We start from the raw sequence: 114362 nt of genomic DNA, 5'->3' as shown, positions 1-114362 counted from the left end.
GGCCGTATCCAGAAATAATAGTCTATCCTGACATCCATGGTGCGTCGTGAAGGCGCAGCCGCAGGTCCGCCTGGGAGTCCCAACGAAGAGGGCGTGCCATGCTGCACCGTTCCAGCGCCTTGGTGATGCTTGAGCGGGAGGTTAGGGCGAGGGCATGGTCCGGACCACCGGACCCAACCACCCCGTCTGGCCAGGACCGGACGAGAAAGTCCGACGACTCCAGAGGAAGCTCTACGTCGCAGCCAAGCAGCAGAAGGTGCGCCGCTTCCACGCGCTGTTGGACCGAATCCACCGGAGTGACGTCCTGTGGGAAGCGTGGAAGCGGGTGCAACGCAACAAGGGCGCTACAGGTGACACCCCAGTGCCGCACGTGGGGTTGTCCGCCTGCAACCGGGTCTGCGCTCCTCATCCGGAAGATTCACAGCCTCTGCGCCATCCTCGCCTCGGCAGTGCGGGATGAGGCACCGCGCCTCGTCCCGGCGGGTCCCGTGGCGGAGCAGCCGCTCCGCCACGGCTTCCCTTCCGTCGTACTACGGCGCGTACGAGCCGGCCGGCACCACGCACAGGTTCAGGGTGGCGGAGCCCTGCCCGCCGTGGCCGTCCCTGGCCGTCATGGTGACGCTGCAGTTGTTGCAGGCACCGGCGGGCAGCGCGGACGGAGTGAAGCGCGAGCCCTGGGAGTTGGGCGTGGAGAAGGTGCCCGCGCAGGTCGCGGTCCACTGGTACGTCACCGGCTCGAAGTCCACGTCCACGACGTTGGCGGTCAGCGTGGTGTCCTGCCCGAGCCGCACGCGGCCCTCGGTCGCCGTCACCGCGCCCACGAGCGGCGGGGTGTTGAAGCTCACCTGGATGGTGGCGCTGCCCCCCACGGGCGTCGCGGCCACGACCTCCACGCTCACCCGGGCGGTGCTGACGCCACCGCGCACGTCGCGGACGGTCAGCGTGAGGGTGACGGTCTGCGCCGTGGACGGCGCCGTCCAGACGGTGTTGGCGGTGTTCGCGCTGCTCAGCGAGCCCGCGCTGGCCGTCCAGGCGTAGGACAGCGTGTCGTTTACCGCGGGGTCATGCGCCGTGGCGCTCAGCGTGAGCTGCCCGCCCGCCTCCACCGTGGTGGACGACACCGTCACCGAGTCGATGATGGGCACGTCGTTGGGCGGCGTCACAGGGACGCTCAGGTCCTGCAGCGTGACGGCCACCAGCGCCGTCTCACCCGAGACGATGGTGACGTCGGTCGCCTGGCCCTCGAAGATGCGCCCACCCTGGGAGCTGAAGCCGGTGGCGAGGAAGCTCCGGCCGGTGCCCGCGGGAATGCCGCTGAGGGTGCCGCCCCAGGTCCCGTTCGTCTTCACCAGGTCCTGGCTGAAGCTGGCGAAGTCCGGGCCGGACACGGTGACCTGGATGCGGGTGACGGCGCTGCCGTTGGCCGCGAACTCCTGAGTAGCGACGACGAACTGCACCGAGCCCGTGGACGACTCCGGGCTGCAGCCGGCGACGAGCGCGAGCATGAGGGCGACGATGGGAAGACGCTTGAGTCCGAGCATGGATGTTCCCCCTCTCACCTCCGGGCGTGGATTCGCCCGCCGAGATGCGAGGGTTTCACGTTGCCACAACACCCGGAGCCCCCGCAGCCCCCGGCAGGATGGTAACTCCTGTAACCCCGGTACCCCTGGGTGGGTGGTAACCCGTGTGACCAGCTGGTCTCTCGAGTTACCACCCTCCGGACGCGTGGAGGCCCGGCGCGAAGGCCCGCGCCCCTCTGCCGCACCGTTCCTCACGTGCCGCGAGAGGGCTGGCATGTCCCCTGCTCAGGGAAAACCCGAAACGCCAGGGACACCCTCAATGCCCACGAGCAGGGGAACCCCCTCACCCTGGCGTCTGCCTCTGCCCTGGGCTGATTCCTCCAAACCATGACCCGAAAGTTCGATTGGCTCTCCTCCGTGACGGCGATGTTCGCCGGCTTGGCCGCCGTGGCTGGCATTCCGACGTCCGCCGAGGCCGCGCAGGACGTGTCGCCGGAAATCGTCTCCGCGATGCGGCGTGACCTGGGCCTCACCGAGGAGCAGGTTCACCGCCGGCTCGCCTTCGAGGCGAAAGCGCCCCAGCTGGAGCAGAGCCTGCGCCAGCAGCTCGGCGCGAAGTTCGGCGGCGCGTGGCTCGACGCGGAAGGGGGCCAGCTCATCGTCGGTGTCACCGACGAGGCCAGCGCGGCGAAGGCGCGCCTCGCGGGGGCGCGGCCCCAGCGCGTGGCCCGCAGCCAGGCTCAGCTGGAGCGCGTGAAGGCGGAGCTGGACGGCAACGTGAAGGAGCTCTCGCCCGCCATCCACTCCTGGTACGTCGACCTGCCCACCAACACCGTCGTCGTCTATGCGGACGCGTCCAGCGGGACGAAGCTCCGCGCGGACGCCTTCATCGCCGCGAGCAGCGGGGCGAAGGACGGCTCCATCCGCGTCCTCCCCTCCACGCAGGCGCCGCACGTCGTCTATGACGTGCGCGGCGGTGACCCGTACTACTTCAGCAATGCCCGCTGTTCGATTGGCTTCGCGGTGAATGGCGGCTTCGTCACCGCGGGACACTGTGGCGGCGCGGGCACGCCCACCACCGGCTACAACGGCGTGGCGCTGGGCACCATCCAGGCGTCCACCTTCCCGGGCAACGACTTCGGCTGGGTGGCGACCAACGGCTCGTGGACGCCGCAGCCGTGGGTCTACAACTACAACGGCGGCAACGTGACGGTGGCGGGCTCGAACGAGGCCCCGCTGGGCGCCTCCATCTGCCGCTCCGGCTACACCACCGGCTGGCGGTGCGGCACGCTCGACGCGAAGAACGTGACGGTCAACTACTCCAACGGCCCCGTCTACGGCCTGAGCCGCAGCAACGCCTGCGCGGACGGCGGTGACTCCGGTGGCTCGTTCATCTCCGGCAACCAGGCGCAGGGCGTGACGTCCGGCGTGGCGGGCACGTGCGCCAACGGCAACCCTCCCCAGACGTTCTTCCAGCCCATCAACCCCATCCTCAACACCTACCGCCTCACGCTCCGCACGACGGGCGGCGGCAGCAGCGGGGCGTCGTTCGTCTCGCGCTTCAATGGCAAGTGCATCGACGTGCCCAACTCCAACTTCTCCGACGGCGTGCCACTCCAGATGTGGGACTGCAACAACACCAGCGCGCAGAAGTGGACCTTCGTCAACGGCACGCTCCAGGCCGGCGGCAAGTGCATGGACGTGGCCTGGGCTTCGACGGCCAGCGGCACGGCCATCCAGCTCGCCAACTGCAATGGCAACGCGGCCCAGCAGTTCGTGCTGAGCGGCGCGGGCGACCTCGTCAGCGTGCTCGCCAACAAGTGCGTGGACATCAAGGACTGGAACTCGGCCAGCGGCGCCCGGCTCATCATCTGGGATTGCACTGGCGGCGCGAACCAGAAGTGGGACTACCGCTGAGCGTCGCGGCGGAGTGAAGACGTCGCGGGCCGGGGGAGGCGCTGCCTTCTTCCCCGGCCCGTGCTTCAGAACACGCTGCGCACGAGGCCGCCGTCGATGCGGAGGGCGGCCCCGTTGATGGCGGAGGCGAGCGGGCTGCTCACGTAGGTGACGAAGTCCGCCACCTCCTTCGGGTCGATGAGGCGCTCGATGAGCGAGGTGGGTCGGTTCTCCCGCATGAAGCGCTTCTCCGCCTCGGCGAGCGGCAGGCCCGGGAAGATGTCCTGGACGAGCTTCGCGACGCCTTCGGTCCGCGTCGAGCCCGGCATGATGGTGTTGACCGTGACGGCCGTGCCCTTGGTCAGCTCCGCGAGGCTGCGCGACAGGGAGAGCTGCATCGTCTTCGTCGCGCTGTAGTGGGCCATCTCCGGTGAGGGGCTGATGGCCGCCTCGCTGGCGATGAACAGCACGCGCCCACTCTTCTTCGCCAGCATCCCCTTGAGGTAATGGCGGGCGAGCCGCACCCCGCTCAGGATGTTGACCTCGAACAGGCGCTGCCAGGCCTCGTCCGTCTCGTCGAAGAAGGCCACCGCTTCGTAGATGCCGAGGTTGTTGATGAGGATGTCCACCGCGGGGAACTGGCGGAGCGTCTCCGCGGTGCCCTCGGCGGTGCCGTTGTCGGCCGCCAGCTTCTCCAGCTTTGCCCCCGGCACGCGGGCGCGGATGTCGGCGATGGCGCCCGCCACGCTGGCCAGGGTACGGCCGTTGATGATGACCGTGGCGCCCTCACGGGCGAGGGCAGTGGCGATTTCCCGACCGATGCCGCCGGTGGAGGCGGTGACGAGGGCCAGCTTGTTGTCGAGTTGGAGGTTCATGTCCCCATAGGTGTCGCGGACGGGGCCGTCCTGCAACCCTCTCTGGGGCACAGCACCTGTGACGTCGATTCAAAACCGACGCGAAGCGGGCGCTCGGGGGTTGCGCCTGTTTCGTGTAACGCGCCCGCTACCCACGGGCCGGCTTCCGGCGGGCTCCAGGCTTCCCTGAGGGAGCCGGGGCCTCCACCGGCGGCGGGGAGGCCGAGTCCTGCGCGGAGTAGCTACGGGCCTCGTCGAGCAGCCACTCGCGGAACGCGGAGAGCCCCGCGTGGTCGTCCGAGCGCTGCGGATATACGAGGTAGTGCGCGCGGTCTGTCTTCAGGCACTCGGTGAAGAGCGGCACGAGCATCCCCGCCTTCACCAGCGGGCGGGTCAGCGTCAGCCGGCCCAGGGCGATGCCGAGCCCCTCCACCGCGGCGCGGTTCAGCGTCTCCGTGTCGTCGAAGTTGGCGACGAAGCGGCGGGGTGGGGTGCCGCCGAAGCGCTCGAACCACGGGCTCCAGGTGGCGGCGGAGCCCAGCAGCGGAAAGCGCTCCAGGGTCCGCAGGGTGGGGCGCCCCAGCCGCTCGATGAGGGCCGGGCTCGCCGACGGGGTGACCCAGTCGTCGAACAGGTGGACGGTGCGCAGTGCCGGCCAGGGCCCACGGCCGAAGCGCAGTCCGGCATCGATGTCCGTCTCCTTCTCGAAGTCCACCACCTCCACGCTCGACTGCAGGTTGATTTCGAGCCGCGGGTGGAGGGCGACGAAGCGCGGCAGGCGCGGCACCAGCCAGCTCGTCGCCAGCGAGGGCAGCAGCGTGAGCGTCAGCACGTCATCGCGACGGGCGCTGTAGGGGCGCATGGCGTGTTCGATTGCATCGAGGTGCTCGGCGACGCGCTCGAACAGTCGACGGCCGTCGGCGGTCAGCTCGACGCCGCGCGCGTTGCGCACGAAGAGGCGCTGGTCCAGCTGCTCCTCCAGGCCGCGAATCTGGTGGCTCAGCGCGCTGACGGTGAGGTGCAGCGACTTCGCCGCGCGCGACAGGTTGCCGTGGCGGGCGGCGCTCACGAAGCCCTGCAGGGCGTACAAGGACGGGCGGGGCATCGAGGTCAGAGCCTTGAGGAAGGTTCAACACAGGGTTGCAAAATCATCGCTTTTTCCCTGAGGAGCATGTCCCTACCTTGAGGACAGTTCAACGAAGCGCCTGGGGAGACGGCACATGAGCATCTACAAGGGGCTGTTGATGTTGGAGGGTTACCTGACCACTGTCGAGCGCGACAACGACGAGCCGAGGGGCCGTGGCGCCGGGGCGCCGGAGCCCCGCCCGACGGATGGCAGGCGAGCGGCCGCACCGCGCTCCGTGCCGGAATCGGCGCCGGTCAGCGCGGAAACGGGCTGCCTGGCCGGAGGTTGCTGCTGAAGGACTGCTTCACCGCGGCGGCGTCAGGAGGCGGCCGGTGCCTCCCCGAGCTGCCGCAGCCGTTGCAGGTCCCGCCCCGGGGGCGCGCCGAAGAGGCGGCGGTACTCGCGGCCGAACTGTGAGGGGCTCTCGTAGCCCACGCGGAAGCCCGCCGTCGCCACGTCGACGTCCTCGCTGAGCAGGAGCCGGCGGGCCTCCTGGAGCCTCAGTTGCTTCTGGTACTGCAGCGGGCTCATGGCCGTGACGGCCTTGAAGTGGTGGTGCAGGGCGGACGTGCTCATGTGGACCTCGCGCGCGACGTCGTCGATGCGCAGGGGCTCCGCGAAGTGGGCCTTGAGCCAGCCGATGGCCCGGGCGATGCGCTGCGACTGGCTGTTGGCCGTGGCAATCTGCTTCAGCCGCCAGCCGTGCTCGCTCGTGAGCAGGCGGTAGACAATCTCGCGCGTGGCCAGCGGGGCCAGCGCGGGGATGTCCTCGCGCGTATCCAGCAGGCGCACCAGGCGGAGCACCGCGTCCAATAACGACGGGGAGGTCTCCCCGATGAACAGGCCCCGGGAGGAGCTCCGCCGGGGCTCCTCGGGGCGCTTCGCGTGCAGCATCAGGTCGGCGATTTCGCCGGGGTCCAGGTCCAGGCGGAAGCAGAGGTAGGGCTCGCGGGGCGTGGCCTGCGTCACCTGTCCGGAGACGGGCAGGTCCACGGACACCACGAGGTGCTGCGGCGCCGCGTATGGGTAGAGCTCATCGCCCAGAATCACCTGCTTGCCACCCTGGGCGACGACGCACAGCGCGGGCTGGTGAAGCGCGATGAGGGGCTCACCTGGACGCGAGGCGCGGATGAGCACCACGCGTGGGATGTCCGTCGCATGGATGCCGTCGTGCGGGCTGTGCCGCTCCAACACCGAGACCAGCTCGGCCAGCGGCTCGTTGGCTCCTGCCGGAGGCTTTGCCCGCACGCTCGTTCCCATGGAGTATCAGACTACTCATTCCCAGGGGGCGGGGCCCGGGTTCCGGGGCTCCTTGGAGGAATAGGCCAGAGCCCGCCAGGAATGGTCTACCGGCCGAGGCCCTCCCGTCTCTACATCTGGCTCCATCACGGGGCACTCGCGCCCCGGAGCACTCACGACGGGAGCACGTATGTCTGGCATCGAAGGAAAGGTCATTGCCATCACCGGGGCGAGCAGTGGAATCGGAGAGGCGGCGGCTCGCCTGCTGGCCCGGCGCGGAGCGCACGTGGTGCTGGGCGCCCGGCGCACGGACCGGCTGGAGGCGCTCACGCGGGCCATCACCGCGGAAGGGGGCTCGGCCCGCTACCGGAAGCTCGACGTGACGCGCCTGGAGGACATGGAGGCGTTCATCACCTCCGCGCGCACGGAGCTCGGCCGCGTGGACGTCATCCTCAACAACGCTGGGGTCATGCCGCTGTCGAAGCTGGAGGCGCTCAAGGTCGACGAGTGGAACCGGATGATTGATGTGAACATCCGGGGCGTCCTGCACGGCATCGCGGCGGGCCTGCCGGTGATGAAGCAGCAGGGGCGCGGGCAGTTCATCAACGTGTCGTCCATTGGCGGCCATGCGGTGTCGCCCACGGCGGCCGTGTACTGCGCGACCAAGTTCGCCGTCATGGCCATCTCCGAGGGGCTTCGCCAGGAAGTGGGAGGCGACATCCGGGTGACGGTGATTTCGCCCGGCGTCACCGAGTCGGAGCTCGCCGAGAGCATCACCGACCCGCTGGCGCAGCAGGGGATGAAGGAGTTCCGGCGGATTGCGATTTCCGCCGACGCCATCGCCCGGGCCATCGCGTTCGCCGTGGAGCAGCCCGACGACGTCGACGTCAGCGAAATCATCGTCCGGCCGACGGCCAGCCCCTACTGAGCGGAGACCGGCGGCGGAGGCCTCAGAAGCTTCCGCCCACCGCGAGCATCGCCCCGCCGCGGGCCGGCACCACGGACACGCGTGGCAGGCGCCGCAGGTCCGAATCCTGGCTCCACTGCCGCACGAGGTGCTCGGTGGCGCTCTCCGTGTACCAGGCGCGCAACAGGTACGCCGTGCCGCCCACGGCCGACAGCAGCGCCGCTGTCTCCCCGTTCACCACTTCCTGCCGGTCGCCTCCCAGCACGCGCTGCCGCTCGGCGAGGACCAGCGACACCGCGGCCGACCCCAGGTAGACCCAGCCGAGCGTCTCCAGCTGGCGCCGGACCCTCCGCTCCTGGGCGAGGAAGCGGTTGAGGCGGTAGTCCACGCGCGCGATGGTCCTGCCCGGGTCCGACGCCGGGTCTGCCTCGGACGCGTTGAACTCCGAGAGGAGGACCTTGGGGTCCTCCTTCCGGAGCTGTTGGATGAAGTCCGTTCCATTGAAGAACAGGCTCAGGCTCAGGGTGCCGAGCCCCTGGATGCGTGAGGCGCGGTCCCCATTCACGAGCAGGACCGTGCTGGCGCCCACCGAGGAGACCAGGGTCGCTCCGAAGAGGATGGTCTGCGTGCGGCGCTGGTCGCTCTCGACCGCGCTGAACGTCTCCACCAGCTGCCGCATGCGCTCGCGGTCCGCCAGCGAGATGCCGTATACGGGCGGGTGCTCCGAGCGCCGGGTCTGCTCGAACGCGGCCAGCGCCCGGGGGCCGAAGGGCGTCGCGAAGAGCTGTCGGAGCTGGTCCTGCACGCCGCGCGCGGCCGGAGGCAAGGGCGCCGGGGTGGTGAAGCCCGCCAGCTCCACCGAGGTGTCGGGCGCGATGTCTCCCAGGGTCCAGGCGCGCGCGGCGTCGGGTGCGTCCAGGCGCTCCACCTCCATGCCTCGCGCCACCCCGGAGGGCAGCCGCAGCGCCAGCGGGACACCGGCTTCCTTGTTCAAGTCCGCCCAGCGCAGGCCCTGGGCATCGCGCAGCGTGAGGCGCACCGCGGGCGGAGCGTCCACCTTCAGCGTCACCGCCGAGCGCACCGCCCGCAGGTCCACCAGCGTGGCCTGGGCGCTGCGTCCCGGGCCGAGCGCGAACAGGCGCGGCCGGAACAGCGGGTTGGGAATCTCCTGGGCGGCGATGCTCGCGAAGGCCTCCAGCTCCGCGTAGGTGACGCGCCCGTCCGCGTCCGCGTCCGCGGCGCCCATCAGCCCCGCGCGCACCACGTGGCTGAAGACGCCGGACTGCAGCTCGGACCACTCGTACACCTCGGCCTCGGCGCTGGTGGACAGCAGCACGCCCACCGCGGGCAGCCGCTCCGCCAGGTGCTGCGTCATGTCCGACGGCGTGGCGTAGCGCCGCCCACCCGCCTTGCGCGGGCTCACCACGAAGAAGGAGTTGCAGCTGTCCAGGAGGACGTGCGCGCGCGTCGCGTCCACCTGACGCAGCAGCGCCTGCAGGTCTTCCGAGTCGAAGGGCCGGTCGCCCAGCTCCAGGAAGCCGCGCCCCTTGTCCACGTCGCCGTGGCCGGCGAAGACGAAGTAGAAGTCCACCTCGCGCCCGGCGCGCTTCGTTTCGGCGATGCGCGCGGCCAGCGTCCGGGTCGCCTCCGTCACGTTCGCGAAGGTGGGCGCGCGCGCCACCGGCACGAGCGACGGGAAGAGCCGGCGGGTGTCCGAGTCCAGCTCGGTGAGCAGCACCGTGCCCCCGGGCTCCGCCAGCATGGAGAAGACCTCGTGGTACTTCGCCCCGTCGTCGTCCGCGTACTGCAGCGTCGCCCGGCCGGGCGCGTAGCTGTGGTTGTTGGACACCACCAGCGCGAACACCGCCGGCGGGGAGGACGGGGCCTCCTCCGCGGCGGTGGTGGACAGCGTGAGCGCGACGAGGAGCGGCAGCAGGGACGTCAAGGCGTTGCCCCCGGCCCCGCCAGGACGACGGACACCGACTCCACCGCGGCCTCCGGCCACCGCTGCCGCAGCGCCTCGGGCGTGCGTCCCTCCGGTGCGAGCGACTCGATGTCCTTCACGCCCAGCGGCGCGCGGGTGACGACGGACACGAGCCGCAGCGGTCCGGGTGCCGGCCCCTCCAGCACCACCACCTCGTCCAGCGCCCGCGCCTCCGCCGACGCCGCCAGCCGCACCGACGGCTCGTTCGCGTCCTCGCGCAGGTGGGCCGGGTAGAGCCAGTGCACCTCGCCACGCGCGTCCTGGGCGAAGGCCAGCAGGTACACCGGCTCTCGCGCATCCAGGTTGCGGTAGCGCACTCCGAAGCCCGACTCCGCCGGCACCACCGCCCCGGGGGCCAGGGGCGCGCTGCCCGTGCCCGGCGTGTGGAAGGTGATGCCCACGCTCCGGGCCAGCGAGGCCGCCACCGGTCCACCGCGCGAGGTCCACGTCCCCTCGCCGGGCGGCTGGACGGGCGTGGGCCGCAGGACGAGCACCGCGAGCCCCGCGGCGAGCGCAGCGGCCGCTGCCCCTCCCGCCCAGGGCTGACGCCAGCGGGAGCGCGCCCGCCGCTCGGCGGGGCCCTCACGCACCCGGCGCATCACCCGCGCCACCGCCTCCTCCGTGGGCGCGGCCGGCTCCAGCGGCGCGGAGATTCTCGCGACGAGCGCCTCCACGTCTCGCAGCTCGGCCTGGCAGCGCGCGCAGCCCTGGACATGGGCACGCAGTGACTCCGCCTGTTCCTCGGGGAGCTGCCGGTCGACGAGCTGCGACCAGACCGATGGCTCGGGGCATGCCGACGTCACGGACGACCTCCAGACACCCTACCGCGGAGCTTCTTCAAGCCATGGAACACGCGCGAGCGCACGGTGGCCTCGTTGCGCCCGACGATGCGGGAAATCTCCGCGTAGTCGAGCTCCTGGTCGAACCGCAGCAGCAGCACCTCGCGGAACTTCTCCGGCAGCTCCAGCATCGCCTCGCGCACGCGCCGCTGCTGCTCGCGCTCCAGCAACCGGTCCACCACGTCCGGAGCCGACGATGAGGACACCGCCTCCAGCCGGGCCTCGGGCGCCTCCGTCAGCCAGCGCTCCCTCCGGCCCGAGTCCCGCGCGCGGTTGCGGCACAGGTTCCGGGCCAGGGTGAACATGAAGACGACGAAGGGCGCGCGGGGCTGGTAGTCGTGGCGCGCCTCCCACACCCGCACCAGCGTCTCCTGCGCCAGCTCGTCGCCCTCGGCGGCGCTGCCCACGGACTTGCCGCAGTAGCGCGCCAGCCGAGGGTGGTGCCGGCGCACGAGCTGCTCGAAGGCCTCCTCCGAGCCCGCGGCGGACAGGAGCATCAGCTCCTCGTCCGTGCGCGACTCGAGCCGTCGCCGGGTGTCCCCGGGGAAGGGGACGACCTTGTGGGAGTCACGGGGAGAATCCGTCATGGCGAGGCCCGCGCAGACTACTGGAACCTCCTAGAGAACGGAAAAGCCGCCGGAGAGGCCCAGCACCACGCCGCCGGGCCGGGAGAAGCGCAGCACCTGCTTCTCGGTGTCGGTCAGCTCGCGCAGGCCTCGGGTCTGGTAGCTCGCGGGGTCCAGGCGGAAGGCCCAGCCCGCCTCGAACGCCAGCCACCCGCGATTGCCCATGTCCATGCGGTAGCCCAGCGAGGCGTTGGCGGTGGTGGCGGCCGAGCGGGTGACGCGCACGCCCGCGTCGTCCTCCTCGTCGAACCAGCTCTTGTGCCCCAGGTTGTGCGCGAGCGCGCCCTGCAGGAAGAAGGAGCGCGAGACACCGAGCGGGTACACGCGCGAGTGCGCGGTGAAGCGAAAGCCCCACAGCCCCCTGCCCGCGCCGGCGCCCAGGGAGAGGAAGTCCACCAGCCGCAGGTCCGCCGCCAGTCCGAAGCCGGTGAAGTAGCCCAGTCCCCCGGCGTTGTTGAAGCCAACGCTGCCGCCCACATCGAGCCGGTGTCCATGCGACGGCGTATCGAGCACGGAGCCGGGGCCTCCGGACGGCACGTGCTCCCCGGCATGGGCGAGCGTGGACAGGGTGAGCGAGGCGAGCAGCAGGGCAGCCGCGGCGTGGACGGTCTTCATGGGGGCTCCGGGGGCCCGCGGCGACGGGCCCGTGTGTCGTGAATGCCCGGAGAACCCCCAGCGCCAATGCGCGTTTAAAAAATCTTTCGCGGCGTTGACGGCTCGCGGCGAACCCCTGTCTTATCCCGCCCTGTTTCATTCCGGACAGTGGCTGAGGGGGGCTGGAAATGTTCGCGCGCAGGTGGAGACACGAGGTTTTCGAGGGGCCCGTCCGCCTGTCAGGGCGTTCGATGCAGGTCCTCTCGTTTCTGCTCACGGGGGCCATGGTCTGCCTGTCGCTCAGGCCCATGGCGGCGGCGGCCCAGACGCGCGCACTGCCCATGCCGGTCAGCCGCCCGGCGCCGCCGCGGCCCCTGCACAGCGAGGAGAAGCTGGCGCTGACGTTGGCGGCGCTCGAAGGCACCCTGGCCGGCAAGGGGAAGTCCGCGACGCAGGGGGCGGAACTGGCGGTGCTGCGCGACAGGCTGGGCGCGTTGGACAGGGAGGCGACGGCCGACTTCGCGCGCGTGGAGCGGAACGTGCGAGCGCTGGGGCTGGGGCCGGAGTTCCTGAAGCGTCACCAGAGCGCCGTGAATGAATACCGCGCTCGCATGACGGACCTCCAGGCGCGGCTCGACGTCGTGGGGAGCGCCGGGGACGCGGCGAAGCGCGGGCTCGCGAACGAGGAGGCCCGGAAGCTGCTCGCGAAGACGCGGGAGCGGCCGGCGAGCATTCCCCTGGACCCGAGCCGGCTGCCATTCCGGGCCACCGACAGCCGCACGCGTGAGCCGCTGTCCTCCGCGAAGGACCTGCAGGCCCGCCTGTTCCCGAAGACGAAGTCCTCGGCGGACGCGGCCATGCGCTCCCCGGGCGAGGCCAGCGCCCTGGCGCCGCCCACGCCCGGAGACCTGGCGGCGACGGAGGACGTGCAGCTCACGCAGCCCATCCGGGACCTGGCGGACTCGCTGGGCCACCACCCGGTCCGCATCTACAACTGGGTGCGCAACAACATCCGCTTCCTGCCGACGCATGGCTCGGTGCAGGGCTCCGCGATGACGCTGGCGTCGCGGCAGGGCAACGCCTTCGACACGGCGAGCCTGCTCATCGCGCTGCTGCGGGCCTCCGACATCCCCGCGCGCTACGTGTACGGCACCGTGCGGGTGCCGGCGGCGCAGGCGGCGAACTGGGTGGGCGGCGTGTCCTCTCCGGAGGCCGCGCAGCACCTGATGGGCCAGGGCGGCATCCCCAACGCCGCCATCATCCAGGGCAACCGCATCACCCACCTCCAGGTGGAGCACGTCTGGGTGGAGGCGTACGTGGACTTCGAGCCCTCGCGCGGCGCCATCCACGAGCAGGGCGACACCTGGGTGCCGCTGGATGCGTCGTTCAAGCAGCACGTGGTCACCGCGCCCATGGACCTGGCCCGCGAGGTGTCCATCGACTACGGCCGGCTCACGCGGGGCATGGCGGAGGCCGCCCAGACGTCACCCCAGGGCGGCGTCACGGGCCTGTACCCCGGCTACGTCCGCAAGACGCTGGAGGACGCCCTGGCGGAGACGCAGGACAAGCTGGGGGACCGGATGGAGCAGCTCACCCCGGAGGACGTGCTCGGCTCCGTGAAGGTGGTGGCGGACGACTCGACGCTCCTGGCCGGCAGCCTGCCGTACCGGCTCGTCGCGAGGGGCGCCTCGCCGAGCGCGCTGCCGCCGAGCCTGCGCCACTCCGTCAGCCTCACGCTCTACGCGTCGCAGCTCGACCGTGCGTATGACTCGCCGGAGCTGACCTGGTCCATCAGCCTGCCGGAGCTGAACAGCCGGCGGCTGGGCGTCCACTACCGGCCCGCCACGCCCGGCGACGCCCAGCTCATCCAGAGCTACGTCAACCAGGGCGCGTCGTCCCTGCCCGTGTACCTCATCCGCGTCGTCCCCGAGGTGCAGGTGGACGGGGTGGTGGTGGCGCAGGGCAGCCCGGTGATGATGGGACAGCAGCAGGTGTGGGAGCTGTCGCTCCAGGAGCCGGGCCGCGCGTCGCCTCCTGACGCCTATGAAGTCGTCACGGGAAGCGAGCTGGTGTTCGGCATCAACGGCAACGGCATCACCCGGAAGGTGCTCGAGGACCGCTTCGCGTCCATGCCGTCCGACTCGGTGGCGGAGAACCTGCACGAGGCGGCCCTCACGTTCTGGTACCAGCACGACCTGTTCGACGGAATCGCCGCGGCGACGCACCGGGTGCATGCGCAGCGCCTGCCGTCGGCCGGCCTGTTCACCACGCCGATGGAGGTCCGGTACTGGTTCGGGCTGCCGCGCAGCGGCACCTTCGCGTCGTACGTCATGGACGTGCAGCGCGTCACCGTCGGCGTCACCGCGGACTCCGCGAAGCAGCAGGTCGACTTCATGTCGCAGGCGGGGCTCCAGGGCTCGTACCTGGAGGGCGCCGTGTTCGAGCAGCTCTTCCGCCGGTTCCAGGGCACGGGCCAGTCGACGGCGCAGGTGCTGGTGGACGCCGCGGCGGACGACATCCCCATCTACCGCATCGACTCCAGCAACGTGGACACCGTCCTGCCGCTGTTGAGTGTCTCCGACGACGTCCGCCAGGACATCGTCAACGGCGTCGCCGCGGGCAAGCGTGTCACGATTCCCCAGCGAGACCCGCGCGGCGTCACCGGCTACATCGTCCAGGACCCCCAGACGGGTGCCGCCGCCTACCTCATCGAGGGTGGGCTCAACGGCGGCAAGCAGAGCAACTGCCAGGAGGAGCCGCAGCCGGTGCGGGTGCCGAGCTGGCTGGTGGACCTGTTCCTGGCACTGCTGCTCATCGCCGTCATGGCGGCCCTCATCTACATCGCCGTCCAGTCGGGAGGGACGCTCGCGCCGCAGGCGGCCTCCGTCTTCCTGGCCGTCGCGGGAGGCTCGCTGCTCTTCTCCGGCAACGCCTACGCGGCGACGCGCAACCCGTGCTGCACCGTCAAGCCGGTGCCCCACCTGGGTGGAGACCCGGTGCACGACCGGTGCGCGGACCTCATCGGTCCCAATGACCATCCCAAAATGGACGCCCATGTGGACGGGCGCAACTTCGACGCGGTGACGGACAACTCGGTGCTGTGGGAGGTCAAGACGTACAACCTCGCCAACTGCACCTCGAGCTTCTGCCAGTCGGTGCTCCTGCCCCGCTGGGTCGCTGAGACGAATGCCCAGCTCCAGGCGGACCTGCAATTGGCCCACCGCTGCGGCTACATGCTGGCCTTCGGCGCGGGCGACCCCATCTTCGCGGCGATGATCAGCCCCACCGCCTATGACGTGATGTCGGTGCAGCCCGGCATCTGCCTGCAGCCGTGACAGGTGACGACACCCATGCGCCTCAGTCCCGTGAAGCTGGACTTCATCGTGCCGCCGCTGACCCCGGAGGATGGACGCATGTCCGGGGTGCTGCGCGCGCTGGAGGACTTCTTCCCGGGCGCGGACCTGAGCTGGCGCGTCGAGCAGACGGAAGAAGGCGGGCCGGCGTCCTCGCGGCCCGCGCATGACGAGAGCCGGTACCGGCAGGTGCGACTCACCGACCGGGACGCCTGGGTGGCGGACTGCCTCCGGAGCGGGACGTTGCTCCAGGTCTTCAGCGCGCCGGGGCAGTACCCCGTCAATGTCTCCACGAGTCCCGGGCTGACCGCGAGGACTCGCGACGGCGTGGAGCAGGCGACGGTGACGGTGTGGCTCTCCCGGGACGAGGTGCTCACCGACGGGCGCGTGGAGCAGCTCGTGGCGCGGTGTGGAGACACGCTGCGCGCCTGGCACCTGGCCTTCACGCCGCTGGCGGCCATGAGCACGCTGCTGCCGGTGTTGTTCTCGGCGAACGTGCGCGTGCCCGCCTCCATGGACCCGAGGGCGCGGCTCCCGGCCCTGAAGGCGCTGCCCCGGCTGGGCAACCGCACCGAGCTGCTCCCGGGCCCGGAGACTCCGTTGCAGCTCGGGTGGCTGAACTACTGGTCCCCGGAGACGGCGCGGCGGCTCGGCTTTCCCGACGCGTCCCGGGACGGCGAGTGGCTGGCGCGGAGCACCCGCACGGACTCCGGCGCGTGGGTGGTGAAGCTCACCGACACGCCGCTGGAGGTGGAGCGGCCCGAGCACGTGGAGGCGCTGGTGCGGGCCTATGAGCGCTTCGACCAGGTGGGCGCGCGCGGCTGACGCTCACGGAGCCGTGCAGCACCGGAGCGAGTCCTGCTCCGTCCGCGCGCGGTGACGGGCTACCCGGAGGACTCGCGCCCGTCCGGTGACTCCCCGGTGACCGCCACGTGAAGCCGCTGGCGCACCTGGTTGTAGAGCGCCAGGCGACGTGTTCCGGGCGGCACGGCCCGTTCCTTCGCGGCTCGCAGCGCCGTGAAGATTCGCCAGGACACGTGGGCCTCCATCCGCGCCAGGGCGGACCGGACCTGCTCCAGCTCCGCGCCCTGCTGCTCGAGGCGCGCCCGCGCCTGGTCCAGCAAGGTGGCCTGCTGTTCGATACGTGCCTGGGCCTGCGCCAGCTCGCCGCGAAGGCGCACGGTGTTGGCGGTCTCCGCTTCCAGGGCGGAGCTCAGGCTGGCGTTGCGTTGCTCCACGCCGGTGATGTGGGCCTGACGCGCCTGGGCGAGCTCCTGCGCCGCCGCGGCCCGTTGCTCCACGACGGTGATGTGGGCCTGGCGGGCCTGGGCGAGCTCCTGTGCCTCCGCGGTCAGCTTCTCCAGATGGGCCACGTGCGCGGGATGGCGCGGGTCCACCGCGTCCGCGTACGCCCGTCCGGTGCGGCCGTAGGCGGCCCGGGTGGTGTCCCCCAGGGACGTCCCACTGGCCCGGGCCTGCTCGTACAGCGCGACCAGCTCCCGGGCGCGCCCGCTCAGTCGGTGTTCGCGCCACAGGCGGTCCGCGACGGCCGCGACGTCCAGGCGCTCCGCCTCCTCGAAGAGCAGGTGGCCCAGCTCCTCGCGTGAGGGACGCGCGCGCGTGTGGCGGCCGGAGAAGTTGACGCGGGCCTGGGCGTCGAAGTGCTCGACGGACAGCAGGCCGTCGCAGCCGTGGACGTCGTAGAGGACGCACGGAATCTGGAGGGCCGCCGCGAGCAGCGGCGTGCGCCCGATGCTCACCACCCGGTCGAAGTCCCGCAGCAGCTCCGGCGTTATCTCCGTGGAGTGGTGGGGCAGGCCCAGGTGCGTCCACGAGACGCCCGGGCGCGCCAGGCACAACGCCTCCAGGTCTTCCTTCAGTCGCGGGTCCAGGTGGTTGGTCACCACCGCGATGCGCCGCGCCGGGGGCGCCCGGGCGGGGGCGGGTTTCTCCAGGCCGGTGTCATCGAACCAGTTGCGGCACAGCGAGATGGGCACCGCCGCGCCAAAGGGCGTGGGCGCCAGGGCGTCGCGCACCTCCTCGGAGACGGCAAGCGCGTGGGCCACGCCCGCCCAGACGATGGGTGCCCCTTCCAGGGCGGGCAGCACGCCCAGCGAGGAGAACACCACGGGGGCTCGCAGTCGGAGCGCGCCCAGGAAGTAGAGGCAGGGCGCGTGGTGGACATGGAGCACCTCCGGGTCGAAGGCCTCGATGGCTGCTTCGTCCGCCACGGAGAACACGGAGATGTTCCGCCGCCGGAACTCCTCGGAGATGGCTCCGGGTCGGAAGGTGAAGAGGGCCACCTGATGGCCGGCCCGGCTCAGTGCGGTCGCCAGTTCCAGGCAGTACAGCTCGGAGCCTGCACGCTGATCGAGATGATGGTTCGCGAGGAGGATACGCATGGGGGGAGGACCCCCATGGTAGGCCGGCCCGGCGTCGCCTGTGACCTCGTTGTAAGAGAATGTAAAAAATTCGTCGCGTGGAAGCCGGGGGGCAGGCGAGTCGATGCCCGGCATTCCGAGCCGAACGCCATCCGTTCCGTGGGGGCGCGGCGTCCACGATGCCGGTCGCCCAGGGAACCCGGGATGTTGGGTACAGGGCTTGGCGGTGGACGGAAGGGGATGCGTCCTGATGGGAGGCGCCTGCGTCCTCGGCGCGGGTGACTAGCTTTCTCCCGGAGAGGTGGACGTGACGAAGCAGGTGAAGCCGCGAAGCAGCCGTGCGAGCGGGAAGCGCTCCGACACCGCGCTGTTGATCATCGACGTCATCAACGACCTGGACTTTCCCGGTGGCGAGAAGGTCCTGCCCTGGGCGCTGAAGATGGTGGACCGGCTGGGGCCCTTCGCCGCGCGGATGCGCAAGGCGGGCGTGCCGGTCATCTACGTCAACGACAACTTCGGCTACTGGCGCAGCAACTTCAGCGACATCTACAAGCACTGCACGCATCCGGGCGTGCGGGGGCGTGAGGTCGCGCGCGCCCTCAAGCCCGGACGGGACGACTACTTCATCCTCAAGCCCAAGCACTCGGCGTTCTTCGCCACGTCGCTGGTGCCGCTGCTGGAGTACCTGGGCACGAAGAAGCTCATCCTCGCGGGCATGGCCACCAACCTCTGCATCTTCTTCAGCGCCCACGACGCGCACATGCACGAGTACAAGCTCACCGTGCTGAGCGACTGCTGCGCCGCCGAGAGCGACGAGGACCACGACCTCGCGCTGTCACAGCTCCAGCGCTTCCTGCGCGTGCGGGTCTGCCGGAGCGACGAGCTGAAGCTGACAGCGAAGCGGCGGCGCACGCCGGTGAAGCGCCCGCCGCCCGCGAAGTGATGCTGGCGGACACGTTCGACCGCGAGGATGTCGTCCGCATCGATACGTCCGAGGAGGTGTCCCGCTTCCATCCACTCGTGCCGCGTCGGGACGCCTGAAGCCCATCCACGAAGCCCGGGCGGCATGAGTCTCCTCGGGGCGTTTCCTCCCCGTCTATTCGCGAGCGGGCAGCCCCTCGTCCAGGAACGACTTCAGCTCCGGGAGCACGCGCTCGGGGTGCTCCTGGTGGGGACTGTGCCCCGCGTCCACGCGCAGCAGCCGCGCCTTCGGAAACCGCCGCGCCGCCTCCTCCGCGAGCGACGGGGGCAGCACATCCTCCTTCTCACCCCACACGAGCAGCACCGGCGCCTTCACCTCGCCCAGCCGCTCGCGCCTGTGGAACACCGGCCCCGTCACCGGCACCAGCGTGTTGAACGCCCGCGCCCCCGCGTCCCGACCTTCCGGCACCGACACCAGCTCGTAGTCCAGCGCCCCCAGTCGCTCGCCCAGCGGCGTGGGAGGCGGCGGCATCATCCGGGACCACGCCCAGGGCCCCAGCGAGCGCGCCAGCCGCTCCGGCCCGGCCCGGAAGAACAGGCGCGCCTTGCGCAGCATCTCCGGCCCCAGCCCCATCGCATCCACCAGCGCCAGCCGCTCCACCGGCACCCGGCCGCGCAGCGCCAGCTCCACCCCCACCAGCCCGCCCAGCGAGTGGCCCACCACCGCCACCGGCCCTGTCCCCAACTGGAGCAACAGCTCCTCCACCGGCTCCGTGAAGAAGCGCACCCCGTCCTCCGCCGACTCCAGCGCCCCCTCCGTCGCCGAGGACATCCCAAAACCGGGCAGGTCCACCGCCAGTACCCGGTGCCCCCGGGCCAGCGCTGTCAGGTAGACGAACCAGGTGGACGCGGCCCCGCCGCGCCCGTGCAGCAGCACCACCGTGGGGCCCTGGCCCCCCTCCAGCACCCGGAGGGCCCCGCCCCCTGGCAGCCAGCGCACCGTCGCCGTCACCGCCGGAGCCAGCTGCCCCAGCAGCCCCGCCTCCACCGCCCCCACCGCCGGAGCCTTCGCCGGTGTCTTCATGACGGGCCCCCAGGACACGCGGGGCGGACCGGCTTCCACCGGGAGTGGAACGTCCGGAGGTGGGACGGGGCAGGGTGGGACATGGGAAAGGGCGCTCCAGCGGGGGCGGTCGGACGCGCAACTTACTGGAATGCCCGGTCTTCTGCGGTGTTGAGCCCGATACCCTGTAACCCCTAGGCTGCCCGCCGCCAGTCCGACACGAGGCGACATTGAACACCGACATCCGCGCGCTCACCGAGCGCGTGCAGCAGGAAAGCAGCTTCGTCGAGATCCTCAACCAGGAGACCGGCAAGGTCATCGTCGGCCAGCGCTACATGCTGGAGCGCATCCTCATCGGTCTGCTCTGCAACGGGCACGTGCTGCTCGAGGGCGTCCCCGGCCTCGCCAAGACGCTCACCGTGCGCACCGTGGCGGACGCGCTCAGCGCCACCTTCATGCGCATCCAGTTCACCCCGGACCTGCTGCCCGCGGACGTGGTGGGCACGATGATCTACAACCAGCAGGCCGCGAACTTCACCGTCCGCAAGGGCCCCATCTTCGCGAACATCGTCCTCGCGGACGAAATCAACCGCGCCCCCGCCAAGGTCCAGTCCGCCCTCCTGGAGGCCATGGCCGAGCGCCAGGTCACCATCGGCGACCAGTCCTTCGGCCTGCCCTCGCCGTTCCTCGTGCTGGCCACCCAGAACCCCATCGAGCAGGAAGGCACCTACCCGCTGCCCGAGGCGCAGGTGGACCGCTTCATGCTCAAGGTGAAGGTGGGCTACCCCACGCGCGACGAGGAGAAGGTCATCATGGACCGGATGTCCGGCGGCACCTCGCCCCGGGCGCAGAAGGTCATCGGCCTGGAGCACCTGGTCCGCGCCCGCGAGCTCGTCCACCACATCTACATGGACGAGAAGGTGAAGGAGTACATCCTCAACGTGGTGTTCGCCACGCGCGAGCCCAACAAGTACGGCCTCAAGGACCTGGCGGACTACATCCAGTTCGGCGCCTCGCCGCGCGCCACCATCTCCCTCGCGCAGGCCGCGCGCGCCCACGCCTTCCTTCGTCACCGCGGCTTCGTCACCCCCGAGGACGTGAAGGCCATCGCCTTCGACGTGCTCCGCCACCGCATCGCCATGACGTACGAGGCGGAGGCCGAGGAGCTCACCGCGGAGAAGATCATCCAGCGCGTGTTCGACCGCGTCGAAGTCCCCTGACGCCCCCCTCCCGAGCCGCCAGGCGCCCCCGTGCTTCCCAAGGACCTCATCCGCCGCATCCGCAAGCTGGAGATACGCACCCGCAAGGTGGTCTCCGACATGCTCGCGGGGCAGTACCACTCGGTCTTCAAGGGCCGCGGCATGGCCTTCTCCGAGGTGCGCCAGTACCAGCCCGGTGACGAAATCCGCATCATCGACTGGAACGTCACCGCGCGCATGAACGAGGCCTACGTCAAGGTCTTCACCGAGGAGCGCGAGCTGACGGTGATGCTCCTGGTGGACGTGTCCGCGTCCAAGGAGTTCGGTTCGAAGGAGCGCACCAAGGCGGAGATTGCCGCCGAGGTCGCCGCGCAGATTGCCTTCAGCGCCATTGCCAACAACGACCGGGTGGGGCTCATCCTCTTCTCGGACCGGGTGGAGAAGGTGGTGCCGCCGCGCAAGGGCCGCACGCACGTGCTGCGGCTGGTGAGCGACATCCTGACCTTCAAGCCGCAGGGGAAGGGGACGGACCTGGCCGCGGGGCTCTCGTACCTGAGGCAGGTGGCGAAGCGGAAGGCCGTCACGTTCCTCATCTCCGACTTCCAGGCGCGCGACTACGAGAAGCCGCTGCGGCTGGTGGGGCGCAAGCACGACCTGGTGCCGGTGGTGGTGGAGGACCCGCTGGAGGAGGCCTTCCCCCGGCTGGGGCTGGTGGACATGGAGGACCCGGAGACGGGCGAGCGCTTCGTGGTGGACACCAGCGACCCGCGCGTGCGTGGCCGCTTCGCCCGCGCCATGCAGACCGTGCGCGACGAGCGCCGCAAGCTGTTCAAGAAGCTGGAGCTGGACCACGTGGAGCTGCGGGCCGGCGATGACCACGGCAAGGCGCTCGCGCAGTTCTTCCGCGCGCGGGCCCGGAGGATGGCGGCGTGACGCGGCTCCTTCCCGTGCTGGCCCTGTTGCTGGTGGGCGCGCTCCCGTCCAGCGTGACGGCCGCGCAGACGCCTCCCGGCGCCCCCGCGGACGAGACGGTGCAGCCGCAGAACGTCTCCGCGCGCGTGGAGCCGAGGCAGGTGCGCATCGGCGACCCCTTCGTCTACGAGGTGGTCATCACCCACCCGAAGGAGCACCGCTACGAGCTGGTGATGCCCAAGGAGCTGGGCGACTTCGAGGTGCTGGACCAGACGCGCCAGCGCAAGGACGGGCCGGACTCGGCGACCACGACGTTCGGCGTGCGCATGTCCGCCTTCGCGCTGGGCACGGTGCCGGTGCCGGCGCTCGGCTTCGACGTGGCCACTCCGGACGGCCCGAAGAAGTTCTCCCTGCCGGGCCGCGAGGTGGAGGTGGTGTCCACGCTGCCGCCGGACGCGGACCAGCAGGGCGTCCACTTCTTCGACCTCCAGCCGCCGCAGGAGGTGCCCATCCGCTCGTGGAGGCTAGTGGTGGCGGTGCTGGGCCTCCTGGCCGCGGGCCTCGTGGCGTGGGCGCTGTGGCGCTGGTGGAAGAACCGGCCGAAGCACGAGGAGGTGGTGCCGCTGCTGCCCCTGGACGTGCGCACGCGCAAGGCGCTGGACGCGCTCAAGGCGGAGGATCTGCCCGCGCGCGGCCATGCGAAGGACTTCTACTTCCGGCTCTCCGAAATCGTCCGCGGCTATCTCGGTGAGCGCTACGGCTTCGAGGCGCTGGAGTGCACCAGCTCGGAGCTGATGGCCTCGCTGCGCCGCCTTCCCACCCCCGGGCTCCCCGAGGACGCGCTGATGCGCTTCGTGTCCGAGTCGGACATGGTGAAGTACGCGCGCGCGGAGTCCTCGCCCGAGTCCTGCCGCGACGCGCTCGCCTTCGGCTACGCGCTCATCGACAAGACGTACGTTCCGCCCCCGCCCCAGGCTCCCGCCAATGCCGCCGCTCCCCACGTTCAATAACCCCGAGGCGCTCTGGGGGCTGCTGCTCGTGCCGCTGCTGCTGGTGCAGGCGTGGCGGGAGCGGCGCGCCCGCGCCACGCTGCGCTTCTCCGCCGCGCACGTCTTCGCTCGCGGCGGCAAGGGGCTGCGCACGTACCTCCTGCCCCTGCTCCCGCTGCTGCGCGCGGTGGCGGTGACCGCCGCCATCCTCGCCATCGCCCGCCCCCAGGCGCGCGACTCGCGCGTGCGCGACTTGTCGGTGGAGGGCATCGACATCGTGGTGGCGTTGGACCTGTCCACCTCCATGGAGGCCGGAGACTTCCGGCCCCAGAACCGCCTGCACGTGGCGAAGGAGGTGCTCAGCGAGTTCATCGCCAACCGCGTGAATGACCGCATCGGCCTGGTGGTGTTCGCGGGCGCGGCCTACACGCAGGCGCCGCTGACGCTGGACTACGGCGTGCTGAAGGAGGTCATCAAGCAGCTGCGCACGCGCGTGCTGGAGGACGGCACGGCCATTGGTGATGCGCTGGCCACGTCGCTCAACCGCCTGCGCGACTCGGAGGCGAAGAGCCGCGTGGTGGTGCTGATTACCGACGGTGACAACAACGCCGGGAAGATTTCGCCCATGGACTCGGCCAACATGGCCCACTCGCTCAACGTACCCATCTACACCATCCTGGTGGGCAAGGGCGGCAAGGTGCCCTTTCCGCAGGGCACGGACCTGTTCGGCAACACCGTGTGGCGCGAGACGGAGATTCCCATCAACCCGGAGCTGATGCAGGACATCGCGGACCGCACCGGCGGCGAGTACTACCGCGCCACGGACCCGGAGGGCCTGCGCGCGGGCCTGCAGAAGGTGCTCGACTCACTGGAGCGCTCGAAGCTGATGGAGGGCGGCGTCAGCGCCACCTACCGCGAGGAGTTCCACCCGTTCCTGCTGGCCGCCTTCGGCCTCGCCGCGCTGGAGCTGCTCCTGCGCGCCACCTTCCTGAGGGTCTTCCCGTGACGCCCGTGGACCCCTGGCGCTTCACCCTGCTCGGCTACCAGGTGGGGCTCGCCCAGCCCTTCTACCTGCTGCTGGTGGGGTTGGGCGTGCTGCTGGGGCTGCTCGCGCTGGTGAGCGCGCTGCGCCGCACCTCCCGCGTGCGCGCGCTGCTCAACGAGCGCCACGCCGAGCGCTTCACCCCTGGCGTGTCGGTGTGGCGGCCGGCGGTGCAGGGCGGCATGTACGGGCTGGGGCTGGCGCTCTTCGGCTTCGCGCTCGCGCAGCCGCAGTGTGGCACCAAGAGCGAGCTGACGAAGCGCCGCGGCATCGACGTGGTGGTGGCGCTGGACGCGTCCAAGTCCATGCTCGCGCGCGACGTGCAGCCCAGCCGCCTGGAGCGCGCGAAGCTGGAGCTGACGACGCTGCTGGATGAGTTGAAGGGTGACCGCGTGGGCCTGGTGGTGTTCGCGGGCGACGCGTTCATCCAGTCGCCGCTGACGTCGGACTACTCTGCGGTGAAGCTGTTCCTGCGCGCGGTGGACCCGGAGGTGATGCCCCAGGGCGGCACCAACGTGGGCGCGGCGCTGAAGCTGGCGAAGCAGGTGCTGGACAACGCGGACCGCGGCTCGAAGGAGCGCGTGGTGGTGCTGCTGTCGGACGGCGAGGACCTCTTCGGCGAGGTGGCCGAGGCCACCGAGGCGCTGAAGGAGGCGAACGTCCCGGTGCTGGCGGTGGGCGTGGGCTCCGAGTCCGGCGAGCCCATCCCCGTCTACGACAGGCGGGGCGAGTTCGTGGACTACAAGAAGGACGCGGCCGGCGAGACGGTGATTACGCGGCTGGACCGCGCGGGCCTGACGACCATCGCCGAGGGCTCCGGCGGAGCGTTCTTCTACCAGCCGCGCGGCGTGGCCATGGCGCAGGTGGTGGAGCGCATCGACCAGCTGCAGAAGAGCGAGCTGGAGAGCCGGGTGACGGTCCGCTACGACGAGCGCTTCCAGTCCTTCGCCATTCCGGGGCTGGCGCTGCTCGCGCTGGGCATGTTGCTGCTGCCGTCCTCGCGCCGGAGGTCCTCGCCGTGAGCGCGCACCTGGAGTCTCCGAGCCGAGCGAGCCGCGCCGCGCGCCTGCTGACCTGGACGCTGGTGGTGGCGCTCGCGCTGCCGACGTCCGCGGGAGCGGCGGGGCCGCTGCAGAAGGACCACCCGCTGGTGGAGCAGGGCCGCGAGGCGTACGCCGCGGGCCGCTACGAGGACGCGCTGGCGGCCTTCGAGGCGGCGAAGAAGGAAGTGCCCAATGACCCGGCGGTGGACTTCAACCGTGCGGACGCGCTCGCGAAGCTGGGGCGCATCCCCGAGGCGCAGGAGGCCTTCCGCGGGGTGACGGAGTCCAACCGTCCCGACCTGCGGCAGAAGGCCTGGTACAACCTGGGCAACCTGCACGCCACCACGGGCGACAAGCGGGAGGCGCTGAAGTCCTACCGGCGCGCGCTGACGTTGGATCCACAGGACGTGCAGGCCCGGCACAACTACGAAGTCGTGCTGCGCGACGTGCCGCCGCAGCAGCAGAAGAGCCAACCCGACGGCGGCGCGGATGGCGGCTCTGACGGAGGCAGTGACGGCGGGCGCCCGGATGCGGGCGCGGATGGCGGCACGCGCGGCGATGGCGGCACGCCCCAGGACGGGGGCATGGATGGTGGCGCGGACGGCGGCGCGGATGGCGGTGCCGACGGCGGCGCGGATGGGGGCCAGGGCGACGGCGGCAGTGACGGCGGCGCGGATGGTGGCGCGGACGGCGGCCAGCAGGGCCCGCAGCAGAAGGGCGACGGCGGGGCCGACGGCGGCGCGGATGGTGGCCAGGAGGACGGTGAGGGTGAATCCCAGGACGGTGGCTCTGACGGCGGCAGCGCGGGAGAAGAGGACTCCGAGGAGGCCCGCGATGGCGGGGCGAGCCCGACGGACGTCGACCGGCAGGAAGCGGAGCGCCTGCTGGATGCGATGAAGCAGAACGAGAAGAATCTCCAGCTCTGGCGTTTCCAGCAGAAGAAGAAGCAGAGGAAGCCCAATGAGAAGGACTGGTAGCGCCCGAGGGGCCCTGCTGGCCGTGCTCGCCCTGCTGGCCACCGCGCCGGCCTGGGCGAACGACGACCTGGATTTCTACCAGACGGTGGACCGCGAGGAGGTGGGCAGCCAGGACACCTTCCGCCTCACGGTGGTGGTGGTGGATGCGCCGCCCAACGCGCAGGTGCAATTGCCCGAGTCGGAGGACTTCGAGGTCCTCTCCAGCTCGCGCAGCAGCCAGCGCTCCATCTCCCTGTCTGGCGGCGGCCCGGCCGTCATCCAGGACATCACCCGCTATGTGCTGGTGATGCGGGCCAATCGCGCCGGGCGGCTGACGATTCCGCCCTCGCAGATATCGGTGCGCGGGAAGACGTACCGCACGCGGCCGGTGGAGATGTCGGTGAGGACGGGCCGGCTGGGCTCCGCGCCCCCGGGCGGCTCCGGTAGCGCGTTGCCGGACCCGTTCGCCAGCGCGCCGTCGCAGCCGCGGCCGGACCCGTTCGGCGAGGAGCTGGATGCGGACGAGCCCACGATTCCTCGCGGGGACTCGGACCTGTTCCTGCGCGCGAGCCTGGACCGGGACGAGGTGTACGTCGGCGAGCAGGTGACGCTGTCGCTCTTCATCTACTCGCGGGTGGACCTGTCCAGCGTGGACTCCGTCACCATGCCCAAGCTGGAGGGCTTCTGGACGGAGGAGGTGGAGAGCCCCACGCAGCTGTCCGGCGAGCAGAAGATTGTCGACGGCATTCCCTACCGCGCCTACCTCTTGCGCCGCCGCGCGCTCTTCCCGGTGAAGCCCGGCACGCTGTCCATCACCGCCGCGGAGGCGGACATCACCACCGGCTTCCTCTTCGCCGGCCACCGCGTGCACCGCGTGTCCAACGCGCTGAAGGTGAAGGTGCGGCCGCTGCCGCCGGGCGCGCCCCCGGGCATGGCCAACGCGCAGGTGGGCAGCTGGCGGCTGTCCATGGACGTGTCGCAGACGCGCGTGGAGCTGGGCCAGCCCGTCACGGTGAAGGTCATCCTGGAGGGTGTGGGCAACGTGAAGAACGTCACCCCGCCGAAGCTCACCGGCCCCGCCGCGCTCAAAATCTATGACCCCACCACGACGGACAAGGTGGCGCCCCAGCGCAACCGCGTGCAGGGCCGCCGCGTGGTGGAGTACCTGGTGATGCCGCAGCGCACGGGCACCTTCACGCTGCCCGCGCTGGAGTTCCCCTACTTCGACCCGCGCGCGCAGTCCTACGAGGTGGCCCGCACGGACGCGGTGACGATTACGGTGGAGGCGGGCGCGGGCGGTGTGTCGGCGCTGCCCTCTTCGCCGTCGAACGTGGCGGACGCGGCCAACGAGCAGAAGAACGTGCTGACGGCGGGCGGGCTGCGGCCGGTGCGCTACCAGGCGAAGTTCGTGGCCCCGTCCGAGCCCCCGTGGAAGCGCGGCTTCTTCGTGCCGGCGGTGCTGGCGCCGCTGGGGCTCTTGCTGGGCGTGGCGCTCATCGGCGGGGTGCGCGGCCGGCTGGCCACCCGCACGGAGGCGGACCGCGGCCGGCAGCAGGCGAAGGCCGCGCGCAAGCGACTGGCGGAGGCGGAGAAGCTCCAGGCCGGCGCCAACGTGGGCGCCTTCTATGCGGAGGTGGAGAAGGCGCTGCACGGCTTCCTGGAGGCGCGGCTGGGCGTGCCGGTGGGCGGGCTCACCCGCGAGGTGCTCACCGAGCGGCTGGCGGCGGCGGGCGCGGACGTGGAGCGGCGCTCGCGGGTGCTCTTCGTGCTGGAGGCGTGTGACCTCGGCCGTTACGGCGGCGGGGGCAACCCGGCGGAGCGGCAGAAGGTGATGGATGCCGCGATGGCGGCCATGGAGGGCTGGGCGTGAGCGGCTACTACACGCCGGAAGAGGCGCAGGACGTCTTCCTGAAGGCCAACGAGGCGTACGCGCGCGAGGACTACGCGGCGGCGCAGCAGGGCTACGAGAAGCTCCTGTCCCACGGCCACGGCGGACCGGACGTGCTCTACAACCTGGGCACCTCGCACCTGGCGCGGGGAGACCTGGGCCGGGCGGTGCTGGCGCTGGAGCAGGCGAAGAAGGAGGGCGGCCGCGCGCCGGACCTGGAGGCCAACCTGTCCGTGGCCCGCGCGCGTCAGGTGGACAAGGTGGTGGGCGCCACGGCGGAGGAGGAGTTCCTTCCGCGGGTGACGGCGGCCACCGACGGCACGGTGGTGGCGTGGACCTTCCTGGGCACCTGGGTGGCCGCCTTCGCCCTGGTGCTGCTGTGGCGAGCGCTGCGCCCGGGCCGGCGCACGGCGGTGGGCATCATGGCCGCGCTGCTCTTCACGGTGGCGGTGCCCTCCGGCGTGCTGCTGGCCGCGCATGCCTGGGTGGACGAGACGGTCCACGAGGCCGTCGTCCTGGCCCCCACGCTGGTGGCGCGCGAGCTGCCCCAGGCCGGCGCCCGCTCCATCTTCGAGGTCCACGCCGGCCTCAAGGTGCGGCTGCTGGAGGAGACGGGCCGCTTCGTCCGCATCCGCCTCCCCAATGGCCTGGAGGGCTGGGCCGAGCGCGAAGGTGTGTCGGAAATCTGAAGTCTGGGCGGAAGCCCGCCGTCGGGCTTGGGCGGGACGTGGAAGGGTGCGCTGTCCCGCAGCTAGACTCGGAGGGAGGGAAGGCGACTTCTTCCTGGAGGTCGTGGCTCCGTGTTCGAGGTCGAGGCGCGCGTCGGCAAGAATCGGCTGGTGGTGCGTATCTGGGGAGCCGTCGAGGACGCGGAGGCTCGCCAGATTGGCGACGCCGCGGTGGCCGCCATCGAGCGGCTGCGCCCGGGGCTCGACATGGTGTCGGACCTCAGCGGCCTGATGTCGGTGCCCCCGGAGGGACTGAATCAGCTGCGGCGCATCGTCGAGGCGGCGCGGGCGCGGAATTTCCGCCGGTCGGTGCGGGTGGTGGGGCGCTCGGCGGCCGCCGCCCTCCAGTTCGAGCGCATCAGCCGCGCCATCGGCCACGAGGCGCACCTGGCCTTCTCGCTGGAGGAGGCCGAGCGGCTGCTGGACGGCGGCTGGTCCGCCTGAAGCCGCTTCAGCTCCGCCGGCCGGTGAGGCGCGCGAAGAGGCCGCGTCTGGGCTCCCGGCGCTCGCTCGCGGCGGCCGCCGCGAGGCCCGTCACCTTGAGCAGGTTCTGCTGGAAGACGGCATTGCCCGGCTCCAGCTCCACGGCGCGCTCCAGCAGGGCCGCGGCGCTCGCGTAGTCCTTGCGCTGGTGGACCAGGATGAGGGCCAGCTTGCTGTAGAGCGGCGCGGCCTCGGGCACGCGGTCGATGGCGCGCGTGAGCACCTCGATGGCGCGCTCCACCTCTCCCTCGCGCTCCAGCCGCACCGCGCGCTGGAGGAAGTCCTCCGCCGTGGCCGGCTCGTTGCCCCGGGGGCGCGGCCGGGGCGGGGGCACGGTGGCGCGCGGTGGCGGAGGCGCCGCGGCGAGGGGCGGCGGGGGATGCGTGAGGGCGGGTTGGGATGGCGGGCGCGACAGGTCCGGTATCACCGCCCGGGTGGGGAGAGGGCGGGGGGCGGGCTCCTCGTCCCCGAGCGCCATGGGCTCCGGCACCAGGAAGTCGTTGCCATCCAGCACCGGCAGCTCCTCCGCGGGCGTGTGCAGGCCGGGGGCGCCAGGCTCCCGGTGCAGCTCCACCACGCCGCGCTCCAGCAGGGCCTTGAGGACGACCTTCACCTCGATTTCGGGCAGCTTCGCCGCGCGCGCCAGGGCGGGCACCGGCTGGACGCCGTCGATGAAGGACGCGATGTGCGCCTCGAACGGGTGGAGCGGCTGCAGGGCGATGTCCAGCCCGCCGCGCAGGTGCGGCACCGTGTGCGCGTCCATGGGCACGGTGAAGCGCGCCGTGGCGAGGTCGTGCGGCGTGGGCCGCTGGGGCGGCGGCAGCGGCACCTCCAGCGTCCGGGTGCGCTGGGGCGGCGACAGCAGCGCCCGGACGATGGTGGGCTCGTGGGTGACGTACTCGCCGCTGGCCTGCTCCGCGTCCAGCAGCAGCCCGCAGTGCGTGCACTGGAAGTCGGCCTCGCCCACCGCGCCCTGGCACTCCGGACATTCGAGCTTTGCAGCCATTTCCGGCCCATCATAACGCCGGGGGCCAGGGAGCGCCGTGGCGCCCGGGCATCGAATGCTGGCTTCACCCACCTGTCAGTCCGGCTAATCAGCAGGCGGGCGAGAGCCGGGTGGGGTGGGGACGTGGGAAGTGAGGCAACCGCTCGGGGGCGGGCTTACGTAAGGGCGATGCGGGGTGCACCCGACAATCGGCGTCACCTCCCTGTTGCGAGGGGGGCTCGTGGGACTATACCGCGCGCCGCAGGTGGCACCGGCATCGGGGGTTGATGCACGGGCCCGCGAGCTGTCCCGCAGTGGTCTCGAGTCGCGTGCGGAGAACCATGGCTGGCAATTCCCAGGCACCCTTCCACATCCTGCTCGTCGAGGATGAACCGGTCATCCGGGAGCTGGTGCGCTCGATGTTGAGCGATGGCACCGTGGACGTGGTGTGTGCGGCCAACGGGCTGGAGGGGCTGAAGCTCGCGCGCAGCCAGACGTTCCACCTCATCCTCATGGACGTGGTGCTGCCGCAGCTCGACGGCATCTCCGTGTGCCGCATCCTCAAGAGCGACCCGGTGACGGCCGAGGTCCCGCTCTACATGCTCACCGCGAAGGCGAAGAAGTCCGACATGGAGAGCGCCACCGCGGCCGGAGCGGACGGCTACATCCACAAGCCCTTCCGCGGCGCGGAGCTGATGGCGCTGGTGGAGCGGCTGCGCGCGGGCCAGGTGAAGTCCGAGCCCGCCTGAGCCGCTCGCGGGCTTCAGGGCAGGCGCGGGTGGAGGAAGCGCGCCAGGGCGAGGAAGTCGTCCCAGTCCAGCTCGCCGAACTCCAGCGCCACGCCATCCACCTCGCGGCGGCGGATGGTGCAGGTGGTGACGATTTCGCGGTCCCCCGGCAGGGGCACGGCGATGGTGAGCTGTTGAAGGGTATCCGCCGCGTGGGCCTGGAGGAACAGGCCGGCCATGGACACGTCGCGCGCCTGCACCGTCACCGTCCGACCCGACAGGTGCACCTTCACGGTGAGCTGCGCCTCGACGCGCGGATGGAAGCGTTCGACCGCCTTGGGATTGCCAGTGGGAGTCATCACCGGTGCAGCTCCTCTTCGTGCGACAGGGTGCGACAACTCTGAGGCACGGGGCCGGAGAGGCAAGTTTCCATCCGCCCCGTCCGTCCCGCTGGACGGACCCTGCTCCCGCTCCGCGGAGGGCCCAGGCCCGCGGCCCCCGGGCCATGTGCTCGGGATTGCTGGGATTGTGTCCTGGCATGCCGGCTGAAGAAGGCCTCCCGCAACCCGCCGCAGGAGGCTGCCCTTGGACAACGACAATCGGATTCCCTCGCTGACCATCACCCCCACCGTTCCGAGGCAGACGCCGAAGAACGAGTTCGGGACGGTGCTGGCGCGCGCGGCGCAGGAGGTGGTGCGCTCGGGCGCCGGGCTCGTGGGGGGGATGATTCCGGCGGGCCCCATCGTCAGCGCGGCCGTCTCCAGCACCCGGGCGGTGGTGTCGACGGTGGCCTCCACGGGGGGCTCCAGCACCACGGTGCCCGTGGCGTCGGGCTCCGGGGGCGCGGCAGGCGCAGGCGCGGCGACGGGCAACGGGGACGCGTGGGACTTGCTGGAGGCGCAGCGGGCGCTCAGCGCGGACGGCCAGAAGTTCAACATGGCCTACCTGTCGCTCCAGAACGAGATGCAGAAGGAGAGCCGCGAGCACAACGCCATCTCCAACATCATGAAGGTCCGCCACGACTCCGCGAAGGCGGCCATCAACAACATCCGCTGAGGAGTCGGGCGAGCCATGGCCATGGACAAGTTGGGCCCGGTGGGCGGAGCGGGCGTGTCGCCCGCAGTGGAGCCCGCGCGGGAGCGGTTCGGCAAGGTGCTGGAAGAGGTGAGGGGGCCCGCTCGGGGCGCCGGGTTGCCGGTGGCCACGGAAGGGCCGCCCCGTAGCGCGCCGGCGGAAGCTCCGCGAGGTCCCGGCAGGACGGAGGCGGTAGGCCGGGCCTCGCCTGGCTGCGCGGAGGCAAAGCCGGGCACGTCCCGGGTGGACTCGGTGCAGGCGGCGCGCGAGCAGCAGGCGGCGCAGGTGCTGGACAGGGTGGGGCAGGCGCAGAAGCGGCTGGACCACATCCTCGAGCTCGCGGAGTCCGGCCGCACCTTCAGCGCCGCGGAGTTGCTCGCGCTGCAGGCCCACGTCTACCGGGCGAGCCAGGAGCTCGACCTCGCCGGCAAGGTCGTCGAGAAGGCGACCGGCGGCGTCAAGCAGGTCCTGCAAACGCAGGTTTGAGGAGCCCCATCATGCGATTCCCTCCCCGACGCCGTCTCATCTTCCTCCTGCTCCTGGGCCTCACCGCGTGCCGGGAGCGCATCCAGCACGGCCTGGATGAGCGGCAGGCCAACGAGCTGCAGGCGGTGCTCATCGAGCGCGGGCTCGACGCGCGCAAGGTGCCGGAGGCGGGCAAGAAGCCCTCCTGGTCCATCGAAGTCACCGACGAGCACTCCTCGGATGCGGTGCGAATCCTCGCGGAGCTGGGGCTCCCGAGGCCCGCGGAGGAGGTGGGGTGTGACGTCTTCGGAGGGGGCGGGCTGGTGCGCACGCCGGTGGAGGAGGGGGTCTGCCGGGTGCGTGTCCTGGAGCGGGGGCTGGAGAAGACGCTGCAGACGGTGGAGGGCGTGCTGCTGGCGCGCGTCCACCTGGTGGTGCCCGCGCCGCCGAGGCCCGGTCAGGCCACCGCGCCCTCGAAGGCGTCGGCCATGCTGCGTGTGGCTCCGGGAAACGCCGCGCGGGTGCGGCAGTCCTCGGAAACGTTGAGGTCCCTCATCGCGGGAGGTGTGGAGGGGCTGTCGCCGGACGCGGTGTCGCTGCTGGTGGACGAGGTCTCCACGCGGGTGGAAGTCCCGGCGGGCGGGGGCGTGTCGCTCCTGACGAGGCTCCGCGCGCTGCTCGCGGTGCTCGGCGTGGTGGTGACGGGGCTGGCGGTGGCGCTGGTGCTGGTGACGCTGCGGATGCGCCACTACCGGGACCGGCCTTCGGCGTCCGCGCCACCGGCGCCCGCGCGGCCGGTGCTGACACCGGGAGCGGCGCGCAAGGTGGCGTGAGAGGCCAGGGGAGGACGTCACCATGGAAGCGACACGTGTGGGCCGGACGGCCCGGCCGGACAAGAGGGGGACGCCGCCGGTGCGGACGCCCGCCAGCGAAGCGCCGCCGCCCCGGTCCGGGCCGCTTCCTTCGCTGGCCCTTCCGCTGGAGCGCTACGCGCTCGTGGCCTGGGTGCTCGGGCGCGAGCGGGCGGCGGAGCTGCTGAGCGGGCTGGGCGTGCGCGAGGCGGAGCGCGCGAAGGAGCACCTGCTGCGCATCGCGGGGCTGTCGTCGGCGCAGCGGCAGGCGAAGGTCGCGGTGGAGTTCGGGGAGCGGGCTGACGCCGCCGCGAGGCTGAAGGCGCTGATGGAAGAGGCGCCGGAGCCGTTGCGGCGGGAAATCTTCCGCCGCCTCCCGCCCTACCACCGGACCCTGTTCTCCGGGCGTCAGGTGGAGCCCGGGGAACAGGCGCCGCCCGCCCTGGGCGCCCTGGCCGAGCGGCTCATCCGCGAGGCCACGCGCTGAGTCTTTCCGCGGAGCCGTCCCGGCCCGCGTACCCGGCATCCCGCATCCGGATGTCACGCCTCTTCAACCCCATGACTTCACGGGCGCGGCACCTGGCGGGTGCCGTGCACGGGTGGGGTGTGTCCCAACACCGCCAGGGAGCTTTCGATGAGCACCGATGTCGAGCAGTCCGCCACCCGGAAGGTCCGCCCGCTGCGCGGGTTGGGCTCGCGCCGATTGACCCGCGCGCACGTCGCGCTCTCGGAGCGGCCCCGCGTCGCCGAGCTGGGGCGGGAAGCGCTGGGAGTGGTGGCGGGCGTGTTGTCCCGGGAGCTGGAGTGTCCGGTGACGGCGGAGGCGCGACTCCTGGAGGCCGCCATCTCTCCGGCGACGGGGCTGGCGCAGCCGGCGGTGTTCGCGCTGCTGGAGCTGTCGGCGGTGGGCGGGACGGGCGTGCTGGAGCTGGAGCCGGCGCTCGCCTTCGCCGCGCTGGAGCGCATCGCCGGCGCGGGGCAGCGGCCGGGCATGGTGACGGAGCTGGCGCGGCTGGAGGAAGCGACGCTGGCCTACCTGCTGCTGCTGGCGCTCTCCGCGGTGCGCTCCCAGGGCGTGCTGAACCCGAAGCTGGGGCCGCGACTGTCGGGCGTGACGATGCGCCGGGCGGACGTGGTGGCGCGGCTGGATGGGCGGCAGTCGCTGGTGGCCATCGAGTTGTCGCTGACGGTGGGGACGGTGAGCGCGGGGGCACGCCTGCTGCTGCCGGCCCCGGTGCTCCAGACGGTGTTCCAGGAGCTGCCCGTGGAGCGCGGGCCGGGCATTGCGCCGGAGGTGCTCGCGGCGGCGCTGGAGGCGCGGTGCCTCATGGGCCAGACGCCGCTGCCAGCCCTGGCGCTGGAGTCGCTCGCGGTGGGGGACGTCGTCCTCTTCGAGGGGGTGCGCCGCGAGGGTGGGTGCCTCCTGGGGCAGGGGCGGCTCGTCACCCGAGGCTTCGCGCTGGTGGGGAACTTCCTCGCCGAGGGCTTTTCGCTGACGCACGCGCACGGAAGCGCGCATTCCCAGGAGTCGGACATGGTGGACCTGAAGGAGCTTCGCGAGGGCATGCCCCCGCTGCCGGTGGATGTGGAAATCGAGCTGACGCGGGTGATGGTGCCGCTGTCGGAGCTGGCGGTGCTGAAGCCGGGCGCGCTGTTGCCGCTGCACATCAACGCCAACGAGCCGGTGCTGCTGCGCGTGGGCGACCGCGCGGTGGCTCGTGCCGAGCTCGTGGAAATCGAGGGCGAGGTCGGTGCCCGCGTCCTGGCGCTGCTGCCATGAGGCCGCCGATGAAGAGCCTCCTCTCATCCCTGTCTCCCCGTGCGCGCCTGCTGGCGGCGGGGGCCCTCGTGCTCGGGCTGACGGCGCTCGGGCCGCTGGGGGGGCTGTCCATGACCTCCGCCGCGCGAGGGCTGTTGGGCGCGCTGGCACTGGGCGGTCTGGGCTGGTGGTTGCGTCGGCGAGGGGCCTCGGGGCAGGAGGTGCCCCAGGTGGCGCGGCTGCACGTCGTCTCGAGAGCGGGGCTCTCCCCGCGCTGTGGGCTGGCGCTGGTGGAGGTGGACGGCCGCGGCTTCCTGGTGGCCTTCGGGGACTCGTTCGCGGAGATACGCGAGACGCAGGAGCAGGAGGACGTGTTCGCGCAGGCGTTGGCGCAGGCCCGCCGGCCGATGCCGAAGCGCCGCGTGCCGGGGCGGGGCAAGGGGGTGGGGCGATGAAGCGCGTGCTCATGGGCGCGGGACTGCTGGCACCGGCCCTGGCCTCCGCGGCGGAGACCTCACTCTCCCGGCTGTCCTACGCGGGCAGCCCGCTGTCGATGATGGGGATGCTCGCGCTGATGTCGCTGCTGCCGTTCGCGGTGCTGATGCTGACGAGCTTCTCGAAAATCGCGGTGGTGCTGTCGCTGGCGCGCTCGGCGATGGGGACGCAGCAGGCACCGCCGACGCTGGTGCTGACGGGACTGGCGGCGGTGCTCACGGGACACATCATGGCGCCGGTCATGGAGCGCATGTACGACGCGGGGCAGGTGGCGTACGCGGAGGTGGAGGGGGGCTCGGGTGCGCAGATTCTGTCGGCCGCGTCGCGGGTCGCGGAGCCGCTGCGCTCGTTCCTGGTGAAGCACGGCAGCCCGGAGGAGCGGGCGCGCTTCGTGGACCTGGCGCGCGAGCTCCGCCCTCCGGAGGAGGCGGACGCGGTGCACGAGACGGACCTCTTCGTGGTGATTCCCGCCTTCGTCATCACCGAGCTGAAGGAGGCCTTCCAGATTGGCTTCCTCGTCTTCCTCCCATTCCTGGTGCTGGACATGGTCATCGCCAACGTGCTGCTCGCGCTGGGGATGCAGACGTTGTCACCGAGCCAGGTGAGCCTGCCCTTCAAAATCCTCCTCTTCGTCGCCGTGGATGGCTGGGCACTGCTCGCGCGGGGCCTCATCCTCGGCTACCGGTGACGACATGACCCCGGACGTCCTGCTCACCCTGGGGCATGAGGCCCTGCTGTTGATGGTGCTCGCCTCGCTTCCACCCATTGGCGCGAGCCTGCTGGTGGGCTTCCTGTCGAGCCTCTTCCAGGCCACCACGCAGCTCCAGGAGAGCACGCTCGCGGTGGTGCCCAAGCTGTGCGCCGCGGTCCTCGCGCTCGTGCTCGCCGGGCCGTGGATTGCCGGGCAGCTCACGCGCTTCACGCACCAGCTCCTCCTGCTCATCGCCGAGGTGGCGGCATGAACCTGGAGCCGCTGCGTCTCTGGCTCGAAGCGCTTCGGCCGGACATCGTCGTGGTGGCGCTGTGCGCCGCGCGACTGGTGCCCATCGCCTTCCTGTGTCCGCTGCTGGGAGGGCAGGCCACGCCCACGACGGTGCGGCTGGCGCTGGTGCTCGCGCTGTCGCTCTTCCTTCGCCTCGAGGCCGGCGTGGAGCTGGTGACGCCGGTGGAGTCTTCGCTGGAGCTGGCGGCGCTGGTGGTGCGGGAGCTGGGCTATGGGATGTCGGTGGGGCTCGTGGCGGCGCTGCCCTTCGACGCGGCGCGGATGGGCGGCCGCTTCATCGACCTGTTCCGGGGGACGTCGGCGGAGGCCAGCCTGCCCGCCGCGGGCAGTCGCGAGTCGGCGACGGGGGACGGGCTCTACCACCTGCTGGTGGCGCTCGTGGTGTCGGGGAGCCTGTTTTGGCGAGTCCTCTCCGGGCTGCTGCGCGGCTTCGGAGTGGTACGGCTGGGAGTCTTCGTTCCGACGGAAGCGGCCACGATGCACGTCGTCGTGCTGGCCGGAGGCGCCCTGGCCACGGGCCTGGCGGTGGGGGCTCCGGTGGCGGCGGCGATGCTGGCGGTGGACTGCTTCCTGGGAATGGCCTCGCGAGCCGCGCCCCAGATGAACCTGCAGGAAGTGGGAGCGCCGCTGCGGATTCTCGGGGGCGGCGCGCTGCTGTGGCTGGGGGTCGGCGTGCTGTGCGAGCGACTGCTGGCGGGCGTGCTCTCCGCGGAAGGTGTGCTGGCGACGCTGGGCGAGGTGGCGCGATGAGCGGCGAGAAGACGGAGCAGCCCACCGCGAAGCGCCTCCGGGAGGCGCGGCGCAAGGGACAGATTCCGCGCAGCCGGCTGCTGACGTCCAGCGCGGTGACGCTGGGAGGGCTGCTCGGCTTCACGGCTTGCGCGCCCGAGGGCTTCCTCCGACTCCAGGACTGGACCACGAGGCTGTTCCTCGAGCAGCGCGACCTGGGAGCGTGGTGGGAGGGATTGTGGATTACCGCGAGGCTCTGCGGGCCGGCGCTGGGGGGCGCCCTCGCGGCGTCACTGGGCGTGTCCGTCGCCACGGTGGGCTTCGAGCTGGAGCTGGGCCACGCGGCGCCGAAGCTGGAGCGCATCAGTCCCGCGGCGGGCTTGAAGCGGCTGTTCAGCATGCAGCCGCTGGTGGAGGTGGCGAAGGCGCTGGTGGTGGTGGCGCTGGTGGCGGTGCTCGTCTGGAGCGAGGTGGAGGAGGTCGGCCCGGACGCGCTGCGCGCCGCCTGGCTGGGCGGCGCGCAGGGGCTGACGCTGCTGGTGGAGCGCCTGGGCGGGCTCGCCATCCGGCTCGCCTGGGTGGTGCTGGTGCTGGGCGTGGGGGACTACGTCCTCGCGCGTCGGCGCCACCTGAAGGACCTGATGATGAGCCGCGAGGAGGTGAAGCGCGAGCACAAGGAGAGCGAGGGCGACCCGCGTCAGAAGGGACAGCGGCGCTCCCTGCAGCGGCAGCTCGCGCAGGGCGGACCGGCACGTGGAGTGCAGAAGGCCACCGCCGTGGTCATCAACCCCACGCACCTCGCGGTGGCCCTCCGCTACGACGCCCGGGAATGTGAGGCGCCGTACCTCGTGGCCAAGGCCCGCGAGGAAGACGCCCTTGCCCTTCGGGAGGAGGCGCGGCGGCTCGGGATTCCGGTGGTCCGGGACATCCCGCTGGCGCGCAGCCTCATCCACTACGACCTCGGGGAGTCCATCCCCGAGGAACTGTACCAGGCGGCCGCGGTCGTCCTGCGCACGGCGATGGAGGCACGAAGCGTGGACGACCCTCCACGGAGACAGACACCATGAACCCGCTCTCGAAAATCCTGTTGAAGGCCCGGAAGTCCTCGGACGTGGTGCTCGCGGTGGCGATGGCCGCCGTGCTGGGTGCCCTCATCATTCCCCTGCCGGCCTGGCTGCTGGACGCAGGGCTCGCGGTGAACCTGGCGGCGGCGGTGGCCTTGCTGGTGGCGTCGCTCCGGGCAAAGGACGCGCTGAAGGTGACGGCGTTCCCCACGCTGCTGCTGTTCACCACGCTGTTCCGGCTGGCGCTCAATGTGTCGTCCACGCGGCTGGCGCTCGCGGAGGGGCACGCGGGCGAGGTCATCCAGGCGTTCGGCGAGTTCGTGGTGCGCGGGGACTACGTGGTCGGTGCCGTGGTGTTCGCCATCCTCACGCTGGTGCAGCTGCTGGTGGTGGCCAAGGGGGCCGAGCGCGTCGCGGAGGTGTCCGCGCGGTTCACCCTGGATGCGATGCCGGGCAAGCAGATGTCCATCGACGCGGACCTGCGCGCGGGGGCCATCGACCAGGCGCAGGCCCGGCGGCGGCGGCGCGACCTGGAGCGCGAGTCGCAGATGTTCGGCGCCATGGATGGCGCGATGAAGTTCGTGAAGGGGGACGTGGTCGCCGGTCTCGTCATCGTCGCGGTGAACCTGCTGGGCGGTACCGTCATCGGCGTGCTCCAGGGCGGCATGTCCCTGTCGGAGGCCGCGTCGACCTTCGCGCTCATCGCGATTGGAGATGGACTGGTGTCGCAGGTCCCCTCGCTCTGCATCGCGGTGGCGGCGGGCCTCGTCGTCACGCGGGTGGCCTCGGAGAAGGAGGACGACTCGCTCGGCCTGGAGATTGGCTCGCAGTTCTTCGGAGAGGCCCGGACGCTCTGGGTGGTGGCGGGCCTCTGTGGTGCGCTGGCCCTCATGCCGGGCATGCCGCACCTGACGTTCCTCCTCCTGGCCGCGGGGCTGGGCGGGCTCGGCCATGCGCTGAATCAACGGGAGCCCGGGGGGCCCGGGGAGAAGGAGGGCGCCAGCCCTGACGCGGCCGCTGCTGGCCCCGCCGCGGGCGCACCGCCGGAGAGCGCCTCGGTGCCCGTGGGTGTCTCTCCGCTCACCCTGGACCTGGCGCCGGACCTGACGGTGCTGGCGGAAGAGGAAGGCGGTGCCTTCGTCCACAAGACGCTGAACGCGGTGCGGGATGAGCTGTTCTTCGAGCTGGGGGTGCGCATCCCCGGAATCCGCGTGCGGACGCAGGCCGCGTACCTGTCGCCCGGGGAGTACCGCATCCAGGTGGACGAAGTCCCCTCGGGCGGAGGGCAGGTCGTCCCGGGGGCGCTCTACGCGCTGGCGCCTCCGGAGGAGCTGGCCTTCCTCCAGGTGAAGGCCGAGCCCGCGGTGGAGCCCGGCACCGGCAGGGCCATCAGCCGAATCACGGAGACGGGACGGGCCCTGCTGGAGGCGGCGCAGGTCCCCGTGCGGAGCCCGGGGGAGCTGCTGGCGGACCACCTGAGGAGCGTGCTGCGGGCCCGCGCCGCGGACCTGCTGGGACTCCAGGACGTCCAGGGACTGCTGGAGGGGCTGGAAGCCCAGTCACCCGTCCTGGTGAAGGAGGCCCTGCAGAAGGTGCCGCTGCCGTTGCTCACGGACGTGCTGCGCAAGCTCCTCCAGGAGGGCGTCAGCATCCGGGATTTGCGCGCCATCCTGGAGGCGCTCGTCTCGCCCACCACCGAGGGGGACGCGGTGGCGCTCGCCGAGCGCTGCCGCCAGGCGCTGCGCCGCTACCTCAGCCACAAGTTCGCTCCCACGGGGCCGCTGTACGCCTACCTCGTGGACCCGGAGGTGGAGGAGGTGCTGCGGGCTACGGGGCCTCGGGGGCCCGCGCTCGACCCGGAGCGGGTGGCGGAAATCCTGGAGGGCGTGCGGCAGGTGGCGACGGGCGGCCGGGCGGTGTTGCTCACCGCGCCGGACGTGCGCCGGCCGCTGCGCAGGCTCTGCGAGGGCGCCTTCCCCGAAGTCGCGGTACTCACCTACGGCGAGCTGGACGGGGCCCTGCAGATTCGTCCCATCGGTCGGCTGTCGCCCGTGCCGATGGGACGCTGAAACAACCGGAAGGGCTCAGAGCCCCGTGCCGGTGCTGGGGCCCTTGCTCTCGGAGACGGAGGGCAGGTCCGTCTGGGCCTGCTGGGGCGGCGGACGGTTGACCCGGTCTCGCAGCTCCTTGCCCGTGCGGAAGAGCAGTCCGCGCTTGGGCTTCACCGGGATGACCTGCCCCGTCTTCGGATTGCGGCCCTGGTAGCCCTGGTAGTTCTTCACGTGGAAGGCACCCAGGCCGCGAATCTCGATGTTCTCCCCGCGGCAGAGGGCATCCTTCATCGACTCGAAAATCGTCTCGATGGTGGCCTCAGCCTGCTTCTGCGTCACGCCCCGCTTGGCGACGAGGATGTTGATCAGATCGGACTTGAGCATCGGACGCTCCCGCAAACCCGGTGACCCCTTGGAAACAGGGCACTCTGGCCCTCGGTCGAATCCTGAAAACATAACAGAACGCATCCCCCATGCAAGCGAGGTGGACAGCCAACCACCCAGAACCTCTACGGATTTCCGCCAGCCGCAATCCTGGGAGGCGCGGAGGCTACGGGCTCGGCCAGGCCGGGGCGCAGATGCACCACGAGGTCCAGCCAGCGGGTGCGGCGCAGCAGATCGATGCCGGCGCAGTCGGCCGCCTGGAAGAGGGGCTCCATCTGCTCGAAGCCCGGGGCGCGCGGGCCGCTCCAGGTCTCCGAGTCGCCGCTGATCATCACCCCGTGCACCGCCAGCGTGGTGTCCGCCAGGGTGAGGGTGGCCGGGTCCCTGGCGGGACGGAGGCCGCCCCGGCGCAGGCGTTGGAGCAGCTCCGCTTCCACCATGCGGTCCACGACTTCGTGGACGAGCGACTCGGGGACCCGCAGGCGGGTCGCCAGCTCGCGGGGCGTGGGGGCTTGCGTCCCATCCACCCAGGCCAGCGTGCTCTCCTGGGCGATGCGCGAGGCCACCAATTCGTGCGCGCGCGGGTGGGAGCCGAAGGCGAAGAGAGAGTCCCGGAAGGCGGCGTGCTCCACGGCATAGGACAGCCGGGCCCCGAAGAGGAGGAGCAGCCAGCTCACGTACACCCAGGCGAGGAACAGGGGCAGGGCGCTGAGGGAGGCGTAGATGGGGTTGTGGCGGAAGCTGCGGAGCGCGAACTCGGCGTAGACCTGCTTGGCCACCATCCACCCCATGCCCGCCACCAGTCCCCCCGCGAGGGCCGAGCGCACGCGCACGTGCGAGTAGGGCGTCCAGTAGTAGAGCAGCGTGAGGCTGGCGATGGCGACGAGGGTGGTGCCCAGGAAGATGAAGGCGTGGGCGTGGGGCGCGTGGGTCTGCAGGAAGTCGCGGACCTTGCCTGTCCCCGAGAAGGAGACCGCGAGGAAGAAGGGGCCCAGCAGCAGCAGTCCCCCGTAGATGAGCAGGCGCACGCCCCAGGGACGCTGGCGGCGGATGCCCCACAGCTCGTTCACCGCGCCATCGAGCTGCCGCAGCAGCGAGCCCGCCGACATCATCACCGCGAGGAAGCCCACGCTGCCGATGGCGATGCGGTTGCTGGGCTGCAGGAACCGGTCGAGGAACTCGGACGTCTTGCCCACCACGCCCGGGTCCAGCAGCTCACCGACGACCCGGCGCAGCTCGGCCTTGAACCCGTCCTGGTGGAGGGCCGTGAGCAGCACCAGGGCCACCGTCAGCAGCGGCACCAGCGAGAACATGCTGATGTACGTGAGCGCGGCGGCCCGCAGCCGCAGGTTCTCTCCACGGAAGCCCTGGGCCACGGTCCGCGCGGCCATGAAGGTATCCGTCGCGAAGCGCCCCACCTGGGTGCCCTGTACTGGCGTCCAGAGCCGGAGGGCCCAGGCCACCGTCCTGTCCCGCGTCGCCCGCAGCCACGGAAGTGGATTGGCCGTCACGGTTTCCCCCAGGCGCTGCGTGTCGGGTGGGCATGCGCCCGCCCGCGACGGGCGATACGGCGCCTCGTAAGGGTCGGCCCGCGTGGGGGAAAGGGAGAAGTCATCCGAGGGAGCTGGCCGGGCCCGGAGCGGACAACGCCCCGCGGCAAGGGGACTCCAGGCTAGCCAATTCGCGGCCCCCGGGGCCAGCCCACCCCAGGGGGCATGGGCGGCCAGCGCATCCCATCCGACACAGCTGTGCGGCACGGAGGTCGCGCCGGAAGGATTCACGGCGAGGAAGGGCGGTGCACGCCTGCTCCCTTGCCCTGCGTCCGTCATGCCGCCGCAGGGCGACGACTCGGATTCAGCGGAAGGGGCACCCTTGCCCTGCGTCCGTCATGCCGCCCTGGGGCGACGGCTCGGGTTCAGCGGAAGGGGCAGTGCGCTTGCCCCTGCTGCACTGCCTCCGTCACGCGGCCTCAGGGCCGCGTGACGGATTCAAACGCCTGTCGCTCAGGTCGTGCCGCCGCCCGACGGCTCGGAGCCGCCGCCCGACGACGCAGGCGGAGTCGAAGGCGGCGGGGCACCACCGCCCTCGTTTCCGCCAGAGCCGCCACCCGTGGACGAACCCGAGCCACCACCGCGCTCACCGCCGCGGTCACCACGCTCACCGCGCTCGCCCCGGTCGCCGCGCTGCTCGCCACCCCGGCGCTCACCGCGTTCGCCGCCCCGGTCACCGCGTTCGCCGCGCTGCTCGCCGCCGCGCTCACCGCGTTCGCCGCGCTGCTCGCCACCGCGCTCGCCGCCCCGCTCACCACCCCGGTCGCCGCGCTGCTCACCGCCGCGCTCGCCCCGCTCACCGCCCCGGTCGCCACCGCGCTGCTCACCGCCCCGGTCACCCCGGGGACGGTCGCCGCCCCGGTCGGGCCGACGGCCCTCGCGCCGGTCATCGCGCCGGTCGCCACCGCGGTCTCCGCGCTCGCCACCGCCGCGGTCGCCACGCTCGCCCCGGTCGCGGTCCCTGCCGCCGCCCCGGCGGCCCTGGTCCTGGCGCCCGTAGCCGCCGCCGCCGCCGTTGCTGTCCGGCTTGCGCTGCTGCATGGCCAGCTCGCCATCACCGGAGCCTGGTGACGAGGCCACCTTGTGCTCGGGGCCCGTGGCCGAGCGGCCGTAGATGTCGTACTGCTCGCGGTGGTAGTTCTGCTGCGCCTTGACCTGGATGGACTTGTTGTACCGGTCCATCAGGTGGCGCAGCTCGTTGCGCTCCTCGCCCTGGAGCAGGCGCGCCACTTCCGCGTTGCAGTTGATGACCAGCGTGGAGTCCTTGTAGCCCGGCGCCTCGCGGCGGATCTCCCGGAAGATTTCGTACGCCACGGTGGTGGCCGTCTTCACGAAGCCGTTGCCGTCGCAGTACGGGCAGTCCTCGTGCAGCATGCGGCCAATGGACTCGCGCACGCGCTTGCGCGTCATCTCCACGAGGCCCAGCTCGGAGATGCGCAGCACGTTCGTCTTCGCCTTGTCGCGGCCCAGCGCCTCCTGCAGCGACTTGAAGACCTTGTCCCGGTTCTGCGCCTTCTCCATGTCGATGAAGTCGCAGATGATGATGCCGCCGATGTTGCGCAGCCGGAGCTGGTAGACAATCTCCTTGGCCGCCTCGACGTTGATCTTCGTAATCGTCTCTTCGAGGCTCTTCTTGCCGACGTACCGACCCGAGTTGACGTCGATGGCGGTGAGCGCCTCGGCCTGGTCGATGATGAGGTAGCCGCCGCTCTTCAGCCACACCTTGCGCTGGGTGGCGCGCTGCAGCTCCTGCTCGATGCCGTACGCGTCGAAGACGGTGTCGTCGCCCTCGTGCAGCGCCACCCTGTCGCGCAGCGCGGGGTCCTGCGCGGTGACGAAGCCGAGGATGCGCTCGTACTCCTCGCGGTCATCGACGACGAGCTTCTCCACGTCGTGCGCGAAGAGGTCTCGCGTGGCGCGCAGGATGAGGTCCAGGTCCGGGTGCAGCAGGCCCGGGCCGCCGCGCTTCTCGTTGCGGCGCACCACCTGGTTCCACACCTCGATGAGGAACCGGATGTCGCTCTCCAGCTTCTCCTGGGGAACGTTCTCCGCCACCGTGCGGACGATGAAGCCCGTGCCGGGCGGCCGCATCTTGTCCACGATGTCGCGCAGCCGCCGGCGCTCCTTCTCGTTGGAGATGCGGCGGCTGATGCCCACGTGGTCCACCGTGGGCATGAACACCAGGTGACGGCCGGGGATGGAGATGTGCGAGGTGAGCCGCGCGCCCTTCGTGCCGATGGGGTCCTTGGAAATCTGGACCACGACCTCCTGGCCCACCTTCAGCAAGTCCTCAATCTTGTCCGTCCGGCGCTGCTTGGGCTTCTCCTTGTCGTCGTCGCGCTTGTCGCGGCGCTTCTCCTCCGGACGCCGGCCCTTGTCCTTCTCGCGGTCCTTCTCACGGCCCTCGCGGGCGCGGGGCTCGCGGGCCTCCCGCGCCTCGCGCGGCGTGCGGCGCTCACCGGAGACCTCGGCGGGGCGCGCGGCCGGCGCGGACTCACCACCGGCGGGCGGGGGAACGATTTCGCCCAGCGCGGCGGCCGCCGCCGGAGGCGGCTCCGCCTGAAGCATCGCCGCCGCCAGGGCCGCGGCGGTGGCGCTCGCGTCGGAGACCTCCGGGGCGGAGCCAGACTCCGGGGCTGCGACGGCGGCCTCGGGAGCGGCCGGCGCTGCGGCTTCGGGGGCGGCGGGTGCTGCGGCCTCGGCCACCGGCGTCGCTTCCGTCACCTCGGGCACCGCGACGGGGGCCTCGGCGGAGGCCTGCGCCTCGGGCGCCGCGCTGACTGCGGGGGCTTCCCCGGCGGCCGGCGCCGCGGCCTCGGCCGGAGCGGGCGTGCTGTCCGAAAGAATCACGGCCGGCGCGTTGGCGGCCAGCTCCATGACGGTGTCGCGCGGCAGGGACTCGGCGAGGTGCAGGGCGGCCTCGCCGGTCAGCTCCTCCACCTCCGCCTCCACCACGGGGCCGTGGACGTGGGCGGCCTCGGCCGCGTCGGCCTCGGACTCGGTGGGGACTTCCGGCGCGTCCTCGTGCTCGCCCTCGGTCAGCTCGAACTGGGCGCGCGCGAAGTCCGGGTCGTAGACGACGTCGCTGACGTAGAGGAAGGCGGCCTTCTCCAGGCCGATGTCGACAAAGGCGGCCTGCATGCCCGGGAGCACCCGGACGACCCGGCCCTTGTAGATGTTTCCGACGACTCCCTTGTCCTTCTTACGCTCGAGGTAGAACTCCGCGATGTGGCCGCCCTCGACGAGCGCCACACGAGTCTCGCGACCCGCGGCGTTGATGACCAGGATGCTGCTCATGGATGAATCCTGCACGCGCGCGCGGTAGGGCGGACCTCACCGGACGGGAGGCGGCAAGACGCCGCGCCTCCGAGCACGCTGCGAAGGGAGAGGCGGCCTCCGGCGGACCTCCGACGAACCGGCCCCGCCCGGACTGTCCGGGTAGGGTTCGTGTCGCACTGTCGAGGACCGAGGGGACCACCGCCTGCTCCTCCGAGTTCATGTCGCCCCGCATTGCGACCGGCACCGTACCGGGCGGGGCCTTGTCTTCACACGCGCTCGAGTCCCTCCACCACGTGCGGGCCACCCGCTCTTCTATCCGCACCCGGTCGGTGCCCGTCTGGGGCCACCTTGGGGGGGCGACTGGAGCCTCGGTGCAGCCGGCGCGCCCGGAGGAGACCGGAGACGCAACCCGTCAAAATCCCTACCGGACATGACCCCCGACAACGCGGGGCGTCATACAACCGTCCAGAAACACGGAGAGTTTTCCACCCCCTGCCCGTGGTGTAAAGCCGAGAAACGGCTTCCATCCACTGTCTGGCAGATGATGGGCGCCTGCCCGGCCGGGCTTCAGGCCTGGGCCGGGGCCTGCTTGCGGCCTTCGGGTTTGTCCAGCCGCCCGCGGGGCCGGCGCACCAGCCTCAAGCCCGTCCAGGTGGCGTCGATGAGGCAGATTTTGTTGTCCACCAGGCCGATATCCAGGGCCGCGTGGCGGACGAAGTCCTCGGAGAGGCTCGTCTTGACGCCCTCGCCGCCGGGCCAGCACACCCAGATGCCGCCGGTGAGCGCCATGGCGCGCGCCAGGGCCGGAAGCCGCTGCACCAATTCCTGGGCGTCCGAGGTGAAGAAGAGGATGACATCCAGGCCTGTCTGCGCGGTGATGAGGAACTCCACCCCATCCGGCAGCGGGTTGAGCTTCTGCACGAAGCCCCGCGGCGGGTTGATGACGGAGACCTTGGACCCGGCCCGGATGCCCAGCATGGCCGGCAGGGATGCCAGCGCGTAGGGCGTCATGACGTGCGCTCCACGATGAATTGACTGAACTCGCCGGTGGCCTCGCCGTCCGTGCGCGCCACGTCCGTGACGCGCGCCTGCTGCGGACCGCGATGACACCACCGGGTGAACTCTTCCAGCACGCCCGGCGCGCCCTCCGCCACGGCCTCCACGGCGCCGTCGGAGCGGTTGCGCACCCAGCCGGTGAGGCCCAGGCGCGAGGCTTCGATGCGGGCGCTTTCCCGGAAGAAGACGCCCTGCACCTTGCCCTCGATTCGCAGCGTGACTCGCCGCGCGCCACTCATGGACCCCAGACCTCACCCTCTGGCGTTGGCCTGCAACAGCTGCAGGAACGCCTGCTCGTCCAGGATTCTTACCCCGAGTTCCTGGGCCTTCTTCAGCTTGCTACCGGCATCGTCGCCGGCAACGAGAAAATCGGTCTTGCGCGAGACACTTCCCGCCACCTTGCCACCACGCCGTTCGACTTCTTCCTTCGCCTGCTCGCGCGTCATGCCCGTCATGGCCCCGGTGAGCACCACCGTCTTTCCCACGAAGGGGCCTCCGGTGGCCACCTGCGGGGGGGCCGGGGAGACGCCCGCACGCAGCAGGGCCTCCACCGCCTCGCGGTTCTGCGGCTCCTGGAAGAAGGCGTGGATGACCTGGGCCATGACGGGGCCCACGTCCTTCACTCGGGTGATTTCGTCCAGGCTGGCGGTGAACAGCTGGCGCACGTCCGGGAAGGCCTCGGCCAGGGCCTTGGCCGTGGCGTCCCCCACGTGGCGGATGCCCAGCGAATAGAGGAAGCGGCGCTGCGTGGACTGCTTGGAGTGCTCCACCGACGCCAGCAGGTTGTCCGCGCTCTTGTCGCCCATGCGCTCCAGCGTCAGGAGCTTCTCCTTCGTGAGCGCGTACAGGTCCGCGAAGGTCTTCACCGTGCCGGTGGCCACCAGCTGCGCGGCCAGCTTGTCGCCCAGGCCTTCGATGTCCATCGCGATGCGGCTGGCGAAGTGGCGGATCTTCTCCACCAGCTGCGCGGGGCACGAGGCGCCGGTGCAGCGGATGATGGCCCCGTCCTCGTCCTTCACCGCCACCGCGCCGCACACCGGGCAGTGCTTCGGGAACTCGAAGGGCTTGGAGTCCTCGGGCCGCTTGGACGGCACCACGGAGACGATTTCCGGAATCACGTCTCCGGCGCGGCGCACGAAGACGGTGTCGCCCCGGCGCACGTCCTTGCGGCGCAGCTCGTCTTCGTTGTGCAGCGTGGCGCGCGCCACGGTGACGCCGCCCACCTTCACCGGCTTGAGGTGCGCCACCGGCGTCAGCGCGCCCGTGCGGCCCACCTGGATGCCGATGTCCTCCACCAGGGTGGACTCCTCCTCCGGGGGGAACTTGTACGCCACCGCCCAGCGCGGACTCTTGGAGACCTGGCCCAGGCGGCGGCGCAGGTCCCCGTCGTCCACCTTCACCACCATGCCGTCCACCTCGAAGGGCAGCTCGTGGCGGCCCTGGAGGGAGTCGTCATGCGCCTTGCGCACGCCGTCGATGCCCTCGGCGCGGACGTAGCGGTTGATGGGCAGGCCGAGCGTCTTGAGGTACTCCAGCTTCTCGATGTGCGACTTGAAGTCGGGCACGCCGTCGCCGGGGACGCACTCGTAGAGGTAGATGGACAGCGGGCGCGCGGCCGTCTCCTTCGGGTCCAGCTGACGGAGGCTGCCCGCGGCGGCGTTGCGCGGGTTGGCGAAGAGCGGCTCGCCCTCCTCCTCGCGCTTGTCGTTGAGCTTCTTGAAGTCCGCCTTGCGGATGAAGACCTCGCCGCGCACCTCGAGCAGCCCGGGCACCTTCACGCCGCCCTGCGGGAGCAGCTCCATGGGCAGGCTGCGCACGGTGCGCAGGTTGGCGGTGACGTCCTCGCCGGTGGTGCCGTCGCCGCGCGTGGCGCCCTGGATGAAGACGCCCTTCTCGTAGCGCAGGGAGATGGCCAGGCCGTCGAGCTTCGGCTCGCACACGTAGGTGACGGAGGGCAGCCCCACCAGCTTGCGGATGCGCTCGTCGAACTCCTGCAGGCCCTCGTCGTCGAAGATGTTGGCCAGCGAGAGCATGGGGACGCGGTGGACCACCTCCCCGAACTCGTCCACCGCCGCGCCGCCCACGCGCTGGGTGGGCGAGTCCGGCGTCTGCAGGGTGGGGTGCTTCTCCTCCAGCCCCTGCAGCTCGCGCATCAGCTTGTCGTACTGCGCGTCGCTGATCTCCGGCGAGTCGAGCACGTAGTAGCGGTAGTTGTGGTGCGCCAGCTCATGGCGGAGCTCGCGGGCTCGGGCTTCGGCTTTCTGGAAGTCGTCCACGATGTGCGGTCCTTACCTCAAATCCCACCACCAGAGGGGACGCCACGCGCCGGCCTCCGGTGTCCGCGCAATCTAGAGCGCCTCACCGACATGACGTGATGTCCTTGCGCCACTCTTCCCACGATGCGCGGGAGCCGGTCCGCGATGCCCACCCGTGAAGTAGGACGCGGGGGCCGTGGCGGCTCCGGTGCGCCGCTCGGGGTGGCGCACCGCCGCGGTGAAGAACCCATGGAGACGGGCCGGCCGGGGCGGACGGGAGGCCCGGCCAGGGCGGGTGGGGAAGGGGAGGGCGGAGCGGCGCGTTGCCTTCCCCTGCGGGGGGCGCCGTGCGGCAACCCGCGGGGTCCTTGCTTCCGCGACGGGCCGTGACATGCAGGCGGGGGCCCCGTCCCGGAAATGTGCCGGCCCCGCTCTCCTGTTGGTCATCAGGAAGAGAGGGACCCCGGACAGCAAGGATGCCTTGACAGGTCCGGAGGGGGTCAATAACGTCCCCCGGCGGTTCATGGCGCAGGAGTTTCAACGGCGCCGTCTCTCCCAACCAACAGGCTCACGCCCGCGCAGTCCCGTTCAGGGATTCCGGCGGGGCCGTCCTCCTGGAAGGTGCTTCCGAGGGCCGCGGACATTTCCGCAGCATTTCCCCCGTCCGACGCCTCGGTCGCCCCGCTCCTCCCCAAGCGTTACAGACATGCGTAAAGCCCGTACTTCGAGAGAGAAGGTTGCCGCCACCGAGGTCGCCGTGGAGGCCGACGTGGAGAAGCCTCGCCGCAAGCGCGCCGCGAAGACGGCCGACCGCGACGACACGGAGAAGCCCGCCCGTGCCCGGCGCACCCGCCGCGACGACGACGTCGCGGCCGAGCCCGAGGCGGCCCCCGAGCCGCCCCGCCCGGTGCTCACCCCCATTTCCCGCCCCGTGCGCGACGACGACATCCAGGAGGCGCGCCTGTCCGGTGGCGACGAGGAGCAGCCGGCCGCCACGCTGGCGCCTCCTCCAGAGGCCCCCGAGGCCCCTGCCTTCACGGAAGTCACGCGTGACGGCGCGCCGATGCAGGTCATCAAGCTGAACGACCTGAAGCGGATGAAGATCACGGACCTGGCGAAGATGGCCCACGACACGGGCATCGAGGGCTACCAGGGCCTGAAGAAGCAGGACCTCATCTTCGCGCTCCTGGGCGGCATCGCCGACAAGCGCTTCGAGGTCCACGCGGAAGGCGTGCTGGAGCTGCTCAGCGACGGCTTCGGCTTCCTGCGCAGCGCGGACAGCGACTACCAGCCCAGCCCGGACGACATCTACGTGTCCCCGTCGCAGGTGCGCCGCTTCAACCTGCGGCCCGGCGACACGGTGACGGGCCCCATCCGCCAGCCCCGCGAGGGCGAGCGCTTCTTCGCGCTCCAGAAGGTGGACAAGGTCAACTTCGCGGACCCGATGTCGGACGCGGCGCGCGAGCGCATCCTGTTCGACAACCTCACGCCGCTCTATCCGACGCGCAAGCTCAAGCTGGAGCACGAGTCGTCGGAGATGACCACGCGCATCATCGACATGTTCTGCCCCATCGGTCTGGGCCAGCGCTGCCTCATCGTCGCGCCGCCCAAGGCCGGCAAGACGGTGCTGCTGCAGAACATCGCGCACGCCATCAGCCGCAACCACCCGGACGTGTACCTCATCGTGCTGCTCGTGGACGAGCGCCCCGAGGAAGTCACGGACATGGAGCGCAGCGTGCGCGGCGAGGTGGTGTCCTCGACGTTCGACGAGCCCGCCACGCGCCACGTGCAGGTGGCGGAGATGGTCATCGACAAGGCCAAGCGCCTCGTCGAGCAGAAGTACGACGTCTGCATCCTCCTGGACTCGATCACGCGTCTGGCGCGCGCCTACAACACGGTGGTGCCCGCGTCCGGCAAGATTCTGTCCGGCGGCGTGGACGCCAACGCGCTCCACAAGCCGAAGCGCTTCTTCGGCGCCGCGCGCAACATCGAGGAGGGCGGCTCGCTGACCATCATCGGCACCGCGCTCATCGACACCGGCAGCCGCATGGACGAGGTCATCTTCGAGGAGTTCAAGGGCACCGGTAACTCCGAAATCGTCCTGGACCGGAAGCTGATGGAGAAGCGCATCTTCCCGACGCTGGACATCAACAAGTCCGGCACGCGCAAGGAGGAGCTGCTGTTGACACCGGGCGACCTCGTGCGCATCACCGCCCTGCGTCAGGTGCTGCACCCGTTCACGCCGATTGACGCGATGGAATTTGTGCTCAAGCACATGCGTCCGACGCCGTCGAACGCCGACTTCCTCGGCTCGATGAACCGGTAAGCCACCGGAAAAAGGAGCGCCCATGCGTCGCCCCCTGCTGGTCCGCCTGCTCACCCTTGTCGTGGGGATGACACTCGGAGCCCTGGCAGGGTGCGACCTGGGCACCCTGGACCCGCCGACGGAGGACCCTCCGCCGGTGCTGTCCAACGCCACCTGCTACACCGATGACGACTGCGTGGCCGACGCCTGCTGTGGGCTCGGCACCGCTGTCACCCACGCGACAGAAGGGCCGAGCTGTGGCGGCATCTCGTGTACGGGCGGCTGCCCGGCGGGCTCCATCGACTGCGGCCGCTGCATCCCCGTCTGCCGCGGCTCGCGCTGCTCCGCCGCCTGTACCTCGGGCCCGTGAGGGCTTGAAGGTCCGGCCGGCGTGACGCGCTCAGGCCGCGGGCGCCCGCGGTGCCTCGGCCTCCGCCGTTGCCACCACGGGCGCCGGCTGGGCCTTGAGGCGCGCGTAGTCGAAGCACGCCACGAGGATGGACGCGACGGGCACGGCGAAGAGGGCGCCCACCAGTCCGAAGAGCCGCTCCCCGGCGATGAGGGAGAAGGCGACGATGACGGGGTGCAGGTGCGCGGCCTGGCCCATGATTTTCGGATTGAGGAAGTACGCCTCCAGCGCGTGGATGCCGACAATCCACGCCAGAATCGCCAGGGCCTTCCGGAAGTCGTCCGCCAGCGCGATGAGGACGATGGGCACCGAGCTGAGGATGGTGCCGAAGATGGGGATGAGGCTGAAGAGCGTGGCGATGGTGGCCAGCAGGAACGCGAACTTCACGCCGAACACCAGCAGCCCCACGAAGGTGAGCGCGCCGTTGACGATGCAGATGGTGACCTGGCCGCGCACCACGCCCGCCAGGGAGCGGTCGATGCGCTCGACGAGCTGGCGCGCGTCGTGGGTGTACTCGGGCGGAATCAGCGTACCGACGTAGCGGCGGATGGCCTGCGCGTCGATGGAGAAGAACGCGCCCACCATCAGCACGAAGAACAGCATGAAGACGCCCGCGGCCACCCCGGCGACGATGGTGCGCGACACGCTGACGATGTCGCCCAGGTTCTCTCGCACCAGCGACGAGGCGCGCTTCACCGTGTCGCCCAGCAGCTGCTCCAGGTCCAGCGCGAGGCTGAACTGGCCCGTCTGGGCCGCGTCGTCAGCGCCCTCCAGCGCGCGGGTGGAGAGGGCCACGGGGATGCCCCGGTTGCTCAGCCACGTCTCCCCCCGCTGGGCCAGCTCCTGCACGTGCTCCGGGGTGAGCGTGTTGGCGAAGGCCATGGCGTCGCGGCTGACGCGGGCCAGCTCGCGGTAGAGCTGCGGCACCAGTGCGACGAAGAAGAGGTACACGCCCACGAAGAAGCCGGCGTAGATGAGGAGAATCGCCACCCAGCGCGGCACGGGCCGGCCCGCCACCTTCACGCGGGTGATGCGCGCGACGAGCGGCTGCACGAGGTACGCGATGAGCGCCGCGCCGGCGAACGGCATCACCACCGAGCGGAAGGCGACCAGCGCCACCGTGATGGCCAGCCACAGCGCCGCCAGGATGAGCAGTCGCTTGCGTCGTTCGTCCGTCGGGGTGCGGATGCCGGGAGAAGGGTCCAGGGGCTGCAACATGGCACGGGCTTATGGCAGTGCCTCCCCTCTGACAAGAGCAGGCGCGCTCCGGCCGCCCCTCGTCACGCCCGCGTCAATCCGGAGTCCCTGTAGCTCTACAGCGGCGCCGGCCCCGCGAGGGCAGGCGGGCAGGCGCAGCGTCCTTCAGGCGCTGGGTGCTGCAACGAACCGGAGCTTCGCTTCCAGCCGGTCCAGGCAGTCCTGCATGTGCTTGCGCTTGACGCGGCCCCCGGTGGCCTCGCCCAGCCCCGTCATCTGCTCGGTGAGCCAACGACTGAGGAACAGCAGCGGCAGCCGGTCGTCCGGCCCCAGGCCCCGCTCCAGGTAGCGCTTGTTGCGCATGTACTCGTCGTAGGCGTCCGCCTCGTGCGCCAGCTCCCAGCGCGTCAGCCGCAGGGCCTCCGTGTAGACGGCGGGCGCGGGGCGCGGGCGGGGCTCGGTGAAGAGGGGCGCGAAGTTGCCGCCCGTGTCCAGGTCCAGCTCCTGCACGGGTGGGGGCCACTGCTGGAGGTCCTTCGCCAGCAGCTTCGCCACCTCCTCCAGGAGGTGGTCCACCAGGGTGACGGGCTTGAGGTCGAAGAGGTGGTCCCAGCGCGACGGCATGCCTTCCTCTCTACCTCAGGACGCGGAGGCCGGCAGCGACAGCGCGCGCAGCACCGGGGCCGGCGCGGGCTCGCCATAGCCCAGGGCCAGCTCGCGGCGGATGACCTCGTACACCGCCCGCCTGGTGAGCAGCTCGCCATGGTCCACGCCGGGCACCTCCACGTTGAAGACGTTGGGCTGCCCCTCCACGTCCACCACGGCGGAGGGCCAGCGCGTCACCCCGTCGTCGCGCGAGTAGAGGGACACCAGGCGCACGTCGCGCGGGAAGGCCCCCATCCGCAGTTGCTTGAGGAAGGGGGATACCGGCGTGAGCTGCCACATGCTGCGGCTGAACCAGCCCAGCGTCGCGCAGCCCAGGTACGCCAGCCGCGAGCCCCGGTGCGGCGTGCCCAGCGTCACCAGGCTGCGCACGCGCTGGTCTCCGCCCAGCCGCTTCACGTAATAGCTGCCGATGAGGCCGCCCTTCGAGTGGCCGATGATGGTGAGCGGCCCCATGCCGGGGAAGCGCGAGTACATGCGCTCCACCTTCTCGCGCACCTTCCGGGCCAGCACGTCGATGCCGTAGGTGTTGAAGCGGTCCATCGCCCCGCCCAGGTGGATGGACCAGACGCAGTAGCCGTCACGCCGCAGCCGGTGCTCCAGCACCTCGAAGACGCGCCGGGTGCTGAAGAAGCCGTACAGCAGCAGCACCGGCTTGGGGCAGTGCGTGAAGTCCGTGCGCCGCACGACGCGGTTGGCGTTCGGGTCCAGGTGCACATAGCCCGCGAGGTCCCGAAGCTGGCGCTTCCACCGGCGGTAACGCAGGACGAGAGGATTCATGTCTCACCTGGGCGCTCGGGGCGCCGCATGTGAGCAGGATAGGGAGCGTGTGCTGTGCGTGCCGGCCTGCCCTCCGCGGAGACGCGGCGCAACGCGGAATGCTCAACGTCCCGCGTCGCCCCCGAGGGAGCCACCGTCGGAAATCCCACCATCCCCCGTCCCACCGTCCGGAGCCCCCGCGTCCGTGCCGCCATCGCCGCCCTGGCAGCACGCCGGCACCTGCGCGAAGTACAGGCCCGCCTGGGAGCAGGGGACGCGGATGTCGCGGAGGTAGGCGCTGCAGCCCCGTACCATGCGGCTTCCCTCGCACACGGGAGCGCCCGCGTCCGCCGGGCTGCATGCCGTCAGCTCCAGCGCGCACACCGCGCGCGAGCGGTAGAAGCGCGCGTCGTTGCGGTTGCCGGGAACGACGGTGCAGGTGGCGCCCTCGTCGCAGTCCTGCACGGTGGGCCCGGTGGAGCAGGGGCCCACGGCGCAGGCACTCTCGCAGTTGAGGGCCTCCGTGTCGTCGCAGCGCGGGGCCTGGGCGCACAGGTCTCCGCCCGAGCAGGCGGAGGTGAGGAGGACGAGGAGGACGAGCAGGGGTGCGGGACGCGGCAAGTGGGGCCTCGAGCGGGTCAGGTGAAGCGCTCGAGGAAGTTCACCAGGATTTGCCTCCCGGAGGGAGTGGGAGTGATTCCCGCGAGCAACCGGGGCACCCGCTCTCCCGGCGCGGCGCCTCTCGCGACGGCGTCCCGCTCCAGGCTCTCCTGCCTCGCCAGGATGATGGCGCGGATGGCGTCGGCGGGGGCCTCCGGGTGGAACTGCACGCCGCGCACGTTCGGCCGGAAGGCCAGCGCCTGCGCGGCCGTGTTGGCGTTGCCCGCCAGGACGCGCGTGCCCTCGGGCAGCTGGGTGACGATGTCCTCGTGGGTGGCCTGCACGGCGAAGCGCTCGGGCAGCCCGTCGAAGAGAGGGTCCTTGCGGCCCTCCTCGGTGAGGGCCACCTCCACGGTGCCCGTCTCCCGGCCGTTCGGGTTGCGGGCCACGCGGCCGCCGTACGCATGCGCGAGCAGCTGCTGGCCGAAGCACACGCCGAGCACCGGCGTGCCGCGCTCGCCCGCCTCCATCATGAAGGCCGCGGCGCGCTCCATCCACGGCGCCAGCTGCGTCACCGAGAGCGGAGAGCCCGTCATCATCACCGCGTCGTAGCCGTCCGGGCTCCTGGGCAGCGGGGCGTCTCGGTGCACGTGGAGGATGTCGAAGTGGTAGCCGGACAGTCCGATGGTTTGCAGAAACCAGCGTTCGTAGTCGCCCACCGAGAGGCGCACGGACTCGGCCGCGTCGCCTGCTTTCAGCAAGAGGACGTTCTTCACCGTCGCAGGTTGCCGCATCCGTGCCTCGTTCCTAACGTCTCGTGCCACGCGTGTCCGCTCCTGAGCATTGGGAGGGGGCCGCCTGTGTGACCCGGGGCATCCCGATGATGGACGCTTGCTCGCTCACTCTTCGGCTTCCCGCCCTCAAGTTGCACATCGACAGTCCGCTCGACGAGGCCACCGGGCACGGTGGCTGGAAGGAATGAATCCATGCCGACGCGTCCCAAGGCGAAGGTCCTCACGCATCCAGCCATGGCCCGGAGGGCCCGCACCAAGGAGCGCGAGCCCACCCGTGGCGGCGTTTCCCGTGTCGCCAACGGGACGGACACCCTGCGCCGCTGGCTGGACGAGAAGGGCGTGAAGAAGGTGAAGGTGGGCGCGGTCGACATCGACGGCGTCTGGCGCGGCAAGTACATCTCCCTGGAGAAGTTCCTCAGCGCCGCCAAGGGCGGGCTGGGCTTCTGCGACGTCGTCTTCGGATGGGATTTGGGCGACGAGCTGCTCGACAACACCCAGGTGACGGGCTGGCACACCGGCTACCCGGACGCCCACGCGAAGGTGGACACCTCCACCGGGCGCGTCATTCCGTGGGAGCCGGACACCGCGGCCTTCCTGCTGGACTTCGTCAACCCGGACGGCTCGCCGTTCGAGGCCAGCCCGCGCCAGCTGCTGCAGAAGATTTCGGCGCAGGCGCGGGAGCTGGGCTACCTGCCCCGCTTCGGCGCCGAGTACGAGTTCTTCATCTTCAAGGAGCAGCCGCAGAGCCTGAGGGAGAAGGGCTTCCAGGAGCTGACGCCGCTGACGCCGGGCATGTTCGGCTACTCGTGGCTGCGCACCTCGCAGAACGCGCCGCTGGTGCACGCGCTCATCGACGGGTGCAACGGCTTCGGGCTCGACATCGAGGGCTTCCACACGGAGACGGGCCCGGGTGTCTTCGAGGCCGCCATCCGCTACGACGACATCGAGAAGTCCGCCGACAAGGCCGCGCTCTTCAAGACGGTGGTGAAGGAAATCTGTGCCCGCCACGGCCTCACCGCGTGCTTCATGGCGAAGGTGAACGCGAAGCTGCCGGGGTGCTCGGGGCACGTGCACCAGTCGCTGTGGGACTTGAAGGGCGAGAAGAACCTCTTCCACGAGGAGGGCGCTCCGCACGGCATGAGCCGGATGATGCGGCACTACATCGGCGGGCAGCTGGAGCTGATGCCGGAGTTGACGGCGCTCTACTGGCCCACCATCAACAGCTACAAGCGCAGCGTGGAGAACACGTGGGCGCCCACCACCGCGACGTGGGGCCTGGAGAACCGCACCACCGCCATCCGCGTCATCGGTGAGAACGCCAAGGCGATGCGGATTGAGTACCGGCAGCTCGCCGCGGACATGAACGCGTACATCGGCATGGCGGTGAGCCTGGCCGCGGGCCTGTGGGGCATCCGGAACAAGGTGGAGCCGCCCGCGGCGTGCAACAGCAATGCGTATGCGGAGGCCGACGCCCGGCCCCTTCCCCGCAACCTGAGGGACGCGGTGGCGCTGCTGAAGAACAGCGAGCGCGCGCGGGAGATTCTGGGCGAGGGCTTCGTGGACCACTTCGTGCGCACGCGCGAGTGGGAGGTGCGCCAGTACGAGCGCGCCGTCACCAACTGGGAGCTGGAGCGCTACCTGGAGCTCATCTGATGAGCACGACGGAGGAAGCAGTCATGAAGCCGTTCGACATCCCCACCGAGCCCCGTGTCACGGAGATGGCATGGCCCACGCGCATCGTCTTCGGCGCGGGCGCCCTGCAGCGGCTCCCCGCCCAGGCGCAGCGACTGAAGATGAAGCGCCCGCTGCTGGTGACGGACGCGGGCGTGGTGAAGGCGGGGCTGGCCGCGCGCGTGCTCGACGTCATGAAGGGCGCGGGCCTGGAGTGCGCCGTCTTCGACCGCGTGGAGCCCAACCCCACCGAGCGCGACGTCTTCGCCGGCCTGGAGGCGTACCGCAAGGGCGGCTGTGACGGCATCGTCGCCCTCGGCGGCGGCAGCGCGCTGGACGCGGGCAAGCTGGTGCAGCTGCTCACCACGCACGAGCCGCCGCTCAGCCGCTATGACGACGCGAAGGGCGGCGACCAGTACGTGCGTGATGACTTGCCGCCGCTCATCGCCATTCCCACCACGGCGGGCACGGGCTCGGAGGTGGGGCGCTCGGGCGTGGTGACGCTGGAGGACACCGGCCGCAAGACGGTGATTTTCAGCCCGCACCTGCTGCCGCGCGCGGCCATCTGCGACCCGGAGCTGACACTGGGGCTGCCTCCCGGCGTCACCGCGGCCACGGGCATGGACGCCTTCACGCACTGCCTGGAGGCGTACCTGGCCAACGGCTTCCACCCGCTGGCGGACGCGGTGGCCATCGACGGCATCCACCGCGTGGGCCGCTCGCTGGTGACGGCGGTGAAGGAGGGCAGCAACCTGGCCGCGCGCACGGACATGATGGTGGCCGCCATGGAGGGCGCCATGGCCTTCCAGAAGGGCCTGGGCGCCTGCCACGCATTGGCGCACGCGCTCACGCCCATCTCCGGCGTGCACCACGGCCTGTCCAACGCCATCGTCCTGCCCGTGGTGATGGAGTTCAACCGTGCGGTGTGCACGGCGCGGCTGGCCCGGGTGGCGCAGGCCATGGGGGACACGTCCAACGCGCGCGAGGAGGTGCTCGCGAGCAACGCCATCGACCGGGTGCGCCGGCTCAACGCGGCCATCGGCATCCCCTCGCGGCTGCGCGACGCGGGCGTGCAGGAGAAGGACCTGCCGAAAATCGCGGACAAGGCCTTCCAGGACGCCTCGCACCAGGGCAACCCGCGCAAGGTGACCGAGGCCGACCTGCTGGCCATGGCCCGCGAAGCCTTCTGACGTCAGGGCTCACCGACGTCGGACCGGGGGAGGCCGAGCGCCTCCCCCGGAGGCTTCAGGGCGACTCGTCGGAGGCGCCCGGCCCACCCAGGGTGCCGCCATCCGGGAGCACCGGGGCGCCGCCCGTGCCGTTGCCATTGCCGTTGGACGTGCCGGCATCCACCTCGCCGTGCGAGCCCACCACCGCGCCCGTCACGGGTGGGGCGGACTCCTCGGGGGTGAACTCCAGCGTCTCCACGAACACACGCCCGGGCAGGCGCAGGTCCATGGCATTGATGCGCTCCTGGCCGCGCAAGTCGTAGAGCTGCTGCGCCACCGGGCCCGCGGGGACGCGGTCGTCGGAGAAGAAGATGTACATCCGCACCTTCCCCTCCTGGACGGGGATGCGGAAGCTCGTGTTGGCCACGGGCCTGTTCGGGTCGCACCGGATGGAGCGGTTCTCCCGGGTCAGCGTGAGCTGACGGATGATGCCCTTCTCCGACACCGTGTAGAGCATGCAATAGGGGAGCTGTCCCTCCGAGGGGATGACCTCCACCGTGGCCGCACCTGTCTTCCGAAGCTGCGCGCGAGCGGGCCGGTCCGACTTCTTCCCGTCACAGCTCCCACCCAGCGCCAACACTGCCGTCACCGCCAACACCGCGCTCCAGCGCTTCATGTGTCCCTCCCGAGGGGCGTGGAAGAACCACCGTCTGCGCGGCCAGCCTACTTCGGAGCCTGGGACTTGGGGGAGGTCATGGTTGCTCGCGTGGCACTTCCCGGACACCACAACGACCGCTTGTGCACACCGGCACCGAGCGCGTCCTGGGGGGCGCACACGGGGGAATGATGCAGCGCTCACCGCGCTCCTGGCACTCGCGCTCGCGCACGTCGATGGCCCGCTCCTCCGCCACCGTCACCGCGCGGCCGGTGCACAGCCGCGCGCAGCACTCGCCTTCGGGCACCAGGGTGATGGCGCAGTCCGCGTCGCTCCGGCACTGGGCTGCCTGGGCGGTGGGGGACGGGCCCGTGGGGCCGCCGTCCGTGAGCACGGCCGCCGGGCTGTCGCCGCTGGCGGTGGTCGCCGCGTCCGGGCCTTGTGCCGGTGCCGGGGAGGCGGGGCCACCGCTCTCGGGCGACGCCGCGCCGTCCGGCCGGCTCATGGGCTCCACCGAGCGCGCACAGCCGAGGCACAGCAGGAGGGAGCACAGCAGCAGGGAAGGGCGCATGGGGGGCATCGTGTCCCGGGGGAATGGAGATGGCCGTGTCGCCATCTCCGCAATGCTCTGTGTCATCACCGACTGGAGGCCCGCCCGGAGTGTGACGCCCGGGCGGGGCCGGTGCTTCAGGAGCTCACGGGCAGCCGGAGCTGACCTCGAGCGCGTCGTAGGCCATCCAGCCGTTGCGCTTGGTGCCGGTGGTGGCGGCGATGATGTAGCCGTAGATGAACTTCATCGTCCCCGACTGCGTGCGGTAGCGGCCCACGCTGTCCTGCACCCAGAGCGGGATGTCGATGGACGGCGCGCCGTTGTCGGTGGGCACGTCCAGGCGCTGGAACTTCGTGCCCGCGGGGAAGTGGTCGATGGCGGGGCCACCCAGGGCCATGCCCGGCACGTTGAAGATGAGGTTGACCGAGCGCAGCCCGTTGGCGCGCACCAGCGGCAGGTAGTCGCCCGCGCGCTCGTTGGCCGACGTGGTGTCGTAGACCACCTTCTTCACCTCGAGCGCCGGGTCATGCCAGTTGCGCACGGCGTAGCAGGCCATCTTCGCCAGGCCCGCGCCCAGCGCCGAGACGTGGCCGACCTTCTGCTCGAAGGACGTCCGCCCCAGGATGGCGGACATGGGCAGCCAGCCCGCGCTGGAGTTGGAGGTGGACACCGCGAAGGCGTGCAGCTCGTTCGCGAAGGTGCGCGTCTGGCCGTAGTTGAACGCGGCGCTCGTGCGGGTGTTCGTGCCCACCACCGTGCCGTTGCCGTTGCGGATGGGGACGCCCGTCACCAGGCCCCAGTTGTCGTCGGCCGGGTCGTTGGTGGGGACGCGGTTGCCACCCGGGTCCTGCAGCTTGCAGTTGTACGGGCTCTCCAGGCAGTACGTGCCATTCACGCCCGAGTACGCGGCCTGCTCCTGCGTGGCGAGGCCCTCCGCGGACACCGCGTTGTCGGTTGCCTCCTGGCCACCGCACGCGGCGGAGGTCAAGGCAAAGGTGAAAATCAAGGAAAAGTGGTTTCGCATGCTCTCATGGAATGCGAAGGACACCCAGGGTGTCAACCGGGGCGGCACGCCCTACTTCGCCAGCGCGTCGAGCCGGGCGACCGCGCGCGGTGCACCCATCATCACCGCCGCAATCAGCGCGGTGTTGCCGCTGGCGTCCTGCCGCTCGGGGTCCGCGCCGCGAGCGAGCAACACGTCCAGCACTTCGAGCCGGTCGAACATGGCCGCGAACATGAGCGCGGTGCGCCCATCCGGCCCGGCGCCGTCCACCGGCGCGCCGCCGTCGAGCAGCAGCTCCACCATGGGCACGTCGCCCTTGAAGGCGGCGCCGGCCAGCGGCGTCTGTCCCTTGTCGTTGGCGCGCGTGGCATCCGCGCCGCGCGAGAGCAGCAGCTTCGCCACGTCGGCCTGACCCGAGTACGCGGCGAGCATCAGGAGCGTGTTGCCGTCCTCGTTGGTGAGGTTCACCGGCAGCCCCGCGTCGAGCAGCTGGCGGAGGGCATCGGTGTGGCCCTGGCGCGCGAGATTGAAGGCCTCGCGGGCGGCCGCGAGCGCTCGAGGGTCGATGTCGTCGGAGGGAGGGGGCATGGGCGGACTCCTGGGGGGCGCGGAGGAGAGGTGCACTCCAGCAGGAGTCTAGCCGAGGGAGCCACCCTCCCCGGCCCCAGATGTTCACCCCGGACGGATGAACTGGAGCTCTCGGCGCGATGCATCGGCGGCGGCGAAGGTGAGCAGCCTCTCACCTTCGTCTGTCACCTCCGCGCGCTCGCGGGAGGACAGCCGCTTGAAGGGCTCGATGATCAGGGTGGCGCTGCCCCGGTCCTGCTGGAGCTTCCAGGTGCCGCGGAAGAAGCCATCCACGAGGAGGGAGCCGGGCACCAGGCCATTCGGGGTGATGATGCGCTTGCGGTCCTCGTCGGAGATGACGCGCGTACGGTCCGCGTGGGACAGGAGCAGGTTGTCGAACTCGGGCAGGAAGCGCACCGGCGCGGGCGTCTCCGCGTCGGGCCTGGGCGCATCGGGCAGGTCGAACAGCTCGCGGCCCTGCTCGTCGCGGAAGGTGCGCAGGCCGGGGCGGAGCCGCTCGACCACTTCCCCCAGCTTCGTGAGTCCGGACCAGGCCTGCACGTCCATGACGGAGGCCGGGCCGAAGGCGGCGAGGTAGCGCAGCACCAGGTCATCCACCGACGGCGCGGAGTCGAGCGGCTGTCCGAGCCAGGACTCGACGGTGGTGCAGCGGGCCTGTCCACCGGAGCCCCAGATGCCACGCGGTGGCACCTGGACCAGCGGCGTCAGGATGCGGATGGCCTGTGCGAGGGCCGTGGGGGCGCGGTCGGGCCAGCGCTCCGCGAGCCGTGCGCCGAGCTCCGTGTACGTGAGCGGCTGCGCGTCGACGTGCGCCCGCCCCGCCGCCACGAGTGCCTCCAAGTCGAGGCCCACGAGCTTCCGTGCATGCGCGCTGCCCGTCTTGAGGGTGCGCTCCAGCATGGGCTGCACCAGCGGGCGCAGCATCCGTGCGTCTCGGCCGGTGACGAGGTGGAGCGTCCCGCGCATCAGGACGAGGCGCACCACCTGCTTGTCGATGAGCAGTGTGGACAGTTCCTCCTGGCGGAAGCCCTGCAGCCGCGTCCACAGGCCGTAATACGGCGCGTTCTGCGCCTGGGCCTGGAGTCCCACGAGGTGCTCCACGGCCTTCAGCACCGGCAGCTTCGAGCGGCGCAGCAGCATCTGCCGTTCGAGCAGGGCGCGGTTGAGGGCGCGCTGGCTGAGCACCTGTGCCGGGCGGCTTCCTCCGCGACGGGCGACCGCGGCCATGGGCTTTTGGGTGGGCATCATCCTCCTCGCGCCTTCCGCCGATGCCACGGAGCGCGCCGCGCTGGAACCCCTGGAGGCGACGCTAGTGGGGAAGCCGATGGGCAGGAGCGGGAAGAAGAAGGAGAGCATGTCGGCCTCGTACCGGGCTTGGGTGGGCGCTCCCTTTCGAGGGCGCGGCGCTACCTTGGGCCTCGGGGATGACAGCCTTGTGTCAGGTATGTCGGACACCCCGGGCGATGCCTGCCAGCCCACGCTTCGGGTGTTTTTACCCGGGTGATATTGACGGGTGGATATTACCCGGGTAATAACCTGTGCACCGAAGTGAGGAGGCCGCGTGCATCAGGAGAAGTCAGTGGGGGAAGAGGGCGGGTACACGGCGTTCGCAGGGCCGCGCTGCATTGCCTCGGGAGGGCTGGAGGCGGTCGCGCTGAAGGTGAAGGCGTGGGTCGACGGCGGAGAGACGGTGCCGGTCGTCATCTATGAGGACGCGACGGGCCTGCCCGTCCATCCGGACCTGCGCGGGACTCGCGAGGACGTGCTGCGCGGGCTCGAAGCGCGGCGCGCTCGGGCCGCTGTCTCCAGAGAGGACGCGGAGGAGCCGCGCAGGAGCGGGCCGGGGCGGCCGAAGCTGGGCGTCGTTTCCCGTGAAGTCTCGCTCCTGCCTCGCCACTGGGAGTGGCTCAACGCGCAGCCGAGCGGCGCGTCCGCGGCGCTGCGCAAGCTCGTCGAGAACGAGATGCGTGAAGGGCAGGGGCGCGAGCGGGTCCGGAAGTCACAGGAGGCGGCGGGCCGCTTCATGCTCGCCGTGGCTGGAGACCTTCCTGGCTTCGAGGAGGCGTCTCGCGCCTTCTACGCCCGGAACCAGGAGCGCTTCGACCAGCTCACCCAGGCGTGGCCGGGGGACGTCCGCGAGCACGTCCGCAGGCTGGTCGCCATCGCCATCCGCGACGAGGCCGAAGTGACACATGCCACCCCCTAGCGGTGTTGCACCTCCGCACGCTCCCGAGGACTCCGTCGTGGACATCTTCCTGCTGTACTTCCTGCCCGTGCCCCTGGCCTGGGCGAGCCGTCCCGTCAAACCCAGGCGTCTCACCGTCGCGGATGGCAAGGCCGGGGCGAAGGACTCCCGGCGTCCGCTCCCCGCCCGGAAGGTGCGCGCTTCCACCGCGCCGCGTGAGCGCCGTCGTGCCGGTGCGCGGCCGAAGTCTTCGCCGTGAGCTTGCTTCGCGAGTGGCCGAGGCTGCTCCACTTGAGGTGTCCGCCGGTGGCTTCGGTGTCGAGGCGGAGCGATTCGGAGCCGTCCATGAATGCAGGTTGCTGATGGCTGCGCGCAACCGGGCCCACCGGGGACGCGCGTTGTCACCAGGTCATGCGCTCGTCGGAGCCGCCGCCGTCCCGCTGGATGGCCGCCTGTGCGCCGTGCTTCAGCATCAGGTCGGCGACTTCCGTCAGCGTGGTCCCCTGGCTGTAGCCGCGCTGCTTGCCGTCCACCACCGCCAGCAGCAGGTAGCGCCCGCTGGCGTCGACGCCGATGGCCGTGCGCGGGTAGGGCGCATCGCCGACGGGCGTGCCTTCGAGCGAGGTCCGCCGCCCGTCCTGGACGACGTAGCCCAGCCCGGAGGATGGCGTGCCAGACCTCCGGAGGCGGCGCGCCGAAGTGGGCGCGCCGCTCGCGTGACAGGTAGAGGGTGACGGTGCCTTTCGACGCCTCGCCGTAGAGCACGCCGCGCGAGGCCGCGAGCCCCACGACGTGCACCGGCTCTCCCGCGTCGGTGGGCTCCGCCAGCGTCACGAGGAAGTCGATGTCCGGTGCCTCCAGGTCCACCCGGACGACGTGGGCCCCCATCGCTCGCGGGGACACGCGCACCTCGAGCGTGTACTCGACGCCCTCGAATCACACCTCGTGCTCGGGCTCCGGGGGACCTCGGTGTGTGAACCAGGTCCAGTACCCACCTCCGATGCAGCCGGCGAGGGCTGGAACCAGCAGCAGAAGCCCACAGGTCCACCGCAGCCACCGTCGGACCCGCCAGCGGCGCAGCGCCGTGAGGCCCAGGGCGAGCAGGACACCGGCGCCAGCGAGGATGAGGGGGCCCATTCCCGCCCGAGCAGAGTGAAACGGGCTTCCCTCCGTCAGTCGTCCAGAAGTCCCTGTCCGCTTCGTATAAGGACTTATATATAAGCGCTGTGAAATAGCACGAAATGACGGACGCGCTCTGGCCGTACGGACGAACAGAGCCCGCGACGGCCACCCCGCATCGGAGCAACCCACCATGAAGACCGTCTTCATCAATGCCGAGAACCGCCTGCGCAACGGCTGGAAGGTGCTGGGCTATTTCGCCATGACGGCCCTCTTCGTGCTGGGCCTCATCCTCCTGCGCAGGGCTTTGCCGGATGCCGTGCGGCCCTTCGTGCCGGAGCCTCTCGTCGCGTTCCTGGGCGCGCTCATCCCCTCATGGATTTGCGCGCGGCTGGAGCGCACGCCCCTCGTCGCGCAGGGCTTCGCGCTCCATCGGCGCGCGGGTCGTGACTTCGGGCTCGGCCTCGTCGGAGGGGCCCTCCTGGTGGGGCTGGTGGCCTTCGTCGTCTGGCTGCTCGACGGCTTCCACTTCGTGCGGGCGCCGGATGGCGCGGCATCGAGTCTCATGAAGGGCGCGTGGACGATGCTGGCCGTCGCGCTCTTCGAGGAGACCGTGTTCCACGGCTATGCATTCCAACGCACGGTCCGCGGCATGGGGCCACGGTGGGCCCAGTTCCTGTTCGCCACGCTCTTCGCCCTCGCGCACCCCTTCGGCCCGGACATGGAGGGACGCGTCATCGCCGTGGCGATGCTCAACATCTTCCTGGCGGGGTGGATGCTGGGCCTCTGCTATCTGCGAACGGGCAGCCTGGCCCTCCCCGTGGGTGTGCACATGGGATGGAACTGGATGCAGGGGGGCCTGGGCTTCGGCGTGAGCGGAAACGCTTCCAACGGCTTGTGGACGCCGGTGTTCCACGGCAGGCCCGTCTGGTTGACGGGCGGTGACTTCGGCCTGGAGGCGTCCGCCGTCAGCGTCGGGGTTCTCGCCCTGGTCGTGGTGGGGCTGGCGTGCTGGAAGGGAACCCGGGCCCACGTGGAAGCGCCCACGCACGCACCACTGCGCATTCCAGCTTCGGGGTAGGCGGGCCTACCGCCCCTCGGGCCGGACGTAGACGATGACCTGCGGCGTCTCGTCCAGGTAGAGCCCCGTCACCGGCGTGCGCGTGCCGAAGGCCTGCCAGGTCTGAAACTCCTGCTCACGGAACTCCTGGTGGTACTGGTACGCGACGATGTCCGCGTCGAAGGGGCTGCCCACCGCGCGCAAGTCGTTCCGCAGCATGCCGTTGCGCTGGTAGTCGCGGAACGAGCCGTGGTGCACCTCGTGCAGGAACAACCGCGCCCCCGGCTTCGCGTGCGCGTTGATCCACGGCAGCACGCCCGTCACGTGGCTGGACCAGAACTGCCGCTGCATCCCCAGCGTGGCCGCGCCCGGCAGCCCGCCCGTCAGCTCCGAGTACGCCGCCGTCCCGTACGGGAACACGCGCGCCGAGTACACCAGCGCCGGCGCCAGCAGCACGACGAACACCGGCACCGCCACCGCCGTGAAGGGAAGGGTGGTGCGCTTCGCCTTGAGCACGTCCCACAGCGCCGCGCAGCCGCGCGCCACCGCCGCGCCCGCGAGGATGCCCAGGAACACCATGGACGGGAACCAGTGCTTCACCCCGCCGAAGTGTGGAACGTGTGGGTGGCTGATGATGAGGATGGACGTCACCGCATTCACGCCGACGAGCGCCTCGGTCAGCGTCACCGGCCGCTCCACCCACGCGCGCGTCCGCGCGAAGAGCCCCAGCACCGCCCGCGCCGCCAGCGCTCCCAGCCCCGTCACCATGGGCACGAAGAGGCTGGTGGGCACCGTCAGCGCCGTCTTCACCACCACGTAGCTCAGCGGGAAGGGCGGCTCGCGCAGCAGCGTCCCCAGGTAGAACCAGGCGTAGTGGTTGTGCTTCGCGTGGAAGGCCAGGTACCACGCCGTGCGCTCCACCGGCTCGTGCCAGAGGTACGGCCAGTGGAGATAGAAGATGACCGGCCCCAGCACCGCCATGGCCAGCACCGGCACCAGCGCTCGCGTCACCGGCCCGTCTACCTTCCTCAGGCCGTTGAGCACCCACACGCCCCCGGCCGCCAGCCCGACGAAGAGCAGCGTGTGCGGGCTGAGCAGCAGGAACTTCTTCTGGAAGTCCTCGCCCCCGCCCAGCGACACCAGCAGCCACCCGTAGAGCACGGCCACCGCCGCGAACAGCCCCACGAAGCGCCAGAGCCAGGTGCGCGCCTCGGGCTTGCCCCCGCTCGCCGTCCACGCGCGCCACAGCGCGAAGGGCGTCAGCACGAAGGGCAGGAAGAGCGCGTTGTGCTTGGTGGCGATGGCCAGGCCGAAGGCCACGCCGCACCACACGCCCCACCTCGCGTCCTCCAGTGCGCGCCAGAAGCAGTACACGACGAGCAGCCACATGGCCGCCACCGGCACGTCGAAGCACGCCAGCTCGGAGTTGAAGTACTGCCGCGGCACCAGCATGAAGGCGAGCGCGGCGAACAGCCCCGCGGTGCGCCCGTACAGCGCGCTGCCGAAGAGGAAGCTCAGCGCCGGAATCAGCGCGGCGAAGGCGAAGGCTGGCAGCCGGAACGCCGTGGCCGAGCGCGTCCACTCCAGCGTGTCGTGGAAGAGCAGGTGGCTCAGCCCGAACAGCGTCTTCATCAGCGCCGGGTGCTCGTGGTTGTAGTCCCACGCGCGGACGATGGCCGCGTCCGTGAAGGCCTGCGCGGGGGAGCGGAAGAGCAGCGGGAACCAGCTCGCGTAGCCCTCCGCCGCCGCGAAGTAGACGCTCTCGTCGCGCGTGAAGCCCACCGCGGACTCCGTCAGGAGCAGCGCCACGAAGGCCAGCACCCACAGCGCCCAGGCCAGCAGCTTCTCGTCTCGCGTGGGAGCCCGGCCCATCATCCCCGCACCCCCACCGCGGGCTCCACCGCGAGCACGTCCAGGCACACCTGCCGCCGGTCCGCGTTGTCCGACTGCACCCAGACCTTCACCGTGCGCGGCTCGCCCTCGGGCAGCCGGACCTCGGCCTTCTGCACGCCCTCCAGCCCTGGCGGCACCACCACCTCCAGCAGCCGCACGCCGCTTCGCGCATCGTCCACGCCCAGGTACGCCGGGGTGAGCCGCGCGTCCTTGAGGTACGCCTGCTCCCAGATGATGCCGCCCTCCAGCCGCAGGCCTACGCCGCCGGGGATGCCGTCGAACTCCGCCACCAGGCGCTGCTTGCCGCCCGGCGCGTGCATCCACAGGCAGCGGCGCGGCTCGTAGAACAGCTCGTGCCACTCCGGCGCGACGTACAGGTAGTTGGGGCCGGGGCAGCGGTGCGTCCGCCCGTCGAAGGGACAGGCGCGGCGCGTGCCGTCCGGCGCTTCCAGGTACACGCGCGCCTTCGCAGCCGCGTCCGTGGCCGTGAAGCGGCGGGGCCGGTAGCGGCCATTCTCGTAGAGCGCCAGCGACAGCGGCCCCTCCTGCGCTGGCGTGCCCACCGCGCGGCGCTCGGGCAGGAAGGCGGCGAGGAAGCCGTCCTCGTCCGAGCGCGGCAGCTCCGGCTGGCCCAGCACCCAGATGCGCGGGTGCGCCGAGAGGTCATCCCGGTCCGAGCCCAGGTAGCCGTACACCGGCACGTCGGGCGGGACGAAGAGGCGCGCGCGCTCCGTCCACCAGGGGAACAGGAGCACCGCGTCGCCGGGGCGGGCCTCGGCCTTCAGGCGCTCCGCCACCTTCCGGTAGTCACCTTCCGACGGAAGGCGCCCCGGCAGCCGCAGGTGGAAGACGAGGCAGAGGAGCGCGACGAGCACCAGGCCCCCCAGCTCCACGAGGGGCAGCGCACGAAGGAAGCTAGGACTTCGCAAGGCGGATCTTCTGCTCGCTCTTTTCCCGGCAGAAGGTGCAGAAGATGGGCTCGCCCTGGGCGAACGATGGCGTCCATGGCGGGTACATCGAGCACCGCGGGTCCAGGCAGTGGTGCAGCTCCCACAGGTGCCCCAGCTGGTGGAGCGCGTGGCGGGCCACGGGCTTGAAGCCGGTCTCCAGGTCCTTGTGGGGGGCGATGCTGAGGACCGCGCGGTCCTTGCCGTGCCACGCGAAGCCGGACGTCGGCGCCACGCCGCTGGGCAGCTCGCGCTCCTTCAGCTTGCGCGTGGTGAGCAGCAGCACCTTGTCATCCTTGTACGAACGGATGCCCTTCACCTCCTGGAGCAGCTTCTCCGCATCCAGCGGCTCGGGCATGCCGGCGGGGACTTCGGCGCTGCCGGAGTGCTCGCTGCCCACGCCGAACGCCGTGTAGAGCGTGCGGTTGAACTTCGCGAGCTGCTTGTCGTCGAAGGAGTCCAACGTCCAGACGCGAATCACGGTGCGTCACCTCGGAGGGAGGGCCCTCACGGTGGGCGGGGCGAGCTGTGCGCACCCGCCCCGGATGGGCCCGTCGGTTATCAGTCCTCGCCCTCGGACGGCTTCGCCTTGGGCGGGCGGCCACGCTTCTTCGGCGCCGCGGGAGCAGCCCCCTCCGCCTCGGGCGGCTTGGGCTTGGGCGGACGGCCGCGCTTCTTGGGCGCGGGCGCTTCGGCCCCGGCGGCGGCGGTGGCCTCCGGCTTGGGCTTGGGCGGACGGCCGCGCTTCTTGGGCGCGGGCGCCTCGCCACCCTCGGCGGCCTCGGGCTTCGCCTTGGGCGGGCGGCCCCGCTTCTTGGGAGCGGCCTCCTCGGTCGACTCGGCGGCCTCGCCCTCCTCGCCTTCCTCGGAGGACTCCTCCTCGGCGGGCTCGGCGGGCGGCTCCTCGTCCGACGGCAGGTCGAGGTCGCCGTCCAGGCCCAGCAGGTCGCCGTCGAGGCCCAGGTCCTCGTCGTCGCGGGCGAACTCGGCGGCGGTGCGCTTGGGGCGCTCGCGGCCGGGCGGGAAGAGGACGACGTCGATGGAGTCCTCGGCGTTGACCTCGGCGGTGCCCAGCGCGGCGGCGACCTCCATCACCAGCAGGTGCCGGGCGTTGTCGTAGAGCTCACGCTCCTTGGTCGGCAGGGGGCGCAGCTCGCTGAGGACCTGGAGGCCCTTGACCACCTCGGCCAGTCCCAGGATGCCGCCCTGGGTCATCCGGTCCAGGTTGGTGCGGGCGCGCTGCTTCCAGTCCAGGTCGGCCTTGTCGCTGTCCGAGCGCAGGAACTCGAAGATGCTCTCCACATCCTCGGCGGTAGCGACCTTGCGCACACCGATGGCGACCACCTTGTTGGATGGCACCATGACGACCGCGCCGTCTTCTTCGCGGCGCATCGTGACGAAGGTGAGCTTCTGACCGGCCACCTCCTTCACGTCGATGGCGGTGACGCGGCAGACCCCCTGGTTCGGATAGACGACCCGGTCGCCGACCGCGAGCTGGAGTGACGCGGACCCTTCAGGCATGTCCCCCTCACGGGCGAGGTAAACGTCAGCGGAGGCCCGGGCTTAGCACCGAGCCGCGCCGGACGCTACGAGTTTACCGGTGAAGTGCCGCCGTCCGTGCGTCCGTCGTCTGGGCCCGCAGCAGGGAGCCCAACAGCTCCTTCTGCCGCGCGTCCAGCGCCGCCTCCACCTGGGCCTCCGTCGGCTCCTGCCCCACGCTCCCCGGCTGCGCGTCCACGCGCGCGGACACCCCGAGCGTCCCCATCACCGCCACCCCGAACACCAGCACTGCCACCAGTTTCTTCATGGTGATGCCTCCAGGGCGCCCAGGGTAGGGGGCGGCCCCGGATGATCAATTTTTCTGCAACACGTCGCTGCACCGCTGTAGCGCCGGGGACTAGCGGGTAGGGGCTTCGAACATGCGCCCCGGAGCCCGCACGGGAGGCGGCCGGGCGGGCGGCACCACGGGGGACACCTCGAGGAGCAGGGTGCCCGTGTTGTCGGCCAGGTGGTCGTCCGGGAAGGAGAGCTGCAGCCAGGACGCTCCCCGCAGCCGCACCGGCTGGCCCACCTCCAGCAACTCCAGGACGCCGGGGGCGGACTCGGGGCCCTCGCCCGTGCCATGGAGGCCGAGCACCCGGCCCACCGGACCGCCCTCGTAGCCCCGGGTGCGCGCGGGCTCGGGGCTGTCTCGCAGCACCACTTCATAGGTGGTGTCCGGGTCCAACTGGCGCAGCAGGAAGCGGTCCGTGCGCGACAGCTTCAGGGCGTGCGCGCGCGCGTCCAGCCGGACGATGGTGACGGTGCCGCTGTCCCGCTCGCGCACCCGCACCTGGAGGGCGCCGTGGTTGTCCTCCCTCCGCGCGTCCAGCAGGAAGACGTAGAGCATGGAGGCGTTGCGCACCAGCCGCTCCTCGGGGCCCACGAGGCCGAAGGACTCGTGGGCGGGGAGCTGCTCGGTGCCCTCCAGGAAGTAGCCCGCCTGCTCCACCGTCGCCGGGCCGCCCGTGGACAGGCGGCCCTCCACGCGCACGGCGTAGGTGCGGGCCGGGTTCAGCTTCACCTCCGCCGCGGACTCGAAGGGGACGCGGAAGGCATGTCCAACGGCGGACAGGGTGACGCGCCCCACGGGCATGGTGGCCTCCTGCGGCGGCGGGGCGCGGACGGGCTTCGACGCCGTGCCCCCCTGCGGCGAGGTCCCGGGCGCCATCCTCGGGCGGAGGCGGGCATGGACGGCCAGGGTGGTGCCGCGCTCGGCCTTCACCGTCTGGCTCCACGGCACCATGCCCGTCACGTGCACCTCCAGCAGGTGCTCGCCGTCCGCGGGCAGGTGGGTGATGAGGGCGGGGGTGCGCGAGGGCAGGGGACGGCCGTCCACGCGGATGGTAGCGCCCGGCGGCGTGGAGCTCAGCTCCACGGAGAAGGTGCCCGTGTTGCCCATCAGCAGCATCACCGCCATGGCGACCAGGGCCAGGGCCACCGGCGCTCCCAGCACCACGCTGCGCGGCAGGCCGGGGCCCCTCGCCGGGGACGGCGCCAGGACCTCTTGCGGCGCGGGGCCCTCGGTGGGGACGAGCGCCAGGGGGATGCGCCCGGTGGAGTAGACGGAGGGCTCGACCGGCCCCAGGGCAATGGGCTGCGTGGTGGGGCCGGGCTCGCGCGCGTCGTGCTCGGACGGTGGCTCCAGGGTGATGGGCTGGGTGGTGCGCTCGCCCGTGCCCGGCGCCTCGGGGAGCGGGGGCGCCTCGCGCAGGTGGGTGGGCTCTCGCGAGCCGCGGCGCTCGGCGGGGCCCTGCGTCCAGCGGCTCAGCTGCGCCAGGAACTCGCGCGGCAGCAGCACCGGACGGCCGTCCTCCACCAGCTCGGACTCGAAGAGGAAGCCCATGAAGTGGGCCCGGGCCCGGGGCGAGACGTCCGGCGCGGCGGTGTGGAGGTGGCGGGTGAGGGCCTCCGCGAAGGCCTCGGCGGTGGGGTAGCGCTGCTCGCGCTCCACCGCGAGGGCGGTGAGGAGGATGCGCTCCAGCGCGGGAGGCAGGTCCGGGTTGAGGTCCCTGGGGCGCGGGAAGTCGCCCAGGGCGACCTTGCGCAGCACGTCCGTCATCTTCCCCTCGAAGGGGAGCCGGCCGCACAGCATCTCGTAGAGGATGACGCCGGCGGCGAAGACGTCCGTGCGCGCGTCCAGCTCACGGCCGCGGGCCTGCTCCGGGGCGAAGTAGGCGTACTTGCCCATGACCTCGCCGTCCTCGGCCTCGTTGCGGCCGGCGAGCCGGGCCTTGGCGATGCCGAAGTCCACCAGCTTCACCTGGCCCTCGTAGCCGAGGAGCACGTTCTGCGGGCTGACGTCCCGGTGGACGATGTGGAGCGGGCGCCCGCGCTCGTCCAGGCGGGTGTGCGCGTAGGCCAGCCCCTCCAGCACCTCCACCGCGATGAGCAGCGCCAGGGGCTGCGGCAGCGTGTACAGCCCCTTCTCCCGCGCGCGCCGCAGCACGCGCGACAGCGGCTGGCCGTCCACGAACTCCATGGCGATGAAGTACTGGCCGTCCACCTCGCCGAAGTCGAAGACCTGGGCGATGTTGCCGTGGCTCAGCCCCGCGGCGATGCGCGCCTCGTTGACGAACATGGACACGAAGGCGGTGTTGCCCGCGTAGCCGGGGAGGATTTTCTTGATGACCACCGGCTTGGTGACGCCCGCCACGGCGGTCATCCGGGCGCGGTAGATCTCCGCCATCCCGCCCGTCGCGATGCGCTCGAGCAGCTTGTACTTGCCGAAATGAAGCCCTTCGGAAGGCTGCTGCACGTTCGTTCCGGCTCCTTCGGGCGTACCGGGCCGTAGCACCTGCATCTGCCCTCCACGCTGCCGTCGCGGAGTCTCGCGGCAGGCTATCATGGGGTATGGCCAACACTGTTATAGGAAAATTCCGTTGAAACCGCTTATTCACCTCCTGGGGCTGGTCCTACTCCTCGCTACATCCACCGCCGCATCCGCGGAGCCGGCGGTGCTTTTGGCTCCAACGATTGGACGGCCGGAGGGGGTACTCCTCCAGGGCCGGGTCTTGAAAGAGGCACCTGCGGGAGGCAGCACCGCGTTGTCGCGGAATGTGAGACGGCTGACAGCAGCCAACTGGGAGGGCGCCCGGGTGGAGGTGTCCTTCCAGGGCGTGGTGGCCACGGTGAAAAGCGGCCATGACGGCGGCTTCGAGGTGAACCTGCGGCCGCCGGAAGGCCAGCGCTTCAAGGTGGGGACGGGCGAGGCGGAGGCGAAGGTGACGGGGGCGCAGGCGAAGGCGCCGGTGGAGGTCATCCCGGATTCGACGCCGCTGCTGGTCGTCTCCGACTTCGACGACACCGTGGCGGTGACGAACGTGACGAGCCCGGTGAAGTTGATGGAGTCGGCGCTGCTGAAGGACTCGGACACGCAGGAGGTGGTGCCAGGCATGGCGGCGTTCTACGGGTGCCTGAAGAGCACGTCGGCGCCGGCCTTCGCGCTGGTGAGCGGCTCGCCCGTCCAGTACCTGCCGCGCATCCGGACCTTTCTTTCGCGTCACGGCTTCCCGGCGGGCTTCGGGTTGTACCTGAGGGACCTCGGCCCGGGGACGCTGTCCGGGTACAAGCAGCCCGCCATCCGCCGCCTGCTCCAGCAATTCTCCCAGCCGGTGGTGCTGGTGGGGGACTCGGGGGAGAAGGACCCGGAGGTGTACGCGCAGATTCGCGACGAGTTCCCCGGGCGCGTGAAGGCCATCTACATCCGCGACGCGGGGCGCACCGAGGACGCGAAGCGCTTCACGGACATGGTGCTCTTCAAGGACTCGGGGGATGCGGCCGCGCACGCCGCGGGGGCCGGGCTGGCGGATGCCGCCTGCGTGGCCAACGCGTTCCCGAAGGCCGTGCCCGTCGTCGCGCCCGCGGGGGCCACCGTGAAGCAGACGCCTCCGTGATGCGTGGGACAGGTGCACGGATGACGTTGCGACCTGGGCGGCGCGGCGGAGCTCCACGGCGACAGGCGGGGCCGCGGGCGGCGCGGCCCGCCAGTGTCCTCGGGGGCGTGGTGGGGCGAGGCGTTGGCGCTTCACCGCGACAGAAGGCGACGCGGACCGGGGGACTGGTCCGGGTCCTCGGTGCCGTGTTGCTGGTCGCGGTCTGCACGGGCTGCCGCGACGAGAAGCCCGCGGAGCCGCTGCAGTCCCTGAAGCCCGAGCCGCTGCCGTCGCTCGCTTCGGGTCGTGGGACACCTGTCGGGGATGCGGGGGCCGTGGTGCGGGACGAGTCCGTGCCGTCCGTGGAGTCGGCGCCTGTCTACGGTGAGGCCGTGCCGGAAGAGGCGCTGCGCCTCGAATTGGCGGGTGAGCAGGTGCGGCTGGGGCAGGAGTCCTTCGAGGCCGTGAAGCCCGCGGAGGCCGCGCGCCTGGCGGAGCGGGTGAAGGGCCTCGAGGTGTTGCTGGTGCCGGACGCGGACACGTACCTGGTGCAGGTGTCCGAGTTGTTGATGGTGCTGCGGGACTCGGCGAAGGCGGTGTGGCTGAAGCACCCGGACGGGCCAGTGGCGTACCCGGTGGTGCTGCGCGACGAGGCGGGATTTCGCGCGTGGCTCGAGGAGGTGGCGCCGGGGAAGCTGCGCATCATCCAGCGCTCGGATGGCTTCGAGCTGACGACGAGCGTGGGCAAGCTGCCGGGGCCGGATGCGAATGGCCCGTCCGTGCCGGTGCGGGGCGGGCGGCAGGACCTCGTGACGCTGCGCCGGGCGCTCGGGCTGCTGAAGGGGCGCTTCAAGACGTCGGAGGACATCTGCCTCGTGCCTTCGTTCGGCACCGAGGTGGCGCAGGCGGTGCGGGCGCTCGGCGCTGTGTACACCGCGAAGGGCGAGCCGCTGTTCGAGACGCTGTGCTTCATCTTCCCCACGCCTCGCGGGGCGAAGGACGGGGGCTGAGACGTGTGTCAGGGCAGCGTGCCCACGCCCGCGAAGGCCGTCATCCACGCGGCTTCGTCGCGGGCCCTCGCAGCGTAGAACTCTTCCTGCAACGAGGGGATGGGCCAGCGGTAGCAGGCGGCGCGCTCCACGGCCTTCTCCCAGATTCCCAGCTCCCCCCAGTGTCGGACGGCCTTCTCCATGTCCGGGACGTGGTGGGTCAGCTCGGAGCTGAACATCTGGAGTCGCAGGCCCCGGTCAATCTCCAGATGCGAGCGCTGCTCACGCAGGTGTGCGCCGATGTCCCAGAGCATCCGTCCCATCCACCGCTGGTCGTTCTCGGAGAGCTGCGCCTTGGTGGCCTCGGCGCGCTGGTGGAGCAGGAGCCCGAGCGACAGGCCCTGCGCGAGAAAGACACACCTCCAGGCGTGATGGCCCGGAACCCGTAGCAGGCCGTCGAACAGGGTGCGCATCTCCTGGAAGAAGTCCCCGTTCGAGGGCTCCTTCCACCGTGGAAGCGCCACCCTCTGCTCGAGCGCCTCCAGTTCCGAGCGCTGGAAGGGCATCGCGGCGGTGCTGCCTTTCAGGAAACGGAGCAGCGCGAGCTGAAGCGTTGGCGGAGAGGTCCCCGCGAGTTGAAGGAGCCGCTTCTCCACGTCGTCGAAGAGGACCGCCGCGATGCTGGGGTCTGTGTCGGCCGCGGTGAGCTGGGTGTACAGCGCCATGAGTAGCGGCACGGAGGGCGTGTCGCGGAGCTGCTTCAAGAGCCAGATGGGGTCTGCGTTCCGCTTCACCAGCGTGACATCCAGCGCCACCAGCGCGAGGCGCTGGGCCTCGCTGGCTTGCTCCCAGTTCCGCTCGGGAAGGTCGAGCAGGTGTCCGATGGTCATGGCTTCCGGGAGCAGTGGGCTCTTCGAGAAGTCAGGCTCGCCGAGCGCCTTCCACGCATCGAAGAAGGCATGTCGCCAATCAGGAGCACCTGACCGACGGGCGATGAGCTCGAGCAGGAGGTTCGCTTCAGGAGTGTCCTTCAGGCCGTGGACACCGAGGGTGTTGCGGACAAGGTCCCAGCGGCCCTGCTCCAGGTCGATGCACGCGAACAGGAACAGGCCTGGCGGGTAGCGCCTGTCGAATCGGAGCGCCCAATCCGCCTCTTCGCGAGCCTCGGGCGCACCGGCGAAAACGAAGGGGGCGGCCATTCCGGCGAACTTCGCGGCCCGGGCTTCATTCTCCACCTGCTCTCGCCAGTTGTAGGCGGCCACACCTCCGCCCGCAAAGAGGGATGTCAGCCCCAGTGACCAGCGCAGCACGCCACGGCGAGACCACGTCCGCTCGGGCGTGGTTGCGTCTCGTGGTTCTGAGGGCACGCTGTCGTTGCTCATGGAGGGCTCGGGAACTGAGGACACGCGGGACAGGCCCCGATGCTACCCTCGATTCGATGACTCCCACCGTGAGGCATGGCGTGGTGCTGTTGCTTCTGTGCCTGCTCCAGGGTGGGTGCCTGGCGGAGTCCTCACTGGAGGGCGGGGAGCTGAAGTGCGGCCCGAGGGACCTCACGCCCGAGTGCTGTCTGAAGCAGAACCCCGGTGACTGGCAGAAATGTACCGGGGCTTTGGGTCCGACCGAGGCGGGCTTTTCCATGCCCATGAAAATCGCGTCCGTGGGGGCTGCCGCTGCACTCGCGCTCCAGCCCATCATCGGTTCCGCCGAGCGCCGGGGCGTGGAACTGGCCACGGACCTGCGCTCCGATGTCGAAGCGGCCATCTTGAAGTGCGTTCGCAGGGCGGAGAGACATGCGAATGACCAGCACTTCGACGGAGAGAGCCCGAGCCGGGAGCAGTGCGCTGAGCCCAAGACGGAGTGGCAGACCTGGGCCATGTACCTTGGCGCCTTCAAGCACAACCTGGCGTGGGATTGCCTCCACGAAGCCCTGAAGGAACTGCTGCCCCGCCGCTACCTGTTCGAGCCCCGCTTCCGTTTCAACGAGCAAACAGGGGAGTGGGAGTACCTCTCTCCGAAGGCAGTGAATCAGATTGTGTCGAACCTGGGGTGGAAGGGGCTGGAAGGAACCATTGCGCCGGACCTCGTCATCATGGATGAGCGCGGCGTCATCACTCATGTCTACGACATGAAGTTCCCCTGCCCGGAGAGCAATGGGGCCATGTGGCACCGCTACACCAAGGGTCGATGGGATACCTATAGGCAGGACGACCTCTATGGCGAGGCGCTTCAGGTGCGGCCCAGGCTGGTTTCTCCACAACGCGGCTGGGAGCCGCCACGGAGGTGAGGGCGTTCCATGCGATACCCAAGACTGCGTTACTCCAGTGTATTCCGTGCGCAGGCGGCAAGTGATGCCCTGGTCATCTGCTTCTATTTGAAGCGGGCTCACAGGCAGGTTGCGACGGACGTCGTTCGGGCATTGGAGGTGTTCCGCGAACGGATCAGCCCCCTTACGTTGGATTGGTACATTGATCCCGATGCTCAAACGCATCCGCTTGACGGGAAGCAGTGGGAATCCATCAAGAGGGAGATGCTGGGCCCCGATGAGGTGTGCCTTCCTCGACTCGCGGGAACCACCGAGGGAGTCGGTGGGCTTTACGTAGACTACAGAGGCATACGAATTCCTTCTCCGTGGCCCGGGCGAGAGCGTGACGCAAGTGGCTTGTACTTGCGGCTGCCGACATCGTTTCTGGAAGAGCAGGGCCCTGAGCGCGTGCGCGAAGTGGCATTGGCCGTAGCCGAGGCGCTTCCCTTCAACTCCGGCTATGTGGACCTGGCGTATTGCGAGTTCGAGGATGTTGCTGCCGGTGCCGACCTCGTGCGTACGCGCTACCCGGGAATCCACATGAGCCGCGAGGGCCCGCAACTCGACATGGACACCCACGTCGACGGCGTCCACTGGATGAACTTCCTCGGCCAGCCCGTGCTCGGGAAGCTCGGCGGCGTCGCGGGCCTCCGGGAGCACCTGTCCCTCCCCGGCATCGCCATCCAGGAACTCAGCAACGACCGCGCCCTCATCACCCTGGGCGAAGCCCCGAACCCCGGCGACACAGAATCCGGCGAAACGCTCCCCCTCCACCGTGCGCTTGCCCGGCTCCTCGAACCGTACCTCTACCGAAACACCCGCCCGCTCGGCCGGATGACTCCGGAGGACATGCGCCGCTGGGAGCGCCGCTTCCTGGACTGAAGTCCCGCACCCGCATGAAGCCGGCAGCCGTCGTTGCTACTACCTCCCTGTCCCGCCACACCCTAGATTGCGCGCGGCGGGAGCCTGCCCGCCCGGCGGAGGGACGTCCCTTCCGCGCACCTGGAGGTCGTTGATGGTCGCCGTACTCGAGCCCGCCCCTTCGAAGGAGATTCCCGCTGGCGGCGCGTTCCTCTTCCAGGAGGTGGGCGCCACCCGCATCGTCACTCCTGAGACATTCGCCGAGGACCAGCGCCTCTTCTTCAAGACGGCCCTCCAGTTCTCCCGCGAGCAGGTGCTCCCCCAGGCCGAGCGCATCGAGGCCAAGGACAACGCCCTCCTGCGCAACCTCCTCCGCCAGGCCGGTGAGCTGGGCCTGCTCAGCGTGGACATCCCGGAGGCCTACGGCGGCACCGGCCTCGACAAGACGACGTCCCTCCTGCTCGCCGAGGCGATGAGCCTCAACGGCTCCTGGTCCGTGACGTTCGGCGCGCACACCGGCATCGGCACGCTGCCCATCGTCTGGTTCGGCAACGCGGCCCAGAAGCAGAAGTACCTCCCCAAGCTCGCCACCGGCGAGTGGGTCGCCGCCTACGCCCTCACGGAGCAGGGCAGCGGCAGCGATGCGCTGGGGGCGAAGACGAAGGCGGTGCGCTCGCCGGACGGCAAGCACTGGATTCTCAACGGCTCCAAGCTCTACATCACCAACGCGGCCTTCGCGGACGTGTTCGTCGTCTTCGCCAAGGTGGACGGCGACAAGTTCACCGGCTTCATCGTCGAGAAGGACACTCCCGGCCTCACCGTGGGCCCGGAGGAGCACAAGATGGGCATCCGCGGCTCGTCCACGTGTCCCCTCTACTTCGAGGACGCGCGCGTCCCGGTGGAGAACCAGCTCGGCGAGGTCGGCAAGGGCCACAAGATTGCCTTCAACATCCTCAACTACGGCCGCCTCAAGCTGGGCGCGGGCGTGCTGGGCGGCATGAAGCTCCAGCTCCAGAACGCGCTGCGCTTCACGCAGGAGCGCAAGCAGTTCGGCACCCCCATCGTCCAGTTCCCCCTGTCGCGCGAGAAGCTGGCCCGCATGACGGCGCTCATCCACGCCGTGGAGAGCATGACGTACCGCACCGCGGGCCTCGTGGACGCGCGCCTCGCCGGGCACGACAAGACGGCCGCCGACTACGAGTCGCGCCTGCTCGCCGCCGTCGAGGAGTACGCCATCGAGTCGTCCATCATGAAGGTGCACGGCTCGGAGTCGCTGGGCACCCTCGTGGACGACGCCGTGCAGCTCCACGGCGGCGCCGGCTACATCGAGGAGTATCCGGTGGAGCGCGCGTACCGCGACGCGCGCATCAACCGCATCTTCGAGGGCACCAACGAAATCAACCGCATGCTCATCGTCGGCATGCTCCTCAAGCGCGCGGTGAAGGGCGACCTGCCGCTGTTCGCCGTCGCCGGCAACGTGGCGGACGAGCTGTCCCGGGGCGAGCGCCCGCGCGCGCGCGGCCAGGACGCGCTGGCCCCGCAGGAGGTGGCCGCCGAGTCCGCCAAGCACCTTGCGCTGCACGGCCTGCGCATCGCCGCGGAGACCTTCGGCACGGACCTGGAGAAGCACCAGGAGGTGCTCGCCGCGCTGTCGGACGTGGTGATGGACGCCTTCGCGCTGGACTCCATGGTGACGCGCACCCGGCAGGCCGCCAGCCAGGGGAAGCTGGACCCCGTGCGCGTGGCGCTCACGCAGCTGTACGCGCTGGACGCCGTCCCGCGCGCCTTCGACAGGACGCGCCGCGCGCTGTGCGCCACGCTCCAGGGCGAGGCGCTCGACACGGAGCTCAAGCGCCTGGCCACGCTGGACGTCTTCACGCCGTACAACCCCGCGGAGCTGCGCGAGACGGTGGCGACGGCGCTCGAGTCCGCGGGCGGCTACCCGTTCAGCCAGGAGTAGCGGGGCAGGGTGGGGCTCCGGAACCGCCGGAGCCCCGTGCGCCTCACGGCATCCGTGTCACGGCGTCCATGCCGAAGCTCACGCGCGCCTTCCAGGGCGCGGGGGGCAGGGACGCCAGGGCCAGCAGGGCCTCCAGCCGCTGCTGCATCTCCGGCCGGAGCCGCCCGAAGGTGGCGCCGAAGCCCGGTATCACCGTCTCCGAGTGCTTGCGGGGAATCGACGACGTCCAGGCCACCTCGCCGTGCAGCATCAGCGGCCCGCCCTGGAGGTCCATCTCCAGGAGGAAGGGCGTGCCCACGTGCACCTTGCGGGGCAGCGCCGGGGCCTGCACCTCCAGCCCCACGCCGCCCTTGGAGATGTCACGCACCAGGAAGATGGGCGACATGGGCGCCGCCTCCACCGCACGCAGGTGCAGGGGCAGTCGCGGGAAGCGGCGCAGCCCCTCCTGTTCCTGGACGGAGAAGATGCGCTGGAGCATGGCGTCCAGCGCGGTGCGGTCCTGGCCCGCGCCGTAGCGCACGGTGAGCAGGTAGCGCTGCGCCTCGCGCGGCTCCACCTGCACCACCTCGCCCAGCACTTCCACGGGCTTGGGCACGCCCCCCGCGTGCAGCTCGAAGGTGAAGCGAGTCCCGAGCGGAAGGCTGCGGCGCGTCTCCAGCGTGACGCCCCCCTGCCCGACGCTGCGTGTGTACTCCCCCACCAATGACTGCGGGGTCTTGTAGGCCACCTTCAGTCGTACGTTCGTATTCACGCAAAAGCCACTCTGCGCCTGTCTCCGGGTGGAACTCAAGTTCACCCCCTCTCCCTGGGTAGGGCGCCGCGGCGCGGCAACCACCGGACCTTCCAGGTGTGGCGGTAGTTCTGGACTCGGGCCAGCTGCGGTGCGGCGGCCTTCCGGGATGTCGGGCGCCAACGAACCTCTGTTCCAACCTGTTGCGGTTTCTTGACCCCCCCCAGGGGGACGCGTATGTATGCCGCCCGGTAGTGGCAAGGAGTGGGAAGGAGTGGAGGTCAGTCCCCTGGCGGGTTGAAAAGGTGGATCGTCCCGCGTGTTCCGAGGCGTCTATGAGCACCAGATCGACGCGAAGGGGCGGACGAGCCTCCCGGCGAAGCTCCGGGAAACGCTGGTGGGCGCCTACGACGAGCGGCTCATCATCACCACGGCGCTCGACAGGTGCCTGCACGCGTACCCGGTGCGGGAGTGGGAGGCGCTGGAGGCATCCCTGGCCCGCCGCAACCCGATGGAGCCGGGGGTGAAGACGCTGATGCGCCTGTACGTGGCCAGCGCGCAGGAGTGCCCGCTGGACAAGCTGGGGCGCCTGCTCATCCCTCCCACGCTGCGCACCTATGCCGGGCTGGAGAAGGACGTGGTGTGGGCGGGGATGGTGAAGGTGATTGAGCTGTGGAGTCGCGAGGGCTGGGCGAAGGCGCAGGAGGAGGCCCGCCAGGAGGCGACCTCCGCGGATGTGATGAAGGTGCTGTCGGAGCTGCGCCAGCAGTAGCGGGAAAGTCGACAGGGCTCAGGAGTCCCGGGAGGGTGGCAAGCGTATGAACCAGGTTCTGGAGGTGCGGCGAGAGGCGGGCGCGGCGGTGGCCACCGGGCGCGTGGAGACGCTCATGCTCGAGGGCGAGCTGAGCGAGCAGGACCTGCTTCAGCTCTGTGAGGACCTCACCCGGAAGATGCAGCGCGGCCTGCGCCAGGTGGTGCTCGACTTCGCCGACGTGGGGCACCTGAACTACCGGGGCGTCAAGCCGCTCATGGCCCGCGCCGAGGCCTTCCGCCGCACCGGCGGGGACCTGAAGCTGTCCGGCCTGTCGCCGTACCTGGCCGCCATCTTCCGCGCGGCCGGCGCGCACGACGCCTTCGAAATCTATCCGCATATGAACGACGCCCGGGCGGCCTTCGCGCTCGCGCGGGCTCCCTTCGTCTGACGGCCCGTGGAGGCCTTGGACTTCCAGCACCAGACCGTCCTCCTGCGGGAAGCAGTGGACTTGCTCCAACCGGGAGTCGGGAAGGTGATCATCGACGGCACACTGGGAGGCGGTGGCCACACGGAGGCGCTCCTGGCTCGGGGCGCCACCGTGGTGGGCGTGGACCGCGACCCGGTGGCGCTCGCGGCGGCCACCTCGCGCGTGGGGGGCAACCCGCGCTTCCAGGCCCGGCAGGGCAACTTCGCCGAGCTGCCCCGCGTGGCCGCGGATCTGCTCCCGGTGGATGGTGTGCTGGTGGACCTGGGCGTCTCCTCCCCGCAGCTCGACGTGGCCGAGCGCGGCTTCTCCTTCATGAAGGAAGGCCCGCTGGACATGCGCATGGGCGACACGGGGCCCACCGCCGCGGAGCTCATCGCCTCCATGGATGAGCGCGACCTGGCCCACATCCTCAAGGAGTACGGCGAGGAGCCCTTCGCGCGGCCCATCGCCCGGGAGCTGAAGCGCGCGCTGCCCACGCGCACCCTGGAGGCCGCCGAAGTGGTGAAGCGGGCGGTGCCGCGCAAGGCGTGGCCCCACCGCATCCACGTCGCCACCCGGACGTTCCAGGCGCTGCGCATGGCCGTCAACGGTGAGCTGGAGGCGCTGGACGCGCTGCTCGCCGCCATTCCGGGCCTCCTCAAGGTGGGCGGCCGCGCCGCCATCATCGCCTTCCACTCCCTGGAGGACCGGAAGGTGAAGGAGGCGTTCAGGGCTCTGGTGGGCCGGTGCACCTGCCCGCCGGGGCTGCCGGTGTGCGCCTGTGGCTATTCGGGCGCGTTCGCCCTGGTGACGAAGAAGGCCGTGGCCGCCTCGGACGAAGAGGTGGAGGCCAACCCCCGCTCTCGCAGCGCGCACCTGCGCGTGGTGGAGAAACTCCGATGAGCAAGGCGACTTCCAGGTTGGGTTCGACGCGTGGCTCCGTCTCGTTGACGGGCGTGCTGCTGCACCTGTTGCCGCCCGTCCTCTTCTTCGCCCTCTTCGCGGCGGTGGGCATGCTCCATGTCACCAGCCGCGTGCTGGTGGTGGACATGGGCTACCGCCTGTCGAGCGCGGAGGCCGAGAGCCGCACCCTCACCCGGGAGAACGACCGGCTGAAGCTGGAGCTGGCCACGCTCAAGGCCCCGGCGCGGCTGGAGCGCGTGGCGCGTGAGCAGCTCGGCATGGCCATGCCCACCGGCGGCGCCGTGGTGTCGCTGGCCGCCGAGAAGCCCGCGCGTGGAGACGCCCGCGCCGAGACGGGCGCCTCCGGCAAGCCCGGCGTGCGGGTGGCCGGACGCGACGCGACGGGGGCGGCGCGGTGAGGGACTTCAAGGCGACGCGGGCCCCCGAGCCCAACGCGAAGTGGCTGAAGCTGCGGGTGCAGCTCCTGTTCGGCCTCTTCCTGACGCTGCTGGGCGTCGCCTTCGGTCGTGCGGTGCAGCTCCAGGTCTTCGAGCAGGAGAAGCTGCGCGGCCTGGCGCAGGACCAGTACGTCCGGCAGATTGAGATTCCCGCCCGCCGCGGCGACATCTTCGACCGGCGCGGCACCCCCCTGGCCCAGAGCGTGGAGGTGGACTCCATCTGGGTGGACCCGTCGATGCTGCCGGACGTGCGGGCCGCCTCGCGCGCGCTGGCCAAGGCCCTCAAGGTGGACGCGGACGAGATGGCCGCGCGCCTGGGCCGCGCCAGGCGCTTCGCGTGGGTGAAGCGCCAGGCGAAGCCGCAGGAGGTGGAGGCGGTGAAGGCGCTGGGCCTGCCCGGCTTCGGCTTCACCAAGGAGCCCAAGCGCTTCTACCCGCAGCGCGAGCTGGGCGCCCACGTGGTGGGCATGGTGGGCATGGACGGGCACGGCCTGGAGGGCCTGGAGCTGGCCTTCGAGGACGAGCTGTCCGGGCAGAACTCGCGCATGTCCGGCTTCCGCGACGCCAAGGGCCGCAAGCTGCTGGTGCAGGGCGCGTTGGACCCGCTGGAGCGCCAGGGCGCCGCCGTCACCCTCACCATCGACCGCCACCTCCAGTACGTCACGGAGAAGGCGCTGGCCAAGGCGGTGGAGGAGGCCAAGGGCGTGGCCGGCATGGCGGTGGTGCTGGACCCGCGCACCGGTGAGCTGCTGGCCATCGCCAACTACCCGCGCTTCAACCCCAACAACCCGGGGGCTGGCACGCGCGCCGAGATGCGCAACCGCGCCGCGCTGGACGCCTTCGAGCCCGGCTCCACGACGAAGCCCTTCGTGGTGGCCACCGCCCTGGAGCAGCAGACGATGACGCCCGACAGCGTCTTCTTCTGTGAGAACGGCGCCTGGCCCATTGGCCGCCACACCATCAACGACACCCACCCGCACGGCTGGATGGCCCCCCGCGGCATCCTCCAGGTGTCCTCCAACATCTGCATGGCGAAGATTGCCCAGGCGCTGGGGCGCGAGAAGCTCGTCTCCGGCTACCACGCCTTCGGCTTCGCCGAGCGCACCGGCCTGGCGCTGCCGGGCGAGGGGCGCGGCATCATCCCCTTCCCGAAGGCGGAGGTGAGCCTGGCCAACCAGTCCTTCGGTCAGGGCATGACGGCCACCGCGGTCCAGATTGCGTCCGCCTATGGTGCGCTGGCCAACGATGGCGTGCTGATGCGGCCCTACCTCGTGTCGAAGGTGGTGGACCCGGACGGGGTAGTCCTGCTGGAAAACCGCCCCACGGAGATTCGCCGGGTGGTTTCATCCAAGGTGGCCCGGCAGGTGGTGGGCATGCTCGAGAGTGTGGTGACCAGGGAAGGGACCGCGCCCCGGGCCGCCATGGAGGAGTACAGGGTGGCGGGCAAGACGGGCACGGCCGAGAAGGCGGACCCCATCGCCCGGGGGTATTCGGACAAGCGCATCGCCTCCTTCGCTGGCATGGTGCCAGCCGAGTCGCCGCGCGCAGTGATTCTTGTCGTAGTGGACGAACCGAAGACGGACGTATACGGGGGGCTCGTGGCTGCCCCTGCTTTCAAGGAGATTGCGACCGCCGCCATGGCCCACCTGGCCGTGCCCCCGTCCCGGACGGTGGCACCCGAGGTGGCCGTGGCCGCCGTGTCCCCCGCGTCCGCCGCGGCGAAGCCGGTGGCCCCCAAGGCCACCGTGCCCGCGCGTCAGGTGCTGGCGGAGGCGGTGACGGAGACCCCGGAGCCCGGCACGGTGCGTGTGCCGGACGTCCAGGGACAGGTAGGACGAGAAGCCGTGGTGAAGCTGCTGGCCGCGGCCCTCGAGCCACAGGTAATGGGCAGTGGACGAGTGGTGTCTCAAACCCCCGCCGCCGGCTCACTGGTGGAGAAGGGGGCCCGGGTGACGCTGGAGCTCGCGACGCGGCAATGAGGCCGCGCTCGCTCCAGGACCCGCGCTTGCAAGACGTGTGAAGGGGAAGAGATGAAGCTGACGGATGTCCTCGCAGGATGTGGTGCCGAGCAGACCTCGGGCGGCCGTTCCGCGGTTGACGTCACCGGGGTGACGCAGGACTCGCGGCGCGTGAAGGCGGGGGACCTCTTCGTCGCCATTCCTGGCACGAAGGAGGATGGGGCCCAGTTCATCGGCGAGGCCGTGTCCCGCGGTGCGGTGGCGGTGGTCTCCGAGAAGCCGGTGCCCTCCTCGCAGGTGCCCTTCTTCAAGGTGGGCAACGCGCGCAAGGCCCTGGCCATCATCGCGGCCAACTTCTACGGCCGTCCCGCCGACCAGCTCACGCTGCTCGGTGTCACCGGGACGAACGGGAAGACGACGACGACCTACTTGCTGGAGGCGATGAGCACGGCGGCCTATGCGGCCACCGGTGTCATCGGCACGCTGGGCTACAAGTTCTCCGGAAAGACGGTGGAGAGCGCCAACACCACCCCGGATGCGCTGGAGCTGCACCGCATCTTCCGGGAGATGGTCGACGCGGGGGTGGAGACGGTCATCATGGAGGTGTCCAGCCATGCGCTCGCGCAGGAGCGCGTGCACGGGCTCACCTTCAAGGCGGCGGGCTTCTCCAACCTGAGCCGGGACCACCTCGACTACCACAAGGACATGGAGGACTACTTCCAGGCGAAGCGGAAGCTCTTCGCGGAGAACCTGTCCGCCACCGGCGTGGCCGTGGTCAACGGCGACGACACCTACGCCAGCCGCATCTACAACGAGCTGCGCGGCCAGAAGCGCATGGCGTGGAAGTTCAGCCGCGTGGGCAACGGAGAGGTCTCCGCCGCGGATGTCACCTTCACGCTCCAGGGCATCAAGGGCACCCTGAAGACGCCCGCGGGTGACATCCCCATCAAGAGCAAGCTGCTGGGGCCCCACAACCTGGAGAACATCCTCCTGGCGGCGGGCATCGGCCTGGGCGCGGGCTTCGCCCGGCGCGACGTGCAGGAGGGCATCGAGCGCATGACGCCGGTGGCCGGCCGCATGGAGCGCGTGGAGAACTACGGCCCCGGCGGCGCTCCGGCGGTGCTGGTGGACTACGCGCACACCGACGACGCGCTCAAGCGCGCGCTGGAGGCCGCGCGCTCGCTGGCCAAGGGCCGGGTCATCACGGTCTTCGGCTGCGGCGGGGACCGGGACAAGGGCAAGCGTCCGCTGATGGGCGCGGTGGCGGCGGAGGCCGCGGACCTGGCCATCGTCACCAGCGACAACCCCCGCACCGAGAACCCGGACGACATCATCGGCGAGGTGACGCCGGGCCTGGAGAAGGGCGGCCTGCGCCGCATCTCTGCGGGCAAGGCGAAGTCGGGTGAGAAGGGCTACCTGGTGGACGCGGACCGCCGCGCCGCCATCGAGCTCGCCATCGGCATGGCCAGCGGGGACGACGTCGTCCTCATCGCCGGCAAGGGCCACGAGACGTACCAGCAGGTGGGCACGGAGAAGCACACCTTCGACGACCGCCAGGTGGCGGCGAAGGCGCTGGCCAACCGCACCCCCTAGCTGAAGGCCCGCGAGCGCGGCCCGGCCCGGCCGCGCTCGCACCCACCACACCCCTATGTCAGCCCGATTCAACGACGATGAGGTGGTGCAGGCGACCGGTGCCACCCGGCGCGGGGGCCCGGCCCCGGCCGCCTTCTCCGCGGTCTGCACCGACACGCGCTCGCTCACCCCGGGCTGTCTCTTCGTGGCCCTCGTGGGCGAGCGCTTCGACGCGCACGCCTTCGTGGACGCGGCGGCGAAGGGCGGGGCGGCCGGCGCCGTCGTCGCGCGCGGGCGCCCGCTGCCCTCGCTGCCGGAGGGCTTCCCCCTCTACGAGGTGGAGGACACGCTGATGGCGCTGGGGGCCCTGGGCCGCCACCACCGGCAGCGCTTCCAGATTCCCCTCTGCGCGGTGGGCGGCTCCAACGGGAAGACGACCACCAAGGAGATGGTGGGCGCCATCCTCGCCACGCGCGGGCCGGCCCTGAAGACGGAGGGCAACCTCAACAACGAGGTGGGCGTCCCGCTGACGCTCTTCCGCCTGGAGCCCCAGCACGTGGCGGCCGTCATCGAGGTGGGCATGAACCGCCCCGGTGAGATTGAGCGGCTCACCCGCGTGGTGCGGCCGGACGCCGGTGTCATCACCGTCGTCCAGCCCGAGCACCTGGAGGGGCTGGGCAGCCTCGAAGGCGTGGCCGAGGCGGAAGGGGAGATGTTCCGCGAGCTGGGCCCGGCGTCCACGGTGGTGGTGAACGTGGATGACCCGCTCATCCCGAAGCAGGCCGCGCGCAGCACGGCGAAGAGGCTGACCTTCGGCCGGGCGGAGGGCGCGGACGTGCGGCTTGTGGCCGTGGAGACGCGCGGCCGCGAGGGCATGGTGGCCACGGTGCGCTACTCCGGCCGGGACTGGCCGGTGCGGCTGCACTTCATCGGCCCGCACAACGCGCAGAACGCCACGGCGGCCTTCGCGCTGGCGCTGGCGCTGGGCTACTCGCCGGAGGAGTGCGTGCGCGGCCTGGAGACGGCGCGGCCGTACGCGCGGCGCCTCAACGTGGTGGACGGCAAGGGCGGCGTGACGGTGATTGACGACTGCTACAACGCCAACCCGGCCTCCATGGACGCGGCGCTGGAGACGCTGGGCACGCTGGTGCCCACGGGCGGCCGTCCGGTGGTGGTGCTGGGGGACATGCTGGAGCTGGGCCCGGGCGAGCTGGAAGAGCATGCGCGCCTGGGCGGGCGAGTCCCCGGGTCCGCGAAGCTGGCGGCCTTCTTCGGTCCCCGCTCCGTCAAGGGGTGGGAGGCCGCTTCCATGGGCAATTCCGCTGCCCACTTCACCGAAATCGAGCCGCTGGTGGCCTGGCTGTCGCCCCAGCTGCGCGCGGGTGACGTGGTGCTGGTGAAGGCCAGCCGCGGCATGCGGCTGGAACGGGTGGTGGCGGCGCTGACGGGCGCGCCAGCCCCCGGAGGAACCCACTAGTGCTGTATCTCCTCTACGAGCTCATCCAGAACTCGGAAGCCGGGCGCGTCCTCAACTTCCTGCGCTACCCCACCTTCCGCATCATCGCCGCGGGCGTCTTCGCCCTGCTGCTCGGCATGCTCATCGGCCCCCGGCTCATCGCCCGCCTGCGGCTGAAGCAGCACGGGCAGAGCAACGTGCGCGAGGACACGCCGGACTCACACCAGAAGAAGAAGGGCACGCCCACCATGGGCGGCGCGCTCATCCTCATCTCCATCGCCGCCGGCACGCTGCTGTTCGCGGACCTGGGCAGCCGCGGGGTGTGGGTGATGCTGCTGCTCACCTTCGGCTACGGCTTCATCGGCTTCCTGGACGACTGGCTGAAGCTGTCCAAGCGCAACTCGAAGGGGCTGCCGGGCCGCTACAAGATGGTGCTGCAGACCCTCTTCTTCCTGGTGGCGGTGTTCGGCCTGCTCACCACGTGGACGCAGCCGGACGGCTCCTTCGGGCCCACGCTGCTCATCAACACGAAGCTGACGCTGCCCTTCATCCCCACGCGCTGGTTCAACCCGGACCTGGGCTGGTTCTACGTCGTCTTCGCGTGGCTCGTCATCGTCGGCACCTCCAACGCCGTCAACCTCACGGACGGCCTGGACGGCCTGGCGATTGTCCCCACCATTGTCTCCGCCATCACCTTCGCGGTGCTCTGCTACGTGGCGGGCACCACGCTGAGCATCGCGGACTCGGAGCTGGTGAACGGGGTGCCCAGGCTGGTGGCCACGCCGCTCTACCAGTACCTGGGCATCCTCCAGGTGCCGGGCGGCGCGGAGCTGGCCGTGTTCTGCGCGGCGATTGTGGGCGCGGGCATCTCCTTCCTCTGGTTCAACACCTATCCGGCCTCCGTCTTCATGGGCGACATCGGCTCGCTGGCGCTGGGCGGCGCGCTGGGCGGCCTGGCCGTCCTGTCCAAGAACGAGGTGGTGTCCGCCATCATCCACGGCATCTTCTTCGCGGAGGCGCTGAGCGTGATGATTCAGGTGGCCTCCTTCAAGATGACGGGCAAGCGCGTCTTCAAGATGGCGCCGGTGCACCACCACTTCGAGCTGAAGGGCCTGGCCGAGCCGAAGATCATCGTCCGTTTCTGGATCGTCTCCATCCTCTGTGGTGGCGTGGCGCTCCTGTCGCTCAAGCTCCGCTGAAGCCGCGGCAAAAGGGGCACGGCCATGTCGTTGTCGCTGTCCGGTCAGAAGGTGCTCGTATACGGGCTGGCGAAGAGTGGCGTGGCGGCGCTGCGCCTCCTGCGCCACCACGGTGCCGTCGTCACGGCGCTGGACGCGCGCACCGAGGATGCGCTGGGCGAGGTGGGGCGCGAGGTGAAGGCCCTGGGCGCTTCGCTCGTCACCGGCCCCACGCCTCCGGGCCTGCTCGCATCGCAGGACCTGGTGGTGGTGAGCCCCGGCGTGCCGCTGTCGCTGCCGGAGATTGAAGCAGCGCGCGCCGCGGGCGTGGCGGTGTGGGGCGAGGTGGAGCTGGCCTCGCGCTTCCTCCCCGACGTGCCCCTGTTCGGGATTACGGGCACCAACGGGAAGAGCACCACCACGGCGCTCACCGGTGAGCTGTTCCTGCGCGGCGGCCGGCGCACCTTCGTGGGTGGCAACCTGGGCCGGCCCTTCTCCGAGGCCGCCCTGGCCCCGAAGGACTGGGACGCGCTGGTGGTGGAGCTGTCCAGCTTCCAGCTCGAGGGCATCCGCACCCTGCGCCCGCGCGGCGCCGCCATCCTCAACCTCACGCCGGACCACCTGGACCGGTACGCCACCCACGCCGACTACGGCGCGGCCAAGGCGCGGATTTTCCAGAACCAGCAGGCAACAGACTTCGCGGTGGTCAACGCGGACGACGCGGACGTGCTGGGCCTGGCGCGCGCGGCGAAGGTGCCCGTGTACGGCTTTGGCATGACGGGGCGCCCGGTGGCGGACGCGCCGAAGCTGGCGGGCCAGGCCATCGCGGAGGAGGGCGGCTTCCGGCTGGACTTCCTCGACGAGCGCTACCGGCTCACCAACCGCGCGCTGCGCGGCGCGCACAACGCGCAGAACGCGATGGCGGCAACGCTGCTGGCGCGGCTGGGCGGCGTGCCGGCCGACGCGGTGCAGGCGGGACTGGACGGCTACCCCGGGCTGCCGCACCGCATGGAGAGCGTGCGCGTGCTGGACGGCGTGGAGTGGGTGAACGACTCCAAGGCCACCAACGTGGACTCGGTGCTGGTGGCACTGCGCGCCTTCAAGGGCGACCTGTGGCTGATTGCCGGCGGCAAGGGCAAGGGCGCGCCGTACGCGCCCATGGTGGAGGAGGGGCGGGGCAAGGTGAAGGGCGTGCTCACCATCGGCCACGACGCGGACGTCCTCGCGAAGGCGTACGCGGGCCACGCGCCGGTGCATGCGTGCGGCACGCTGGACGCGGCGGTGAGGAAGGCGCGTGAAGTGGCGAAGGCGGGGGACACGGTGCTCCTGTCGCCCGCGTGCGCGTCGTATGACCAGTTCAAGAACTTCGAGGACCGGGGCGACACGTTCAAGCGCCTCGTCGGGGCGCTGTGACGGACATGAAGACCACTCCTCCCGCGTCCGCCTCCGTGCGGTTCGACCCGTTGCTCCTGTGCGCGGTGCTCGCCCTCGTCACCTTCGGACTGGTGATGGTGTACTCGGCCAGCGCGGTGCTGGCGCAGGACAAGCTGGGTGACAGCCTGTACTTCTTCAAGCGCCAGCTCACCGCGGCCGGCATGGGCGTGGTGGCCATGGCGGTGGCCATGAAGGTGGGCTGGCGCAAGCTGGCGCGCTGGGCCTACCCGCTGCTGCTCATCGCCATCGTCCTGCTGGTGGCGGTGGCCATTCCCGGCATCGGCACCACGGCGGGTGGCGCGCGCCGGTGGATTCGCCTGCCGGGCTTCGGCCTGCAGCCCGCGGAGTTGGCGAAGTTCGCCTGGGTCGTCTACCTGTCCTACTCGCTGGCGAAGAAGCGCGAGAAGGTGGCCACCTTCTCCGTGGGCTTCCTCCCGCACCTGGCCCTGTGCGGCGTGCTCGTCTTCCTGTGCATGCTGCAGCCGGACTTCGGCAGCAGCGTGCTGCTGGTGTTCATGCTCTTCGTGCTGCTCTTCGCGGCCGGGGCGAAGCTGAGCTACCTGGTGGGCTCGGTGCTGCTGGCGCTGCCCCTGGCGTACGTGGCCATCGCGACGAGCCCGTACCGCATGAAGCGCATCCTCGCCTTCCTGGACCCGTGGGCGCACCGGCACGACGTGGGCTACCAGGTGGCCGAGTCGCTGATGTCCATCGGCTCGGGCGGTGTGTCGGGCCTGGGGCTGGGGGACGGGCGGCAGAAGCTCTTCTTCCTGCCGGAGGCGCACACCGACTTCATCTTCTCCATCATCGGTGAGGAGACGGGGCTGATTGGCGTGGGGCTGCTGGTGGCGCTGTACGGGATGGTGCTGTGGCGCGGGGTGCGCGCCAGCCTGGCCGCGGGGGAGACGTTCGGCACGTACCTGGGGCTGGGCATCACCTCCATCATCGCGTTCCAGGCCACGGTGAACATGTGCGTGGCCATGGGGCTGTTGCCCACCAAGGGGCTGACGCTGCCCTTCGTCTCGTACGGTGGAACCTCCCTGGTGGTGCTGATGGGCGCGGCGGGGGTGCTGCTCTCCTTGAGCGCGAATGCCGAGCCGGCGACGCGCGCCACGCGGACGGGCACGGACATGCGGGAGGTGACGGCGTGAAGGTCCTCATCGCGGGCGGCGGCACCGGTGGCCACCTCTTCCCGGGCATCGCCCTGGCGGAAGAGGTGACGACGCGTCACCACGGCAACGAGGTCGTCTTCGTGGGCACCGAGCGGGGCCTCGAGGCGCGCGTGGTGCCGAAGGAGGGCTACCCGCTGGAGCTGGTGAAGGTGCAGGGCCTCAAGGGCAAGAGCCTCATCGCCTTCCTCAAGGCGCTCATCGCCCTGCCGCTGGCCTTCATCGAGTCGTTCCGCATCCTCGCCCGGCAGAAGCCGGACGTGGTGGTGGGCGTGGGCGGCTACGCCAGCGGGCCGGTGGTGCTGGCCGCGTGGCTGATGGGCATCCCCACCGCGATTCAAGAGCAGAACGCGCTGCCGGGGCTCACCAACAAGCTGCTGGGCAAGGTGGTGCGCGTCGTCTTCACCGCCTTCGAGGGCGCGCGCCGCTTCTTCCCGGAGAAGAAGGTGCAGCTCATCGGCAACCCCATCCGCCGCAAGCTGATGGACAACTACCTGCGCAGCCACGTGGCGCACGAGAAGTTCTCCCTGCTCGTCTTCGGCGGCAGCCTGGGCGCGCGCGGCATCAACCAGCGGATGATTGAGGCGCTGGACTCGCTGGGGGACTTGAAGGACGGGCTGCACTTCGTCCACCAGACGGGGAAGAACGACCTGGAGCAGGTGCGCAAGGGCTACGCGGACAAGGGCTTCCAGGCGGACGTGGTGGAGTTCATCGACGACATGTCGAGCGCGTACGCGAAGGCGGACCTCGTCGTCTGTCGTGCCGGGGCCACCACGCTGGCGGAGCTGACGGTCTGCAAGAAGGCCAGCATCCTCATTCCCTTCCCGCACGCCACGGATGACCACCAGGCCGTGAATGCGAAGGCGCTGGTGGAAGCGGGCGCGGCGCTGATGTTCCGCGAGTCGGAGCTCACCGGGGCGAAGCTGGCGGAGGTCATCCGCACCCTGAAGAGCGACCCGGCGAAGCTGAAGAACATGGAGAAGAAGGCGGGGCTGCTGGGCCGCCCGGAGGCCGCCAAGGAGCTGGCGGACGTCTGCGTGGACCTGATGGTGCAAGCGTGGGGCCCCAATGGTAGGGAGCGCGCCCCCACCGAGCCGAAGAAGGCGCCGAGGAGCCACTCGTGACGAAGAACAAGCCCGCCAGCCTCTTCAAGACGCGCCACGCCGCGCAGGTGCACTTCGTGGGCATCGGCGGCATCGGCATGAGCGGCATCGCCGAGGTGCTGCTCAACCTGGGCTACCGGGTGTCCGGCAGCGACTTGAAGGAGAGCGACATCACCCGGCGCCTGACGCGCATGGGGGCCACCATCTTCGAGGGGCACAAGGCGCAGAACCTCGTGCAGGCGGACGTGGTGGTCATCTCCTCCGCGGTGCGCAAGGACAACCCCGAGGTCGTCACCGCGCGGCAGCGGAAGATTCCCGTCATCCCCCGCGCGGAGATGCTCGCGGAGCTGATGCGCCTGAAGTACTCCGTCGCGGTGGCGGGCAGCCACGGCAAGACGACGACGACGTCCATGGTGGCCACCGTGCTGAGCGCCGCGGGGCTGGACCCGACGGCGGTGGTGGGCGGCAAGGTGAACGTGCTCGACTCCAACGCCAAGCTGGGCAAGAGCGAGCTGATGGTGGTGGAGGCCGACGAGAGCGACGGCAGCTTCCTCAAGCTGCACCCGTCCATCTCCATCGTCACCAACATCGACCCGGAGCACATGGACCACTACGGCACGCTGGACACGCTCCAGTCCGCCTTCGTGGAGTTCTGCAACCGGGTGCCCTTCTACGGCCTCAACGTCCTCTGCCTGGACAACCCCAACGTGCAGGCGCTGCTGCCGCGAATCGAGAAGCGCTTCGTCACCTACGGCAGCTCGCACATGGCGGACTACCGGCTGGAGAACATCCAGCTGGACGGCTTCACCACCACCTTCCAGGCCTTCCGCCGGGACGAGCCGCTGGGCGAGTTCCGCGTGCGCATGGTGGGCGCGCACAACGCCTTCAACGCGCTGGCCGTCATCGCCGTGGCGGAGGAGATGGACATCCCGCTGGAGACGGTGCGCGGCGCGCTCGCGGAGTTCGGCGGCGTGCAGCGGCGCTTCACCGTGCGCGGCGAGGCGCAGGGCATCACCGTGGTGGACGACTACGGGCACCACCCCACCGAGGTCATGGCCACGCTGGCCGGCGCGCGCAAGGCCTTTGGCCGGCGCGTGGTGGTGGCCTTCCAGCCGCACCGCTACACGCGCACGCATGACCTGATGAAGGAGTTCTCCACCTCCTTCAACGACGCGGACGTGCTCTTCGTCACCAGCGTCTACGCGGCGGGCGAGGAGCGGATTGCGGGCGCCACCGGCGACGCGCTGGCGGACGCCATCCGCGCGCACGGCCACCGCGACGTCACCTTCGTGGAGAAGCGCACCGAGCTGCCGGCGGCGCTGCTGCCCCGGCTGCGCGAGGGCGACCTGGTGCTCACGCTGGGCGCGGGCGACATCACCCAGGTGGGGCCGGACCTGCTCACCCTGCTGGGCACTTCTTCGCTGTCGAAGGGCTGAGCCGCCATGGTGGAAGCGGGCGTGAGGACGGCGCTGGCGGAGCGCGTGGCGCGGCTGGCCCGTTGCGAGGTGAAGCCGGGCGAGCCCCTGGCTCCGCTCACCAGCGTCCGGGTGGGCGGCGCGGCGGAGGCGCTGGTGCGCCCGCGCTCGCCGGAGGCGCTGGTGGCGCTCTTGAAGCTGGCGCGCGACGAGGGCATCCCCGTCTCCATCCTGGGCGGCGGCGCCAACACGCTGGTGGGCGACGGCGGGGTACCGGGCTTCACGGTGAAGCTGCCCGGAGACCTCTTTCCGGAAGGCGTGGACGTGGCCGGAGAGGAGGGCCGCCTCACGCTGGGCGCGGGCGCGGCCATCGTCCGGCTCATCAACCTCATGCGCGGCAACGCGCTGGTGGGCGCGGAGTTCCTCGCCGGTATTCCTGGCACGCTGGGCGGCGCGGTGGCCATGAATGCCGGCACCAAGAACGGCGAGGCCTTCCGCGCGATTGAGGCGGTGGAGGTGGCCACGGCGGACGGGGTGGGGTGGCTGGAGAAGGCGCGCATTCCGCACGCCTATCGCCACTCGGAGCTGCCGCCGGGCAGTGTGGTGACGCGGGTGCGCTTCCTCCTGCGCAAGGGGGACGTGGGGGCATCCAAGGCGGCCATGGACGCGGACCTGGGCTACCGCAAGCGCACGCAACCGCTGAGCCAGCCCAACTTCGGTAGCGTCTTCACCAACCCGCCGGGCGACCATGCCGGCAGGCTGATTGAATTGGTCGGCCTCAAGGGGCATACGCTGGGCCGCGCGCAGGTCTCCACCCTGCACGCCAACTGGATTGTGAACCTGGGCGGAGCCACCGCCCGTGACGTGCTGGGCCTCGTCACCCTCATGCAGCAGCGGGTGCGCGAGCAGACTGGCGTCGACATGAAACCCGAAGTCAAGCGCGTGGGAGAGTTCCTGCCATGACCCCGAATCGCGGCGCCTTCACGAAGGACGAGCTCAAGACGAAGCGCGTGGGCGTGCTCTTTGGCGGCCTGTCCGCCGAGCGTGAAGTCTCCCTGCGCACCGGCGCCGCCGTGGCCGGGGCCCTGCGCTCGCTGGGCTACGACGTGGTGGAGGTGGACGTCGGCCGTGACCTGCCCGCGCGCCTCGTCGCGGAGAAGGTGGACGTGGCGTGGCTCGCCGTGCACGGCCGCTACGGCGAGGACGGGTGCCTCCAGGGCCTCTTGGAGTCCATGTTCATCCCCTACAGCGGCAGCGGCGTGCTCGCCTCCGCGCTGGGCATGGACAAGGTGTACGCCAAGCAGGTCTTCGTCACGCACGGCATCCCCACGCCGGCGTACCGCGCCTTCAAGGACGCGGAGTCGGCGCTGGCGGCGGCGGACTCGCTGTCCTTCCCCTTCCCCGTGGTGGTGAAGCCCAGCCGCGAGGGCAGCAGCGTGGGCGTTCATATCTGCAAGAAGCGCGAGGACTACGACGCCGCCGTGCGGGACGCGGCGAAGTACGCCGGAACCCTGCTGGTGGAGCAGTTCGTCAAGGGACGCGAAGTGCAGGGTGGCGTGCTGGACGATGAGGCCCTCGGCGTCATCGAGGTGCGCGCCGCGCGCGAGTTCTACGACTACGACGCCAAGTACAAGGCGGGCTCCGGTACTCAGTATCTCTTCCCCGCGCCCCTGCCGCCCGAGCAGTATGCCCGGGTGAACGAGGTGAGCCTGGCCGCGCACAAGGCCCTCGGCTGCAGCGGGGGCTCCCGCTCCGACGTCATCATCACCGACTCGGGAGAAGTGTTCCTGCTGGAGATCAACACGTTGCCTGGCATGACGGCCACCAGCCTCCTGCCCAAGATTGCCGCGGGGCGTGGAATCGACTTCCCGGCCCTGTGTGAGCGCCTCCTCCTGGGCGCCTCCCTCAAGGCCTGAGGCGCGGGCCGCCCGGCCCGAAGCAACTCGGCGCCGGGCTTCGTCGAAAACCCCCGGAAGTCCCTGGCCTCGCACCCGCCGCCAGCGCTACAGCAACGTGCCTGTAGCCAAAAACTGGCGTGGAGATCCATCCGCGCGCAGCATGCGTGCGACCGTCCCGACCCATGGCCTTTGGCAGAGCGCGAAATCGTCGTCGTCAGGATACCGCCCAGCAGAAGGAGGCGGTGAAGGGTGCCGTGCGCTCGCACGGCCCCGGCGTCCTGAAGGTGCTCGCGCTGACCGTGGCCACGGGCCTGCTGGTGTGGGGCGGGGTGGAGCTTCGGCACTGGGCGCTGACGTCGCCCCGCTTCGACCTCGCGGCCGTGTCCTTCTCCGGACTCCAGCGCGCCTCGCGCGTGGAATTGCTGCGGCTGGCGGTGCTGACGAAGGGGCAGAACCTGTGGACGCTGGACGCGGGCGCCCTGGAGCGCGCCATGGCGCAGCACCCCTGGGTGAAGACGGTGGAGGTGACGCGGCGCTTCCCCAACCGCGTGTCGGTGGAGGTGACCGAGCACGTGCCGGTGGCGCTGGCGGTGCTGGGCGAATTGTACGTCCTGGACGAGGACGGTGAGCCCTTCAAGCGGGTGACGCCGGGGGACGGGCTGGATTTGCCGCTCGTCACGGGGTTGGACCGCGAGGGGTACGTGACGGACCCGACAGTGGCGCGCGAGCGCCTGCGCGCGGCGCTGGAGGTGGCGAGCGCCTATTCGCGGCTGTCAACCGACAAGGCCGAGCGCCTGTCCGAGGTTCGCATGGAGGCGCAGAGCGTGGCGCTGGTGACGGCGTCCGGCCAGGAAGTGCGCCTGGGAGAAGGAGATTCCGAGGTCAAGCTGCAACGGCTGGCCCGCGTCCGGCGAGAGCTGGGTGCGAGGGGGCTTGCAGCGGAGATCATTCACCTGGATAACCGTGCCCGACCCGGTTGGGTGGCGGTGAAGCTTTCGAGCCCTGTCTCCGAGAGGAACGGGGTCTCGACGCGGTAAGAGGATGCCCCTTTCACGAGAGTGGGGGGCCTGGGAGGGTTGTCATGGCGAAGCAGAAGTCGGGGGAGATCATCGTCGGCCTCGACATCGGCACGACGAAGATCTGCGCCATCGTCGGAGAGCTGACCGACAGCGGCATCGACATCATCGGCATCGGGACGCACCCGTCGAAGGGGTTGCGCAAGGGCGTGGTGGTCAACATCGAGGCCACGGTGTCCTCCATCCGTCGCGCCGTCGAAGAGGCGGAGCTGATGGCGGGGGCTGAAATCTCCCACGTCTACACGGGCATCGCCGGCGGCCACATCAAGGGCTTCAACTCCCAGGGCATCGTCGCGGTGAAGGACAAGGAGGTCCGCGAGGCGGACATCGCCCGTGTCATCGACGCGGCGAAGGCGGTGGCCATCCCCCTCGACAGGGAGGTCATCCACGTCCTGCCGCAGGAGTTCATCATCGACGACCAGGGCGGCATCAAGGAGCCGCTGGGCATGGCGGGCGTGCGCCTGGAGGCCAAGGTGCACATCGTCACCGGGGCCGTCTCGAGCGCGCAGAACATCGTCAAGTGCGCCAACCGCACGGGGCTGAATGTCTCCGACATCGTCCTGCAGCCGCTGGCCAGCGCGGAGGCGGTGCTGGGCGAGGACGAGAAGGAGCTGGGCGTGTGCCTCGTCGACATCGGCGGCGGCACCACGGACATCGCCATCTTCTCCGGTGGCTCCATCGTCCACACGGCGGTGATTGCGCTGGGCGGCAACAACCTCACCAGCGACATCGCCATCGGCCTGCGCACGCCCGCGCACGAGGCCGAGCGCATCAAGCAGAAGTACGGCTGCGCGCTGGCGTCCCTCATCAACAAGGACGACACGATTGAGGTGCCCAGCGTGGGCGGCCGTCAGCCGCGCGTCCTCGGGCGGCAGATTCTCTGCGAAATCCTGGAGCCGCGCGTGGAGGAGATCTTCCAGCTCGTGCACCGCGAAATCCAGAAGTGCGGCTACGAGGACCTGCTGGCCTCGGGCGTGGTGATTACGGGTGGCTCCACGCTGCTGGCCGGCATGCCGGAGCTGGCGGAGGAAGTCCTCGGGCTGCCGGTGCGCCGCGGCATGCCGCGCGGCATCGGCGGGCTGGTGGACGTGGTGAAGAGCCCCATGTACGCCACGGGCGTGGGCCTGGTCGTCTACGGTGCCAAGCACCTGGACCGGCGCATGTTCCGCATCCGCGAGGAGAACGTGTACAAGAAGGTGAAGGGCCGCATGCGCGAGTGGCTCGAGGAAATCTTCTGACGGGCTGAGTCAGCACGCCCGCCGCATTCGAAGGGGCTCTCCGGAAGGGGGGCCCCTTCTGCATTCTGGCCTGGTGCGTCATGTCCGGTCGGCGTCCGGCGTGGACGCGTCAGGACCCCCTCCCGCGTCCGGTGCTGACGCGTCAGGCGCCCCTTCCGGCGCGTCCTGTTGGGACGCAAAGCTGTCTGGTTTCCAGAATCCGGATCCGTGATTCGGATTGCCCCCTGGGAGGGCGGGGTGGTGAGTCCCAGAAGCCCTTGGAACTGCGACGGTTGGGAACTGGACGGGGGATGGCTTCGGGATTGCTATGTGCGGCCGTTGCCGCCGGGACCCCATCCCACCTCGCGCGGCCCCGCCCTCATGAACGACAACACCCACACCTTCACTCCGCTGACGCTGGCGCGACGCCTCCGTGCTCGCCTGCCTGCCGCTGGCCTGCTGGCGCTGCTGTGCGCCGTGTTGGTGGCTCCCGCCGCCCAGGCCGAGCCCGACACCTTCCAGCTGGGCAACGCCCAGGATGGCGCGCTCACCGTCAACGCCCCCAACACCGTCATCAACGTCTATACGCGCGTGTCGGCGGCGGTTCCGGCGAACCAGAACTTCGTCACCGTGGCTTCCACGACGGGCTTCGCGGTGGGCGACCTGGTGCTGGTGTACCAGGGCACGGGCTTCACCGGGACGCCGACGTCGGGAGGCCAGGCGGCCCTCGACCTGACGGGGAACGCGGTGGGCCGGTGGCAGTTCGGGCGCGTGAGCGCGCTGACCGCCACCCGGCTGACCTTCTCCGCGCCTCTCACGGTGAGCTTCGCGTCCCCCGGGACGCAGGCCATCAAGGTGCCCGAGTACTCCACCGTGACGGTGGGTGCCGCGGGCAGCATCGTCGCTCAGCCCTGGGATGGCACGACGGGTGGCGTGGTCATCTTCCTGGCGACGGGCGCGGTGAGCAACGCGGGCACCATCTCCGCGAGCGGACTGGGATTCCGCGGCGGCCAGTACCTCAACGGCAGTGGTGACGGGTGCACCGGCATCGACCAGGCGTATCCGGGCGGCTCGTCGAAGGGCGAGGGCATCGTGCCGGCGCGCTACTCCGTTGCGTTCCCTCCGGCGTCGGGCTCGACGGGCTACGGCAACATCTTCAATGGTGGTGGCGGTGGTATCTGCCACAACTCGGGTGGTGGCGGCGGCAGCAGCCATGGCGTGGGTGGCAAGGGGGGGCGCACGTGGAGTGGCGACGACCCGCCCTCACGTGACGTGGGCGGTCGCGGCGGCGCGCAGATGCTCTTCACCCCGCAGGACCACCTGCTCTTCGGCGGTGGTGGCGGCGCGGGCCACAGCAATGACGACCTGGGTGGCGCGGGGAGCGCCGGTGGCGGCATCGTGTTCATCCGCGCGGCGTCGCTGACGGGGGCGGGAACGATTTCGGCGAACGGCGTGGCGGGGTTGAACGCGCAGGCCGAGGGCAACGACGCGGCGGGCGGCGGCGGCGCGGGCGGTACGCTGTACCTGCGCTTCACGGGGACCTTCACGTGCGGCGCCAACCAGGTGACGGCGCGCGGCGGCGCCGGTGGCAGCACGATTTTCGACCAGCACGGCACGGGTGGTGGTGGCGGTGGTGGCCGTGGCCTGATTCAGGGTGGCACGGTGGGCTGCACGCCCTCCGTCACGGGTGGCGCGGCGGGTACGCAGCCGACGGCTGGCGCTCCCGACGGTCTCACCTATGGAGCCATTCCCGGCAGCGTCGGCCTCGTCACCACCCTGGCGGGTGCCTTCCCTGCGGCTCCGGCCGCGCCCGTGATGGTGACGCCGGCCAACGGCTCCACCACCGGCTTCCGCCCGCCCATGAGCGGCACGGCTCCGGCGAACTCGACGGTGGTCATCATCGTTGATGGCGTGGAGTACGCCCGCGTGACGGCGGATGCCGCTGGCAACTTCACGTACACCCCGCCGGCCGACCTGACGACCGGCGCGCACACCATCAGTGCCGTGGCCGAGGTGCAGGGAGTTGCCAGCCCTCGGAGCAACACCAACACCTTCACGGTGGCGACGGACACCACGCCGCCGGACACGACGATTGTCTCCGGCCCGCCCGTGGTGACGAACTCCACCACGGCCACGTTCGACTTCAGCTCCAACGAGAGCCCGGTGACTTACGAGTGCTCGCTGGACGGCGCGGCCTTCGTGGCCTGCACCGACCCGCGCACCTTCACCGGACTGGCTGCCGGCAACCACACGCTGGCGGTGCGCGCGCGTGACGCTGCGGGCAACGTGGACGCCTCGCCCGCCACCTACGCGTGGACCATCGACACCACGCTTCCGGATACCACCATCGTGAGCGGCCCGGCGGCGGTGACGAATTCCACGTCGGCCACCTTCGACTTCAGCTCCAACGAGAGCCCGGTGACGTACCAGTGCTCGCTGGACGGCACGGCCTTCGCGGCCTGCACCGACCCGCGCACCTTCACGGGCCTGGCGGAAGGCGCTCACACGCTGGCGGTGCGCGCGGTGGATGCGGCCGGCAACATGGACGCCTCGCCGGCTACCTATGCGTGGACCGTCGACCTCACCCCTCCGGACACCACCATCGTGAGCGGCCCGGCGGCGGTGACGAGCTCCACCAGCGCCACGTTCGACTTCAGCTCGCCCGACAGCCCTGTGACGTACGAGTGCTCGCTGGATGGCACGGCCTTCGCGGCCTGCACCGACCCGGTCACCTTCACGGGCCTGGCGCAGGGCAACCACACCCTGGCGGTGCGCGCCCGTGATGCGGCCGGCAACGTGGACCCGACTCCGGCGACGTACGCCTGGGCGGTGGACACCTCTGCTCCGGACACGACGATTGTCTCCGGCCCGGCGGCGGTGACGAATTCCACGTCGGCCACCTTCGACTTCAGCTCCAACGAGAGCCCGGTGACGTACCAGTGCTCGTTGGACGGCGCGGCCTTCGTGGCCTGCACCGACCCGCGCACCTTCACGGGCCTCGCGCAGGGCAACCACACGCTGGCGGTGCGCGCGGTGGATGCGGCCGGCAACGTGGACGGCACGCCCGCGACCTACGCCTGGACGGTGGACACCACGCCGCCGGACACCACCATCGTGAGTGGCCCGGCGTCGACGACGAACTCCACCAGCGCCACGTTCGACTTCAGCTCGCCGGACGCGACCGCCACCTTCGAGTGCTCGCTGGACGGCGCGGCCTTCGTGGCCTGCACCGACCCGCGCACCTTCACCGGCCTGGCCGAGGGCAATCACACCCTGGCGGTGCGCGCGCGTGACCCCGCGGGCAACGTGGACCCGACGCCGGCCACCTACGCGTGGACCGTCGACACCACGCCCCCGGACACCGTCATCGATAGCGGCCCGTCGGGGCTGACGGCTTCCACGTCCGCCACCTTCGACTTCAGCTCGCCTTCCAGCCCCGTCACCTACGAGTGCTCGCTGGACGGCGCGGCCTTCGCGGCCTGCACCGACCCGGTGACCTTCACGAGCCTCGCGCAGGGCAACCACACGCTGGCGGTGCGCGCCCGTGATGCGGCCGGCAACCTGGACCCCTCGCCCGCCACCCGCTCGTGGACGGTCGACACGGTGGCTCCGGACACCACCTTCACCAGCACGCCGCCCCTGCTTACGAACTCGGCGGTGGCCAACTTCGACTTCAGCTCCAACGAGAGCCCCGTCACCTACGAGTGCCGTCTGGACGGCGCGGTGCTCTTCACCCCGTGCGCGGACCCGCAGAGCTTCCCGGGCCTGTCGAACGGCAGCCACACGCTCGAGGTTCGCGCGGTGGACAGCGCCGGCAACCCGGACCCGACGCCGGCCACGTACACGTGGACCGTCGACACCACGCCTCCGGACACCATCATCGTGAGCGGCCCGGCGGCGGTGACGAATTCCACGTCGGCCACCTTCGACTTCAACTCGCCTGACAGCCCGGTGACGTACCAGTGCTCGCTGGACGGCGCGGCCTTCGTGGCTTGCACCGACCCGCGCACCTTCACGGGGCTGGCGCAGGGCAACCACACGCTGGCGGTGCGCGCGGTGGATGCGGCCGGCAACGTGGACGGCACGCCCGCGACCTACGCCTGGACGGTGGACACCTCCGCCCCGGACACCACCATCGTGAGTGGCCCGGCGGCGGTGACGAACTCCACCAGCGCGACGTTCGACCTCACCTCGAACGAGAGCCCGGTGACGTACGAGTGCTCGCTGGACGGCGCGGCCTTCGCGGCCTGCGCCGACCCGGTGACCTTCACGGGCCTGGCGCAGGGCAACCACACGCTGGCGGTCCGTGCACGTGACACCGCTGGCAACGTGGACCCGAGCCCGGCGACCTATGCCTGGACGGTGGACACCAGCGCTCCGGACACGACGATTGTCACCGGCCCGCCCGCGCTGACGAACAGCAGCAGCGCGACGTTCGACTTCAGCTCCAACGAGAGCCCGGTGACGTACCAGTGCTCGCTGGACGGCGCGGCCTTCGTGGCCTGCACCGACCCGCGCACCTTCACGGGCCTGGCGGACGGCAACCACACGCTGGCGGTGCGCGCGGTGGATGCGGCCGGCAACGTGGACGGCACGCCCGCGACCTACGCCTGGACGGTGGACACCTCCGCCCCGGACACCACCATCGTGAGTGGCCCGGCGGCGGTGACGAACTCCACCAGCGCGACGTTCGACCTCACCTCGAACGAGAGCCCGGTGACGTACGAGTGCTCGCTGGACGGCGCGGCCTTCGCGGCCTGCACCGACCCGGTCACCTTCATGGGCCTGGCGGAAGGCGCTCACACGCTGGCGGTGCGCGCGGTGGATGCGGCCGGCAACGTGGACCCCACGCCCGCGACCTACAACTGGACGGTGGACACCTCCGCCCCCGCCATCCCGGTGGTGACGGCTCCGGCCGACGGTACGACGGTGCCGACGCAGCAGCCGACCTTCGCGGGCACGGCCGAGCCGGGCACGACGGTGACGGTGATTGTGGACGGCGTGGTGCTGGGCACCGCGCCGGTGAATGCCTCGGGCGAGTGGACGTTCCCCAGCCCGGTGGCGCTGGAGCAGGGCCCGCACACGGTGGTCGCCACGTCCACGGACGCGGCGGGCAACGTCAGCGAGCCGAGCGCGCCTTCCACGTTCTACGTGGACACGGTGCGGCCGGATGCGCCGGAAATCGACCGTCCCGCCGACGGCGCGACGGTGGCCACGCGGCGTCCCACGTACGAGGGCACGGCCGAGCCGGGCGCCCTGGTGACGGTGACGGTGGACGGCGTCGTGCTGGGCACGGTCACCGCCGATGTGGACGGCAACTGGAGCATCGTGGAGGACGGGGACCTGGCCGACGGCCCGCACACGGTGGATGCCACGGCGACGGATGCCGCGGGCAACATCAGCGAGGCGACGGAGCATGACTTCTTCGTCGACACCTCGGCCCCGGACACCCTCATCGTCTCCGGCCCGAACCCGAGCACCAACGCGACGACGGCCACCTTCGACTTCGACCAGATCAACGGCGGCGTGCGCTACGAGTGCAGCCTGGACGGCGCGGCCTTCGTGGCCTGCACGGACCCGGTGACCTTCACGGGCCTGGCGGTGGGCAACCACACGCTGGCGGTGCGCGCGGTCAACGCACTCGGCACGGCGGACCCGGAGCCGGCCACCTACGCGTGGACGGTGGACCTGACGGCGCCGACGCTGCCGACCATCGACTCGCCGGCCAATGGCGAGACGGTGGGCACCGCGACGCCCACCATCACCGGCACCGGTGAGCCGGGCAGCAGCATCTACCTGGACCTGGACGGCGCCACCTATGGCCCCATCCCGGTGGATGGCTCGGGCAACTGGACCTTCACGGTGCCCGTGGCGCTGGCCGAGGGCCCGTACACGGTGTCCGCCACCAGCGTGGACGCCGCCGGCAACAGCGCCGGCCCGGTGACGAGCACCTTCATCGTCGACCTGACGGCCCCGGACACGGTCATCGTTTCCGGCCCGCCGGCCCTCACCCGTGAGACGTCCGCCACCTTCGACTTCGACCAGACGGGCGGTGGTGTCTCCTACGAGTGCAGCCTGGACGGCGCGTCCTACGTGCCGTGCACGGACCCGGTGACGTTCTCCGGCCTCGCGGACGGCGAGCACGTGCTGCTGGTGCGCGCGGTGGACGCGGTGGGCAACGTGGACCTCTCTCCGGCGGAGCACCGCTGGACGGTGGACACCTCGGAGCCCGACACGCTCATCGACTCCGGTCCGGCCGACCCGACGAACGCGACCTCGGCGACCTTCGAGTTCTCGGCCTCCGAGCCGGACTCCACCTACGAGTGCAACGTGGACGGCGCGGGCTTCGTGCCGTGCACGGACCCGGTGACGTTCAACGGCTTCGCGGAGGGTGAGCACACGCTGCAGGTGCGCGCGGTGGACGCGGCGGGCAACGTGGACCCGACGCCCGCCGAGTACACCTGGACGGTGGACCTCACGGCCCCGGCCGTTCCGGTCATCGTCACGCCGGCCAACGGCGCGGTGCTGCCCAATGGCAATGTCACCATCACCGGCACGGCGGAGGGCGCCACGTCGGTGACGCTGACGCTGGACGGGACGACCTACGGCCCCATCCCGGTGGATGGCGCGGGCAACTGGACCTTCTCGCCTCCGGTGACGCTGGCGGACGGCCCGTACACCGTCACGGTGGTGGCGGTGGATGACGTGGGCAACACCAGCGGCCCGGCGACCTCCACCTTCCGGGTGGACACGGGCCTGCCGGATACGGCCATCGACAGCGGCCCCCCGGCGGTGACGAGCGCGACGACGGCGAACTTCGTCTTCTCCTCCGACGAGGCCCCGGTGACGTTCGAGTGCAGCCTGGACGGCGCGGCCTTCACCGCGTGCCCGGCCGAGGCGAGCTTCGGCCCGCTGGCCGACGGGGACCACACCCTGGCGGTGCGCGCGGTGGACTCGGCTGGCAACGTGGACCCGACGCCGGCCACGCACGCGTGGACGGTGGATACACAGGCGCCGGTGGTGACGCTCTCCACGCCCGCCAACGGCGCGGTCCTCCCGACGCCGCAGGTGACGTACACGGGCACCACGGACCCGGGCGCCACGGTGACGGTGGTGGTGGACGGCGTGGAAGTGGGCACGGTGACGGCGGATGGCGCTGGCAACTGGACGCTGCCGGTGGGCACGGAGCTGGCCGATGGGCCTCACACCGTCACCGTCACGGCCACGGACCCGGCGGGCAACACCAGCACGCCGGTGACGCACACCTTCACGGTGGACGCGCTGCCGCCCGACACGAGCTTCACCGCCACGCCTCCCGCGCTCACCAACAGCACCACGGCCAACTTCGAGTTCACCTCGGATGAGTCGCCGGTGACGTTCGAGTGCAGCCTGGACGGCGCGGCCTTCACGACTTGCACCACGCCGCTCGAGCTGAGCGACGTGGCGGAGGGTGAGCACACCCTGGCGGTGCGCGCGCGGGACACGGACGGCAACGTGGACCCGACGCCGGCCACCTACACCTGGACGGTGGACCGCACCGCGCCGGACACGCTCATCGTCAGCGGCCCGCCGATGACGGACGCGCCGAGCACGGCCACCTTCGACCTCGACCAGACGGGCGGCGGTGTGTCGTACGAGTGCAGCCTGGACGGCGCGGCCTTCGTGGCGTGCCCGGACCCGGTGACCTTCACCAGCCTGGCCGCGGGCCCGCACACCCTGGCGGTGCGCGCGGTGGATGCGGCTGGCAACGTGGACGCGACGCCGGCCACCTACAACTGGTCGGTCAGCGTCGACACGGACGGCGACGGCCTCACGGACGCCGAGGAGGGGACGCTCGGCACGGACCCGAACGACCCCGACACGGACGACGACGGCCTGACGGATGGCACCGAGGTCAACGTCGGCGAGACGGACCCGCGCGACGACGACTCGGATGACGACGGCGTGATGGACGGCACGGAGGACGCCGACCACGACGGCATCGTGGACGAGAACGAGACCGACCCGAACGAGGCGGACACGGACGGCGACGGCCTGACGGACGGCCTGGAGCTGGGCCTGACCGAGCCCGAGGGCGACGACACCGACCCGGCGAACTTCACGCCGGACGCGGACCCGACCACCACGACGAACCCGCTCAACGTCGACACCGACGGTGGCAGCGTGCACGACGGGGTGGAGGACGCCAACCACAACGGCCGCGTGGACGCGGGCGAGACGGATCCGCTCGTGGCCGCCGACGACAAGGACTCGGACGGTGACGGCGTGGACGACACCACCGAAATCGAGCTGGGCACCGACCCGCGCGACGCGGACACGGACGACGACGGCGTGCAGGACGGCGCCGACGGCCTCACCGACACCGACGGCGACGGCATCATCGACGCCCTCGACCAGGACAGCGACAACGACGGCCTGCTCGACGGCACGGAGCGGGGCGTGACGCGGGAGAACGCTCCGGTGGGCACGAACACCTCTTCGCCCAACTTCGTCCCGGACGCGGACCCGAGCACCACCACCGACCCGAAGAAGGCGGACACGGACGGCGACGGGCTGACCGATGGGGCGGAGGACGCGGATTCCAACGGCGCCGTGAGCTCCACCGAGACCGACCCGAACAAGGCGGACACGGATGGCGACAGCCTGAACGACGGCCTCGAGGTGCAGGGCCGCAACTCGACCGACCCGCTCAACCCCGACACCGACGGGGACGGGCTGAAGGACGGGGTGGAGGACGCCAACCACAACGGCTCCTTCGACAATGGCGAGACGGACCCGAGGGACCAGGACACGGACCAGGGCGGTGCCAGCGACGGTGAGGAAGTCACCGCGGGTGGCGACCCGCTGGACGGCAACGACGACTTCGTGGTCGTGGGCCGTGGCTGCAGCACGGGCGGGGCGGGCACCTTCGCTCCGCTGGCGCTGCTCCTCCTCGCGCTGCCCATGCTGGGCCGCCTGCGCCGCGCGGGCCGGCGTCCCGCGCGGGCGCTGGTGGCCGGTGCCGCCGGGGGCCTTGCCCTCACCGGCGCGCTGGTGGCCCCGACGGCCCAGGCGCAGGTGACGGCGCCCACGGCGTCGCAGGCCATCGACGTGCAGCAGTACAAGCCGGGCCCGGGCGCCGGGGACATCCTCGGCGTGCACAGCGCCCGCGTGCAGCGGCACCTGGGTTGGAACGTGGGCCTGTCCCTCAACTACGCGGACAAGCCGCTCAACTTCTTCGACCCGCGGCAGGACCGGTTCATCACCGCGCTGGTGAAGAGCCAGGTGGGGCTGGACCTGATGGGCGCGGTGGGCCTGTTCGACCGCCTCGAGGTGGGCGTGGTGCTGCCGGTGACGCTGCAGGACTCGGAGGCGGCGCCGCAGGTGGACCCGAGCTTCTCGCAGGGCGTGGGCTCGGGTGGCATCGGTGACCTGCGCGTGGTCCCCAAGGCGCGGCTGGTGGACGGTGAGTCCTTCGGCCTCGCGCTGGCGGTGCCGGTGGTGCTGCCCACGGGCGGCGGCTCGGACTTCCTCGGCGGCTCGGGCGTCGGCGTGCAGCCGCGCCTGGTGGCCGAGTACGGACAGCGGCTGCGCCTCGCCGCGAACCTGGGCATCGACATCCGCAAGCAGCAGCAGCTTCGCAACCTGACCACCGGCAACGCGTTCGCCTTCGGCGTGGGCGCGGAGCTGCCCTTCACCCTGGGCGAGCTGCCGCTGGCCGCCGAGGCCACGGTGGTGGGCGCGCTGGGCTTCGAGGAGCAGGACACGGAGGAGCGTCCGCTGGAGCTGCTGGCGGCGCTGAAGTACCGCTCGCTGGGGGGCCTGTCCGCGCACGTGGGTGCCGGTCCGGGCCTCACCCGCGGCTACGGCACGCCGGGCTTTCGCGTGCTCGCGGGCCTGAGCTACAGCCCGCCGCCCTCGAAGGAGCCGAAGCCCATCGTCACGCCCGCGCCGGTGGACACCGACGGCGACGGCCTGATGGACCCGCAGGACCGCTGCCCCGTCGAGCCCGAGGACAAGGACGGCTTCGAGGACGCGGACGGCTGCCCGGACCCGGACAACGACCAGGACGGCATCGTCGACGGCTCCGACAAGTGCATCAACGACCCGGAGACGAAGAACGGCCACGAGGACGCGGACGGCTGCCCGGACGAGGTGCCCGCGCCGGTGGACACCGACGGTGACGGCCTCATGGACCCGAACGACGCGTGCCCCTCGCAGGCCGAGGACAAGGACGGCTTCGAGGACGCGGACGGCTGCCCGGACCCGGACAACGACAAGGACGGCATCGCCGACGTCACGGACAAGTGCGTCAACGAGCCCGAGGTCATCAACGGCGTGCAGGACGACGACGGCTGCCCGGACAAGGGCAAGGTGAAGGTGCTCGTCGACGGCGAGCGCATCCTCATCCTGGAGAAGGTCTACTTCGCCACGAGCAAGGACGTCATCCTCGCGCGCTCCTTCCCGCTGCTGAAGCAGGTGGCCGCGGTGCTGCGCGCCAACCCGCAGGTGGAGCTGCTCCGCATCGAGGGCCACACGGACGACCAGGGCAACGACGCGAAGAACCTCGACCTGTCCAGGCGCCGCGCCAACAACGTGCGCAAGTTCCTGGTGAACGAGGGCATCCTCCCCATCCGCCTGGAGGCCGAGGGCTACGGCGAGACGAAGCCGGTGGACACCAACAAGACGGCGGCGGGCCGCGAGAACAACCGCCGCGTCGAGTTCACCATCCTCCGCGTGGGCAAGGTCGAAGTGGAGCGCGAGGCCCAGTAGGCCGCGGGCCCTGAAGAACCGGTGAGCACCACCGGATGACGCGCGAGGGTGGTCCTGGACGATGCTCCGGGACCACCCTTCGCGTTTGGGGCGCGGCGTGATTCCGACCTGCCGAGGCGTACCGCTTTTCGCGAGTCAAGAGGCGAAGTGCTCCCACCGCGCCGCACCGCGTGCACGCCAGCCCGCTGCGTAAGTGCGCGTCAGGACTCGGCGGCGCCTCATCCCGCTACAGGCTCGTAGCGGAATACTTGCCAAAGCGTGGGACTTGCTGATGATTGTGGAGGTTGGGGGTGCGCGCGCTGCACCGCGCCGCTCCAGCCGAAAGGACCGCCATGGATCAGTTCGATCAGAACAAGCAGGCCGCCAAGATTCGGGTCGTGGGGGCAGGTGGGGCCGGCTGCAACGCGGTCAACACGATGATTCTGTCGAAGCTCGACCGGGTCGACTTCATCGCCGCCAACACCGATGTCCAGGCGCTCGCGGCGAGCAAGGCCCCGACGCGCCTCCAACTCGGCCAGACGCTGACGAAGGGCCTGGGCGCGGGCGCCAACCCGGAGATGGGCCGCGAGGCCGCGCTGGAGTCGAGGGACCAGATTGCCGCGGTGCTCGAGGGCGCCGACATGGTGTTCGTCACCGCCGGCATGGGCGGCGGCACCGGCACGGGCGCCGCGCCCATCATCGCGGACATCGCCAAGAGCCTGGGCTGCCTCACGGTGGGCGTCGTCACCAAGCCCTTCCTCTTCGAGGGCAACAAGCGCCGCAAGCAGGCCGAGCAGGGCATCGTGGAGCTCAAGGCCGCGGTGGACACCCTCATCACCATTCCGAACCAGCGCCTGCTGTCGCTCTCCAACGAGCCGATGCCGCTCCTGGAGACCTTCAAGCGCGCGGACGAGGTCCTGCTGAACGCCGTGCAGGGCATCAGCGACCTCATCCAGTACCACGGCTACATCAACGTGGACTTCGCGGACGTGAAGACCATCATGAGCGACAAGGGCCTGGCGCTCATGGGCACCGGCCACTCGTCCGGTGACAAGCGGGCGCTCACCGCCATGCAGCAGGCCATCTCCAGCCCGCTGCTGGAGGACGTGTCCATCGACGGTGCCACCGGCCTGCTCATCAACATCACCGGCGGCCGCGACATGACCCTGCAGGAGGTCAACGAGGCCCTGACGCTGGTGCACGACGCGGCCGACAGCGAGGCGGAAATCATCTTCGGCTCGCTCATCGACGACCAGATTCAGGACGAGGTGAAGATCACCATCATCGCCACCGGCTTCGTCCACCGCGACGCGCCCAAGGTGCGTGCGGCGCCGACGGTGGTTCAGGTGCCGTTGTCCCGGCCGGCTCCGTCCGTGCTCGCCGCCACCCGCGAGGAAGTGGCCAGCCTGGTGCCCGCCAAGGGCAGTGCGCCCCGGCCGCTGCCCGCCGTGGAGAGCGGCAAGGCCATGAGCACCCGCACCTCGGTGGTGAAGGAGGCCGCGCTGCCGCTGGACGAGGACCAGTTCGACATCCCCACCTTCCTCCGGCGCCAGGGCCAGACGGAGCTGCCGTAGCGCTTGGGAAGGGGAGGGGCGCGGCGGGCCGGTACTAGCGGCCCGGAAGCCGCGCCACGCTCGCCTCGTCGCGGCCGGCCAGCGTGTCCGCGCGGTCGAAGAGGTCATCCACCTCCTCGTACAGCGCGTCGACCCGCTCCGGCCGGCGGGGCGCGGGCAGCACGCCGCCGCCGGACAGCTCGTCCAGGCGCGCGCTGGCGCGCTGCAGGAGCTGGAGGGCCTTCAGCAGGGACAGGCCGCGCTGCGTGCCGTCCGGCGTGAAGAGGGTGCCGCTCTGGGTGAGGGTCTCCAGCGTGGTGCGGACGCTGCGGACGCGGTCCGCCTGCCGGGAACGGTAGATATCCAGCCGCCTGGCGCGCCGCGCGCGGTGCAGATCGACGACGCCTTCAGGGCCTTGGGACGAGGGGGGCTTCACGGGCGGCAAGGTACGTCAGGGCCTCGCAAGGCCGCAAATTTACGGGATTGTACCGACCTGTTGCGCGCTCGCCCGCGCCCTTGTCATGGGAGGGGTCGAGGGTTAGGTTCGCCGCCCTTCGAAGGGGAGGCCGACCGCCATGTTCCAGAAGCTGCTCATCGCGAACCGGGGAGAGATTGCCCGCCGCATCGGCGTGGTGGCTCGGGGGATGGGGCTCAAGACTGTCGCCGTCTATTCAGACGCGGACGCGGAGCTGCCGTTCGTGAAGGAGGCGGACGAGGCCGTGCGCATCGGCCCCGCCCCGGCCAAGGACAGCTACCTCAACGTCGCCGCCATTCTCGAGGCCGCGAAGCAGACGGGCGCCCAGGCCGTGCACCCCGGCTACGGCTTCCTGTCCGAAAATGGAGAGTTCGCCCAGGCCTGCGCGGACGCGGGGCTCGCCTTCGTGGGCCCGCCCCCGGCGGCCATGGCGCGGATGAAGGACAAGAGCCAGGCTCGCAAGATGGTGGCCGCGGCCGGCGTCCCGGTGGTGCCCGGCAGCGACGGCGTGGTGCCGGACGTGGCGGGCGCGCTGGCGGCGGCGGAGCGCATCGGCTACCCGGTGCTGTGCAAGGCCGCCAGCGGCGGCGGCGGCATCGGCATGGCGGTGGCGAAGGACGCCGCGGAGCTGGAGAAGGTCTTCCGCCAGTGCACGGACCGGGCGAAGGCCGCCTTCGGCAAGGAGGGCGTCTACCTGGAGCGCTACTTCCCGGCGCCCCGCCACATCGAGGTCCAGATTCTGGGGGACCACCACGGCCACCTCATCCACGGCCTGGAGCGCGAGTGCTCCATCCAGCGCCGGCACCAGAAGGTGGTGGAGGAGGCCCCCTCCGTGCTGTTCGCGGACGGGAAGAACGCCGCCCTGGCGCAGACGCTGTTCACCGCCGCCGTCACCGCCGCGAAGACGTTCGGCTACGCCAACGCCGGCACGGTGGAGTTCCTCTACTCGGACGGACAGGTCTACTTCATCGAGATGAACGCCCGGCTCCAGGTCGAGCACCCGGTGACGGAGCTCACCACGGGGCTGGACCTCATCGGCTGGCAGCTGCGCATCGCCGCGGGCGAGCACCTCACGGTGAAGCAGGAGGACGTGAAGCGGCGCGGAGCGGCGCTGGAGTTCCGCATCTACGCCGAGGACCCGGTGAAGTTCTTCCCTTCGCCGGGCCCCCTCAAGGTCTTCCAGCCCCCCACGGGCGAGGGCGTCCGGCTGGACTCGGGCTATGGCGAGGGCAACACCGTCACGCCGAACTACGACCCGATGATTGCCAAGCTCATCATCAGCGGCGACACGCGCGCGCAGGCGATTGAGCGCTCCGTGGCGGCGCTGCAGAACTTCCGCATCGAAGGCATCAAGACGAACATCCCGCTCCACCTGCGCATCGTGCAGGATGCGGCCTTCCGGGCCGGCGAGCTGGACACGCACTTCCTGGAGCACCACGCGAAGCCGGCGTAGAGCAGCCGGGGCACCAGCTCCAGCCCCACCCACCCCTGAGGAGGCAAGGTTCCATGGCGGACGTCGCGGCGCACATCACCGGTACGGTGTGGAAGATCGAAGTGAAGGTCGGCCAGCAGGTCAACGCGGGCGACACGCTCGTCATCCTCGAGTCCATGAAGATGGAGATGCCGGTGGAGGCGGAGGAGGGCGGCACGGTGAAGGAGATTCGCTGCAAGGAGTCCCAGTCGGTCAACGAGGGTGATGTCCTCGTGGTGCTCGGCTAGCGGTGGAGTCGTCGTCGGGAGCTTCGTCGGAGCCGTCGCTCCACGTGGAGGACCGTGAGGGCGGCATCCGCGTCCTCACGCTGTCCCACCCGGCCCGGCGCAACGCACTCAACGACGCGCTGCTGGCACGGCTGGACGCGGCGCTGGAGCCGGCCCCGCACGTGCGCGCGCTGCTGGTGCGCGGGGCGGGCGGCACCTTCTGCTCCGGCTATGACTTGACGCGCCTGGGGCCGCCCGGCGAGGACGGCCTCCTGCCGGATGACCCGCTGGTGGCGTGCCTCCTCAAGCTGGAGGGGCACCCGGTGCCCAGCGTGGCGCTGGTGCAGGGCGCGGCGGTGGGCGCGGGCTTTGACCTGGCGGCCTCGTGTGACTTCCGTGTCGGCACGCCGGACGCCGTCTTCCTCATGCCTCCGGCGCGGCTGGGCATCGTCTACTCACCGGAGGGGCTGGCCCGGGCGGCGCGGCTGGTGGGCTTCTCCCGCGCCAAGCAGCTGTTCCTCACCGCGCGCAAGCTGGACGCGCGCGAGGCGCTCGCCTGGGGCCTGCTGGACGAGTGCCTGGAGCCCGCCGACGCGGAGGCCCGCGCGCTCGCGCTGTGCGCCACGCTGGCCGGCCATGCGCCGCTCGCGGTGTCGGGGATGAAGGAGTCCTTCGGCCGGCTGGCGCGCGCCCCGCTGGAGGACGCGGACCGGGCGCGCCTGCGCGAGCTGCGCGCGGCGGCCTTCGGCAGCGAGGATGCGAAGGAGGGGCGGGCGGCCTTCCTGGAGAAGCGCCCGCCCCGCTTCACCGGCCGCTAGTCACACACGGCCGGGAGAAGGGTTGCACCGAGAAGACTCAGGTGTCGCCGAACAGCTCGCCCATGCGCAGCTGGAGCGCCGAGGCAATCTTGTACAGCGAGGAGATGGACGCGGAGGACTCCGCGCGCTCGATCTGGGACAGCAGCGACACGGACAGACCGGTGCGCCGCGCAAGCTGCTTGAGCGTGAGCTCCTGCGTCTTGCGCGCGTCGCGGATGGTGCGGCCGATGGCGCGGTGCAGGTCCGCCTCCGGGTCCTGGGACAGGCCTTTCTTCTGGAGGGCGTTGCGGACCGCGGTGATGAACTGCTCCGGCTCCATCGGCTTCTTCACGTAGTCGGAAGCCTGGGCCTTCAGTGATGCGACGGCCGTGTCCACCGTGGGGTACGCGGTGGCGACAATCACGGCGACGTCCGTGTCGTACTTGCGAATCTGCTCGAGCACTTCGGTCCCGGACATCTGCGGCATCATCATGTCCAGGATGACCAGGTGGAAGTCCGAGCCGCGGAGGATCTCCACTGTCTGCGTGGGGTCCGTCGTGGTTACGACCTCGTAACCTTCGCGGGTCAGCACCAGCTTGAGGTAGTCGCAGTTGTCCTGCTCGTCATCAACCACCAGGATGCGAATCTGCACAGCGTCTCCTCGCTGCAGGTGAAGTTCAATTACATCAGGCCGGAGCGGAAACCGTGGAGGCTCCGACGGCACACCACTACTTCTTCTCGTAGTTCTCCACGATGCCCTTCACTGTCTTGAATCGCGGATGGTCGGGAGAGGCCAGCTTCAGGAAGCGGCGGTAGTACTCCGCGCCTTCGTCGGACTGGTTGTTTCGCGCCAGGGCGGACCCGAGGAACGCATAGCAATCCACCGTCTTCGCATCGAGCTCGATGCACCGACGGAGGCTCTCGATGGCCCGGGAGTAGTTCTTGGCCTGGATGTGC

At 70.8% G+C, this 114362-nt stretch carries 100 protein-coding genes (1 of these 100 cut by a window edge); 60 read left to right on the top strand and 40 right to left on the bottom strand.

The window, feature by feature from the left end:
• Positions 1-530: 530 nt before the first annotated feature.
• On the bottom strand, positions 531-1541 hold the full coding sequence (locus tag ACX9TP_RS36440; RefSeq protein ID WP_482975259.1) for an Ig-like domain-containing protein: 1011 nt from the start codon (positions 1539-1541) through the stop codon (positions 531-533).
• Positions 1542-1907: 366 nt separating this feature from the next.
• On the opposite strand from ACX9TP_RS36440, the gene ACX9TP_RS36435 reads away from it, so the two are divergent.
• Positions 1908-3437, top strand: a complete 1530-nt coding sequence (locus ACX9TP_RS36435) for a ricin-type beta-trefoil lectin domain protein (RefSeq protein ID WP_482975258.1) — start codon at positions 1908-1910, stop codon at positions 3435-3437.
• A 65-nt stretch (positions 3438-3502) separates the two neighbouring features.
• On the opposite strand, the gene ACX9TP_RS36430 is transcribed toward ACX9TP_RS36435, so the two are convergent.
• Together ACX9TP_RS36430 and ACX9TP_RS36425 are read right to left on the bottom strand one after the other, a co-directional pair.
• Positions 3503-4291 (bottom strand): SDR family NAD(P)-dependent oxidoreductase, encoded by a 789-nt coding sequence (locus tag ACX9TP_RS36430; RefSeq protein WP_482975257.1) that lies wholly within the window; start codon positions 4289-4291, stop codon positions 3503-3505.
• A 127-nt stretch (positions 4292-4418) separates the two neighbouring features.
• Positions 4419-5375, bottom strand: coding sequence for a LysR substrate-binding domain-containing protein (locus ACX9TP_RS36425; protein WP_482975256.1), 957 nt, complete (start codon positions 5373-5375; stop codon positions 4419-4421).
• 115 nt (positions 5376-5490) lie between these two features.
• On the opposite strand from ACX9TP_RS36425, the gene ACX9TP_RS36420 reads away from it, so the two are divergent.
• Complete coding sequence (locus tag ACX9TP_RS36420) at positions 5491-5691, top strand: hypothetical protein (protein WP_482975255.1); 201 nt, start codon at positions 5491-5493, stop codon at positions 5689-5691.
• A gap of 23 nt (positions 5692-5714) precedes the next feature.
• Here ACX9TP_RS36420 and ACX9TP_RS36415 read toward each other — a convergent pair whose 3' ends face one another.
• The gene (locus ACX9TP_RS36415; protein WP_482975254.1) at positions 5715-6656 is read right to left on the bottom strand and encodes an AraC family transcriptional regulator; all 942 of its coding nucleotides are present in this window, start codon (positions 6654-6656) and stop codon (positions 5715-5717) included.
• A 169-nt stretch (positions 6657-6825) separates the two neighbouring features.
• Here ACX9TP_RS36415 and ACX9TP_RS36410 point away from each other — a divergent pair, with 169 nt between their 5' ends.
• On the top strand, positions 6826-7563 hold the full coding sequence (locus ACX9TP_RS36410) for an SDR family oxidoreductase (protein ID WP_482975253.1): 738 nt from the start codon (positions 6826-6828) through the stop codon (positions 7561-7563).
• Between the two features lie 22 nt (positions 7564-7585).
• Here the strand turns inward: ACX9TP_RS36410 and ACX9TP_RS36405 are convergent, their stop codons facing one another.
• From ACX9TP_RS36405 to ACX9TP_RS36390, 4 genes are read right to left on the bottom strand one after another with little or no spacing between them, the layout of a single operon-like run.
• On the bottom strand, positions 7586-9487 hold the full coding sequence (locus tag ACX9TP_RS36405; RefSeq protein WP_482975252.1) for a hypothetical protein: 1902 nt from the start codon (positions 9485-9487) through the stop codon (positions 7586-7588).
• Positions 9484-10329, bottom strand: a complete 846-nt coding sequence (locus ACX9TP_RS36400; protein ID WP_482975251.1) for an anti-sigma factor family protein — start codon at positions 10327-10329, stop codon at positions 9484-9486. Before ACX9TP_RS36400 ends, ACX9TP_RS36405 begins: the two co-directional genes overlap by 4 nt.
• Complete coding sequence (locus tag ACX9TP_RS36395; protein ID WP_482975250.1) at positions 10326-10952, bottom strand: RNA polymerase sigma factor; 627 nt, start codon at positions 10950-10952, stop codon at positions 10326-10328. Before ACX9TP_RS36395 ends, ACX9TP_RS36400 begins: the two co-directional genes overlap by 4 nt.
• Positions 10953-10982: 30 nt before the next feature.
• Positions 10983-11606, bottom strand: a complete 624-nt coding sequence (locus ACX9TP_RS36390) for a hypothetical protein (protein WP_482975249.1) — start codon at positions 11604-11606, stop codon at positions 10983-10985.
• Positions 11607-11836: 230 nt separating this feature from the next.
• On the opposite strand from ACX9TP_RS36390, the gene ACX9TP_RS36385 reads away from it, so the two are divergent.
• Complete coding sequence (locus tag ACX9TP_RS36385; protein WP_482975248.1) at positions 11837-14920, top strand: DUF6310 domain-containing protein; 3084 nt, start codon at positions 11837-11839, stop codon at positions 14918-14920.
• Between the two features lie 15 nt (positions 14921-14935).
• Positions 14936-15763: a DUF5953 family protein gene (locus ACX9TP_RS36380; RefSeq protein WP_482975247.1), complete on the top strand. Its 828-nt coding sequence runs from the start codon at positions 14936-14938 to the stop codon at positions 15761-15763.
• A gap of 59 nt (positions 15764-15822) precedes the next feature.
• On the opposite strand, the gene ACX9TP_RS36375 is transcribed toward ACX9TP_RS36380, so the two are convergent.
• A complete protein-coding gene (locus ACX9TP_RS36375; RefSeq protein WP_482975246.1) occupies positions 15823-17340 on the bottom strand; it encodes a glycosyltransferase family 4 protein in 1518 nt (505 codons plus the stop codon).
• Positions 17341-17626: 286 nt separating this feature from the next.
• Here ACX9TP_RS36375 and ACX9TP_RS36370 point away from each other — a divergent pair, with 286 nt between their 5' ends.
• The gene (locus ACX9TP_RS36370; RefSeq protein WP_482975245.1) at positions 17627-18262 is read left to right on the top strand and encodes a cysteine hydrolase family protein; all 636 of its coding nucleotides are present in this window, start codon (positions 17627-17629) and stop codon (positions 18260-18262) included.
• A 153-nt stretch (positions 18263-18415) separates the two neighbouring features.
• On the opposite strand, the gene ACX9TP_RS36365 is transcribed toward ACX9TP_RS36370, so the two are convergent.
• A complete protein-coding gene (locus ACX9TP_RS36365; RefSeq protein WP_482975244.1) occupies positions 18416-19324 on the bottom strand; it encodes an alpha/beta fold hydrolase in 909 nt (302 codons plus the stop codon).
• Positions 19325-19533: 209 nt separating this feature from the next.
• Between ACX9TP_RS36365 and ACX9TP_RS36360 the strand changes: the two genes are divergently transcribed.
• From ACX9TP_RS36360 to ACX9TP_RS36320, 9 genes are all read left to right on the top strand, one after another.
• Positions 19534-20523 (top strand): AAA family ATPase, encoded by a 990-nt coding sequence (locus ACX9TP_RS36360; RefSeq protein WP_482975243.1) that lies wholly within the window; start codon positions 19534-19536, stop codon positions 20521-20523.
• A 30-nt stretch (positions 20524-20553) separates the two neighbouring features.
• Positions 20554-21435, top strand: coding sequence for a DUF58 domain-containing protein (locus ACX9TP_RS36355; RefSeq protein ID WP_482975242.1), 882 nt, complete (start codon positions 20554-20556; stop codon positions 21433-21435).
• The gene (locus tag ACX9TP_RS36350) at positions 21432-22424 is read left to right on the top strand and encodes a hypothetical protein (RefSeq protein ID WP_482975241.1); all 993 of its coding nucleotides are present in this window, start codon (positions 21432-21434) and stop codon (positions 22422-22424) included. Before ACX9TP_RS36355 ends, ACX9TP_RS36350 begins: the two co-directional genes overlap by 4 nt.
• The gene (locus tag ACX9TP_RS36345) at positions 22399-23409 is read left to right on the top strand and encodes a vWA domain-containing protein (RefSeq protein WP_482975240.1); all 1011 of its coding nucleotides are present in this window, start codon (positions 22399-22401) and stop codon (positions 23407-23409) included. The genes ACX9TP_RS36350 and ACX9TP_RS36345 overlap by 26 nt, the downstream gene beginning before the upstream one ends.
• A complete protein-coding gene (locus tag ACX9TP_RS36340; RefSeq protein WP_482975239.1) occupies positions 23406-24467 on the top strand; it encodes a VWA domain-containing protein in 1062 nt (353 codons plus the stop codon). The genes ACX9TP_RS36345 and ACX9TP_RS36340 overlap by 4 nt, the downstream gene beginning before the upstream one ends.
• The gene (locus ACX9TP_RS36335; protein WP_482975238.1) at positions 24464-25465 is read left to right on the top strand and encodes a tetratricopeptide repeat protein; all 1002 of its coding nucleotides are present in this window, start codon (positions 24464-24466) and stop codon (positions 25463-25465) included. The genes ACX9TP_RS36340 and ACX9TP_RS36335 overlap by 4 nt, the downstream gene beginning before the upstream one ends.
• Positions 25449-27314, top strand: coding sequence for a BatD family protein (locus ACX9TP_RS36330; RefSeq protein WP_482975237.1), 1866 nt, complete (start codon positions 25449-25451; stop codon positions 27312-27314). Before ACX9TP_RS36335 ends, ACX9TP_RS36330 begins: the two co-directional genes overlap by 17 nt.
• On the top strand, positions 27311-28021 hold the full coding sequence (locus tag ACX9TP_RS36325; protein ID WP_482975236.1) for a tetratricopeptide repeat protein: 711 nt from the start codon (positions 27311-27313) through the stop codon (positions 28019-28021). Before ACX9TP_RS36330 ends, ACX9TP_RS36325 begins: the two co-directional genes overlap by 4 nt.
• A gap of 111 nt (positions 28022-28132) precedes the next feature.
• A complete protein-coding gene (locus tag ACX9TP_RS36320; RefSeq protein ID WP_482975235.1) occupies positions 28133-28504 on the top strand; it encodes an STAS domain-containing protein in 372 nt (123 codons plus the stop codon).
• Between the two features lie 7 nt (positions 28505-28511).
• Here ACX9TP_RS36320 and ACX9TP_RS36315 read toward each other — a convergent pair whose 3' ends face one another.
• Positions 28512-29549, bottom strand: a complete 1038-nt coding sequence (locus ACX9TP_RS36315) for a tetratricopeptide repeat protein (RefSeq protein WP_482975234.1) — start codon at positions 29547-29549, stop codon at positions 28512-28514.
• A gap of 320 nt (positions 29550-29869) precedes the next feature.
• Between ACX9TP_RS36315 and ACX9TP_RS36310 the strand changes: the two genes are divergently transcribed.
• Positions 29870-30277 carry a response regulator gene (locus ACX9TP_RS36310; protein ID WP_482975233.1) on the top strand — a complete coding sequence of 136 codons (408 nt, stop codon included), beginning with the start codon at positions 29870-29872 and terminating at the stop codon, positions 30275-30277.
• A gap of 14 nt (positions 30278-30291) precedes the next feature.
• Here ACX9TP_RS36310 and ACX9TP_RS36305 read toward each other — a convergent pair whose 3' ends face one another.
• Positions 30292-30615, bottom strand: coding sequence for a PilZ domain-containing protein (locus ACX9TP_RS36305; protein WP_482982275.1), 324 nt, complete (start codon positions 30613-30615; stop codon positions 30292-30294).
• Between the two features lie 226 nt (positions 30616-30841).
• Here ACX9TP_RS36305 and ACX9TP_RS36300 point away from each other — a divergent pair, with 226 nt between their 5' ends.
• The 11 genes from ACX9TP_RS36300 (at position 30842) to ACX9TP_RS36250 (ending at position 39765) form a co-directional block, all read left to right on the top strand.
• A complete protein-coding gene (locus ACX9TP_RS36300; protein ID WP_482975232.1) occupies positions 30842-31312 on the top strand; it encodes a hypothetical protein in 471 nt (156 codons plus the stop codon).
• A gap of 15 nt (positions 31313-31327) precedes the next feature.
• Entirely contained in the window at positions 31328-31816 is a 489-nt protein-coding gene (locus ACX9TP_RS36295) for an ATP-dependent helicase HrpB (RefSeq protein WP_482975231.1), read from the top strand.
• 11 nt (positions 31817-31827) lie between these two features.
• Positions 31828-32628, top strand: a complete 801-nt coding sequence (locus tag ACX9TP_RS36290; protein WP_482975230.1) for a flagellar M-ring protein FliF — start codon at positions 31828-31830, stop codon at positions 32626-32628.
• A 22-nt stretch (positions 32629-32650) separates the two neighbouring features.
• Positions 32651-33133, top strand: a complete 483-nt coding sequence (locus ACX9TP_RS36285) for a hypothetical protein (RefSeq protein WP_482975229.1) — start codon at positions 32651-32653, stop codon at positions 33131-33133.
• 147 nt (positions 33134-33280) lie between these two features.
• On the top strand, positions 33281-34426 hold the full coding sequence (gene sctQ, locus ACX9TP_RS36280; protein ID WP_482975228.1) for a type III secretion system cytoplasmic ring protein SctQ: 1146 nt from the start codon (positions 33281-33283) through the stop codon (positions 34424-34426).
• An 8-nt stretch (positions 34427-34434) separates the two neighbouring features.
• Positions 34435-34860 (top strand): flagellar biosynthetic protein FliO, encoded by a 426-nt coding sequence (locus tag ACX9TP_RS36275; RefSeq protein WP_482975227.1) that lies wholly within the window; start codon positions 34435-34437, stop codon positions 34858-34860.
• Positions 34857-35588, top strand: coding sequence for a type III secretion system export apparatus subunit SctR (sctR, locus tag ACX9TP_RS36270; RefSeq protein ID WP_482975226.1), 732 nt, complete (start codon positions 34857-34859; stop codon positions 35586-35588). Before ACX9TP_RS36275 ends, sctR begins: the two co-directional genes overlap by 4 nt.
• 4 nt (positions 35589-35592) lie before the next feature.
• The gene (locus ACX9TP_RS36265) at positions 35593-35862 is read left to right on the top strand and encodes a flagellar biosynthetic protein FliQ (protein WP_482975225.1); all 270 of its coding nucleotides are present in this window, start codon (positions 35593-35595) and stop codon (positions 35860-35862) included.
• A complete protein-coding gene (locus ACX9TP_RS36260; protein ID WP_482975224.1) occupies positions 35859-36653 on the top strand; it encodes an EscT/YscT/HrcT family type III secretion system export apparatus protein in 795 nt (264 codons plus the stop codon). The genes ACX9TP_RS36265 and ACX9TP_RS36260 overlap by 4 nt, the downstream gene beginning before the upstream one ends.
• Positions 36650-37699 (top strand): EscU/YscU/HrcU family type III secretion system export apparatus switch protein, encoded by a 1050-nt coding sequence (locus tag ACX9TP_RS36255; RefSeq protein ID WP_482975223.1) that lies wholly within the window; start codon positions 36650-36652, stop codon positions 37697-37699. The genes ACX9TP_RS36260 and ACX9TP_RS36255 overlap by 4 nt, the downstream gene beginning before the upstream one ends.
• On the top strand, positions 37696-39765 hold the full coding sequence (locus ACX9TP_RS36250) for a flagellar biosynthesis protein FlhA (protein WP_482975222.1): 2070 nt from the start codon (positions 37696-37698) through the stop codon (positions 39763-39765). Before ACX9TP_RS36255 ends, ACX9TP_RS36250 begins: the two co-directional genes overlap by 4 nt.
• Positions 39766-39780: 15 nt before the next feature.
• On the opposite strand, the gene ACX9TP_RS36245 is transcribed toward ACX9TP_RS36250, so the two are convergent.
• The 6 genes from ACX9TP_RS36245 to ligA form a co-directional block, all read right to left on the bottom strand.
• Positions 39781-40131, bottom strand: coding sequence for an HU family DNA-binding protein (locus tag ACX9TP_RS36245; protein WP_163995233.1), 351 nt, complete (start codon positions 40129-40131; stop codon positions 39781-39783).
• A gap of 125 nt (positions 40132-40256) precedes the next feature.
• On the bottom strand, positions 40257-41642 hold the full coding sequence (locus tag ACX9TP_RS36240; protein WP_482975221.1) for a YhjD/YihY/BrkB family envelope integrity protein: 1386 nt from the start codon (positions 41640-41642) through the stop codon (positions 40257-40259).
• A 492-nt stretch (positions 41643-42134) separates the two neighbouring features.
• Positions 42135-44978: an Rne/Rng family ribonuclease gene (locus ACX9TP_RS36235; protein WP_482975220.1), complete on the bottom strand. Its 2844-nt coding sequence runs from the start codon at positions 44976-44978 to the stop codon at positions 42135-42137.
• Positions 44979-45527: 549 nt separating this feature from the next.
• Positions 45528-45971 carry a DUF3052 family protein gene (locus tag ACX9TP_RS36230; protein WP_206725572.1) on the bottom strand — a complete coding sequence of 148 codons (444 nt, stop codon included), beginning with the start codon at positions 45969-45971 and terminating at the stop codon, positions 45528-45530.
• Positions 45968-46255: an acylphosphatase gene (locus tag ACX9TP_RS36225; RefSeq protein ID WP_482975219.1), complete on the bottom strand. Its 288-nt coding sequence runs from the start codon at positions 46253-46255 to the stop codon at positions 45968-45970. The genes ACX9TP_RS36230 and ACX9TP_RS36225 overlap by 4 nt, the downstream gene beginning before the upstream one ends.
• A 12-nt stretch (positions 46256-46267) precedes the next feature.
• A complete protein-coding gene (ligA, locus tag ACX9TP_RS36220; protein ID WP_482975218.1) occupies positions 46268-48292 on the bottom strand; it encodes an NAD-dependent DNA ligase LigA in 2025 nt (674 codons plus the stop codon).
• A gap of 685 nt (positions 48293-48977) precedes the next feature.
• Between ligA and rho the strand changes: the two genes are divergently transcribed.
• The gene (rho, locus tag ACX9TP_RS36215) at positions 48978-50597 is read left to right on the top strand and encodes a transcription termination factor Rho (RefSeq protein ID WP_482975217.1); all 1620 of its coding nucleotides are present in this window, start codon (positions 48978-48980) and stop codon (positions 50595-50597) included.
• Positions 50598-50619: 22 nt separating this feature from the next.
• The gene (locus ACX9TP_RS36210) at positions 50620-50946 is read left to right on the top strand and encodes a hypothetical protein (protein WP_482975216.1); all 327 of its coding nucleotides are present in this window, start codon (positions 50620-50622) and stop codon (positions 50944-50946) included.
• Positions 50947-50976: 30 nt separating this feature from the next.
• Here ACX9TP_RS36210 and ACX9TP_RS36205 read toward each other — a convergent pair whose 3' ends face one another.
• From ACX9TP_RS36205 to ACX9TP_RS36185, 5 genes are all read right to left on the bottom strand, one after another.
• A complete protein-coding gene (locus ACX9TP_RS36205) occupies positions 50977-52203 on the bottom strand; it encodes an AI-2E family transporter (protein ID WP_482975215.1) in 1227 nt (408 codons plus the stop codon).
• 144 nt (positions 52204-52347) lie between these two features.
• Positions 52348-52806: a hypothetical protein gene (locus tag ACX9TP_RS36200; protein ID WP_482975214.1), complete on the bottom strand. Its 459-nt coding sequence runs from the start codon at positions 52804-52806 to the stop codon at positions 52348-52350.
• 15 nt (positions 52807-52821) lie between these two features.
• Positions 52822-53625: an esterase/lipase family protein gene (locus ACX9TP_RS36195; RefSeq protein WP_482975213.1), complete on the bottom strand. Its 804-nt coding sequence runs from the start codon at positions 53623-53625 to the stop codon at positions 52822-52824.
• A 102-nt stretch (positions 53626-53727) separates the two neighbouring features.
• Positions 53728-54225 (bottom strand): hypothetical protein, encoded by a 498-nt coding sequence (locus ACX9TP_RS36190; RefSeq protein ID WP_482975212.1) that lies wholly within the window; start codon positions 54223-54225, stop codon positions 53728-53730.
• A 17-nt stretch (positions 54226-54242) separates the two neighbouring features.
• Entirely contained in the window at positions 54243-54998 is a 756-nt protein-coding gene (locus ACX9TP_RS36185) for a glutamine amidotransferase (RefSeq protein WP_482975211.1), read from the bottom strand.
• A gap of 192 nt (positions 54999-55190) precedes the next feature.
• Between ACX9TP_RS36185 and ACX9TP_RS36180 the strand changes: the two genes are divergently transcribed.
• Both ACX9TP_RS36180 and ACX9TP_RS36175 read left to right on the top strand, forming a co-directional pair.
• The gene (locus ACX9TP_RS36180) at positions 55191-56651 is read left to right on the top strand and encodes a glutamine synthetase family protein (protein WP_482975210.1); all 1461 of its coding nucleotides are present in this window, start codon (positions 55191-55193) and stop codon (positions 56649-56651) included.
• Positions 56652-56674: 23 nt separating this feature from the next.
• Entirely contained in the window at positions 56675-57859 is a 1185-nt protein-coding gene (locus ACX9TP_RS36175; RefSeq protein WP_482975209.1) for an iron-containing alcohol dehydrogenase, read from the top strand.
• Positions 57860-57914: 55 nt separating this feature from the next.
• On the opposite strand, the gene ACX9TP_RS36170 is transcribed toward ACX9TP_RS36175, so the two are convergent.
• From ACX9TP_RS36170 to ACX9TP_RS36150, 5 genes are all read right to left on the bottom strand, one after another.
• Positions 57915-58514 carry a hypothetical protein gene (locus tag ACX9TP_RS36170; RefSeq protein WP_482975208.1) on the bottom strand — a complete coding sequence of 200 codons (600 nt, stop codon included), beginning with the start codon at positions 58512-58514 and terminating at the stop codon, positions 57915-57917.
• 76 nt (positions 58515-58590) lie between these two features.
• Entirely contained in the window at positions 58591-59064 is a 474-nt protein-coding gene (locus ACX9TP_RS36165; protein ID WP_482975207.1) for a hypothetical protein, read from the bottom strand.
• A 124-nt stretch (positions 59065-59188) separates the two neighbouring features.
• Entirely contained in the window at positions 59189-60031 is an 843-nt protein-coding gene (locus ACX9TP_RS36160) for a hypothetical protein (RefSeq protein ID WP_482975206.1), read from the bottom strand.
• A gap of 87 nt (positions 60032-60118) precedes the next feature.
• Positions 60119-60634: an ankyrin repeat domain-containing protein gene (locus tag ACX9TP_RS36155; protein ID WP_482975205.1), complete on the bottom strand. Its 516-nt coding sequence runs from the start codon at positions 60632-60634 to the stop codon at positions 60119-60121.
• Positions 60635-60718: 84 nt separating this feature from the next.
• Positions 60719-61882 (bottom strand): winged helix DNA-binding domain-containing protein, encoded by a 1164-nt coding sequence (locus tag ACX9TP_RS36150; RefSeq protein WP_482975204.1) that lies wholly within the window; start codon positions 61880-61882, stop codon positions 60719-60721.
• 313 nt (positions 61883-62195) lie between these two features.
• Here ACX9TP_RS36150 and ACX9TP_RS36145 point away from each other — a divergent pair, with 313 nt between their 5' ends.
• Together ACX9TP_RS36145 and ACX9TP_RS36140 are read left to right on the top strand one after the other, a co-directional pair.
• A complete protein-coding gene (locus tag ACX9TP_RS36145) occupies positions 62196-62840 on the top strand; it encodes a DUF2239 family protein (protein WP_482975203.1) in 645 nt (214 codons plus the stop codon).
• Positions 62841-62877: 37 nt separating this feature from the next.
• Entirely contained in the window at positions 62878-63078 is a 201-nt protein-coding gene (locus ACX9TP_RS36140) for a hypothetical protein (protein WP_482975202.1), read from the top strand.
• 142 nt (positions 63079-63220) lie between these two features.
• Here the strand turns inward: ACX9TP_RS36140 and ACX9TP_RS36135 are convergent, their stop codons facing one another.
• Complete coding sequence (locus tag ACX9TP_RS36135; protein ID WP_482982274.1) at positions 63221-63475, bottom strand: phosphodiester glycosidase family protein; 255 nt, start codon at positions 63473-63475, stop codon at positions 63221-63223.
• Between the two features lie 656 nt (positions 63476-64131).
• Between ACX9TP_RS36135 and ACX9TP_RS36130 the strand changes: the two genes are divergently transcribed.
• Entirely contained in the window at positions 64132-65019 is an 888-nt protein-coding gene (locus tag ACX9TP_RS36130) for a CPBP family intramembrane glutamic endopeptidase (protein ID WP_482975201.1), read from the top strand.
• Between the two features lie 6 nt (positions 65020-65025).
• Here the strand turns inward: ACX9TP_RS36130 and ACX9TP_RS36125 are convergent, their stop codons facing one another.
• The 6 genes from ACX9TP_RS36125 to ACX9TP_RS36100 form a co-directional block, all read right to left on the bottom strand.
• Entirely contained in the window at positions 65026-66873 is a 1848-nt protein-coding gene (locus tag ACX9TP_RS36125; protein ID WP_482975200.1) for a glycosyltransferase family 39 protein, read from the bottom strand.
• Positions 66870-67820 carry a hypothetical protein gene (locus ACX9TP_RS36120; RefSeq protein WP_482975199.1) on the bottom strand — a complete coding sequence of 317 codons (951 nt, stop codon included), beginning with the start codon at positions 67818-67820 and terminating at the stop codon, positions 66870-66872. The genes ACX9TP_RS36125 and ACX9TP_RS36120 overlap by 4 nt, the downstream gene beginning before the upstream one ends.
• Complete coding sequence (locus tag ACX9TP_RS36115) at positions 67807-68319, bottom strand: zinc metalloprotease (RefSeq protein ID WP_163995210.1); 513 nt, start codon at positions 68317-68319, stop codon at positions 67807-67809. Before ACX9TP_RS36115 ends, ACX9TP_RS36120 begins: the two co-directional genes overlap by 14 nt.
• 80 nt (positions 68320-68399) lie before the next feature.
• Positions 68400-69359: a CarD family transcriptional regulator gene (locus ACX9TP_RS36110; protein ID WP_482975198.1), complete on the bottom strand. Its 960-nt coding sequence runs from the start codon at positions 69357-69359 to the stop codon at positions 68400-68402.
• 73 nt (positions 69360-69432) lie between these two features.
• A complete protein-coding gene (locus ACX9TP_RS36105; RefSeq protein WP_482975197.1) occupies positions 69433-69645 on the bottom strand; it encodes a hypothetical protein in 213 nt (70 codons plus the stop codon).
• A 90-nt stretch (positions 69646-69735) separates the two neighbouring features.
• Positions 69736-72135, bottom strand: coding sequence for a serine/threonine-protein kinase (locus tag ACX9TP_RS36100; protein WP_482975196.1), 2400 nt, complete (start codon positions 72133-72135; stop codon positions 69736-69738).
• A 340-nt stretch (positions 72136-72475) separates the two neighbouring features.
• Between ACX9TP_RS36100 and ACX9TP_RS36095 the strand changes: the two genes are divergently transcribed.
• The gene (locus ACX9TP_RS36095; RefSeq protein WP_482975195.1) at positions 72476-73273 is read left to right on the top strand and encodes a phosphatidate phosphatase App1 family protein; all 798 of its coding nucleotides are present in this window, start codon (positions 72476-72478) and stop codon (positions 73271-73273) included.
• 185 nt (positions 73274-73458) lie between these two features.
• Complete coding sequence (locus ACX9TP_RS36090) at positions 73459-74262, top strand: hypothetical protein (protein ID WP_482975194.1); 804 nt, start codon at positions 73459-73461, stop codon at positions 74260-74262.
• Positions 74263-74270: 8 nt separating this feature from the next.
• Here ACX9TP_RS36090 and ACX9TP_RS36085 read toward each other — a convergent pair whose 3' ends face one another.
• The gene (locus ACX9TP_RS36085; protein ID WP_482975193.1) at positions 74271-75503 is read right to left on the bottom strand and encodes a hypothetical protein; all 1233 of its coding nucleotides are present in this window, start codon (positions 75501-75503) and stop codon (positions 74271-74273) included.
• A gap of 200 nt (positions 75504-75703) precedes the next feature.
• Here ACX9TP_RS36085 and ACX9TP_RS36080 point away from each other — a divergent pair, with 200 nt between their 5' ends.
• The 3 genes from ACX9TP_RS36080 (at position 75704) to ACX9TP_RS36070 (ending at position 79367) form a co-directional block, all read left to right on the top strand.
• Positions 75704-76528 (top strand): hypothetical protein, encoded by an 825-nt coding sequence (locus tag ACX9TP_RS36080; RefSeq protein ID WP_482975192.1) that lies wholly within the window; start codon positions 75704-75706, stop codon positions 76526-76528.
• A gap of 9 nt (positions 76529-76537) precedes the next feature.
• The gene (locus ACX9TP_RS36075; RefSeq protein WP_482975191.1) at positions 76538-77428 is read left to right on the top strand and encodes a type VI immunity family protein; all 891 of its coding nucleotides are present in this window, start codon (positions 76538-76540) and stop codon (positions 77426-77428) included.
• A 133-nt stretch (positions 77429-77561) separates the two neighbouring features.
• Positions 77562-79367, top strand: coding sequence for an acyl-CoA dehydrogenase family protein (locus ACX9TP_RS36070; RefSeq protein ID WP_482975190.1), 1806 nt, complete (start codon positions 77562-77564; stop codon positions 79365-79367).
• 43 nt (positions 79368-79410) lie between these two features.
• On the opposite strand, the gene ACX9TP_RS36065 is transcribed toward ACX9TP_RS36070, so the two are convergent.
• Complete coding sequence (locus ACX9TP_RS36065; RefSeq protein WP_482975189.1) at positions 79411-80118, bottom strand: PilZ domain-containing protein; 708 nt, start codon at positions 80116-80118, stop codon at positions 79411-79413.
• A 298-nt stretch (positions 80119-80416) separates the two neighbouring features.
• Here ACX9TP_RS36065 and mraZ point away from each other — a divergent pair, with 298 nt between their 5' ends.
• From mraZ to ftsZ, 18 genes are all read left to right on the top strand, one after another.
• A complete protein-coding gene (mraZ, locus tag ACX9TP_RS36060) occupies positions 80417-80869 on the top strand; it encodes a division/cell wall cluster transcriptional repressor MraZ (RefSeq protein WP_163995200.1) in 453 nt (150 codons plus the stop codon).
• 46 nt (positions 80870-80915) lie between these two features.
• Entirely contained in the window at positions 80916-81299 is a 384-nt protein-coding gene (locus tag ACX9TP_RS36055) for an STAS domain-containing protein (protein WP_163995199.1), read from the top strand.
• Between the two features lie 6 nt (positions 81300-81305).
• Positions 81306-82220, top strand: a complete 915-nt coding sequence (gene rsmH / locus ACX9TP_RS36050; protein ID WP_482975188.1) for a 16S rRNA (cytosine(1402)-N(4))-methyltransferase RsmH — start codon at positions 81306-81308, stop codon at positions 82218-82220.
• Positions 82217-82639, top strand: coding sequence for a cell division protein FtsL (gene ftsL / locus ACX9TP_RS36045; RefSeq protein WP_482975187.1), 423 nt, complete (start codon positions 82217-82219; stop codon positions 82637-82639). The genes rsmH and ftsL overlap by 4 nt, the downstream gene beginning before the upstream one ends.
• Positions 82636-84657, top strand: a complete 2022-nt coding sequence (locus ACX9TP_RS36040) for a penicillin-binding protein (protein WP_482975186.1) — start codon at positions 82636-82638, stop codon at positions 84655-84657. The genes ftsL and ACX9TP_RS36040 overlap by 4 nt, the downstream gene beginning before the upstream one ends.
• 51 nt (positions 84658-84708) lie before the next feature.
• A complete protein-coding gene (locus tag ACX9TP_RS36035; RefSeq protein ID WP_482975185.1) occupies positions 84709-86229 on the top strand; it encodes a UDP-N-acetylmuramoyl-L-alanyl-D-glutamate--2,6-diaminopimelate ligase in 1521 nt (506 codons plus the stop codon).
• Positions 86230-86284: 55 nt separating this feature from the next.
• A complete protein-coding gene (locus tag ACX9TP_RS36030) occupies positions 86285-87685 on the top strand; it encodes a UDP-N-acetylmuramoyl-tripeptide--D-alanyl-D-alanine ligase (protein ID WP_482975184.1) in 1401 nt (466 codons plus the stop codon).
• Entirely contained in the window at positions 87685-88863 is a 1179-nt protein-coding gene (gene mraY / locus ACX9TP_RS36025) for a phospho-N-acetylmuramoyl-pentapeptide-transferase (RefSeq protein WP_482975183.1), read from the top strand. The genes ACX9TP_RS36030 and mraY overlap by 1 nt, the downstream gene beginning before the upstream one ends.
• A 24-nt stretch (positions 88864-88887) precedes the next feature.
• Positions 88888-90255, top strand: coding sequence for a UDP-N-acetylmuramoyl-L-alanine--D-glutamate ligase (gene murD / locus ACX9TP_RS36020; protein WP_482975182.1), 1368 nt, complete (start codon positions 88888-88890; stop codon positions 90253-90255).
• Positions 90256-90260: 5 nt separating this feature from the next.
• On the top strand, positions 90261-91424 hold the full coding sequence (ftsW, locus tag ACX9TP_RS36015; protein ID WP_482975181.1) for a putative lipid II flippase FtsW: 1164 nt from the start codon (positions 90261-90263) through the stop codon (positions 91422-91424).
• On the top strand, positions 91421-92566 hold the full coding sequence (gene murG / locus ACX9TP_RS36010) for an undecaprenyldiphospho-muramoylpentapeptide beta-N-acetylglucosaminyltransferase (RefSeq protein WP_482975180.1): 1146 nt from the start codon (positions 91421-91423) through the stop codon (positions 92564-92566). Before ftsW ends, murG begins: the two co-directional genes overlap by 4 nt.
• Entirely contained in the window at positions 92563-93981 is a 1419-nt protein-coding gene (murC, locus tag ACX9TP_RS36005) for a UDP-N-acetylmuramate--L-alanine ligase (protein ID WP_482975179.1), read from the top strand. The genes murG and murC overlap by 4 nt, the downstream gene beginning before the upstream one ends.
• Positions 93982-93987: 6 nt before the next feature.
• Entirely contained in the window at positions 93988-94923 is a 936-nt protein-coding gene (gene murB / locus ACX9TP_RS36000) for a UDP-N-acetylmuramate dehydrogenase (protein WP_482975178.1), read from the top strand.
• Complete coding sequence (locus ACX9TP_RS35995; protein WP_482975177.1) at positions 94920-95876, top strand: D-alanine--D-alanine ligase; 957 nt, start codon at positions 94920-94922, stop codon at positions 95874-95876. Before murB ends, ACX9TP_RS35995 begins: the two co-directional genes overlap by 4 nt.
• Positions 95877-96040: 164 nt before the next feature.
• Positions 96041-96895, top strand: coding sequence for a cell division protein FtsQ/DivIB (locus ACX9TP_RS35990; RefSeq protein ID WP_482975176.1), 855 nt, complete (start codon positions 96041-96043; stop codon positions 96893-96895).
• A gap of 44 nt (positions 96896-96939) precedes the next feature.
• Positions 96940-98172 (top strand): cell division protein FtsA, encoded by a 1233-nt coding sequence (gene ftsA, locus ACX9TP_RS35985; RefSeq protein WP_163995185.1) that lies wholly within the window; start codon positions 96940-96942, stop codon positions 98170-98172.
• A 360-nt stretch (positions 98173-98532) separates the two neighbouring features.
• The gene (gene agmC / locus ACX9TP_RS35980; RefSeq protein ID WP_482975175.1) at positions 98533-108903 is read left to right on the top strand and encodes an adventurous gliding motility protein AgmC; all 10371 of its coding nucleotides are present in this window, start codon (positions 98533-98535) and stop codon (positions 108901-108903) included.
• Positions 108904-109235: 332 nt separating this feature from the next.
• Positions 109236-110456 carry a cell division protein FtsZ gene (ftsZ, locus tag ACX9TP_RS35975; RefSeq protein WP_482975174.1) on the top strand — a complete coding sequence of 407 codons (1221 nt, stop codon included), beginning with the start codon at positions 109236-109238 and terminating at the stop codon, positions 110454-110456.
• Positions 110457-110490: 34 nt separating this feature from the next.
• On the opposite strand, the gene ACX9TP_RS35970 is transcribed toward ftsZ, so the two are convergent.
• The gene (locus ACX9TP_RS35970) at positions 110491-110880 is read right to left on the bottom strand and encodes a hypothetical protein (RefSeq protein ID WP_482975173.1); all 390 of its coding nucleotides are present in this window, start codon (positions 110878-110880) and stop codon (positions 110491-110493) included.
• Between the two features lie 130 nt (positions 110881-111010).
• Between ACX9TP_RS35970 and ACX9TP_RS35965 the strand changes: the two genes are divergently transcribed.
• The 3 genes from ACX9TP_RS35965 to ACX9TP_RS35955 are packed head-to-tail and all read left to right on the top strand — an operon-like array spanning position 111011 to position 113426.
• On the top strand, positions 111011-112363 hold the full coding sequence (locus ACX9TP_RS35965; RefSeq protein WP_482975172.1) for an acetyl-CoA carboxylase biotin carboxylase subunit: 1353 nt from the start codon (positions 111011-111013) through the stop codon (positions 112361-112363).
• Positions 112364-112416: 53 nt separating this feature from the next.
• A complete protein-coding gene (locus ACX9TP_RS35960; protein WP_482975171.1) occupies positions 112417-112629 on the top strand; it encodes a biotin/lipoyl-binding carrier protein in 213 nt (70 codons plus the stop codon).
• Between the two features lie 44 nt (positions 112630-112673).
• The gene (locus ACX9TP_RS35955) at positions 112674-113426 is read left to right on the top strand and encodes an enoyl-CoA hydratase/isomerase family protein (protein WP_482975170.1); all 753 of its coding nucleotides are present in this window, start codon (positions 112674-112676) and stop codon (positions 113424-113426) included.
• Positions 113427-113463: 37 nt separating this feature from the next.
• On the opposite strand, the gene ACX9TP_RS35950 is transcribed toward ACX9TP_RS35955, so the two are convergent.
• Together ACX9TP_RS35950 and ACX9TP_RS35945 are read right to left on the bottom strand one after the other, a co-directional pair.
• The gene (locus ACX9TP_RS35950) at positions 113464-114057 is read right to left on the bottom strand and encodes a response regulator (RefSeq protein WP_002634367.1); all 594 of its coding nucleotides are present in this window, start codon (positions 114055-114057) and stop codon (positions 113464-113466) included.
• A gap of 76 nt (positions 114058-114133) precedes the next feature.
• Positions 114134-114362 carry the 3' end of an FHA domain-containing protein gene (locus ACX9TP_RS35945; RefSeq protein ID WP_482975169.1) on the bottom strand. 1565 nt of this gene lie beyond the right edge of the window, so only the last 229 of its 1794 coding nucleotides appear in the window; its start codon lies off the right edge, out of view; the stop codon is at positions 114134-114136.

The sequence above is a fragment of the Pyxidicoccus sp. M15 genome (assembly GCF_056858435.1).
This window is presented reverse-complemented; position numbering and strand designations above follow the sequence as displayed.

Excerpts from the sequence above, each read along its gene's own strand:
- ACX9TP_RS36440 (WP_482975259.1), bottom strand. The coding sequence starts at position 1,541 with ATGCTCGGACTCAAGCGTCTTCCCATCGTCGCCCTCATGCTCGCGCTC.
- ACX9TP_RS36435 (WP_482975258.1), top strand. The coding sequence starts at position 1,908 with ATGACCCGAAAGTTCGATTGGCTCTCCTCCGTGACGGCGATGTTCGCC.
- ACX9TP_RS36430 (WP_482975257.1), bottom strand. The coding sequence starts at position 4,291 with ATGAACCTCCAACTCGACAACAAGCTGGCCCTCGTCACCGCCTCCACC.
- ACX9TP_RS36425 (WP_482975256.1), bottom strand. The coding sequence starts at position 5,375 with ATGCCCCGCCCGTCCTTGTACGCCCTGCAGGGCTTCGTGAGCGCCGCC.
- ACX9TP_RS36420 (WP_482975255.1), top strand. The coding sequence starts at position 5,491 with ATGAGCATCTACAAGGGGCTGTTGATGTTGGAGGGTTACCTGACCACT.
- ACX9TP_RS36415 (WP_482975254.1), bottom strand. The coding sequence starts at position 6,656 with ATGGGAACGAGCGTGCGGGCAAAGCCTCCGGCAGGAGCCAACGAGCCG.
- ACX9TP_RS36410 (WP_482975253.1), top strand. The coding sequence starts at position 6,826 with ATGTCTGGCATCGAAGGAAAGGTCATTGCCATCACCGGGGCGAGCAGT.
- ACX9TP_RS36395 (WP_482975250.1), bottom strand. The coding sequence starts at position 10,952 with ATGACGGATTCTCCCCGTGACTCCCACAAGGTCGTCCCCTTCCCCGGG.
- ACX9TP_RS36390 (WP_482975249.1), bottom strand. The coding sequence starts at position 11,606 with ATGAAGACCGTCCACGCCGCGGCTGCCCTGCTGCTCGCCTCGCTCACC.
- ACX9TP_RS36385 (WP_482975248.1), top strand. The coding sequence starts at position 11,837 with ATGCAGGTCCTCTCGTTTCTGCTCACGGGGGCCATGGTCTGCCTGTCG.
- ACX9TP_RS36380 (WP_482975247.1), top strand. The coding sequence starts at position 14,936 with ATGCGCCTCAGTCCCGTGAAGCTGGACTTCATCGTGCCGCCGCTGACC.
- ACX9TP_RS36375 (WP_482975246.1), bottom strand. The coding sequence starts at position 17,340 with ATGCGTATCCTCCTCGCGAACCATCATCTCGATCAGCGTGCAGGCTCC.
- ACX9TP_RS36365 (WP_482975244.1), bottom strand. The coding sequence starts at position 19,324 with ATGAAGACACCGGCGAAGGCTCCGGCGGTGGGGGCGGTGGAGGCGGGG.
- ACX9TP_RS36345 (WP_482975240.1), top strand. The coding sequence starts at position 22,399 with ATGCCGCCGCTCCCCACGTTCAATAACCCCGAGGCGCTCTGGGGGCTG.
- ACX9TP_RS36330 (WP_482975237.1), top strand. The coding sequence starts at position 25,449 with ATGAGAAGGACTGGTAGCGCCCGAGGGGCCCTGCTGGCCGTGCTCGCC.
- ACX9TP_RS36315 (WP_482975234.1), bottom strand. The coding sequence starts at position 29,549 with ATGGCTGCAAAGCTCGAATGTCCGGAGTGCCAGGGCGCGGTGGGCGAG.
- ACX9TP_RS36310 (WP_482975233.1), top strand. The coding sequence starts at position 29,870 with ATGGCTGGCAATTCCCAGGCACCCTTCCACATCCTGCTCGTCGAGGAT.
- ACX9TP_RS36305 (WP_482982275.1), bottom strand. The coding sequence starts at position 30,615 with ATGACTCCCACTGGCAATCCCAAGGCGGTCGAACGCTTCCATCCGCGC.
- ACX9TP_RS36295 (WP_482975231.1), top strand. The coding sequence starts at position 31,328 with ATGGCCATGGACAAGTTGGGCCCGGTGGGCGGAGCGGGCGTGTCGCCC.
- ACX9TP_RS36290 (WP_482975230.1), top strand. The coding sequence starts at position 31,828 with ATGCGATTCCCTCCCCGACGCCGTCTCATCTTCCTCCTGCTCCTGGGC.
- ACX9TP_RS36285 (WP_482975229.1), top strand. The coding sequence starts at position 32,651 with ATGGAAGCGACACGTGTGGGCCGGACGGCCCGGCCGGACAAGAGGGGG.
- sctQ (WP_482975228.1), top strand. The coding sequence starts at position 33,281 with ATGAGCACCGATGTCGAGCAGTCCGCCACCCGGAAGGTCCGCCCGCTG.
- ACX9TP_RS36275 (WP_482975227.1), top strand. The coding sequence starts at position 34,435 with ATGAAGAGCCTCCTCTCATCCCTGTCTCCCCGTGCGCGCCTGCTGGCG.
- sctR (WP_482975226.1), top strand. The coding sequence starts at position 34,857 with ATGAAGCGCGTGCTCATGGGCGCGGGACTGCTGGCACCGGCCCTGGCC.
- ACX9TP_RS36265 (WP_482975225.1), top strand. The coding sequence starts at position 35,593 with ATGACCCCGGACGTCCTGCTCACCCTGGGGCATGAGGCCCTGCTGTTG.
- ACX9TP_RS36260 (WP_482975224.1), top strand. The coding sequence starts at position 35,859 with ATGAACCTGGAGCCGCTGCGTCTCTGGCTCGAAGCGCTTCGGCCGGAC.
- ACX9TP_RS36255 (WP_482975223.1), top strand. The coding sequence starts at position 36,650 with ATGAGCGGCGAGAAGACGGAGCAGCCCACCGCGAAGCGCCTCCGGGAG.
- ACX9TP_RS36250 (WP_482975222.1), top strand. The coding sequence starts at position 37,696 with ATGAACCCGCTCTCGAAAATCCTGTTGAAGGCCCGGAAGTCCTCGGAC.
- ACX9TP_RS36245 (WP_163995233.1), bottom strand. The coding sequence starts at position 40,131 with ATGCTCAAGTCCGATCTGATCAACATCCTCGTCGCCAAGCGGGGCGTG.
- ACX9TP_RS36235 (WP_482975220.1), bottom strand. The coding sequence starts at position 44,978 with ATGAGCAGCATCCTGGTCATCAACGCCGCGGGTCGCGAGACTCGTGTG.
- ACX9TP_RS36230 (WP_206725572.1), bottom strand. The coding sequence starts at position 45,971 with ATGACGCCCTACGCGCTGGCATCCCTGCCGGCCATGCTGGGCATCCGG.
- ACX9TP_RS36225 (WP_482975219.1), bottom strand. The coding sequence starts at position 46,255 with ATGAGTGGCGCGCGGCGAGTCACGCTGCGAATCGAGGGCAAGGTGCAG.
- rho (WP_482975217.1), top strand. The coding sequence starts at position 48,978 with ATGCGTAAAGCCCGTACTTCGAGAGAGAAGGTTGCCGCCACCGAGGTC.
- ACX9TP_RS36210 (WP_482975216.1), top strand. The coding sequence starts at position 50,620 with ATGCGTCGCCCCCTGCTGGTCCGCCTGCTCACCCTTGTCGTGGGGATG.
- ACX9TP_RS36205 (WP_482975215.1), bottom strand. The coding sequence starts at position 52,203 with ATGTTGCAGCCCCTGGACCCTTCTCCCGGCATCCGCACCCCGACGGAC.
- ACX9TP_RS36200 (WP_482975214.1), bottom strand. The coding sequence starts at position 52,806 with ATGCCGTCGCGCTGGGACCACCTCTTCGACCTCAAGCCCGTCACCCTG.
- ACX9TP_RS36195 (WP_482975213.1), bottom strand. The coding sequence starts at position 53,625 with ATGAATCCTCTCGTCCTGCGTTACCGCCGGTGGAAGCGCCAGCTTCGG.
- ACX9TP_RS36185 (WP_482975211.1), bottom strand. The coding sequence starts at position 54,998 with ATGCGGCAACCTGCGACGGTGAAGAACGTCCTCTTGCTGAAAGCAGGC.
- ACX9TP_RS36180 (WP_482975210.1), top strand. The coding sequence starts at position 55,191 with ATGCCGACGCGTCCCAAGGCGAAGGTCCTCACGCATCCAGCCATGGCC.
- ACX9TP_RS36175 (WP_482975209.1), top strand. The coding sequence starts at position 56,675 with ATGAAGCCGTTCGACATCCCCACCGAGCCCCGTGTCACGGAGATGGCA.
- ACX9TP_RS36170 (WP_482975208.1), bottom strand. The coding sequence starts at position 58,514 with ATGAAGCGCTGGAGCGCGGTGTTGGCGGTGACGGCAGTGTTGGCGCTG.
- ACX9TP_RS36165 (WP_482975207.1), bottom strand. The coding sequence starts at position 59,064 with ATGCGCCCTTCCCTGCTGCTGTGCTCCCTCCTGCTGTGCCTCGGCTGT.
- ACX9TP_RS36155 (WP_482975205.1), bottom strand. The coding sequence starts at position 60,634 with ATGCCCCCTCCCTCCGACGACATCGACCCTCGAGCGCTCGCGGCCGCC.
- ACX9TP_RS36150 (WP_482975204.1), bottom strand. The coding sequence starts at position 61,882 with ATGATGCCCACCCAAAAGCCCATGGCCGCGGTCGCCCGTCGCGGAGGA.
- ACX9TP_RS36130 (WP_482975201.1), top strand. The coding sequence starts at position 64,132 with ATGAAGACCGTCTTCATCAATGCCGAGAACCGCCTGCGCAACGGCTGG.
- ACX9TP_RS36125 (WP_482975200.1), bottom strand. The coding sequence starts at position 66,873 with ATGATGGGCCGGGCTCCCACGCGAGACGAGAAGCTGCTGGCCTGGGCG.
- ACX9TP_RS36110 (WP_482975198.1), bottom strand. The coding sequence starts at position 69,359 with ATGCCTGAAGGGTCCGCGTCACTCCAGCTCGCGGTCGGCGACCGGGTC.
- ACX9TP_RS36105 (WP_482975197.1), bottom strand. The coding sequence starts at position 69,645 with ATGAAGAAACTGGTGGCAGTGCTGGTGTTCGGGGTGGCGGTGATGGGG.
- ACX9TP_RS36075 (WP_482975191.1), top strand. The coding sequence starts at position 76,538 with ATGCGATACCCAAGACTGCGTTACTCCAGTGTATTCCGTGCGCAGGCG.
- ACX9TP_RS36070 (WP_482975190.1), top strand. The coding sequence starts at position 77,562 with ATGGTCGCCGTACTCGAGCCCGCCCCTTCGAAGGAGATTCCCGCTGGC.
- ACX9TP_RS36055 (WP_163995199.1), top strand. The coding sequence starts at position 80,916 with ATGAACCAGGTTCTGGAGGTGCGGCGAGAGGCGGGCGCGGCGGTGGCC.
- ftsL (WP_482975187.1), top strand. The coding sequence starts at position 82,217 with ATGAGCAAGGCGACTTCCAGGTTGGGTTCGACGCGTGGCTCCGTCTCG.
- ACX9TP_RS36035 (WP_482975185.1), top strand. The coding sequence starts at position 84,709 with ATGAAGCTGACGGATGTCCTCGCAGGATGTGGTGCCGAGCAGACCTCG.
- ACX9TP_RS36030 (WP_482975184.1), top strand. The coding sequence starts at position 86,285 with ATGTCAGCCCGATTCAACGACGATGAGGTGGTGCAGGCGACCGGTGCC.
- murD (WP_482975182.1), top strand. The coding sequence starts at position 88,888 with ATGTCGTTGTCGCTGTCCGGTCAGAAGGTGCTCGTATACGGGCTGGCG.
- ftsW (WP_482975181.1), top strand. The coding sequence starts at position 90,261 with ATGAAGACCACTCCTCCCGCGTCCGCCTCCGTGCGGTTCGACCCGTTG.
- murB (WP_482975178.1), top strand. The coding sequence starts at position 93,988 with ATGGTGGAAGCGGGCGTGAGGACGGCGCTGGCGGAGCGCGTGGCGCGG.
- ACX9TP_RS35995 (WP_482975177.1), top strand. The coding sequence starts at position 94,920 with ATGACCCCGAATCGCGGCGCCTTCACGAAGGACGAGCTCAAGACGAAG.
- ACX9TP_RS35990 (WP_482975176.1), top strand. The coding sequence starts at position 96,041 with ATGGCCTTTGGCAGAGCGCGAAATCGTCGTCGTCAGGATACCGCCCAG.
- ftsA (WP_163995185.1), top strand. The coding sequence starts at position 96,940 with ATGGCGAAGCAGAAGTCGGGGGAGATCATCGTCGGCCTCGACATCGGC.
- agmC (WP_482975175.1), top strand. The coding sequence starts at position 98,533 with ATGAACGACAACACCCACACCTTCACTCCGCTGACGCTGGCGCGACGC.
- ftsZ (WP_482975174.1), top strand. The coding sequence starts at position 109,236 with ATGGATCAGTTCGATCAGAACAAGCAGGCCGCCAAGATTCGGGTCGTG.
- ACX9TP_RS35965 (WP_482975172.1), top strand. The coding sequence starts at position 111,011 with ATGTTCCAGAAGCTGCTCATCGCGAACCGGGGAGAGATTGCCCGCCGC.
- ACX9TP_RS35960 (WP_482975171.1), top strand. The coding sequence starts at position 112,417 with ATGGCGGACGTCGCGGCGCACATCACCGGTACGGTGTGGAAGATCGAA.